The following is a 115,343-nucleotide window of genomic DNA, read 5'->3' as shown; positions in this document are numbered from 1 at the left end:
CCCGGCGACAATCGTCGCCATCCCCGAGAACTGCTGAATGAACAATGTGCCGTTGGTTGCCAGCGCCGAGAGGTTGCGCGCATGGCTGTCGAGGCGGGTGAGGGCGCCGTGGGTGCTTTCCCATTTATGCTGGCGCTCGCTTTCGGCGCTGCAGGCCTTGAGGGTTTCCAGACCGCCGAGTGTTTCGATCAGCACGGCCTGGCGTTCGGCGCCGAGGCTCAAGCTTTTCTGCACGGTGTCGCGCAGACGTACCTGAATCGCCAGGGCGAAGATGATCGTGATCGGAAACGCCAACATCGGAATCACCACCAGCCAGCCGCCGAGGAGGCCTATCACCACCAGCATCAAAACGACGAAGGGCAGGTCGATCAGGCTGGTCAGGGTGACGGCGGTGAGGAATTCACGCAGGCCCTGGAAGTCATGAATGCTCTGCGCAAACCCGCCGATGGTCGCTGGCCGCGCCTTCATCGACATGCCGGTGATGCGTTCAAACAAAGTCGCGGAAAGGATCACATCGGTTTTCTTGCCGGCGGTGTCGAGCAAGTGCGCACGCACCACCCGCAGCACCAGTTCGAAACCGGTGCCGATCAACAGGCCGATCGACAACACCCACAAGGTCGACGTCGCTTGGTTTGGCACCACGCGGTCGTAGGTCTGCATGACGAACAGCGGCACCATCAGGCCCAGCAGGTTGATCAGGAAACTGGCGAGAATCGCGTCGCCGTATAGCCATTTCGACAGCTTCAGCGTGTCGCGAAACCACGCATGCACGCGCGGCACCAGCGGCGAGCGCAGGTCTTCGAGTTCGTGCCGCGGCCGGGCGAACAAGGCCTGGCCGCTGTAGTGTTCGGTGAGTTCTTCACGGCTGACCCATTGCTCGCCGCCATCGGCTTCGCTGGGCAGAATCAGCGCTTTGCCGTCATCGCCGAAGCGCCGCAACACGGCGGTGCGGCCGTCGTTGAGTAACAACAGAATTGGCAGGTTCAGTGGTGAAATATCTTTCAGTTCACGGCGCAACATCCGCGCCTGCAACCCCGCACGAGCAGCAGCGCGCGGCAGCAAATCCAGGCTCAGACGTTGTTTGTTCAGCGGCAGCCCGGCACTCAGGCTGGCGCGACTGACCGTCGCGCCGTGCAGTTTGCAGAGAATCAACAGACCGTCGAGTAACGGATCATCGAAGCTCAGCCGCGGATCGACCCCAGAGTTGCCGGGTTCCATGCTGGTCATATTGATCGCTCCTTTGAACTGGCTCGGACACCCACATCAACCCTGCTGCATGATCGTTCCCACGCTCTGCGTGGGAATGAAGCCCGTGACGCTCCGCGTCACTGGACGCAGAGCGTCCCTAGAGGCATTCCCACGCAGAGCGTGGGAACGATCATGCAGCCTTCGGCAGCTCCTACAGAGGGGTTATTTCAGCTCGGGGAGGCGGGCTTCGTTTTTCACTTCGCTGGAGGCGATCGCATCGGCGGGCAGCACCACCCGTTGTTTGCTCAGCAACTGGCCCATGTTCGCTAGCACGCGGTACATCGAATATTCCTCGGTGTAGCGAATTTCGGTGTAACGACGGTTGGCGTTGTAGAGCTCGTTTTCACTGTCGAGCAAGTCAAGCAGGGTACGTTGGCCGAGGCCGAACTGATCCTGATAGGCGGCGCGTACACGCTTGGTGGTTTCCGCGTATTCGCGGGCGGTCGGGGTCTGTTTCTTCGCGTTGAGCATGGCGTTCCAGGCCAGGTGAATGTTCTCGTTGAGCTGACGCAGGGCGTTGTTGCGGATGTCCATTGCCTGGTTGATCTGGTGCGCATCGGAGGCCAGTCGCGCCTTGTCGCTGCCGCCACGGAACAGGTTGTAGTTCATGATCACGCCGACACGCCATTCGTTGTCGTGACCTTCATCGCCCTGCACGTTGTTGTTCGCGCCCACCGCTGCTTCAGCGTCGAAGCGTGGGTAGAACGGCGACTTGGCGACTTCGTATTGGCTCTCGGCCGATTGCACGTCGGCCTGCGCCGATTTCAGGTACGGGTTGTTTTCGACCATGCTCTGCTGGGCTTCCGGCAGGGTGGTCGGCAACTCGCCACGGGTCGTGGCCGGGGCTTCCAGTTCATCAGGCATGCGCCCGACGACGCTGAAGAAGTTCGACTCGGCATCCGCCAGATCCACTTCCGCGGTGTCGAGGTTGTTTTGCGCCAGCGCTTTACGCGCCACCGATTGATCGGAGTCGGCAGTGCTGCCGATGCCACGCTCGGTGCGCAGGCCAATCTGATCGTTGACGCGCAAGTGCGCTTGCAGGTTATTCGTGGCCAGGGTCACCAGTTCGCGGCGCTTGAGCACTTCGAGGTAGACCTCGATGGTGCGCAGGGCCAGATCCTGAGCGGTGCCTTGCGCGTAATAGGCGCGCGAATTGGACACGCCTTTGGTGCGCTCAACCTCGTTGGCGGTGTTGAAACCGTCGAACAGCATTTGCCGCAAACGCAGCTCGGACTGGGTGTAGTTGAGAATTCGCGTGTCGTGGTTACCGAAGGCGCGGGTGTTGGTGTTGTCGCTGTAGCCGCGACCGTAAGCGGCGTTCAAATCGACGGACGGATAGAAGCCGCCCTTGGCGACTTTGATCTGTTCATCAGCCGACAGGCGTGCGTCCACGCGCGAAGCGAGTTCCGGGTGGGTGGCGATGGTGCTTTGGATCGCCTCGGTGAGGTTCATGGCCTGGGCTTGGGATGTGCAAGCCATGGCCAGCAAAACCGCGCTGCAGAGGGGGGTTAAAACGCGCATGGGTGCATCTCCCTGAGTCCTGATGGTGTGTTACTGTCGCCAAAAATTTGACGATATTTTTAGTGGAAAGCGTTTCACTCTTGTAACAACAGAGCTAAGAACATAATGAAGCGTAGCTAAGAAAAAATTTTCATAAGGCTTATTCCGAAAAAAACTTATGCGGTTTGTAAAAACCGGCACATTGTTCAGCTCGAAAGCCTTTGTTTTCTGCGCGCTAGGGAGCGCAAAAAGGCTTGAGGAAAGTTCCATTCACTTTGCGACATACGGCGAAGTACTGCTGAAGGGGAGGGACGCGTAGCGGCTGGCGAGTGACAGATTTTTGTCACTCGGGTGATTCATCAGCGTTACGTAGCGCTCGTGGGTTTGCTGCATTGATCAGGTTTTTCAAGTGCTTGATAGCACTGATTTTTCCTGAACGGCGCAACCTGCGAACGAACTGTCGAAGGCGCGAGCGTCGCCACGGCAACCCGATTGAGCCATGGGCTACTTCGTTAACCAGTGCCGACAGTGGTCGGCAGCGGAGGAATTCACATGGCAACGCTCATCGGTACCGTCACTAAAGTCATTGGTCAGGTTTTCGCACAGGCAGCGGACGGCACAAAACGCGCCTTGGTCGAAGGCGATCGGCTGTTTGCCGGCGATCAATTGATCACCGGGGCCGAAGGCGCCGTTGCCGTTCATCTGCAAAATGGCAAAGAGCTAACCCTTGGGCGCGGCAGCAGCATGACCCTGTCCGGGCAACTGCTCGCCGATCAAGCCGCGCACGTGAACGCGGCCGAGGCGGTGACGCCGAGCGAAGCGCAACTGACCGACGTTGAGCAAATCCAGAAAGCCATCGCCGCCGGTGATGACCCGTCGAAAACCGCTGAAGCCACTGCCGCCGGGCCAAACGCCCCGGGTGGCGCGCCGGGTGAAGCGGGCGGTGGTCACAGTTTTGTCTTGCTGACGGAAGTCGGCGGGCGGGTTGATCCGATCATCGGTTTCCCCACCGCCGGGTTCGGCGGCATCCCTGAATTCCCTGAAGAACGCCACAACGTGGTCATCGACAACGGCGACGACACGCCAGTGATCGTGCCGCCACCGGTCAACAATCTGGTGACCCTCAACGGCCTGTCCGTGCCGGGTGGCGAGCTGAACCTCAACGAAGCCAATCTGCCCGACGGCTCGGCCGCCAATCCGGCAGCGCTGACCCAAAGTGGCAGCTTCACCGTTAACGCGCCGGACGGTTTGACCAGCCTCAGCGTTGGTGGCATCAGCCTGGTCAACGGTGGTGTGGCGGTCGGTTTCCCGCAGTCGATCACCACGCAATTGGGCAACACCCTGACCATTACCGGCTACAACCCGAGCACCGGTGTCGTCACTTACAGCTACACCCTCAACGGCAACGACACCCACGCGGCGGGCGACGGCGCGAACAACCTCAGTGAACAATTCACCGTGGTTGCCGGCGACAGCAATGGCGATACCGCGACCGGTACGCTCGACGTCAACATCACCGACGACGTGCCGCGCGCGGTGGATGACAGCAACAGCTCAACCGCTTCGGAAACCTTGCTGACGCTGACCGGCAATGTGCTGACCAACGATGTGCAAGGCGCTGACCGCGTGGCCACCGGCCCGGTGACGCCGGGCACGTTCACCGGCACTTACGGCACCCTGGTGCTGAACGCCAACGGCACTTACACCTACACGCTGAATACCAGCGATGCCGATTTCAAAGCGCTGCACGGCGGTGGCAACGGCACCGAAACCTTCGCCTACACCCTCACCGATTCCGACGGCGATAGCAGCACCGCGAATCTGGTTTTGCAGATCCACAACAACGACGACCCGGTGACCCTCGGCGGTTTGAATATTGTGGGCGGCGAGCTGACAGTTTTCGAGAAGAACCTGGCCTTGGGCAGTTCACCTGATTCGGCAGCGCTGACGCAAAATGGCAGCTTCACCGTTACTGCTCTCGATGGCGTCACCACGCTGACCGTCGGCGGTATTGCTGTGGTCACCAACGGTGTCGCGGCTGGTTTTCCGCAATCGGTGACGACGCCGCTGGGCAGCACGTTGACCATTACCGGGTTCAACGCGGCGACAGGTGTGGTCAGTTACAGCTACACGCTGGTCGATAACGAAACGCATCCGAACGCCAATGGCGCGAACACTCTGCCAGAGCAATTCGCCGTCACCGTCGTCGATGACAACGGCACCACTGCCAATGCCACGCTCGATGTGAACATCATCGACGACCTGCCAAAAGCGGTGGATGACAGCAATACCGGCACCGCCTCGGAGACCAATCTCAGCCTCACTGGCAACGTGTTGACCAACGATGTGCAGGGCGCCGACCGCGTGGCCACTGGCGAGACTGCCGGGCCGATCACCGCCGGTACGTTTGCGGGGACTTACGGGACTTTGGTGCTGAACGCCAACGGCACTTACACCTACACGCTGAACACCAGCGATGCGGATTTCAAAGCCCTGCACGGTGGCGGTAACGGCACCGAGACGTTCACCTACACCATCACCGATTCCGACGGCGACACCAGCACCGCGAACCTCGTCTTGCAGATCCATAACAACGATGATCCAGTGGTAATCGGTGGTCTGGATGTTAACGGCGGCGAACTCACCGTTTACGAGAAAAACCTCAGCGACGGCAGCGCACCAGACTCCGGTGCACTGACTCAAAGCGGCACGTTCAACATCACTGCGCTGGACGGCGTGACCACGTTGACCGTTGGCGGCATCGCCGTCGTCACCAACGGCGTAGCAGCAGGCTTCCCGCAATCAATCACCACCCCATTGGGCAGCACACTGACGATCACCGGTTTCAACGAAACCACCGGCGTCGTCAGCTACAGCTACACCCTGGTCGATAACGAAGCGCACGCAACCGCTAACGGCGCAAACAATCTGCCAGAGCAGTTCGCCGTCACCGTCGTCGATGACAACGGCACCACCGCCAATGCGACTCTTGATGTAAACATCGTCGATGACTTGCCAAAAGGCGTGGATGACTCGAACGCAGGTACCGCCTCGGAAACCAATCTGTCGCTCACTGGCAACGTGTTGACCAACGATGTGCAGGGCGCCGACCGTGTGGTCGTTGGCGAGAATGCCGGGCCAATCACCGCCGGTACTTTCGCGGGGACTTACGGCACATTGGTGCTCAACGCCAACGGCACTTACACCTACACCCTCAACACCACTGACGCCGATTTCAAAGCGCTGCACGGTGGCGGCAACGGGACAGAAACCTTCACCTACACCATCACCGATTCCGACGGCGATACCAGCACCGCGAACCTCGTCTTGCAGATCCACAACAACGACGATCCGGTGATCATCAACGGCCTCAACGTCAACGGCGGCGAACTCACCGTTTACGAGAAAAACCTCAGCGACGGCAGCGCACCAGACTCCGGCGCACTGACCCAAAGCGGCACCTTCAACATCACCGCACTCGATGGCGTCACCACGTTGACCGTTGGCGGCATCGCCGTGGTGACGAATGGCGTAGCAGCAGGCTTCCCGCAATCAATCACCACGCCATTGGGCAGCACGCTCACGATCACCGGTTTCAATGAAACCACCGGCGTCGTCAGCTACAGCTACACCCTGGTCGATAACGAAGCGCACCCAACCGCTAACGGCGCGAATACGCTGCCAGAACAGTTCGCCGTCACCGTCGTCGATGACAACGGCACCACCGCCAATGCGACCCTCGATGTAAACATTATCGACGACCTGCCAAAAGGCGTGGACGACAGCAACGCCGGCACCGCCTCAGAAACCCTGCTGAGCCTGTCCGGCAACGTCCTGACCAACGACGTACAAGGCGCCGATCGCGTACCTACCGGCCCGAATGCCGGCCCAATCACCGCCGGTACGTTCTCCGGGACTTACGGCACATTGGTGCTCAACGCCAACGGCACTTACACCTACACCCTCAACACCACTGATGCTGATTTCAAAGCGTTGCATGGCGGCGGTGACGGCACCGAAACCTTCACCTACACCATTACCGATTCGGACGGCGATACCAGCACCGCAAACCTCGTCTTGCAGATCCACAACAACGACGATCCGGTGGTTATCAACGGTCTCAACGTCAACGGTGGCGAACTCACCGTTTACGAGAAAAACCTCAGCGACGGCAGTGCTCCAGACTCCGGTGCATTGACTCAAAGCGGCACGTTCAACATCACTGCGCTGGACGGCGTCACCACCCTGACCGTGGGCGGCATCGCTGTCGTCACTAACGGCGTAGCCGCAGGTTTCCCGCAATCAATCACCACCCCATTGGGCAGCACACTGACCATCACCGGTTTCAATGAAACCACCGGCGTCGTCAGCTACAGCTACACCCTGGTCGATAACGAAGCGCACCCAACCGCTAACGGCGCAAACAATCTGCCTGAGCAGTTCGCCGTCACTGTTGTGGATGACAACGGCACCACCGCCAATGCCACCCTCGATGTGAATATCATCGACGACCTGCCAAAAGGTGTGAACGACAGCAACGCCGGCACCGCGTCAGAAACCAATCTCAGCCTCACCGGCAACGTCCTGACCAACGACGTACAAGGCGCCGATCGCGTACCTACCGGCCCGAATGCCGGCCCAATCACCGCCGGTACTTTCTCCGGGACTTACGGCACATTGGTGCTCAACGCCAACGGCACGTACACCTACACGCTGAACACCACCGACGCCGATTTCAAAGCGCTGCACGGTGGCGGCAACGGGACAGAAACCTTCACCTACACCATCACCGACTCCGACGGCGATACCAGCACCGCGAACCTCGTCTTGCAGATCCACAACAACGACGATCCGGTGATCATCAATGGTCTCAACGTGAATGGCGGCGAACTCACCGTTTACGAAAAAAACCTCAGCGACGGCAGCGCACCAGACTCCGGCGCACTGACCCAAAGCGGCACCTTCAACATCACTGCGCTGGACGGCGTCACCACGCTGACCGTCGGCGGCATTGCTGTCGTCACTAACGGCGTGGCCGCTGGTTTCCCGCAATCAATCACCACCCCATTGGGCAGCACACTGACCATCACCGGTTTCAACGAAACCACCGGCGTCGTCAGCTACAGCTACACCCTGGTCGATAACGAAGCGCACGCAACCGCTAACGGCGCAAACAATCTGCCAGAGCAGTTCGCGGTCACCGTCGTCGATGACAACGGCACCACCGCCAATGCCACCCTCGATGTGAATATCATCGACGACCTGCCAAAAGGTGTGAACGACAGCAACGCCGGCACCGCGTCAGAAACCAATCTCAGCCTCACCGGCAACGTCCTGACCAACGACGTACAAGGCGCCGATCGCGTACCTACCGGCCCGAATGCCGGCCCAATCACCGCCGGTACTTTCTCCGGGACTTACGGCACATTGGTGCTCAACGCCAACGGCACCTACACCTACACGCTGAACACCACCGACGCCGATTTCAAAGCGCTGCACGGTGGCGGCAACGGGACAGAAACCTTCACCTACACCATTACCGATTCGGACGGCGATACCAGCACCGCAAACCTCGTCTTGCAGATCCACAACAACGACGATCCGGTGGTTATCAACGGTCTCAACGTCAACGGTGGCGAACTCACCGTTTACGAGAAAAACCTCAGCGACGGCAGTGCTCCAGACTCCGGTGCATTGACTCAAAGCGGCACGTTCAACATCACTGCGCTGGACGGCGTCACCACCCTGACCGTGGGCGGCATCGCTGTCGTCACTAACGGCGTAGCCGCAGGTTTCCCGCAATCAATCACCACCCCATTGGGCAGCACACTGACCATCACCGGTTTCAATGAAACCACCGGCGTCGTCAGCTACAGCTACACCCTGGTCGATAACGAAGCGCACCCAACCGCTAACGGCGCAAACAATCTGCCTGAGCAGTTCGCCGTCACTGTTGTGGATGACAACGGCACCACCGCCAATGCCACCCTCGATGTGAATATCATCGACGACCTGCCAAAAGGTGTGAACGACAGCAACGCCGGCACCGCGTCAGAAACCAATCTCAGCCTCACCGGCAACGTCCTGACCAACGACGTACAAGGCGCCGATCGCGTACCTACCGGCCCGAATGCCGGCCCAATCACCGCCGGTACTTTTACCGGTACTTACGGCACATTGGTGCTCAACGCCAACGGCACTTACACCTACACCCTGAACACCAACGACGCCGACTTCAAAGCGCTGCACGGCAATGGCAACGGCACTGAAACATTCACCTACACCATCACCGATTCCGACGGTGACGCCAGCACCGCCAACCTGGTGCTGAACATCCACAACAACGACGATCCGGTGATTCTCAACGGCCTCGACGTCAACGGTGGCGAACTCACTGTCTACGAGAAAAACCTCAGCGACGGCAGCAGCCCGAACACAGCGCTGCTGACCCAAAGCGGCACCTTCACCGTGACCGCACTGGACGGTTTGCAAACCCTCACCGTCGGCGGCATTGCTGTGGTCACCGGCGGTGTGGCCGCAGGCTTCCCGCAATCGATTACCACGCCGTTGGGCAGCACGCTCACGATCACTGGTTTCAACGAAACCACCGGTGTCGTCAGTTACAGCTACACCCTGGTCGATAACGAGGCACACCCAACCGCCAACGGCGCCAACACCCTCACCGAGAACTTCAACGTGGTCGCCACCGACGGCGACGGCAGCACCGCCAACGGCCAGATCAACGTCAACATCATCGATGACCTGCCGACTGCCAAAGCCGACACCGGATCGGTGGCCGAGGGCGGTACCGTCAATATCAGCGTGTTGGGTAACGACGTTACCGGCGCCGATGGTGCAGCGGCGGGCGGCGCCGTGGTCGGCGTGCGCGCCGGCAGCAACACCGGCACCTCGGCCATCGGCGGGCTCAACAGCAACATCAACGGCAACTTCGGTTACCTGACCCTCGATGCAGCGGGCAACGCCATTTATCACAGCAACCCGAACTCGGTGAGCCCTGCGGGCGCGACCGACACCTTCACCTACACCATCCGCGATGGTGACGGCGATGAAAGCACCACGACCATCACCATCAACGTCGCCGACAGCAAACTGATTGCCTCGGTCGATCAGGACGTCACGGTCTACGAAAAAGCCCTCGACCTGACCAAGGATGGCCAGGATCTGGCCGCCGGTACGGTCACCGGTAGCGATCCAACCAACACCGGCGAAACCGCGACGGGCACGCTGGTCGGCGCGGTCACCGGCGGCAGCGGCGCGCTGACTTACACCTTGGTCGGCAGCGCCACTGGCAGCTACGGGCAGATCCAGCTGAATGCCGACGGCACCTACACCTACACGCTGACTTCGGCGCCGAAAACCTCGCCGAACGCCAACGACGGCGCGAATACTCTCAGCGAAAGTTTCACCTACAAAGCCACCGATGCGCTGGGCAACAGCACCACCAGCACCATCGTCGTCAACATCGTCGATGACGTGCCAAAAGCCGTGGCTTCCGATCGTTCGGTGGCGGCGGTGGAGATCGATTCCAACTTGCTGATCGTCCTCGACATCTCCGGCAGTATGGCCGACGCCTCCGGTGTGCCGGGCCTGTCGCGACTGGCGCTGGCCAAGCAGGCGATCAGTGCGCTGCTCGACAAGTACGACGATCTCGGCGACGTCAAAGTGCAACTGGTGACCTTCAGCAGCAGCGCTACCGATCGCACCTCGGTGTGGGTCGATGTCGCCACTGCCAAGTCGATTCTTGCAGGCCTGACCGCGGGCGGCGGTACCAACTACGACGCCGCCGTAGCGACCATGCAGACTGCGTTCAACACCTCGGGCAAACTCACCGGCGCGCAGAATGTCGGCTACTTCTTCTCCGACGGTAAACCGACCACCGGCCAGGAAATCGGCACGGCGGACGAAACCGCGCTGAAAGCCTTCCTCGATGCCAACAACATCCGTAACTACGCGATCGGTCTGGGCAGCGGCGTGAGCAACGCCAACCTCGATCCAGTGGCGTACGACGGCATCACCCACACCAACACCAATGCTGTAGTGGTGACCGATCTCAACCAACTCAACTCGGTGCTTTCGGGTACCGTGGTCGGCGCGCCGGTTACCGGCTCGTTGCTGGGCGAGGGCGGTACGTTCGGTGCGGATGGCGGCTTTATCAAAACCATCGTCGTCGACGGCACCACCTACACCTACGATCCGAAAGCCCTCAGCGGGCAGGGTTCGTTGACGCCGAGCGGCGGCACCAACCACGGCACCTTCAACACCGTGGACAACTCGGTGAGCATCGCCACCAACAATGGCGGCACGCTGGTGGTCAACCTCGACACCGGCGACTACACCTACACCTCGCAGAAAACCACTGCGGTGGTGATCACCGAGAACATCGGCTTCACCGTCAGCGACAACGACGGCGACCTCGCCAGCTCGACACTGACCGTGAAAGTGATCCCCAACGCGCCTCCGGTGGCGGCGGACGATCACGTCATCACCAACGTGCTGTCGAGCAACGTGGTGGTGCCGGGCGAGTTGTTGCTGGCCAACGACACCGATCCGAATGGCGATACACTCAACGCCACCCCAACGACGTTCAATACCGGTTGGGCAGCGAAGGGCGCGGACTTCACCGGCACTGGCGCGATCAGCTTCGCCGGCACGGGCAACAATGCCGCCAACCAAAGCCTGGCCGATGTGCGCAGTTCATTCGCGGCCAACACTGCGGCGATGACCGCCGTGCTGGTGATCAGTGGCTATCTCGGCGCCGTTTCCAACAGCAATGCCAACGACGAAGACCTGATCACCGTCAAACTGAAAGAAGGCGAAACGCTGAATCTGGATCACAACCTGGCGGCCGGTCACATCACCATGGAGTACTCGATCAATGGTGGCGCGTTCACCGCCATTGCTGACGGCGGTACCATCACCGCGAGCGCTGACGGTACCTATCAGATCCACGTGACCAACATCACCAACACCAGTGGCAGCAACACTACGGCGGCGGAAAACTATCAGTTGACCATGACGGTCAACTACGCCGGGGCGCACGACATCACCCCGGACTTCAACGGCACCTACACCGCCAACGACAACCATGGCGGCAGCGACACCGCCAACGTCAGCATCAGCTACCAGGACGGCCACACCCTCACCGGAACCTCCGGCGATGACATCCTCGTCGCAGGCACCGGCAACAACATCATCAACGCCGGCGACGGCAACGATGTGCTCACCGCAGGCTCTGGCAACAATGAAATGCACGGCGGCGCCGGCAACGATTTGCTCTACAGCGGCCCGGGCAATGACCTTCTGGACGGCGGCACCGGCACGGACACGGCAAGCTATGCCCACGCCACCGCCGGCGTCACCGTCAACCTCGGCCTGCTCGGTGCGCAAAATACCCTCGGTGCCGGAACTGACATCCTGACGGGCATCGAAAACCTCGTCGGCTCGAACTTCAACGACACGTTGACCGGTGACAACAATAACAACGTGATCAATGGTGGGCTGGGCAACGACATCCTCAACGGTGGCGGCGGTGACGACCTGCTGATCGGCGGCCTGGGCAACAACACCCTGACCGGCGGAGCAGGGGCCGACACCTTCCAGTACCTCAAGGGCAACAGCGGCCACGACACCATCACCGACTTCACCCCCGGCACCGACAAGCTCGACCTGTCGCAACTGTTGCAAGGTGAAAACGGCACCACGGCGTCGCTCGATGACTACCTGCACTTCACCGTCACCGGCACGGGCGCGTCGGTGCTCACCAGCATCGACGTCAGCGCCATGGCCGGTGCCGCGCCAAACCAGACCATCGACCTGGCCGGCGTCAACCTCGCCAGCCACTACGGTGTAACACCGGGGGCCGGCGGGATGATTGCCAGCGGGCACGACACGGCGACGATCATCACCGGCATGCTCAACGATCATTCGTTGAAGGTCGATACCGTCTGATCTGAGGCTGAAACGACAAAACCCGCGCTCCCGGTTGAAAGGGAGGGCGGGTTTTTTTACGTCTGAAAATAATGGATCTCAATGATATTCCCGGCGTGTGAGGAAGCTCAGGTGGGCAGTTCTCCGACGAACGGTCGCAAAACCTGTAATTTCTGACAGTAGTCAGAACCTGCCCTCGCGCATTAAATGAAGCCATGCAGTGACGGCGCAAATCGCGCCGCTCCGCAACTTTCATAAGGGAAGGCCGGGAAATGGACAAGCATGAACATCCTGCCGAGCCGCCGATCGATGGCCTCGCTGAAATAGCTGCCGCGATGGAAGCACCCAAAGTCCCCGCTGTGCTCGATCCGGATGACCCCAGGGGATTGCTGCCGCTGACAGCATTGGGTGACAGGCTGGCGGTGACCTTCGAAGACTTCGGCCAAGGAATGGCACCGGGTGAGCTCGACCGTGTTGAATTGGGTTTTATGCCCAAAGGTGGGGTCTTCAATAACGTCGACGAGCGTTGGTACCCGACCAGCGACCCCATCACCTGGCCGCAAACACTTTATGTGCCCCGGGATCTTCTGTCACACGGCGTGTATGAAGTGGCGATCCGCGTCTCCATTTACGGCAGTAATCCGAATCCCGGAGACCGTAAAACCCTGACGATCGATACCAGCAAGCCCAATTTCGGCAACAAGCCAGGGGCCGTGATATTCCCCGCCGAATTGGGCGGCACTATTGACGAAATCTTCTTGGAGCAAGAGGGTGAGGTCAACGCGCTGGTGCCTTGGTATATCGACGCCGAAAGAGGCGATCGGGCAGTGTATTACTGGACATCGGAGCAAGACCCTCCGGACACCGAGGCTCCGGTTCGTGAGCAGGAATTCAGTGCCGAAGACATCGCCGCGAAACGTCTGAACATCACGGTGTACGCCGATGAAATTCGTGCCGGGGGCGCGGGTAAACGCTTCCTTTATTACTTCCTCAGAGATCCCGCGGGGAATGAAGGGCCACACTCCTTTCTTTCGCCGATCAATGTTGATCTGACTCCCGCTCCCGGTGCCTTGCCACCTCCAAGGGTTCCGCTCTCCGCAAGAGGTCTGGTGGATCGGCAGCAGGCCCGGGACGGGCTGTTTGTGGAGATCGATCGATACGACCTTGCGGATTCCGCGCAATGGGTCGCGGTTTTCTGGGACGGTATCGCGCTTGCCGAGATTCCCGTGGATCTTGCCGGTTTTCCGTTGAAAGCCCCCGTGCCCTGGCCGGCGTTGCACGACAGAGGCGACGGGCCATTTCGAGCAAAAATTTACTACAAAATAAGGCAGGGAGCGGTGTACGGAAGGCCTTCGCCAGAGATATCGGTCGCAGTCAACCTGACGCTGGCGGGCCAGGATCATGACAAGGCACCCGCTCTGATTAATGAAGACCTCGCGTTGGTTGAGGTATATGGGGAGCATTCCGCCACCCTCAACACGTTGCTTACTGAGGATCACGGATTCCCGGCCACTGTGTCACTGACGCTGTACGACGCACCCGAAGCCGGACAGTTGCTGGAACTTCACTGGGGCAGTTACACAGGGGCTGTTGCTCAGTACAAAGTTCAGTCTGGCGATGTGGCCGGTCAACCGATCTCCTTTATCGTGCCGTGGCATGTAATCGACAGCGATAAAAAGAATCCGGCCTTGCCGGTGTTCTACACCACCGACAACGGAGTGAATCAGCAACACTCGCTACCGACCCATGTCAGGGTCGACATTGTCGTCATCGACAACATGAAGGAACCACTGTTTCCCCATGCCGGAAAGGAAGGCGTGCTCCATTGTTGCGCCAGACCCCGACTGTGGGAGGGCGTCACGGTAAGAATTCCCGCCGACCCGAATATCGAGCAGGGCGATACGCTCATTGTTATATGGCAGGGATGCGCGGGGCCCAACGGTACACGTCCTATTCCCGGAACTTACCGGGAAATTGAACACCCGCTGCCGACACGGGTGCCTGGCACAGGCATCGATATTGTCGTTGCGGATTACGACAGGTTGATCGCCCCCATGGTCAATAACGGTTCCGCACTGGTGTATTACAAATTGCGTAAGTCAGGAGGCGGGCGCGGAACGTCTCGACCGGACTTCGTCATCATCAACCGGACTATGCCCAGCGGCGACATCTGTTCGCCAACTAATGATGTGTGTCAGGAAAACTGAAGCAGTTTCAAATCGTGTAATGCAGTGAATGCCGAGTCCGCTTCGTCAATCAGTAGTGGAAGCAAATGACTTGGCGCGTCTATTTGATCAGGAGATCGGTTATGACTTATTTGAAAGAGTTGTCGGCGGCAAAAAAATCTTCTCGCAAACAGTTGAGTGCCTTGCGTAAGTCCTTATTGACAGCCGGTGCGGCGCCGCAAGTTGAAGGGATGTTGGGCCCGATCGCGGGGGACGATATTCACAAGTTGCCAGTTATCCTTCAGGGGAAAGACTGCGCCGTTAAACTTAATGATGTGCAAGTTCCTCCTGGCGCAAAACCCGATGAAACATTGATCTCCCTTTGTAAAGACGGGGTACCGTTTGGGGGATGGGTAGACCTTCCAATGGTGCCAGACAATCCATTTCTAATGACATTGGGCGGAGCCTTTACGACGACGTCAGGGTTGTTCAATTTGTCTTACAAAATCGAATACGGGGGTAATGAAAGTCAATCAGAATCGTTGATATTTTTTATCGATACTACGGCTCCCGGTTTTGGATTACCCGCTACGCCGGGTACTCCTCCGGTTGAAGTTATTGATGGTCTGGTGACCCGAGATATTCTGGCTGACCTCGATGGCATCACCATGACGCTTGATGCCCCAGGTGATATTAAGCCAGGTGATATTTACAACGGATATTATGGGAAGAGCGACCCTGGTGTGTCGGTGGGTTTTTATAAAGTTGTCGAAGACACGACGTTGCCCATTGAAATAAAAATCGAAAAAAACATTATCGAAACGATGGGCGAAGGCCAGCATATTTTTTATTGTAAATACGAAGATCGGGTCGGCAATATCGGGCCGTCATCCAATCCGTTTACATTCACCATTCAGCTTCGACCCACCCCAAGTGCTTTGAAGCCTGCAAAGGTTCCATTACATGAAGATGATGATCTGATAGATCTGGACGATGCATTTCCCTCGTTAGGGGTCGTCATTCCGGTGTTTGATAATGGCATTCCAGGGGACGCCGTTCGCGTAACGTTTGATGGGAAGCCTCAACCACTTCAACCCACTGACGGTAAGACTGAAGTGATTGTTGATGTGCCGTTTCTGGTTGTGAAGGGTACCGATCCCGGACCGAAAGACGTAACGCTTACTTACGAGATTTTACGGGAAGGCAAACCTTATCCCGAAGGAACCGCAGTGCCCCTCAAGGTTGACTTGTCTATTGCAGGTCCGGTTAACCCTCAGCCCGATCCGGAGTTGGGCAATCCGAACCTGACAAAACTGATTGTCAAAGGCAGCACCGGCAATGACAAGTTGGTAGAAGCGGACGTGGGCAATGATATTGATATTGATCTGACTATTTACACCGGTTACAAGGACGGCGATATCGTCGATCTTGTCTGGGAAGGCGTTAAGGTGCCACCGCCCAACGGGCAATACGAGGTTGACGGGACGGAGGCCGCAGGATTTAAAATTCCTTTCAAACTGCCCAAGGCAGTGTTCCTGGACAGTGGTAATGGTATTAAGTCAGCGCGGTATGTTATTTCCAACCCAACGGCAAATGGTGACAATGAAAACCCGTCGCCACCGACCGCGGTGGACGCTTATATTATTCCAATCGTCTTGCCAGCTCCCAAGATTCTGAATCTGTACACCAATCCTGCCAATCGCGAGTTCCTTAACTGCAAGTCACTTCGTAGTATTCCGGTGGTGGGCTGGGGTGCCATCGTTAAAGTTGACGGTGATACGGATTTTTCACCGAACATGAAATTAAAGTTCAAGTGGGTTGGTAAGTCCTCGGATCCAGTTGCTGATCCCATTGAGGATTTTCTGTTTGAAAAAGAGCTGAAGGGGCTAGAGCATGTTCTTGGGTTTGAGGTTTATTTGCCGTTCGAAACAGCGCTGAAAACGATCGGCGATGGAGAAGGGGAAATCAGCTATGTCGCTGAGATTGATGGCCATGATCGATCGGGAGGGTCACATAAGGTCAGGGTTGTAATGATCAATAATGAAGGTCATTTCTGCCCTCTTCCTTAAATATTTTGTGTGCATTTTGAAGTTGACAGGCGGGGGCTTTGTCGTCTGTCAATTTCTTACATTTGCGGAGGTGAATTCTTGCTTAACTTAAGATTAGTCCTACAGAGTAATTACCTGATTCCTTGTATCGTGCGCTCGTTTTAATCATCTGATTCGTGGGAAGGCTTGTCTTCTGAAAGTTTCAAGGAGGTTTCATGGGCGTTTGTACACCTCAATTTTCGTTAGGATTGATCAGTAAAAACTTTATCTGGTTAACCTTGGTTCCCATTTTTTCGTCAAGCCCCCTAGTGTGTGCAGCGACCTTTATCGAAGCGGGCGAAACGCTGAATATTGATCAGACTACGGCGCAGGACAACTACCTCGCACGCAACGGCGGTGTATTGAATGCCAACGGTGCCAATACGTTCGAGGTGTTAATAAACAGCGGATCCGCTCTTAACGCAGTAGGTGGAACCTATGCCGGACGCTCCGGCAACGCCGGCGTATCCGTCACCAACGCCAGTGCCAGTCTGACCGATGCCATTGTGACGGGTGATCGTATGGGTATGTCGGTCAATCGGGTGGCGGGCAGCCCCACCGGCTCCAGCGCAGTAATCAGTGGTAGCCAGATCACTGGCCGAACGGCAGGGCTCGAAACGTCCGGCGGCAGCACGACCGTCATGACCGATACTCACCTCACGGCCACTGCGGCGACGGGGGTGGGCCTGAATTCCTTTGGGGGAGAAGTGCATGCCAAAGGCGGCAGCATCATGGGTGGTTTGCATGGCATTCGCCTACGGCCCGACACTCAAGGCATAGGCAACGGCGCCAACGTGATTCTTGATAATGTCCAGGTGCAAGGACAGACCGGCGCGGCGATCCTCGCGACATCCGGGGTGACCTCTCATATTCAAGTGCTTAATTACACGCGCCTGCTTTCCGGCAATGGCATCTTGCTGGACGTTCAGGAAGCTTCGAATGTAACGATGGAGGTGGTCGGCAGTACGCTTGAAGGCAAGCTGAACGTCGCTGACAACAGCACGGCCAATCTCGCGTTCCAACATGGTCTTATGGCGGGCGACGTGCTGGTTGGTGAAGCCTCCACCACTGCCCTGCACCTTGACCGCAGCGAACTTCGCGGCAATATCGATATCGCAGATAACAGCAAGGGCGACCTTATCTTCGACCAGTCTCAAATGACAGGCGACGTGTTGGTCAATGACTCGACCGCGACCGTCGTGTTTGCCAACGGCAGCAATCTGGAAGGCAACGTCAGCTTCACCGGCAACAGCAGCGCTGGCCTGACCTTCGATCAGAGCCAGATGAAAGGCGATGTACTGATCGATAGCCTGCCCGACACGACGGCCGTGAACTTTGCCAACAACAGCGTACTCACCGGCAATGTGAACATCGCGGGCGGGAGCAACGTCGATCTGCGCTTCGATCAAAGTCAACTCGCCGGCGATGTCCGGGTCGCCGGGAACTCGACGACGCAGATGGCGCTGAACAACAGCACGTTTCTCGGCAACCTGAATATCAGCGATGACAGCACCGCCAATCTGACGCTCAATCAAAGCCAGATGACAGGTGACGTACTGGTGGATGGGTTAAACACCACTGAGTCGGTCACCCTGGAAAATCAGTCGCAACTCACCGGGCGTCTCGACAAGGTCAACAGCGTTAACATCAAAAGCCAATCAAACTGGACGCTGACGGGTAACGACAACATTGGTACGTTGGCCATGAATGGTGGCAGCGTCACGTTTGGCGCTGCCGAGGCAACCAGCACTTATTACACACTCAACGTCGGCACGTTGGCAGGTACCACCGGTACGTTTGTGATGAAGGGCGATTTTGTCAGCGGCGAGAGTGACAAACTCATAGTGGCTGGACAATCGACGGGGAATTACGGGCTTGCCGTCGCGGCCTCCGGGCTGGATGCGATAGCCCCCGAGCAGGTTGTACTGGTGCGTACCGGCACCACCGACGGTGCCAGTTTTACGTTGGCGGGCGATCGTGCGGTGGATCTCGGCACCTGGTCTTACAGCCTGGCCAGTCGAACCAATGCCGAGGGCGGCAAAGAGTGGTACCTCGATCCGACCACCGAAGTCATCAGCCCCGGAGCTCAGTCGATTCTGGCCTTGTTCAACACCCCGGTCACCAGTTGGTATGGCGAACAGTCGTCACTGCGCACCCGCATGGGCGAGCTGCGTCTTAACGGCGGACAGTCCGGCGGCTGGATGCGCACCTACGGCAGCCAGTACAACGTCGCTGATGGCTCGGGCGTGGGCTATCAGCAAAACCAGCAAGGGATCTCGCTGGGCGCCGATGCGCGAGTCGGCGAGAGTCAGTGGCTGGTCGGTGTGCTGGCGGGGACGAGCAAGTCGGATCTGAATCTCGATCACGGCACCACGGGCACCGTAAAAAGCTACTACGTCGGGCCCTACGCAACCTGGCTGGACGCCGACACCGGCTACTACTTCGACGGTGTGCTCAAGTTCAACCGGTTCCGCAACGAGTCGAAGGTTAACCTCAGCGATGACACCCGCGCCAAGGGTGATTACGACAACTGGGGCCTCGGCGCTTCGGCGGAATTTGGTCGGCAATTCAAACTCGCCGACGGCTACTTCATCGAACCGTTCACCCAATGGTCTGCGGTGCAAATTCAGGGCAAACGCTACACCCTGGACAACGACATGACAGCCGACGGCGACACTACGCGTTCCTTGCTCGGCAAGGCGGGCGTTACGGTTGGCCGTAACTTCGAGTTCGGCAAGGCCAGTATTGCGCAGCCTTATCTGCGCATGGCGGTCGCTCATGAGTTTGCGAAGAATAATGAAGTGAAAGTCAACGACAACGTGTTTAACAATGACCTGTCAGGCACACGCGGCGAGTTTGGCGCAGGTGTGGCAGTGGCGATGTCCGAGAAGTGGCAGGTGCATGCGGACTTTGATTACTCGAATGGGGAACATATTGAGAAGCCGTGGGGGGCGACCGTCGGGCTGCGGTATTTTTGGTAATAGCTGTCCTGGTCTGACGTAAAAACCGCTTTTCCTTACAAGGGTAAGCGGCTTTTTTATCACCCGATGTTAGTTCGCTTCGACGCCAAGTCGTTATTGGCCAGAGTGGCAGAGGAAATTCGGGGGTCAGGTAAGTTCGCCGATGAGCAGGTCGAGCCCCGCCGAATATTCAAACTGGTTTGTGGCTGCCCGCAACAACGTATAGCGCACCCTGATCGATTGCCCGGTATTGGCATGAACGTACCGGGCATCCAGTCGAAATCTCACGGGTTTGCCGATGATCAGGCTGGTAATCGGAACCCAGTCAGAAGTACTGGCACCGGGGCCAGTCCAATAGTAGGTGAGGATGTCATCCTTGTGCGTTCCGGGGAAATTCACCAGTACGGTGACGTTGTCGCTGACGTTGTCAGGGTCGAGCACACCGTTGGTTGCCTCCGGAACTTGGGGCGCCGGCAGTGTCGCGTGAATGACCTGAACCTTGGCCAGCAGCCGATCGGAGTCACTCACGCCATACAGCGTCACGTTGTCATTGCTCACGCGATAGGACATATCCAGGCTGCCGCCATCAAGCACTTTGATGTGTTGGTTCTTGATCTGAAAAGTAATGAGCTTGGCTTCAGCTTCATTGCGAGTGACCGTGTGTTGTTCTTCATGCGGGTAAGGCACGGCGTCCGCTTGAGTGCCCAGCCAGATCAAATTGATGAAGTCGCCGCTGGCCATGCCCGGATAGCGGACATCCACAGTCGCCAGCGGGGTGTCCGGTTCGAGCGTATCGCCGATCAGCTCGCGGATCGTCGGCTCCGGTAGCATCACCACCGCCCCCACCACATCGGCGAACGTGTGCTTGGACGACAACGGCGGGCCACCACTGTTTTTGCGCAGCACATAAGAAGCATCGGCGCGGCCCATGGCTATGGCGCGGACATCCTCATAGGGCACGTTTATTTCCACAGTGCCCGGAACAGATTCGATCGTGCGCGACTCGCTGTGCATCAGCGGCTGGCCGGTAAACGGCGTGCCGATCCACGTCATGGTCAGCGTATCGCCCAGCGCGAAATCCGTACCCTCTACACGCACCTGAACCGTGACCGGCTGCTTGTTCAGATCCTTGACGGTAATGACCCCGTTGATGGCTTCTTTGATGATCGGCGCGTCCAGCCGCCAGGCACCGGCGTCCACGTCGATGTGGGTGCGCTTGGAATGGCGCACCGCCCAGTTCCAGGTTTCATCGTAAAGGTCGTATTTGATCTCCAGCTTCTTGCCATCGCCGCCCGCCAGAATCGCCTGCTGATCAACCACGATGACGATCGGTTGCAGCCGGTCGACATGCGCCTGGGTGACCCGATAAGGCGTCAGCGCGACACTGCCCCAACGCAGCAAAATCGAGTCGCGCAGGGTCATGTCCGGGTAGAACGGAATCGTCACCGGCACACCTTTTTCCGCCCATGCGGCATCGATGACACCTTGATCGACCAGATCCGGGGGCAGTTGCACAATCTTCAATTCCGAGTGGCCATCCGGCAGATGCGGTTCCCGGTCGCGCCCGCCCGGTCGAAAGAGTTTGACCAGCAATCGCAAGGGCACAGAAGGATCGTCCGGCACCGTTGCACCGGCGCGAGTCAGCTGGTAATAACACTGCTCGACCCAACCTGAGGCCAGACCATCGACGGGCAGGAAAAAGTACATCGGCTTATCGACGTCGCCGGGCTCGACGGTCTTGCGGAAAATCACTTTGGTTTCCCAATAAATATCATGGGTGTCGCCGTCGTGCATGTCCAGATACGGATTGATCAAGCAGAGCAAGCCTTCGGCATGGTCACTGACGACGGCAATATTGATCCCGCCATCGCCCTCGACAATCGGCTGCACCATGCCCGCGATCAGTAAGGGGCGCAGGGCAAACGGCGCGTTTTGGTCATCGCATGGCGGAAACAGAAAGGGCGAGTGGCTGGGCATGGCAAGCTTCCTTGCTGGGGGCGGGGGGCGATCGTTGGCAGACGCGCCGGGTCTTGTGATTGAGCATTACGGGCGGCAAGTTGGCTACTGTCAGATCTGACAGGGGCGGGGTGGTTTGAGACGAACGGTCGGTGGAGTGGGGGCGAAGTCTGTCGGACGGTTCGCCGAATCGCATAGGCAATGATCGCCGTTTAATGTACGCGTTTAAAAGACACTGGGTGTTACGTCCTGAGGCCCACAAAACGTTGCGCCATTGCCTACGCGTAAGACAGAATCCGCCGGCTTGTGCGCCTGGGGGGCTGGTCGGTAACTTGGATCGGGTCACTGATTTCCAGTGATCGGGTTTAGCAGCCCGATAGGTAACAACGGTTGCATGAGCGATATTCAGTCAGGCGTTTTTTCGCCTGCACTAAATGGTGGCTGTGCGCATGGCGTCTGCGGACGCGCCGGTTTTGTTACTTATCCGGTCTGCTAACTTGCGTACAGCTGCCACCCAAACGTTTAGCAGCGGGATGGTTGCGGCCTCTATTGAGAAAGTAACTATGTTCAAAGTAACGCCAAACCCGCCGGCCACCGATCCGGCATCGCCCTACGAATCCTCGCAATCAAAGAAATTCCACGAAGCCGCCGAGCGCGCCCTCGACCACTACCTCGGCCCACCCACCGCCGAAATCATGGCTGCACCGTATGTGTCCAACCGCTTGTTCATGGTCAACCCGGCCAGCGCGAACGAACCCCTGTTAGCCGACGCCAGTGAGAGCCTAGGTTCGGCGTGCGTGATGATCAATGATCTGGCCGGCATGTTGGAGGGCACTCATCGCCGGACGCTGTTGGGCATTGCGCAGGTTGTGATGTTGGGGGAGTTGGCGGTGAATAAGGTGCTGGATAATTTGGTTCCGGTGGATTAACTCTATATTTTGGATAACGAGCTAGTTCAACGTTGATCGGGGCAGACTTATCCTGAGGTAAGTCTGTCCCTTTTCCCGGTTTTTTGTTATTTGGTGATGTTATTTGAAAAGTAGCGTCAGGTTGTCGAGATCAGCAGTTAGGGAAGGATGTATCCCAATAATAAAGTCCTTAAGTACTTTGTTTACTGATGGGTCGACTGAAATCCACTTTGTCTCTCCGCTTTTGACGTCGATGGCATAAATATCCTGAGAATAATCCGTGTATTCGAAAATAATTATCGGGACTTTAAAATAAGGGTTTTGTGGCTGTGTAATACCAAACATTAATCCGGAAAACCTAACGATCTCGTATTTAGGAGTGAACCTATATCCGCCGTTTTTTAGATTAATGACTTTTCCTTTCAAATAAGGAGCTGATTCGGACGAGGCATTGGCTACGAAAACGTCGTGACCACCAAGAGCGCTAATAGTGAAGTATGTCGTGTCTATGGTTTTGTGACCTCCGATTCTTGTATGTTCAAATCTTTCCATGAAACCTCGTGCGATTTTTATTTTGTAAGTCAGTGACACCTCACCACTTCCATAGAGGGCTTTTACGCTAAAGTTGTGTGCGCCCGAGCTCAATTGAGCTGTCGACTTTGTCCAAATCCCCGTTAAGGGATCGACATCTGCCTCGCCCATATCATCTGAACCATCGAACATTTGCACCTTCTGCCCATTGCTCGCAGTACCGCTCAGGGTCAGTGCTTTTTCCACTGTGACGCCATTCTCAGGAATTTCAATCCCGCTCGGAGAACCTTTCACCGAAGTAATCACCGGTGCGACCAGTTCGGCCCCAACCCTGAACTCCAGCGCATTCGAATAACTCGTCCCACCCGCCGCACGCTTGATGAGGTACTTCGCCAATACCGTTCCGTTGTTGTTGCCGCTGATGAACTCAGCCTCAATCCTGAACGGAACCGGTTTGCCCTCAGTCAAAGACGACAGCGTGATCCCGTCCGTTTTCGTGCCGGTTTTCGAACCGATCCATTCGTAAATCACCTCGTCACCTTTGGCCGTGTTGAGGTAGTTCACCGTCAACGTTGTACCAGCGGTGTCGCCGGGTAATGCGCCGTTGATCACGCCGGCCACTACGGGTTCGGGCAGTTCCAGGCGTGGCTCGCCGACCTGCAGAATATCGGCATGAATGGATTCGCGGATGGCATGGGTGGCGTTGACATGGTTCATCGCGCCGAGCGCGGCGTCCTCGATCAGCAACTGATAGTAGAGCTCCAGTTTGCCGCCGTTGATCGGCGTCAAATGCGCGCCGTCGCAGGGGATCAGCAGCGGTTTGCCGGCACTGATGTCGCCCGCAGTGAGCGGGTACAGTGGCAGTTCCGGAAGGTAAGGGGTGAGTTCCGGGTGGGTGCCGAGCCAGAACAGTTTGATCGCCTGACCCTTGTCAAATGAGGTGTCGAACGGAATCTCGATGCGCACCTGTTTCAACGTCGGATCGAGCGCGCCACTCACGGCGTCCAGTGCTTTGGGGGCGGCCAGGCGTTTGATCGCACCGATGGCGCTGATGAACTGTGATTTGGAAGGCATGTCGGGCGCGCCGCTGGCCTTCTTCAGGCGATAGGACAAGGCGATCTGGGACTTGGCCATCTGCCGCAGCACGGCGTTGGCGATGGGGATTTCGGCGGTGGTGGGCACGCTGGTCAGCGGCTCGCCGGTGAACTCGACATCGATTGGCAGGCCCTCCACGGGCGTGCCCTTGACCCGGATGATCGGGGTATCACCGGGCTGGAACGATCCGCCAGTCGTGACCCAGACCTGCGCCGTGCCTGGGGCATTGCCCAGTTGGTCGATGTCGAGCACGTTGCTCTGCGCCTCCTTGAGAATCGGCGCTTCCAGCCTGCTCGCATCGATCGCGACCATCACCCGTTGTGCCGCGCTCCAGTCCTCAGAGCGATTGTCGACCTTGTCGTAGACCTCGAAGGCCACGGACAAACCCACCCCGTCAGAATCCCCGGCCTCACGAATGACCGACTCGCTGACGTGCACCACCAGCGGCACCTTGCCGTCCGCCTGATCCTGAGTCAGTGGCGCACTGAGCACAAACACACCGCCCCAACTCACTTGAATCACATCACCGGCAGCAATGTCTGGATACGACTCGATGGCGACCGGAACACCGGCGGCCACGTTGTCCTTATCAATGCCGCCGTCGAGGATGTCCTGCGGCAAGCGCATGATCAGCTTGGAGTGGCCGGGATCGTTGTTTTCGTCATGACCGCCGGGGCGGGTGAGCTTGGCCAGCACCTGCATGTCCTCGGACGGCTCCCAGGCCTGGCCGAGGCGCTTGACGCTATAGGATGCGACGGCCCGGCCTTCCGGGATGCGCGCCGAAGGCACGAACATTTGCAGCGTCGTGTTGACGTCCGCCGGGCCAACGGTTTTCTGCAGGACTTCCACATCCTTGCTCCAGAACACCTTGATCTGATCCCCAATTTCCATTGGTGTCCACGGCCCGGCGCGGCAGAGCAAGCCTTGACGCGGGAAATTACCCAACGCCGCCGCAATATTGATGCCCCAGACCTTTGGTGACTCCGACACCGGCCCGGTTTTGCCGGGGATATCGAGTTGGTCGAGGATCAATGTGTCGGCGTCGGGAAGGTTGGGGGTAAGCATGGACAGCTCCGTTGAGCGGTGAGGCAACGGAGTGATTTATGGCTGGAAACGGGTTAGGCGTCACCTGTCAGATCTGACAGGGTAGGGTGGTTTCAAGACGAACGGTCAGCGGGAAGCCTCAGCGCTTGGGAAGGGTCTTCTGTCGCAAAATATAAACCGTCACCAACACCGCACTGGTCAACATAAACCCGCGCGCCCACGGCATTGGCACCAGATAACACGAGAACAGAATGCTGGCCCACATCAGCCCGATCGCGTAGACCTTGCCCTTGAGCGGAATGCCGTTGCCTTCGAGATAGTCGCGAATCCATGGCCCGAGCCGGGGATGCTCGACCAGCCAGCGATAGAAACGCGGAGAGCTGCGGGCGAAGCACGCGGCGGCCAGCAGCAGGAAAGGTGTGGTGGGGAGAACAGGCAGGAAAATACCGATCACCCCCAATGCCACGCTGAGCCAGCCGACGGCCAGCAGGATGTAGCGCAGCATCAGGGAGCGGTTGCCTATGGGGTTGTCCATAGGCCGGATCTTAGTGGTGACGTGGCTTGAGGATCGCCGGTTTTTCGTCTGGCGCCTGGCACAGCAAGTACAGCGCGGTCAGGGCTTCCGGGATCTGCACGATCATGTCGTCCATCAGGTTGGCGTCTTTGGCGATGTCTTCGAACTCAGGCTGTTCGTCGAACAGGCCCGAACCGACCATGATCGGCAGAAGCATTTCGCTGACTTCTTCTTCAGCGGTTTCGAACCAGGCGGCTTCGCGCAGGAACACGCCTTCCATGAAACCGATGCACCAGCCGCGCAGTTCGGAATCGTCCGGATCTTCGCCCAGATCCAGTTCGCATGGCAGCTCGAATTCTTCATCCGACGCCAGTTGACGGGCGATGTGCGCCTTGAGGCCGATCAGCGTGGCTTCGATTTCTTCGCGCTGGGCTTCACCGCTGTAGTGCGGCTCTTCGGCGAACAGCGCGTCGATCCACTCGCGATCCGGCACGACGTCCGAGCAGATCGACAGGGCGGTCAGGTAGCCGTGAGCGGCCACGTAATCCAGCGCCTCGTCGTGCAGCTCGTCGGCGTCGAGGAAGACTTGCAGGCGGGTTAGTTGCTCAGCGAAGGACATTACGGGGCTACCTTGGGGGAATAAACAATGCGGGAATTCTAGGCCTTCTTGCGCGCTCAAGCCAGCCGCACGGCAGATTTGCCGGGCAGAACACGTCACCTGTGGGAGCGGGCTTGCTCGCGAAGGCGCTGTGTCAGGCACTTTTGCATTCACTGATCCACCGCCTTCGCGAGCAAGCCCGCTCCCACAGGGTTCGGTGTGAAGCCAATTACAGCGTGTGTCTTATCAGCGGCACCCTGTGCAGGGAAGGCCTCGGGTATACTGCCGCGTTTTGCGATCCCTGCCCGCATTGCGGCCGTCATGCAATGCGTTCTTACGATTCAGCGGTGCAGCTTTGCCCGTCATGAACCAGCCTTGCAGGGATGTTTTTGTGATTTTTGGAGTTTCTATGCTCGAACAGGCTCAACGCGTCCTCAAGGACATCTTCGGCTACGACAGTTTTCGTGGCCGTCAGGGTGCAATCATTGAGCGCGTGGCCAGCGGCGGTGACGCACTGGTTCTGATGCCTACTGGTGGCGGCAAATCCCTGTGCTTCCAGGTGCCGGCGCTGTTGCGCGAAGGCCTGGCAGTAGTGGTCTCGCCGCTGATCGCGTTGATGGACGACCAGGTCGCCACTCTTGAAGAGCTGGGGGTCGCGGCGGCAGCGTTGAACTCGACACTGAGCGCCGAGCAACAACGCGATCTCGCCGCACGAATCAAACGCGGTGAAGTGAAAATGTTGTATCTGGCGCCCGAGCGTCTGGTGCAGCCGCGCATGCTGTCGTTCCTGCAGAGCCTGGACATCGCCCTGTTCGCCATCGACGAAGCGCACTGCGTATCGCAATGGGGTCACGATTTCCGCCCGGAATACCTGCAACTCGGTCAACTGGCGGAACTGTTTCCCGATGTGCCGCGCATCGCCCTGACCGCCACCGCCGACAAACGTACCCGCGAAGAAATCGTCACGCGTCTGCACCTGCAGAACGCCGAGCGTTTCCTGTCGAGCTTCGACCGTCCGAACATTTTTTACCGCATCGTGCCGAAAGAGCAGCCGCGCAAGCAGTTGCTGGCGTTTCTGGCCGAGCGACGCAGCGACGCGGGCATCGTCTATTGCCTGTCGCGCAAGAAGGTTGAAGAAGTCGCGACGTTCCTGAGCGAGCAGGGTTTCCCGGCGTTGCCGTATCACGCCGGTCTGCCCAACGATCTGCGTGCCTTCAACCAGAAGCGCTTCCTTAATGAGGAAGGCCTGATCATGGTCGCCACCGTGGCGTTCGGCATGGGCATCGACAAGCCCAACGTGCGCTTTGTCGCGCACCTAGATTTGCCGAAATCCCTTGAGGCGTACTACCAGGAAACCGGTCGCGGCGGCCGTGACGGTTTGCCGGCGGACGCGTGGATGGCCTACGGTCTGCAAGACGTGGTGATGCTCAAGCAGATGCTGCAGAACTCCGAAGGCGACGAGCGCCATAAGCGTCTGGAGCAGCACAAGCTCGACGCGATGCTCTCGCTCTGCGAAGAAACCCGCTGCCGTCGTCAGACGTTGCTGGCGTACTTCGATGAGGACATGCCCGAGCCGTGCGGCCACTGCGACAACTGCGTCGATGGCGTGCAGACCTGGGACGCCACCGAGCCTGCGCGTCAGGCGTTGTCGGCGATTTTCCGCACTGGCCAGCGTTACGGCGTCGGTCATTTGGTCGATGTGCTGCTGGGCAAAGACAATGAAAAAATCCGCAGCTTCGGTCATCAGCATTTGTCGGTGTGGGGCGTTGGCAAGGCGTTGAGCGAGAGCGAATGGCGCTCGCTGTTCCGTCAGTTGGTGGCCCGGGGGCTGGCGGATGTCGATCACGAAGGTTATGGCGGTCTGCGTCTGAACGACAGCTGCCGACCGCTGCTCAAGGGCGAAGTGAGCCTGGAGTTGCGCCGCGACCTCAAGCCGCAAGTCACTGCGAAAAGCGGCAGCAAGAGCCCGGCCAGCCAACTGGTACGTGGCGAAGAGCGCGAACAGTGGGAAGCGCTGCGTGCGTTGCGGCGCAAACTCGCCGAAGAACATGGCGTGCCGCCGTACGTTATTTTCCCGGATTCGACGTTGCTGGAAATGCTCCGCAGCCAACCGACTTCGTTGGCGGAAATGGCCCGGGTCAGTGGTGTCGGTGCGCGCAAACTTGAGCGTTACGGCGATGCTTTCCTCGAAGTGCTCGGTGGCGAGGTCGAGGCGCCGAAAGTCGTGGCCGATGTGCGCCATGAGCTGATCACTTTGGCCCGCGCGGGCATGACGCCGTTGCAGATTGCCGGTCAGTTGCAATGTTCGGAGAAGAACGTTTACACGATGTTGGCTGAGGCGATTGGCAAGCAGCAGTTGTCGCTGGAACAGGCGCTGGATCTGCCTGAAGAGCTGATGGGTGAGGTGCAGGATGCGTTTCTTGATGGCGAAGGTGAGTTGCCGTCGGTCGCTGAGATTGCCGAGTTGTTCGCCGGGCGGGTGCCGGAAGGCGTGCTGTATTGCGTTCGGGCTGCGTTGCAATCGGAATTTGAGATGTAATTTGGCCGTTGCCCCTCACCCCAGCCCTCTCCCCTAGGGAGAGGGGGCCGACCGAGGTGTCTTGCGTCCTACATCGACCTGAATGACCGAGTCGATTATGGATTCAACGTCGCACTATCACGTCGGCGTAATTCCCCAATATCCCCCAATCAGTCCCCTCTCCCTCTGGGAGAGGGCTAGGGTGAGGGCTTTCCAAATTTCGATTCAGCAAAGCACTCCCAAGTCGCCGAAAATCCCGAGCATCCCCCGATCAGTCCCTTCTCCCTGCGGGAGAGGGCTAGGGTGAGGGCATTCCAATTTCGAATTCATCAAAGCACTCCCAAGTCGCCGAAAATCCCGAGCATCCCCCGATCAGTCCCCTCTCCCTCTGGGAGAGGGCTAGGGTGAGGGGCTTCAAGATGTAACGATTCAGTACAGAGCGACTCTTGCCTATAACTGCGGCTCATGCTTAGCTGGCTAATAATTAGAAATTCCTTATTTTTCAGACTAACCGTGAGTGTTTTATGCCGTTAACCGATCAACACCGCTTTGGCATGCAACTGGCCCAGATGTCCCGTGGCTGGCGCGCCGAACTGGATCGTCGTCTCGCCGGGCTGGGCTTGTCCCAGGCGCGCTGGCTGGTGCTGCTGCATCTGGCGCGTTTCGAAGAGGCGCCGACCCAACGTGAGCTGGCGCAGAGCGTCGGCGTTGAAGGGCCGACCCTCGCACGCTTGCTCGATAGTCTGGAAAGCCAGGGCCTGGTGCAACGCCAGTCCGTGATGGAAGACCGTCGGGCGAAAAAAATTGTCCTCTGCGCCCCCGCGCTGCCGCTTATCGAACAAATAGAAACCATTGCCACGCAGTTGCGCCACGAATTGTTCGAAGGCGTCGACGAGGCGGATTTGAAGGTGTGCATGCGCGTCCACGCGCACATTCTGACCAACCTGGAAAAATCTTGAGGCACAACCCTGTGCCGATTTTTTGAGAGATCGCACTGAGCCGACTATAAGAACTACTGGGCAATATCGTGTTCGTACCGGATGTGCGAACGCATAGAAGTCGGTTTTGCTTATTTAAGGGATGCTCATGCTCGCAAGTTGGCACGTGGTACGGCGCAGTGGCGGCAAATGGCTGCTGCTGGCCGGGCTATTCAGTTATTCGACGTGGTCGATGGCGTTGGGGCTGGGTGACATTACGATCCATTCAAGCCTCAATCAGCCGCTCAAGGCCGATATCGCGTTGGTGGATGTCGGCGGGCTGACGCAAAACGATCTGTCGGTGCGTCTGGCCACGGCGGATGAGTTCGCGGAGGCCGGGGTGGAGCGGGTGTTTTTCCTCAACGACCTCAAGTTCATCCCGATCCTGCATGGCAATCGCCAGATGATCCGGGTGACGTCCAGCAAACCGGTTAACGAACCCTTCCTGAATTTCCTCGTGCAGCTCAATCAGCCCAACGGCCGTTTGCTGCGCGAATACACCGTGCTGATCGATCCGCCGGGCACGCCGGGAATCGAGCCGGCTACTGATGAGCCGGATCCGCGTGCGCAGTCTTCTGCGTTTCCGATTGTCGAGCCTGTGACCGCGCCGGTTCAGGCGGCGCAGGGCAAGCGCGAAACTGCTCCGCCGCCGCCAGCACCGGCCGCACCGGCCGCACCGGCCAACGATGCAGTCGCTGAACAGTTAGCCGCCAGTGTGTTGCTCAATCAACAATTGCAAAAAACCATCGAAGAGCAAAACGCCAAGTTGCAGGAGCAACAGGCGCTGATCACCGACGGCAAAAAACAAATGGGCGAATTGCAGACGCGTCTGGCCGAGCTGCAGAAACCGTCGCCAGCTGTGGTGACGCCAGCACCCGCTCCGGTGGTTGCGCCAGTCGCTACGGAAGATGATTCGCCGAACTGGCTGCTGCTGGGCGGATTAGTGCTGTTGTTGGTCGCGCTGATTGGCGGGTTGATCGTGCGCCGTCGCCAACAAACGCAAACCGTTGCCGCGCCGGCGCTGCCACTTGGCATCGAGCCCGACACCGAGGAAACGCAGAGTCCAGATTCGTTCAGACACCACGCTTCAGCCGAACACCGCGAAGAACCCGCGGCAGGCGATGTGCTGGAAGCGGTGGGCATTTACCTCGCTTACGGAAGACTCGGCGAAGCCGTCGGCTTACTGCGCGATGCCCTGGCCAAAGAACCGGAACGCATCGACCTCGGGGTGCAACTGCTCGAAGTTTTAGGGCGCCAAGGCGATAACGCCGCGTACGAGCAACAGGAAAACCACTTGCGACAGCTTGGAGTGGATGAACACGAGTTACAGGCAGTTCGCGATCGGCATCCGAAGCTGACGAGTGTTGCGCCGGTTCTGGTGGCCGCACCGATCGCTGCCGCTCAGCCCGAACCCACGCCGCCGGTGGATGATTTCGAATTGAATCTGGGCGAGCTGTCGATGGATTCCAGTTGGGATCTGCAGGACAGTCCTCCAGCGCCGGTTCAGCCATTGTCGGAGGAGTCGGAGCTGGAGTGGATTCCCGAGCCGGATGCGCAGCCGCTGGATGATGACTTCCTCAATGAGTTTGGTGATCCGCAGGCGTTGACGCTGGAGCCGCTGGATTTGCAACTGTCAGAGCCTGAAGTGGAGGAGGGCGCCGGCAAGCTTGAGCAGGCGCAGAACTGCATTGATGACGGCGATATCGACAGTGCGATTGCGTTGCTTAATGAATTGCTCAAAGAGGGCGATGAACCACTAAAGCAGACGGCGCGTACTTTGTTGGCGGGGATTCGCTGAGCTGATTGATGGGGTGAATGTACTGACGCCTTCGCGAGCAAGCCCGCTCCCACAAGGGGAACGCATTCCAAACTGTGGGAGCGAGCCTGCTCGCGAAGGGGCCAGACCAAACAATATCAATCAGAAAGTCTGGCCAAGATTCAGATAAACCGCCTGCTCATCCGCATCATTCAACCCATACGTGAAATTCAACGGCCCCAGCGGCGTGTCAAACCCGATAAACACACTCGCCGCATTGATGTAACCACTGTCGAACTCATTGTCATTGTTCCACGCCCGCCCACGCTCCAGTGAAGCACCGGCGTACAGCGGGAAGTCCAGCGGCAGGTATGAACGCGGTGTCAGACGGCGGAAATACACGGCACGCATCAGGCTGACGTTCTGCCCGGAAATCGCATCTTCCCGGAACCCCGACAACTGGCGCGCGCCGCCGAGCAGGAAGCTCGATGTCACCACATTGGCGTCGTCCAGCGTGCGCCCATAACGACCGCCAAGAATCAACGTGTCAGGGCCATGACTCATGGCTTTGTCGATTTTGAAATCCCACTGCCGGTAACGTATATCCGAGCCCAGACTCGGTTCGAATTGCGTCAGCGTCAGGCTGATGTCCTTGCCTTCGTGAGGGTAGTAAACGTTGTCCAGCGAGTCGTACGAGTACTTCAGCGAGTAGAAGCCTTCGTTAAAGCTTTCGCTCGGCAGATCCTGATCACCAATGCGCACATCGGCCTTGCCCCACGCCTCGCCAACACCGAAACGCACTTCGCCGTTGTTGCCGATCTGCCGGCCGAGATTGAGGCCGAAACCGTAGCGCTCGACGCGGTATTGCGCGATCGGATCATTATCGAGAATCGACTCGACGTTCTGCGCTTCGAACGATGCATACGGCGCGACGAAGTAGCGCGAGCCGACGTCCAGCGGCTGATAGAACTCGGTGTACAACTCTTGTTTGTCGCCGATCTGCGCGCGCGTCAGCCATTCCGCGCCGAGGCGGTTGATGCCGTTGACGCGGTAGCTGGCGCCGAGGTTGAAAGCGCTGTCGCCGCGCATGTCGTCCGACAGATTGAGGCCGACGCGCAGGTAATCGGTGCCGCTGCGTTTGCCGCGCGCGCTGATCACCAGGGTGTGATCCGGGCCTTTGTGCACCACGCGGTATTGCACCTGCTCGAAGTAGTCGAGGCCGTACAAGGTGCCCATGTCCGAATGCAGTCGGCCGAGATCCAGCGGTTCGCCGATGGGTTGACGGATGTAGTAGCGGATCACGTCATCATCGACTTTCGAATCGTTCTCCACACGAATGGCGGTGATGACCGGCGTGCGCTGGCCCGGCGAGCGGGCGGCGTTGAGTTCGGCGTCTTGGGATTCACTCGGTTTGAGCTGTGCGAGGCGGGTGTCGAGGGCTTTGGTCGCGCGGTAACCGGCGTCGATCATTTCCTGGGCCTTGCCGAAATCGGTGACGCCGAAGGCGGCCAGTGCCGGTTGAATCAAAACGTCGTCAGGGTGCAGCGCGGCGAGTTGTTCTTCCGAGTTGCGCCGGGTCATCAGGGTGATCGACTGGTTGAGCACGTCGACCACGGTGGTCAGTTGTTTGCGGTTGCGCAGCGGCGTACCGATATCGACGACGATAGCGATGTCGACACCCATTTCCCGCGCCACATCGAGCGGAATGTTGTCGGTCATGCCGCCGTCCACCAGCAACCGGCCATCGAGTTCGACCGGCGCGAACACCGCCGGGATCGACATGCTCGCGCGAATCACCTGCGGCAGATGGCCTTTGCGGAATACCACTTTCTCACCGTTGGCGATGTCGGTGGCCACGGCGCGGAAGGGGATCGGCAGTTTGTCGAAATCGCGGGTATCACTGGTGTGGGCCAACAGGCTTTCCAGCAGCAGCGCGAGGTTTTGCCCCTGAATCACACCCAATGGTAGACCGAGGCTGCCGTCGTCGCGAAAGCTGAGTTTCTGTTTCACCAGAAAATCGCGGTCATCCTGCTTACGTCGAAACGGCACGTCTTCACGCGGTGGCGCGTCGGACAGCGCGGCTTGCCAGTCGATGTTCAGCGCGAGTTTTTCCAGCTCGTCGATCTTGTAACCCGAGGCGTACAAGCCGCCGACCACCGCACCCATGCTCGTGCCGGCGATCGCATCGATCTTGATGCCTTGCTCTTCCAAAGCCTTGAGCACGCCGATGTGCGCCAGCCCGCGCGCGGCGCCACCGGACAGCACCAGGCCGATTTTCGGGCGCGGCGCTTCAGTGGCATGGACGAAGAGGGGCAGAAAACCAAGCAGCAGGCAGAACAGCAGACGGCGCATTGTGAGTCTCGGGGCAAGCGGTAAAGCCGGCTATTATAGCGGCGCCCTCTGTCTCAGGAGTTGTAGCGAACATGACTGTCGCAAAAGCAGAAGTTGTCATCACTTATTGCACGCAATGCCAATGGCTGTTGCGCGCCGCGTGGCTGGCGCAGGAGTTGCTCAGCACCTTCGGCGACGACCTCGGCAAAGTCTCGTTGGTGCCGGGCACTGGCGGGGTGTTTCAGATCACCTGCGCTGACGTGCAGATCTGGGAACGCAAGGCCGACGGCGGTTTTCCGGAAGCCAAGGTGCTGAAGCAGCGGGTGCGCGATCAGATCGATCCTGACCGCGACCTCGGTCACAACGACCGCACTCAGTGAGACGCGGCCTCGGCGGCGACGGTTTTCTTGTCGGCATTGCCTGACATCCGCGCCGAGACGACGATGGCGACAATGATCAACGCGCCGCCGATCAACATCTTCGGCGTCGGGTTTTCATTGAACAGCAGCCAGGCGACGGTGATGCCGTAGACCGGCTCCATCGCAAACACCACCGCTGCGGTGCGCGCCTTGATCACCGCCAGACTGGCCACGAACAGACTGTGAGCGACGCCGGTGCAGAACACGCCGAGCAGGGCGATCCACAACCAGTCCAGTGCGCGCACTTCGCTCAATTGCGGCGCCGCGACCGGCAGCAGACAAAGCGCCACCACCACGTTTTGACACAGCGCCGCTTGTACCGCCGGAATGCGTCCGGAGCTGGCGCGGTTGGTCAGCGACAGCAAGGAGAACAGCAGCCCCGACAGCACCGACCAGAGCAAACCAACGGTGGCGCCGCTGCCCAGATCGAAGGCCGGGGTCACCAGAATCAGGCCGACGCTGACCAGCACCACCAGCACAATCTCGTTGGCGCGGATGCGTTCGCGGAAGATCAGCCCTTCGAGAATTACCGTGAATGCCGGGAAACTGGCGAAGCCCAACGTGGCGATGGCGACACCGGCGATCTTCACCGAAATAAAGAAACTCACCCAATGCCCGGCCAGCAACACGCCGCTGAGGATCAGTCGACGCCAGTCCACGGCCTCGAGTTTTCGCCAGCCCTGCGCACTGGCAAAACGGGCGAAAAACGTCAGAGCGAGCACGGCAAAAGCGGCGCGGCCGAAAACGATCACGGCGGGGGAGGCGGCAGCGAGTTTGCCGAACACACCGGTCAGGCCAAACATCAAAGCACCGATATGCAGAGCGCCGAGGGCGGTACGCGGAGTCATTGCAATCCTTCTATCTCAAACAAAATCACTGACACAATCTCACTGTAGGAGCTGCCGAAGGCTGCGATCTTTTGATCTTGCTTTTAAAAAACAACATCAAAAGATCGCAGCCTTCGGCAGCTCCTACATTTAAGCGTGTGGAGATCAGTAAGTCTGTCGGCGGACTATCGTCTTTTGTCGCCGGAATCGCGGCGAAGCTGGCCGGGTGATGAGCCGAACTCGCGCAGGACGGCGGCCGAGAAGGCACTCTGCGAGCTGTAACCGACGCGACTGGCAATCTCGCCCATCGGCAAAAGCGTGTCGCGGAGCATTTGCACCGCCAGATGCAGCCGTCGACTGCGCATGTAATCCATCGGCGTCTGCCCGCATTCCGCCATAAACCGCGCATGCAGACGCGCACTCGACAGCCCGGCAACCCGCGCCAGATCGGCAACTTGCAGCGGATAAGCCGCGTTCTGCTCGATGTGCGCATCCAGCGCCGCATAAGGCAAACGGCGGGCAGTCAGTTCGGCTGGTTTCGCATGATTGAGACTGGCCAGCAGCAACACCGAGCCTTGCTGTGCGATCAACGGATCGCTGACCGGGCTGTTCGCCAGCCAACTGACCAACTGGCTCTGCCCGGAATCCAGCGACAGGCGCGCAGGCTGATCGAGCAAGCGGCGGCTGGCCTCGGCATGTTCACCCAACGAATCCACCAGCCATTGCCCGTCAGGAATGTCCATCACCAGACAGCGGCTGCCATCGGGACTGCCGCACGCGTGATGCGCACCCGAAGGGATCACCACAAAACTTTGCTGACGCACCTGACTGCCACGGCCCTCGACCTCGAAATCCAGCGCGCCAGACAGCCCGAACACCAATTGGGCGTGCTCGTGGCTGTGGACGATCAGATCGCGGGTGTACTGACGCAGGGTGAGAATCGGGCGCATAAACAAGTCTCCGGGCAGGCCTGCAGTCTACACCGGCGGGCGCTGTGTGCGCTGTCACACGACTGACTCGCGCCTGTCATGGTCGATTAACCGGACGCGCGCAGAGTGGCGAAAACATCGCAGAGGGTTGCCCATGACCAGCGCCGAGCTCGCCAGACCCAGCCGCAAACAACGGGTGCGAACCCTGTGGATCTCCGACGTGCACCTGGGCACGCGCGATTGCCAGGCCGAGCACTTGTCGACGTTCCTCAAGGGCTATCACGCCGACAAGGTGTATCTGGTCGGCGACATCATCGACGGCTGGAAACTGCGCGGCGGCATGTACTGGCCGCAAGCGCACACCAACGTGATCCGGCGCTTGCTGACCATGAGCAAGCGCGGCACCGAAGTGATCTACGTCACCGGCAATCACGACGAGTTCTTGCGCCGTTACTCGAAGCTGATTCTGGGCAATATTCAGTTGGTCGACGAAGCGGTGCATGTCACGGCTGACGGTCGGCATCTGTTGGTGATTCACGGCGATCAGTTTGATGTGATCACCCGATATCACCGCTGGCTGGCCTTCCTCGGCGATTCGGCCTACGAATTTACCCTGACCCTGAATCGCTGGCTCAACCATTGGCGTGCGCGTTATGGCTACGGTTACTGGTCGCTGTCGGCGTACCTCAAGCACAAGGTGAAGACGGCGGTGAGTTTTATCAGCGACTTCGAAGAAGCCATCGCCCATGAGTGCGTGAAGCGCGGGTTTCACGGGGTGGTCTGCGGGCACATCCACCATGCCGAAATTCGTAAGGTCGGTGAGGTGGATTACCTCAACTGCGGCGATTGGGTGGAGTCGTGTACGGCGCTGATCGAGCATTGGGATGGCACGATCGAGTTGTATCGGCTGGCGGATGCGCAGGCGCGAGAGGCGGAGCTAAAAGCGGCCAAAGTCGCCGAACTCGCTTAAATGCAAAAGATCGCAGCCTGCGGCAGCTCCTACATGAGACCTGTGTAGGAGCTGCCGAAGGCTGCGATCTTTTGATCTTAGGCGGGGCTATGTTCTTCCATCGCCGCCTTGTAAATGGAGTTCTTCGGCTGCGCAAACAACCGCTCCATCATCGGTTCAAAAAAGCTCAACGGCAGCGTGTCATACGCCGGATCAAACGCCGCCGCATCGTACTTGGCGCAAAACTCGGCCGTCGCCTGATACTGCGGATGCCCGGCGAACTGCTCGCGCAAATGCCGATCCATGCCCAAGTGATGAAAGAAGTAATAACCCTGAAACACCCCGTGTTTCTCCACCATCCACAAATTATCGGCACTGACAAACGGCTTGAGAATCGCCGCCGCAATGTCCGGATGGTTGTACGAACCCAGAGTGTCGCCAATGTCATGGAGCAACGCGCAGACCACGTATTCCTCGTCGCGACCATCACGAAAGGCGCGGGTTGCGGTTTGCAGCGAGTGGGTCAGGCGATCCACCGGGAAGCCGCCGAAATCGCCTTCAAGCAATTTCAGATGAGCCATGATCCGCGAGGGCAATTGTTTGGCGTAGGCACTGAAGTCCGAGGCGATGATCGCCCAGTCTTCCTGCGTACCGTCCTTCATATGGGTGAAACGGGCATTGGCATTCATCGGCAAACCTCGTGTTTCTTATTGTTTAGAACGCCACGCGACCCAGGATCATGTCGCGGTACATGACGAAATCGCCGAGCAGGCTGTACAGCGGATGCTGGAAAGTCGCCGGCCGGTTCTTCTCGAAAAAGAAATGCCCGATCCAGGCAAAGCTGTAGCCCGCCAATGGCACGGCCAATAACAGCAGCCAGGCGCCTTTGGCGATGGTCATCGCCAGAATGAAAATAACCAGCGTCGTGCCGATGAAATGCAGACGCCGGCAGGTGCTGTTGTTGTGCTCACTGAGGTAATACGGATAGAACTCAGCGAAGCTGTTGAATTGCTTGATGTTTTCCACGACCGCGTTCTCTGTGGTTATTGTTCTGGCGACGAGTTGTTCTGCGGGTAGCTTATTTGAGTCTAGAGTGATCATTGGCGTGGGCCAGTGACAATCGGCGCCACTTTAGTATCCTTCGCAAATCAGGCCGTAACATGCGGCCCATCATGTAAAAGAAAAACGCCATGAGCGAACGAACGACTTCTGCAAGCTGGGCGATGGGGATTGTCAAAGCATTGGAGATGGACGGCCTGGATTGCCGGGTTCTGTTCAAGCAACTGGGGCTCGATTACACGGCTCTGGATGATCCGGATGCACGCTTCCCGCAAGATTCCATGACCCGGTTGTGGCAACGGGCGGTCGAGCTGTCCGGTAATCCGGCGATCGGCCTGAACATGGGCAAAGTGGTGCGACCGGCCTCGTTTCATGTCGCCGGTTACGCGCTGATGTCGAGCAATACGCTCGCTGAAGGCTTTCAACGGCTGGTGCGCTATCAGCGGATCATCGCTGAAAGCGCCGACTTGAGTTTTCGTCTGCTGGAGGAAGGCTACGCGCTGATTCTGACGGTGCACGGCGATCATCTGCCGCCGACCCGGCAAAGCGCCGAAGCCTCGCTGGCCTGCGCCTTGGGCCTGTGCGGCTGGTTGAGCGGACGTACGCTGCACCCGGTCAAAGTGTTGGTGCAGGGCGCCCAACCCGCCGATCTCGAACCGTATAAACAAGCTTTCCATGCGCCGTTGGTGTTCAACGCGCCATACGATGCGCTGATCTTCGAACGCGCCGACATGGAAGCGCCGCTGCCCACCGCCAACGAGGCGATGGCGCTGCTGCACGATCGTTTTGCCGGGGAATATCTGGCGCGGTTTTCCGAGAGCCGGGTCACGCACAAGGCACGGCAGGTGCTGTGCCGTTTACTCCCGCAAGGCGAGCCGAAGCGCGACACCGTGGCGCAAACTCTGCATTTATCTCAGCGCACGCTGCAGCGACGGTTGCAGGAGGAGGGCACGAGTTTTCAGCAGTTGCTCGATGACACCCGCCGCGAACTGGCCGAGCAGTATCTGGCGCAACCGAGCATGACCTTGCTGGAAATCGCTTATCTGTTGGGCTTCGCCGACCCGAGCAACTTCTTCCGCGCCTTCCGCCGCTGGTTCGACACCACGCCCGGCGACTACCGGGCGCGGCTGTTGCAGGCGCCGAACGCGGTCAATGACGCCAAAATGCCGGAATGCACAGCACAAACACCGTAATGATCTCGAGTCGGCCGAGCAGCATGCCGAACGACAGGATCCACTTGGCTGCGTCCGGCAAGGTGGCAAAGTTGCCCGCCGGGCCAATGGTTTCGCCCAGGCCCGGGCCAACGCCGGACACGGTGCTGGCAGCGCCGGTCAGCGCAGTCATCCAGTCGACGCCGAGCAGCGACAGCAGCAGGGCGATCACGCAGATGGTGATGGCGAAGAAGAACGAAAAGGTCAGAATCGAACGCACGATCTCTTCGTCGAGACGGTGACCGTTGTACTTCTGCTTGATCACCGCGCGTGGATGAATCAACTGATTAAGGTTGGCCTTGAGCAGGATGTAGGCGACCTGGAAACGGAAAATCTTGATCCCGCCCGCGGTCGAGCCGGAGCAGCCGCCGACAAAACCCAGATAGAAAAACAGCATCAGCGAGAAGTTGCCCCACAGGCTGTAATCGCCGAGGGCGAAACCGGTGGTGGTGACCACCGAGGTCACGTTCAGCGCCACGTGGCGCAGCGCGTCCAGCCAATGCAGGTTGGTCGTCCACCAGTACCAGGTGCCGAGCACCAGCCAGGTCACCAGCAACATCCCCAGCAAACCCTGCACCTGCTGATCGCGGATCAACGCCTTGCGGTTGCCGCGCATGGTCGCCACGTACAGGGTGAACGGCAGGCTGCCGAGAATCATGATCACCACCGCGACCCAGTGCACCGCCGGTTGCGTCCACTTGGCCAGCGACTGGTCGGAGGTCGAGAAACCGCCGGTGGAAATCGCCGACATCGCGTGGTTGATCGCATCGAACGGGCTCATCCCGGCCCACCAGAACGCGAGGCTGCCGACAATGGTAATGCCGACGTACGCCGCCACGATCAGGCGCGCCACCATGTGCGAGCGCGGCATGACCTTTTCCGAGCGGTCGGACGATTCGGTCTGGAACAGACGCATGCCACCGATGCGCAGCAGCGGCAAAATCGCCACCGCCATACCGATAAAGCCGATGCCGCCGATCCAGTGCAGCAACGAGCGCCACATCAGGATGCCGGGGGACATGGTGTCGAGGCCGTTGAGCACGGTCGAACCGGTGGCGGTAATGCCAGACATGCTCTCGAAAAACGAGTCGGTGTAGCTGATGTGCTGGGTCAGCAGAAACGGCAGCGCGGCGAAAATGCACACCACCAGCCAACTGCTGACGGTGAGCAAATACATGTCACGCGGGCGCAAATGAATGTGTTCGGGCCGACCCGGAATCACCAGCGCGAGGCCGGCGACGAAGGTGATCATGCTCGCCCAGAGGAACGACGGCAGATCGCTGGTGCGATCGAAAATCACCAGGGTGGCCATGGGCACGACCATGGCGACAGCCAGCGTGATCAGGAAAATGCCGATGATGAAACCAATGATCCGTAAGGTCGGCAACGCCATGAAGTCCGCTCGGGCTGTGGTGGGAGGGCGCCATTCTACCTGCGAGGCAGGGCATGTAAACCGGCATCCTGTTGGCAGTTACAGCTAGAATAGCCGCACATATTTTTCAGGAGGTGGCCGATGCAGGCTCTCGACGCGTTGCTCAACCGTGTTTCCGTTCCACGACTGGTCGAACCGGCCCCTACTGCCGAACAACGCGAAGCCTTGTTTGGCGCAGCCTTGCGTGCACCGGACCACGGGCATTTGCAGCCGTATCGCTTCCTGACCGTCGAAGGCGCGGCGCGCGAGCAAATGGGCGAGTTGCTGGCCGAAGCGGCGCAGCAGCAGGAAGGCGACGTCACCGAAGCGATGATCGACAAGGCCCGCAACGGCCCGCTGCGAGCGCCGTTGGTGGTTGTGGTGATCGCTAAATTGCAGGAACACGTGAAGTATCCGAAGGCTGAGCAATTGCTCGCAGCCGGGTGCGCGGCGCACGGGATTTTGCTGGCGGCGTATGCGCAGGGTATTGGCGCGGTGTGGCGCACCGGGGATTTGGCGTATTCCCGGCACGTGGCGCAGGGTTTGGGTTTGGTTGAGGGTGAAGAGGTGATTGCGTTCTTGTACCTCGGCACACCGCAGAAAGAACCGCGTGTGGCGGAGAAGGTAGACCTGGCAGAGTTTGTCAGCGCCTGGCCCGGTAAGTCCTGACAGCGACGATCAAATGTGGGAGCGGGCTTGCTCGCGAAAGCGGTGAATCAGTCACAAATAACGTCGACTGACACAGCGCTTTCGCGAGCAAGCCCGCTCCCACATTTTTGATCAGAGTTGAACCACCGCACCCGGCACCAACGGCAATTCCAGGCTGGCAATAAACCCACCCTGCGGATGATTGGCCAACGTCAAACTCCCGCCATGCCGCTCCGCCGCCCTGCGCGCAATCGCTAGGCCCAAGCCATGTCCCGCCGCCGTCTGCCCCGGCGCCCGATAGAACGGCTCACCCAACTGACTCAAATGTTCGGCCTGCACGCCCGGCCCATGGTCGCGCACGCTCACAATAATTTTCTCGCCCTGACGTGACGCCTGCATCTCAATCGCCTGACCCTCTGGGTTAAAACGCTGAGCATTGCGCAGAAGATTATCGACGGCCCGCTCAATCATCGTTGGCCAACCTTTGAGTTGCAGATTCGGTTCAACGTCCAGGCGCACTGTCTGCTCGGGTGAGCCGAGTTTCGCGTCCTTCTGTAAGGTACTCAGCAGCGCATTCAAATCCACGTCTTCAGCACTGGCGTTGTCTGCATCGACCCGCGCCAGTACCAGAATCTCGCTGATCAAGGCTTCGAGGCGATCGCACTCGCGGGTCAGGCGTGGCCAGAGCTTTTCGCGTTCTTCCGGGTTAGCCCGTTCGGCCAGTGCCAAGGCAATGCGCAGCCGCGCCAGTGGTGAACGTAATTCATGGGAAACGTCGCGCAGCAACTGGCGTTGACTGCCGATCAGGCTTTGCAGGCGCGCGCCCATGCGGTTGAAGTCAGTGGCGAGCACACCGAATTCATCGCGGCGGTTGGCCAGTTTGGCCAGGCTGTTTTGCTGATAGGTGGTTTGCCCCAGATCATGCACCGCACCGCGTAATCGACTGAGCGGGCGGGTGATGGAGAAAGTTACCAGCAAGCTGAACAGGGTCAGCACTACCAGCGCGATACCCAACGCACTCAGCGGCCAGAGCAGGCTTTCGCGGTGCCAGGCGTCGAGTTCCGGGTGCGGGATGCGGTAGATGAACAGGTAGGTGTCGCCGGTTTTCTCACTGGTGAATTCGTCAGTCAGGCGGCGCCATGGCAGGCGGCGGTCATCGTTGTTCTGTCGCGCTTCGAACGCGGCGGCGCGGCGCGGAAAGGTGCCGCGTACGACCGGATCGCCGGATTCGTTCAGCACTTGGACGTCGATGTGATATTGACGTTTGCGTTGTTCGAGGATGTCCTGAGCGGCTTCCTCGCCCTGGGCTTCGTAGGTTTGCGTCCAGTCGCCGGCCAAGGTGTTGAGGCCCGGATGGCGGCTGAGGATCCACGCGTCTTGATTGAGCATATGCCCGAGCAGAATCGACAACCCGGCCACCAATGCGATGGCCAGCCAGAAGCTCGCGAGAATACGCCAGAACAATGAACGCACAGAAAATCCTCAGAACAATGCAAAACCAATGTGGGAGCGGGCTTGCTCGCGAATACGGTGTGTCAGTCAACATTTCTTTGTCTGATACACCGCATTCGCGAGCAAGCCCGCTCCCACATTGGGATTGAGTGGCAACAGGCCCAACGGGGTTAGCCGTTGGGCCATGGTCAGAACATTATTGCGCTTTTTGCGGCTGTTGCGCTTTCCACGCCTTGAACTCAGCCCATTCGGCGCGGCGTTCAGCCTGCTTTTTCTGGATCTCGTCGAATTTCTTCTGTTGATCCGGCTTCAGCACCGCACGAACATCAGCCTCGCCTTTCTTGTGGTTGGCGGCCATCTCGTCTTTCAGGGCTTTCTGATCCGCTGGCGAGAGTTTTTCCAGGTACTTGTCGACCACTTGCTTACGCTCGTGCATCTGCTCGCCCATGATCTTGCGAATCTGCTCACGCTGTTCGCGGGACAGGTCGAGTTGGCTGTACGGGCCTTTGCCGTGCATGCCGTGCATCTGACCGCCGTGGCGTGGGCCGTCGAGCGGGCCACCCATCGGGCCGCCATCTTGCGGCATGGCCATGGCAACGGTTGGCAGAGCGGCAGCGAACATCAGAGCGATAAGAGTCTTGCGCATGGTGAATCTCCTTGTCTCGTTCCCGGTACGTTCCGGATGAGTTCAGATTACGGAGATCAAGGTCAGCGGCGGTCAGCACTGCGTAAAGCTTGGGTAAAGACGTTTCGTCATCAGCCTTACACATATCCCTGTAGGAGCTGCCGAAGGCTGCGATCTTTTGATCTGTCTTTTAAAAACAAGATCAAAAGATCGCAGCCTTCGGCAGCTTCCTACAGGGGGCGATTTATCGTCATGCCCGTGCGGGACGGGTGTAATTCAGAGGCTGTAGTAGTAACCACGGCTGCGCAGGGCGACTATGCGTGGGCGGCCGTCGGGGTGGGGGCCGATCTTTTTGCGCAGGTTGCTGACGTGCATGTCGAGGCTGCGGTCGTACAGGGTCAGTTTGCGGCCGAGGGCGATCTGCGCCAGTTCCTGCTTGTCCAGTGGTTCGCCGGGCTGCTTGAGCAGGGCTTCGAGCAAGCGGCTTTCGGATACGGTGAGGGTCAGTTCTTTTTCGTCGATGCTGACCACGCCGCGCACCGGGCTGAAACTCAGGTCGCCCAGCTCCAGTTGCGTCGACACGGCGGCCGGGTGACTGCGGCGCAATACGGCGCGCAGGCGCGCAGTCAGTTCGCGCGGGTCGCACGGTTTGGCCAGATAATCGTCGGCGCCGAGTTCCAGGCCGAGGATACGATCAAGCGGTTCGCCACGGGCCGACAACATCAACACCGGCAGATCAGCGTGATCGTTGCGCAACTGCTTGAGCAGTTCCAGACCGCTGCCGTCGGGCAGCATCACGTCCAGCACCACCGCCGCCGGAGCGGTTTCGGCCAACGCTTTGCGGGCGCTCTGGCCATCGTGGCAGGCGCGCACCTGGAAGCCTTCCTGGCTTAACCAGCTACTCAGGAGTTCGCACAACTCCTGGTCATCATCAATCAGTAACAGCTCGCTCATGACTCACTCAATTTAGCCATTGCCGACGTTTTCGGCTTGCTCCACTGGCAAAGATACCGCAGAGCAGCGCCAATAGCGCTACCCCGGCTCCCGTGACAAACCACTGCTGTTGATCGGTCAACAAACGCGGGAGCGGGCTGGCCTGTGCTTCCTTGAGTTGCAGCTTGAGGCGCTGGTTCTCCTGGCGCAACCGGGCGAGCTGAGCGCTTTCGCGTTCGTTGTCGACATTTTGCAGTTGTTTGTTCAGTTCTTCTCGCTGCTGCTCGCTGGCCTTGAGGCGCTGCTGCAACTCGGTGATCTGGCTGCCGGCGCTCAGCGACAACGGTGTGGAATTGCCACCTTCGGTGGTTTCCTCGCCATGGGCGGGCGCCATGATCGACAGCGTGATCAACATCAGACACAACGAACCCTTGCGCATCGCAACACCTGCTTCCCAATGGATAGTGGGCAGGTTGTCGGCAGACGAACGAGAATAATGAGCGATTGAGATGGGTGAGAAGCGAGAAGGTTCAGTGCGCGGGAGGTGATGTTGGTGGCTGATGGGGTTTTTGTGGCAGATGAGGGTTTTGTGGCAGGTGGGTATTTTGGGACAGCTGAGTATTTGAGTCAGATGACTATTTGTGCCAGATGAGTATTTGTGGCGAGGGGATTTAGCGAAACGTCGCACCGCCCCGTTCGGCTGCGCAGCAGTCGTGAATCAATGAATGCGGTGTGTCAGGCACACCGCATTGGATGGCTTTGGGGCGGCTTCGCCACCCAACGGGGATAAATCCCCTTGCCACAGAACCCCTCGGCACACTGCAGATCTGTTTAAGGGAGTACTTGTTTGAACGGTTTGACGACCACATTGGCATACACACCCGCCGCAATATACGGATCCGCATCAGCCCACGCCTGCGCAGCGCTCAGGGAGTCGAACTCGGCGACGATCAGGCTGCCGGTGAAACCCGCGGCGCCCGGATCATTGCTGTCGACCGCCGGGTGTGGGCCGGCCAATACGATGCGGCCTTCGCCCTTGAGCGCTTGCAGGCGTTCCAGATGCGCAGGGCGCGCGGCCAGGCGAGCTTCCAGTGAGTTGGCGACGTCGGTGGCAATGATTGCGTAGAGCATGTCAGTCCTCGGTTTTTGGTGTTGTTGGGGTATCGGCATCGTGCAGGTGGCGCGACAGGTAAATGCCCTGTGCGACCAGGAACACCAGGGTCATGCCCAGGCTGCCGAACACCTTGAAGTCCACCCAGTAGCTCTGGAAGGTGAAGGCGACGAACAGGTTGGCGGCCCCGCAGAACAGGAAAAAGGCGATCCAGGCGATGTTCAGGCGCGTCCAGACCGGATCCGGCAGGGTCAGCGCGTGGCCCATGATCCGTTTGATCAGCAGGCGGTCGCCGATGAAGTGGCTGCCGATGAACGCGACGGCAAACAGCCAGTTGACCACCGGGGCTTTCCACTTGAGGAAGGTTTCGCTGTGGAAGGCCAGCGTCAGGCTACCGAACACCAGACACGCGATCAGGGTCAGCCACTGGCTCTTTTCCAGCTTGCGCTGTTTGATGAAAAGCGCGCCGTACACCACCAGGGAGCTGATGATGAGCATCGCGGTGGCGCTGTAAATACCGCCTACAGTGACTTCATGGCCCGCGACATCGACCACCCGTGGATCAAGTTTGTAAACGATGAAAAACAGCAGAAGCGGGATGAAATCGATGAATTGTTTCACAGTAAGAGCCAGAAGCTGGATGTGGCGGCATAATAACAAACATATGGGCGCGCGATAGCGCCAGCTGATTTGAGGTTACAACTCTCCGTGAATGTTGATTTGCACTGCCATAGCACGGCCTCCGATGGCGCACTGGCGCCTGCGGTTCTGGTTGCGCGTGCGTTCGAAAACGGCGTGCGAGTCCTGGCGTTGACCGACCACGACACCCTCGAAGGCCTCGCTGAAGCGCGCGCGACCGCCAAAGAATTGGGCATGCAACTGGTCAACGGCGTCGAATTGTCCTGCACCTGGGGCGGCGCGACCATTCATGTGCTGGGCTACGGTTTCGACGTCAACGCCGCGCCATTGGTCGAGGCCATCGCCAAATTGCACGATGGGCGCTGGCTGCGGTCGGAAGAAATAAGCCGCAAGCTCGCCCTCAAAGGCATGCCCGGTGCCCTCGATGGCGCACGGAAAATCCAGCAGGAACTGGGCGACAGCGGCAACGCGCCGGCCCGTCCGCATTTCGCTGACTGGATGGTACGTGAAGGTTTTGTTAAGGATCGCGCCGAGGCCTTTCGCAAGTGGCTCGGCGCCGGCAAGTTGGGCGACGTCAAGCTGCACTGGCCGACGCTGGAAGACACCGTCGGGACGCTGCGCGCCGCCAATGCCTGGGTCAGTCTGGCGCATCCGTGGCACTACGATTTCACCCGCAGCAAGCGCCGAAAGCTGATTGCCGACTATATTCAAGCAGGCGGGCATGCAATCGAGGTGGTCAATGGCCACCAGCCTGCGGAACAGGTGGGCAGCCTGGCAATCCTTGCCCGTGAGTTCGGTCTGCTGGTCAGCGCCGGCAGTGACTTCCATGGCCCTGGCGGCTGGTCCGAGATCGGCCAGTACCGGCCGGTTCCCGATGAGCCTTCCACCCCTGTGGTGTCGGTTCAAACATGACACAGATATTGCCGCCGTCTGAACAGGTAGAGAATGTGAGTCAATTTTTCCAGATTCATCCGGAAAACCCGCAAGCGCGCCTGATCAAACAGGCGGTCGAGATCATCCGCAAGGGCGGGGTAGTGGTGTATCCCACGGACTCTTCCTACGCGATCGGTTGCCAAATCGGCGACAAGACTGCCATCGAGCGCGTGCGACGCCTGCGTCAGCTCGATGAAAAGCACAACTTCGCGCTGATCTGCAGCGACCTGTCGCAACTGGGCAATTACGCCAAGATCGACACCGGCACCTTCCGCATTCTCAAGGCGCACCTGCCGGGGCCTTACACTTTTATTCTCAACGCCACCCGCGAAGTGCCGCGCCTGTTGCTGCACCCGAAGAAGCGCACCATCGGTCTGCGCGTGCCGAGCCATCCGATTGCGCTGGCGCTGCTGGCCGAACTGGGCGAGCCGTTGATGAGCGTGACCCTGATCATGCCCGGCGATGAAGACCCGCTCAGCGATCCGTACGAAATGCGTCAGTTGCTCGAACACCAGGTGGACTTGATCGTGGATGGCGGTTTCGGCGGCATCAAAGCCTCCACCGTGATCGACCTGACCGGTGACGACCCGGAAGTGGTGCGCGTCGGTTGCGGCGATCCGACGCCGTTCATGGTCGAGGCCTGAATGTCCGCAGTGGAAACCGTTGTCGATCCCCAGGCCGATGCTCAGCAGGAACTGCCGTTTGCCATGGTCTATGGCCAGGCGGTCATGGAAATGCCGCTCGACCTGTACATCCCGCCGGATGCGCTCGAGGTATTTCTTGAAGCCTTCGAAGGCCCGCTCGACCTGCTGCTGTACCTGATCCGCAAACAGAACATAAACATCCTCGACATCCCGGTGGCGGAAATCACCCGTCAGTACATGGGTTACGTCGAGTTGATGCAGTCAGTGCGCCTGGAACTCGCCGCCGAGTATCTGGTGATGGCCGCGATGCTCGCCGAGATCAAGTCGCGCATGCTGCTGCCGCGCGCCGAAACTGTCGAAGACGAAGAAGACGACCCGCGCGCCGAACTGATCCGCCGTTTGCAGGAATACGAGCGTTTCAAGGCTGCCGCCGAAGGCATCGACAACCTCAGCCGCGTCGGCCGCGACGTGGTCGTGCCTAAGCTCGATGCCCCGGAAGCCCGCGCGCGCAAGCTGTTGCCGGATGTAGCGCTGGAAGAAATTTTGATGTGCATGGCCGAAGTGCTACGCCGTGGCGATATGTTTGAAAGCCACCAGGTCAGTCGTGAAGCACTGTCCACCCGCGAACGCATGAGCGATGTGCTGGAACGCCTCAAGGGCGGCGGTTTTGTGCCGTTTGTCGAGCTGTTCACTGCCGAAGAGGGCAGGCTGGGTGTGGTGGTGACCTTTATGGCGATCCTTGAACTGGTCAAGGAATCCTTGGTCGAGCTGGTGCAGAATGAGCCGTTCGCCGCGATCCACGTGCGAGCCCGAGCCGAATAACGAGTCGAAACATGAACCTGACTGAACCCCGCGAGCTGGCACCCCTGCTTGAAGCCTTTCTGTTGGCCTCGGGAAAGCCGCAATCCCTTGAGCGTCTTTTTGAACTGTTCGAAGAGGGCGAACGGCCTGAGCCTGCAGTCTTCAAGAAAGCCCTGACCCTGCTCGGCAAGTCCTGCGAGGGCCGTGCGTTCGAGCTCAAGGAAGTCTCGTCCGGTTATCGCTTGCAGATCCGCGAGAAGTTTTCGCCGTGGGTTGGCCGCCTCTGGGAAGAGCGCCCGCAGCGTTATTCCCGAGCCTTGCTGGAAACCATCGCGCTGATCGCCTATCGCCAGCCAATCACCCGTGGCGAGATCGAAGACGTGCGCGGTGTGGCGGTGAACAGCAACATCGTCAAAACCTTGCTGGAGCGCGAGTGGATTCGCGTTGTCGGTTACCGCGACGTGCCGGGCAAACCGGCGATGTTTGCCACCACCAAGATGTTTCTCGATCACTTCAATCTGAAGAACCTCGAAGACCTGCCGCCACTGGCCGAGCTGCGCGAAATGGAAACCGATCCGGTGCTCGATTTCGACGATGCGCCGGTGCCGCAGAGTCTGCAGGAACTGGCCGACGCCAGTGCCGAGCCGGAGGAAGAGAAGGAAGAAACCAGTTTCCACACCTTGCTGCTGGAGCTGGACAGCATGGAGGAGGGCATCAAGACCGACTTCGACGATTTGCTGCGGGATGCGGCGGACGGTGAGGCGCCGACGTCCGAGCCTGAAGTCGAGGCTGAGCCTGAGCCTGAGCCCGTCATTGAAGTTGAACTTGAAGCTGAGCCAGAAGCCGAACCGGAAGAGGACATTCTTGGCGTCGCCGAAGCCCGCGAAAAGCTGTTGGCCGCCGTCGCCGCCCTCGAACAACCCGCGCCCGAACCCGAGCTGAGCGAAGAAGAAGCCGAAGCCCGCGCACTGGCCGAAGCCATCGAAGCCGAACGCCGCGAATTCGAAGACTGAGGGGCGCCGAAAAGATCGCAGCCTGCGGCAGCTCCTACAGGACCGCATTCCAATGTAGGAGCTGCCGCAGGCTGCGATCTTTTGATCTACCAAAGGTACCCAAATGAGTTCGACAAAAGACCCGTGCATCAGCCTCTGCAAATTCACCGACGACATCTGCCTCGGCTGCGGCCGCAGCAAGCGTGAAATCAAAGCCTGGAAGAAACTCGACAAGGACGACAAGCGCACCGTGCTCGCCGAAGCCGCGCTGCGCCTGATCAAACTCGGTGGCGCCGGTCGGCGGAAAAAGAAATAACTGCCGATCGATCAGCTAGTCTCTGATGCGCGACGGCGCACATCCGCGTATGATTCGCGACCCTTCGCCGATCCCTTCGGCCGAGAACCCAGATTTCAATGCTTCAGGCCCCCAATTCAGAGTGCCTGAACAGACCACACCGGGAGGTGCCCAGATGAGTATCAAAGATCAGCAAGACGACCAGCCAATCGGCCCAGCAGGCGAAAAACTGCAGAAAGTCCTCGCCCGTATCGGCGTCGGCTCGCGCCGTGACGTGGAATCCTGGATCAGCCAGGGCCGGATCAAGGTCAATGGCAAAGACGCCACCCTCGGTCTGCGTGTCGATCTGCACGACGCCATCACCATTGATGGCAAGGTGATCAAGCGCGAAGAAGCGGCCGAATCGGTACGCCGCGTGATCATGTACAACAAACCCGATGGCGAGATCTGCACCCGTGACGACCCGGAAGGCCGTCCGACCGTGTTCGACAAGCTGCCGCGTCCGAAAGAAGGGCGCTGGATCAACATCGGCCGTCTCGACATCAACACCACCGGTTTGCTGATGTTCACCACCGACGGTGAGCTGGCCAACCGCCTGATGCACCCGTCCTACGAGATGGACCGTGAGTACGCCGTGCGTGTACGCGGTGAAGTCGACGACGAGATGATCGAGCGACTGAAGGCTGGCGTGGTGCTGGAAGACGGCCCGGCCAAGTTCACCGACATCAAGCAGGCGCCGGGTGGCGAAGGCTTCAACCACTGGTACCACTGCGTGGTGATGGAAGGCCGTAACCGTGAGGTTCGTCGTCTGTGGGAATCCCAGGGTCTGGTGGTCAGCCGTCTGAAGCGCGTACGTTTCGGTCCGGTGTTCCTCAACTCCGACCTGCCGATGGGCCGCTGGCGCGAAATGAGCCAGTACGAAGTCGACATCCTCAGTGCTGAAGTCGGCCTGACGCCAGTGGCGATGCCGCAACTGAACGCCAAGAGCAAAGACAAGCTTGAGCGTATGCAGCGTAAATCGTCGCGTCCGATGGGCAAGACCGAGCGCGTACGTACCCTGCGTCCAGCCGCTGGCGCACCGACCGGCCCACGCCCAAGCCGTGAGCCGCAGATCGAAGGCGAGCGTCCAGTCCGCAAGCCGGTTGCCCGTGACGGCGAGCGCGCTCCGCGTCCGGCCAACGGTCGCACTGAACGTGGCGAGCGTGGCGCGCCTGCCGGTCGCGGTACGCCAGTGGCGGATCGTCCAGCAGACACCACCAACAAGCGTCCGGCTAAACCGACGTCGAAGCGTCCGGGGATCAAGCTGGTTGATGGCGACAAGCCGTCGGGCAAGCGCCGCGGTGCGCCGGCCGGTTCCGGTCAGCGTCCGGGGTTTGGTCGTCGCAAGCCTGAATAAGGCGGCTGTGAGCTTCTAGCGGCAAGCTTCAAGTTTCAAGCTCGAGCAAAAACGCCAACCGCAGGGTTGGCGTTTTTTTTTCGTCTGAAGAAAGGTGTTCGGTGTCTGATGGGCCTCTTCGCGAGCAAGCCCGCTCCCACATTTGGAATGCGATCCCTGTGGGAGCGGGCTTGCTCGCGAATGGGCCAGTGGTCTCAACAAATTAATTCCTGGCTAAAACACCGATGACCGTTAACCAGCAGACGTCCTACAGAAAATTCTGAAATGGAAACTCTACGTTACGACTCGTAAAGAAATGTTTACGAAAAATCCGCTAAATCCCCGTGAATGGCAGGTTCCCGTCTGGGTGTAAGGAAAAGCTTCCGAAGCCCAATGGGCCGAGCCCGACGCAAGGCTCTGGGCCGCTTGTTTCAGCGACGTTTGCAGGGTGAGATGCGCCCCATGCCTGCCGTGCAGGTGCATAACAACAAGGAGGCGCAATGAACGCCGTGACTGATTTCCACTTCTCTCCGTGGGACGGTTTTTTCCTCGTCCACGTCGATGGCCCGCAAAGGCCTGACTCCATTTTTGCAGCCGTTCGAGCCTCTCGAAACGGACACACGCAATCCCGGCAACCGACACGCTGATCCAGCGGGGTCTGGCAGCAGGGGGTTAGCGGTGTACAATGCGCCGCGTTTTAACTGTGACCCTCTGCGTAATCGCGCAAAACTCAAGGCTACCCGCCTTGTTCACTCCGTCGCGCCACAAGCGTTTCGGGTTCGATTTCGTCACAGATAAAAACAAACAGGTGACGCATGACCGTTGTAATTGAGCTGAACTCCTGGTGCCTGCGCTGGGGTTTGATCGGGGCTGCTTGAAATCGCAACCTTGCAGCAACGTCTACTGAACATCATCAAACCTTGCGTGAGACCTTTTTCATGAGTGGACAACCCTCGCAATCAGGCGAGCTGAAACGCGGCCTGAAAAATCGCCACATTCAACTGATCGCCCTCGGTGGCGCGATCGGTACCGGATTGTTCCTCGGCTCGGCCGGGGTACTGAAATCCGCCGGCCCGTCGATGATCCTCGGCTACGCCATCTGCGGCTTCATCGCCTTCATGATCATGCGCCAGTTGGGCGAGATGATTGTTGAAGAGCCGGTGGCCGGCTCCTTCAGCCATTTCGCGCACAAGTACTGGGGCGGCTTTGCCGGTTTCCTGTCGGGCTGGAACTGCTGGATTTTGTACATTCTGGTGGGCATGTCGGAGCTGACCGCGGTCGGCAAGTACATCCACTACTGGGCGCCGGACATTCCGACCTGGGCCTCTGCGGCAGCCTTCTTCGTGCTGATCAACGCGATCAACCTGGCCAACGTCAAAGTCTTCGGTGAAGCCGAATTCTGGTTCGCGATCATCAAGGTTGTGGCGATCGTCGGCATGATTGCGCTCGGCAGCTACCTGCTGGTCAGCGGCAACGGCGGCCCGCAAGCGTCGGTCGCCAACCTGTGGTCGCACGGCGGGTTCTTCCCCAACGGCGTCAGCGGACTGGTGATGGCCATGGCGATCATCATGTTCTCCTTCGGCGGTCTGGAAATGCTCGGTTTCACCGCAGCAGAAGCCGACAAGCCGAAAACCGTGATCCCGAAAGCGATCAATCAGGTCATCTACCGCATCCTGATTTTCTACATCGGCGCACTGGTCATCCTGCTGTCGCTGACCCCTTGGGACAGCCTGCTGGAAACCCTCAACGCGTCCGGCGATTCCTACAGCGGCAGCCCGTTCGTACAAGTGTTCTCGATGCTTGGCAGTAGCACCGCTGCGCACATTCTCAACTTCGTGGTACTGACCGCGGCGCTGTCGGTGTACAACAGCGGCACTTACTGCAACAGCCGCATGTTGCTGGGCATGGCCGAGCAGGGCGATGCGCCGAAAGGCCTGGCGAAGATCGACAAGCGTGGTGTGCCGGTACGTTCGATTCTGGCCTCGGCAGCGGTGACCGTGATCGCGGTGTTGCTCAACTACCTGATCCCGCACAGCGCGCTGGAACTGCTGATGTCGCTGGTGGTTGCGACGTTGGTGATCAACTGGGCGATGATCAGCTTCTCGCACTTCAAGTTCCGTCAGCACATGAACAAGACGCAGCAGACGCCGCTGTTCAAGGCGCTGTGGTACCCGTACGGCAACTATGTCTGCCTGGCGTTCGTGGTGTTCATCCTTGGCGTGATGCTGCTGATCCCGGGGATTCAGATCTCCGTATACGCGATTCCGGTGTGGGTCGTGTTCATGTGGGTTTGCTACGTGATCAAGAACAAGCGCAGCGCTCAAGCTGCGGTGCCTGCGACCGCGAAGTAATCGCGCGAGCAGAAACAACAAACCCGGCCACAGTGCCGGGTTTGTCATTTTCAGGATTCACACAAACCCCCTTGTGGGAGCGGGCTTGCTCGCGAATGCGGTGTGTCAGATAAAGAATTGTTGGCTGACAAACCGCATTCGCGAGCAAGCCCGCTCCCACAGTTTTGATCTCCAACAGGCTGGAGGTCTGAATCAAGGTATCCTGCACGCTCTGAATACGGACGCTTTTCCATGCTGGTGATTTCCAACAATGTGCATCTGCCGGATGCCGAGATCGAATTGACCGCCATCCGCGCGCAAGGCGCCGGTGGGCAGAACGTCAACAAGGTTTCCAGCGCCATGCACCTGCGCTTTGACATCCCGGCCTCGTCCTTGCCCGATTTCTACAAGGAACGGCTGCTGGCGCTGCGCGACAGTCGCATCACCAGCGATGGCGTGTTGATCATCAAAGCGCAGCAATATCGTACGCAGGAGGCCAACCGCGCCGATGCGCTGGAACGGCTGGTCGAACTGATCCTCAGCGCCACCAAAGTCGAAAAGAAACGTCGCCCGACCAAACCGACCCTCGGCTCAAAGAAGCGTCGACTGGAATCGAAAACCAAGCGCGGCAGCATTAAGGCTGGGCGTGGCAAGGTGGATTTTTAAGTAAACGCGCGGATATCAATTCGGGGATTGGTGGGTTCAGGATGCTTTTTATATCGAAATGATCTCGCTGCCTGTCAGATCTGACAGGTGCGGGGATTCTGCAACTGATGTCTGATTATTTCTCCTTCATCGAGAGAAATCCGGACATGGAAAGTTCTAATTCAACTGAACAAGTAAAGGTTACTCGCGGCAGCTTAGATTATTCCTTCGGGGTTGGGGGGAGAGCCTATCTGTACGATGCAGATACTCGGGCGCGTATTCAACCTCGCGCGATTGTCGTTTTGGCAGACGAGCGGATTCTTTGTGCGAGTTGTTCCTATCTGACCCAATCAACTTATTTGACAATGTTTACCAAAAGGGGGGAGCTGGACACGAGCTTCGGCAAGGCGGGTACCGTGAAATTCAAATTGTCAGATCTACTTCCAGTACGTTTGTTGGCGCAACCCTATAGTGTAAAGTTTGATCCGGTTTCTCAAAAAATAATCGTTGGTTTTTATACGAGTGATCTAAGTTACAGTCAGCAAGTCGGGTTGGTACAATTTGAAGCGAATGGCACGCTGGATAAGCACTACGGAACTGATGGTGCCATGATCTGGAGTTCTCAAGCTAAAGATGATGATCCAGCGACATCGGTTTCAACCGAAATCGTTGAAGAGGAACAGGCCCCTCTTCACCATGGCGCAATGGTTCTCCTGAAAGACGGCGGGGTCATGATCCTGGCGACGCTCTATCATCAAAACAGAGGATTGACTCACTTGGTTAAGGTGGGAGCCAACGGCGCTCTGGACCAAACGTTTGTTGGAACAGGGTACAAGCTAATCAATCGAAACAATCGCCTTATCCATGGGGAAGATCTTATTCTTCAGGATGATGCTTATTTGGTTATTGCTACCACGCAGTTGACAGGTACGGGCGGTTGGTTTGTTGCGAGGTTTAAAGGGGATGGCAGTCTCGATACCAATTTTTCGGTAGGAGGCTACCATGATAAAGAACCCAGGGTTAAAAAGTCAGTGTTGTACCGTGCGGATCAGTCAAAGGTGTATGTTGTTGGTACCTCTGCCAATGCTGCCTCGCAACATATTTTTTTATCGACTCAGCGACTCGAAGCTGACGGCACCGAAGACCCCCATTACGGCGAGAATGGTTGGGGGGACGCACTAAGCAATGATTGGTTTAAGGACACTATCGTAAATAAGAGCGCGCTTTACAATCCGGGATCTACATTGGTGATGGCCGGTGTTCAAGTCAGGGAAACTTTGGAAGAGAGTCGATTATTCATTGCCAGTATCGAGCAAGATATGGGTTGGGACTTCGGGTTTGGCACCGATGGGAGATTTTTCCTGCTCGGCGAAACAGCTGTTCTTGATCTTGTGATCCAGTCGGATCGAAAGATTCTCTTCATTTCCGGTTACAACAGCTTGGCCAATAGTGCATCTATCGTTCGATTACATGGCTAGGAGGCGGCAGGTACGGTAATTGTTGGCCGTTCTGCTATCTGAGCCGAACGGCCAATTGCATCACGCTCAATGATGCTTGGGAGAGTGACGATATAAGTACGCGCTCAGAATCAACCCGCTCAACGCCGCAATGGCCGCAAAAAGAAAGATCGAGGCAAACCCGAATCCCGCCGCAATCGCGCCGGCCAATGGCCCGGTGATCCCCAGCGATAAATCGATGAACAGCGAATAAGCCCCGACCGCCGCGCCACGGCTGGACGCCGGCACCAGATTTACTGCCTCTACGCCCAACGCCGGGAATACCAGCGAGAAGCCGAAACCGCTCAACGCTGCACCGGCCAATGCCCAGTGTGCGTCCGGGGCGAGCCACAACAACAGCAAGCCCAGCGTTTCCACCGACAGGCAGGCAATTGCCACGCGGAAGCCGCCGAGGCGGTTGATCAAGTTGCCGAACAACAGCCGCGCACCGATGAAGCTGGCGCCGAACAGGCTCAGGCACAGCACGGCGTTTTCCCAGTGCTGAGTCGCGTAGTACAAGGTGATGAAGGTGGCGATGGTGCCGAAGCCGATCGAGCCCAGCGCCAGGCCGCAGCCGTGGGGAAATACTTTACCGAGCACATGCATGAACGGCAGGCGTTCGCCGGCGACAATCGGTGCGGCGGTTTTCGGCCATGCCAGCGCCAGACCGAGAATGGCCAGCAAGATGATGCTGACGCCCATGCTCCACAACCCCAACTCGCCGACCAGCCACACGCCGAACGGTGCGCCGATCGCCAGTGCGCCATAACTGGCGATGCCGTTCCAGGAAATAACCTTGGCGGTGTTGGCCGCACCCACGCGGCCGATGCCCCAGCCAATCGAACCGGAACCGACCAGGCTTTCAGCGCTGCCCAGCACCAGTCGGCCAATCAACAGACTGATCAAACTGAGCATCGGCATGTTCGGTGTCCACGCCGAAATCAGCATGAACACGCCGCTCAAGCCGCAACCGGCCAAGCCAATCATCACCGCTCGTTTGCTGCCCTTGTTGTCGATGATCTTGCCCGCGTACGGACGGCTGAGCAGGGTGGCGAGGTATTGCACGCTGATTACCAGCCCAGCGATTACTGCGCCGAAACCCAGGTCGCTGTGGACGTAACCCGGCAGCACCGCCAACGGAATGCCGATGTTGAGGTAACCGATAAAGGTGAACAGGACGATGGAAACGACTTGCAGCGTAACCGCCAGGGGGCGCTGGGGCTCGGACATAGAGGACGACATGGGTAAAGATCCACGGGAGCGGCAGATTAGATAGGCTGCTTATGATACCGGCGTGGAGGAATCTGGGGCGGGGAAAAGTAAAACTATTTGCCGGATGGCAGATTCACGGCTTGGCCGGCGCAACCAGTTGCGTGGTGACGAGTGCGGCAAGGGCGTTTTCTTCAGTGCCGAAACGGGCGAGGAGGGCGGCCTGTTTCTCGGGGGAGAGACGGTTCCAGATCTCGATCATTTTCTCGGTGGCGCCGATCAGTACGGCAGCTTGGCTTTCGGAGAATTCGTCGGTCATGGCGGGCTCAGGGTTCAGGCAGTGTGGAAAGCGCATGTTAGCGCTTTCCACACGGTCTGTACGACGGGTCTTACTCTTCGTTGTCGGCCGGACGGCTCTCAACGGCTTCTTTCGGCTCGGGCTGTTGGGCGCCGGCTTGTTGCGTGGTCGTCTGCTCAGGTACGTGCAGGCTTGGGAAGGGGAGATTAGGAATCTCGTGCATGGTTGCGCTCCTCGCTAAGTCTGTTGATAGATCTGGTAGATCCGCGCTTTTACAAAGCCTGCGCAGGATACAGCAGGAAAAATGACAATCAGACTTTTAATTCAAAATAATGCGACAGATGGCCGCAGGGGAGGGCGCGGACTGTGGTGATTGATCGTTCCCACGCTCTGCGTGGGAACGCCTCAGTGGACGCTCTGCGTCCGCTGTTGGGACGCAGAGCGTCCTGGGCTGCATTCCCACGCGGAGCGTGGGAACGAGCAAATGTAGGAGCTGCCGAAGGCTGCGATCTTTTGATCTTTGTTTTTAAAATCAAGATCAAAAGATCGCAGCCTGCGGCAGCTCCTACAGGGGGATTGCGGTGTTATTTGCAGACGCTGGCGATCGCTTCGGCCAGCAGCGCGAGGCGGGTGGCGTCGATGCCGGCGACGTTCGCGCGGCCTGAGCTGACCATGTACACGCTGTGCTGCTCGCGCAGTTGTTTCACTTGCTCCGGCGACAAGCCAGTGTAAGAAAACATGCCGCGCTGCACGCCAATGTGCGCAAAACGCTCGCGCAAACCGTGAGGCTCCAGCGCTTCAACCAGACCGCTGCGCAATTGCGCAATACGCAATCGCATGGCTTCCACTTCATCAGCCCAGCGCGCTTTCAGCTCTGGATCAGCGAGGATCGTCGCAACAACAGCAGCACCGTGATCCGGCGGTGTCGACCACAAGTTACGGGCGATGTTGGCCAATTGACTACGGATGTCGATGAGCTTGTCAGCGCTTTTCGCGCAGACAATCAGCGCACCGGTGCGATCGCGATACAAGCCGAAATTCTTCGAGCAAGAACTGGTGATCAACAACTCGGGGATCTCGGCCGCGAACAACCGTGTCGACCACGCATCCTGTTCCAGTCCGTCGCCAAAACCCTGGTAGGCAAAGTCGATCAGCGGCAGCAGATTGCGGCTGCGCACCACGTCGAGCACACGCTGCCAGTCGTCGTGGTTCAAGTCGAAACCGGTCGGGTTGTGGCAGCACGCGTGCAGCAGCACCACATCACCTTTCGGCACTTCATTGAGCACGGCGAGCATGGCGTCGACGTCGAGGCGGTTGTCGCTGCCCACGTATGGGTAGTGACTGACCTTGACCCCGGCCGCAGCGAAAATGGTTTCGTGAATCGGCCAGGTCGGGTTGCTCAACCATACCCCTTTGCCTGGCAGGCACTGGGCGATGAAGTCAGCGGCCAGACGCAGCGCACCAGTACCGCCCGGCGTCTGGGTGGCGCCGGCACGTTGTTCGGCGATCAGTTTCGAGTCAGCGCCAAGCACCAACTCGTTGATGACTTTGCCGAACAGCGGGTTGCCGTGGCCACCGATGTAGGTCTTGGTGTCCTGGCTTTCGACCAGTCGCGCTTCGGCGATTTTCACCGCTTCCGGGATCGGCGTCAGGCCTTGGGCATCCTTGTAGACGCCAACGCCCAAGTCGAATTTGCGCGGGTTGGAGTCCTGCGCATACGCCTCCATCAAGCCGAGGATCGGGTCGCCGGGTACCCGGCCGATGGCGTCGAAGTGCATTACTTGCGTCCTTCTGCAGTCTTGGCCACTTCGTCAGTGCGCGCGGCCATGATGAAGTCGTTGCGGTGCAGGCCTTTGATCGAGTGGCTCCACCAGGTCACGGTGACTTTGCCCCACTCGGTCAGCAGACCCGGGTGGTGACCTTCGGCCTCGGAGATCTCGCCAACAGCGTTGGTGAAGGCCAGCGCGTGCTTGAAGTTCTTGAACAGGAAAACTTTTTCCAGCTGCATGATGCCGTCGCGAACTTCGATGTTCCAGTCAGGGATCTGCTTGATCAGGATCGGCAGTTCTTCGTCGCTGACTTGTGGTGCATCGGCGCGGCAGGCTTCGCAGTGGGCTTGGTTCAATGTGGACATGGTCGGTTCCTGAATTCGATTCTTGTTGGAAATTACTATCTTTGCACGCAAGTCGCGAGCGGGTTCTGCTCAGGCCGCTTTCGGCTTTGGCGGAAATTTTGGCGCGTGCAGACCCAGCTGCATGCCTTGTTTGACCATGGCCATGATGTCTTCATGGGCCACGTCGAACAGGCGCTTGAGGTTCGGCAGGACGAAGTACAGCGGTTGCAGGATGTCGATGCGATACGGCGTGCGCATCGCTTCGAGCGGGTCGAAGACTTGATGCTCAGGCTCGTCCGACAGCGAATAAACGGTTTCTTTGGGCGAAGACAGAATGCCGCCGCCGTAGATGCGTTTGCCTTGCGGGGTGTCGACCAGGCCGAACTCGATGGTCATCCAGTACAGACGCGCCAGGTACACGCGTTCTTCCTTGGTCGCTTGCAGGCCGAGTTTGCCGTAGGTGTGGGTGAATTCGGCGAAATACGGGTTGGTCAGCAGCGGGCAGTGGCCAAAAATCTCGTGGAAAATGTCCGGCTCTTGCAGGTAGTCCAGCTCTTCACGAGTACGGATAAAGGTCGCGACGGGAAACTGCTTGCTGGCGAGCAATTCAAAGAAGGTCTGGAAAGGAATCAGTGCCGGCACGCGGGCGACCTGCCAACCGGTGGTCTCGCCGAGCACCTTGTTGATCTCGCCGAGTTGCGGAATGCGGTCGTGGGGCAGACCGAGTTTCTCGATACCGTCCAGATACTCCTGGCAGGCACGCCCTTCGATCACTTTCAACTGGCGAGTGATCAGCGTGTTCCACACCGCGTGTTCTTCGGCGGGGTAGTCGATAAAACCTTGCGCATCGGGCTCGCGGGCCACGTATTGCGTCTGCTTCATACTGCTCTCCTGCTAGGGGAATTCGTTCTTGTTATGTCCAGCGATGGACTCAGAATTACCTGAGAGTGGAGTGGTGTGCAGTAGGTTGGATCGCGACCGCGTAGGAAATTTCCGTGGATTTCGTAAAGTTATCGTTACGGTTTAGGCGTTATCGCGCATTTGCGGCGATTCGCCGGTTTGAAAAGGTCGGTAACTGTCACATAATCTTGACAACTGTTTGCGCGCCACCAAAGAAAACTGGCGGCGCTGTCCCCTGTAGGAGTGAGCCTGCTCGCGATTGCGATGAATCAGTCGCCATCACTATCAACTGACCGACCGCCATCGCGAGCAGGCTCACTCCTACAGGTTTCTCATCGTTTATTCGGGTCTTTTATATGCGTATCAAAGTCCACTGCCAGAACCGCATCGGCATTCTGCGCGACATCCTCAACCTGCTCGTGGCCTACGGGATCAACGTCGCGCGGGGCGAGGTCGGTGGTGAGCATGGCAACGCGATCTACTTGCACTGCCCGAACCTGATCAACATCCAGTTCCAGGCCCTGCGCCCGAAATTCGAGGCGATTGCCGGGGTGTTCGGCGTCAAGCGCGTCGGGCTGATGCCAAGCGAACGGCGGCACATGGAATTGAACGCGTTGCTCGGCGCGCTGGAGTTTCCAGTGCTGTCGATCGACATGGGCGGCTCGATCGTCGCGGCCAACCGCGCGGCGGCGCAGTTGCTCGGTGTGCGCGTCGATGAAGTACCGGGGATTCCGTTGTCTCGCTACGCCGAAGACTTCGATTTGCCGGAACTGGTGCGCGCCAACAAATCGCGAATCAACGGCATGCGCGTGAAGGTCAAGGGCGACGTGTTTCTCGCCGACATCGCGCCGCTGCAATCGGAACACGACGACAGCGAAGCCATGGCTGGCGCGGTACTCACGTTGCACCGCGCCGACCGTGTCGGCGAGCGTATCTACAACGTACGCAAACAAGAACTGCGTGGCTTCGACAGCATTTTCCAGAGCTCTAAAGTCATGGCCGCCGTGGTACGCGAAGCACGCCGAATGGCACCGCTCGACGCACCGCTATTGATTGAGGGCGAAACCGGCACGGGTAAAGAGTTGCTGGCGCGCGCCTGTCACCTCGCCAGTCCGCGCGGGCAATCGCCGCTGATGGCGCTTAACTGCGCCGGACTGCCGGAGTCGATGGCCGAGACCGAGCTGTTCGGTTATGGCCCCGGCGCGTTCGAGGGCGCTCGCGCCGAAGGCAAACTCGGCCTGCTGGAATTGACGGCGGGCGGCACGCTGTTTCTTGATGGCGTCGGTGAAATGAGCCCACGCTTGCAGGTGAAATTGCTGCGCTTTTTGCAGGACGGTTGCTTCCGCAGGGTCGGCAGTGATGAAGAGGTCTATCTGGATGTGCGAGTGATCTGCGCGACGCAGGTCGACCTGTCTGAATTGTGCGCGCGCGGCGAATTTCGTCAGGATTTGTATCACCGCTTGAACGTGCTCTCGCTGCACATTCCACCACTGCGCGAATGCCTCGATGGGTTGACGCCGCTGGTTGAACACTTCCTCGATCAGGCCAGTCGGCAGATCGGTTGCCCGTTGCCGAAACTCGCACCGGCGGCGATGGATCGACTCAGTCATTACCACTGGCCGGGCAATGTGCGGCAGTTGGAGAACGTGCTGTTTCAGGCGGTTTCGTTGTGTGACGGCGGCACGGTCAAGGCTGAACATATTCGCCTGCCGGATTACGGCGTGCGTCAGCCGCTTGGCGATTTTTCGCTGGAGGGCGGGCTGGACGAGATTGTTGGGCGCTTTGAAAAGGCCGTGCTCGAGCGGCTGTATTCAGAGCACCCGAGCAGTCGGCAGTTGGGTAAGCGGCTTGGGGTTTCGCACACGACGATTGCCAACAAATTGCGCGAATACGAAGTCGGCAAAGACTCGGGCAGTTAAGTCGAGCTTTTGTGGCGAGGGGATTTATCCCCGATCGGCTGCGCAGCAGTCGCAAAACCTGCAAATGAGGTCGTCCTGAAGGAAAAGCGGGGCGGCTTCGCCACCCATCGGGGATAAATCCCCTCGCCACAGGGTTATTCATTCAGCCCGAGATCGGGATTGCCGCCAAGCGGCATAACACCGCCGGTTTTTCGACTTCGATACATTTCCCCAATCCTCTAAATCTCCCCCAAGTCCTTTGTTTACCGGGCCGCGCGCCGCCAGAAAAAAGTTGGTCTGCAAATTGCTTATGGCTCAGCAGTACAGCAGTGGGCGGCAAACGTCCGGCATGCAGAGGAAAGAGTGTGGACAAGTACCTTTATGTGGCAATGACCGGTGCCAGCCAGAACGCGCTGGCGCAAAAGGCGCATGCCAACAACCTGGCGAACATCTCCACCAACGGTTTTCAGAAGTGACCTGGAACAGGCCCGTTCGATGCCGGTGTTTGGTGACAGCTTTCCGGCGCGTGCGTTTGCCATGAGCGAACGGCCGGCCACTGACTTCTCGCCGGGCTCGCTGGTCGAGACCGGTCGCGACCTCGACGTCGCCGTGACCGGCAACGGTTTCATCGCCGTGCAGAACCCTAACGGCGGCGAAAGCTACGTGCGCACCGGCAGCCTCAATATCGACGCCCTCGGCGTATTGCGTGCCGGCAACGGCATGGCGGTGATGGGCAATGGCGGGCCGATTGCCGTGCCGCCCGAGCAGCAAGTCGAGGTCGGTGAAGACGGCACCATCAGTATTCGTGCGATGGGCGAAGGCCCGCGCGTCATGGCGGAAGTCGACCGGATCAAACTGGTCAACCCGGACATCAAGAACATGAACAAGGGCCTCGACGGCTCGATTTACACCAAGGACGGCCAGCCTGCGCCGGCCGATGCCAACGTCAAACTGGTCTCGGGTTTCCTTGAGTCGAGCAACGTCAACGCCGTCGAAGAGATGACCTCGGTGCTGGCCCTGGCCAAGCAGTTCGAGTTGCACGTCAAGATGATGAACACCGCCAAAGACGACGACCAGGCCATGGCTCGGGTCTTGCAGATCAGCTAATTATCAGAACGTCGCGCCGTAAAACAGGCGCACGAGGAGAATTGAATGCTTCCGGCTCTATGGGTTGCCAAAACCGGTCTGTCCGCCCAGGACACCAACCTGACCACCATCTCCAACAACCTGGCGAACGTGTCGACCACGGGTTTCAAACGTGACCGCGCCGAGTTCCAGGACTTGCTCTATCAGATCAAGCGTCAGCCAGGCGCCCAGTCGACTCAGGACAGCGAACTGCCGTCGGGTCTGCAATTGGGTACCGGTGTGCGCATCGTCGGCACGCAGAAAAACTTCACCGCCGGCAGCCTGCAAACCACCGAGCAGCCGCTGGACATGGCCATCGACGGCCGCGGTTTCTTCCAGATTCTGCAGCCGGACGGCACCACGTCCTACACCCGTGACGGCACCTTCCATCTCGACTCCAATGGCCAGATCGTCAACGCCAGCGGTTTCGCTCTGGAACCAGCCATCGTTATCCCGAACAACGCACAGAGCTTCACCGTCGGCGTTGACGGTACCGTGTCGATCACCGTTCCGGGTAACCCGGCCGCTCAGGTGATCGGCAACCTGCAAACCGCCGACTTCATCAACCCGGCCGGTCTGCAAGCGGTGGGCAACAACCTGTTCCTGGAAACCGCTGCTTCCGGCGCGCCGCAAATCGGCACTCCGGGCCTCAACGGTTTCGGCACCACGCTGCAGAACACACTGGAAGGTTCCAACGTCAGCACCGTTGAAGAGATGGTCAACATGATCACCACTCAGCGCGCTTACGAGATGAACTCCAAGGTGATCTCCACCGCCGACCAGATGCTCTCGTTCGTAACGCAGAATCTGTAATCAGTCTATGAGGCCGCCATGAGGCTGCCTGCAACACCGTGAGGTAGGGTCATGAAACGCTTCGTATCTGTTTTGGCATTGGGTGGGGTCGTCTCGCTCGCGGGCTGTGTCGCACCGACGCCCAAGCCCAATGACCCTTATTACGCTCCGGTGTTGCCGCGTACGCCGTTGCCGGCGGCGGCCAACAATGGCTCGATCTATCAGGCCGGTTTCGAACAGAACCTGTACAGCGACCGCAAGGCGTTCCGGGTCGGTGACATCATCACCATCACCCTCAACGAGAAAACCCAGGCGAGCAAAAACGCCAACTCGCAAGTGGCCAAGAACAGCAAGACCGGCATCGGCTTGACCTCGCTGTTCGGCGGTAGCGGCGTGACCAACAACCCGTTGGGCGGTAACGATTTGAGTCTGGACGTTGGCTACAGCGGCGACCGCGCGACCAAGGGCGACAGCAAGGCTGCGCAGGGCAACACCCTGACTGGCTCCGTCACCGTGACCGTGGCGGACGTGCTGCCCAACGGCATCATCGCCGTGCGCGGCGAGAAGTGGATGACGCTGAACACCGGCGATGAGCTGGTGCGCATTGCCGGTCTGGTGCGTGCTGATGACATCGCCACCGACAACACCGTGTCGTCGACTCGCGTCGCCGATGCACGCATCACCTACTCGGGCACAGGCTCATTTGCCGATGCGAGTCAGCCAGGCTGGTTCGACCGTTTCTTCCTCAGCCCGCTGTTCCCTTTCTAGGTGGCTACGTTGAATCTGAAAAGCCTTATGGTGGCCGCGCTGTTGATGTCTGCGGCTTTCACTGCACACGCCGAACGGTTGAAAGACATCGCCAGTATTTCTGGCGTGCGTTCCAACCAGTTGATCGGCTACGGCCTGGTGGTCGGGCTTAACGGCACCGGTGACCAGACGACGCAGACCCCGTTCACCCTGCAGACCTTCAACAACATGCTCTCGCAGTTCGGCATCAAAGTGCCGCCGGGCTCGGGCAACGTGCAATTGAAGAACGTCGCGGCGGTGTCGGTGAGTGCCGATCTGCCGGCGTTCGCCAAACCGGGTCAGCAGGTCGATATCACCGTGTCCTCAATCGGTAACTCCAAGAGCCTGCGCGGCGGCACACTGTTGCTGACCCCGCTCAAGGGTATCGACGGCAACGTTTACGCCATCGCTCAGGGCAACCTGGTCGTCGGCGGTTTTGATGCGGAAGGTCGTGACGGTTCGAAGATCACCGTCAACGTTCCGTCGGCCGGTCGCATCCCCGGCGGTGCGTCGGTTGAGCGTTCGGTACCGAGTGGTTTCAACCAAGGCAACAGCCTGACCTTGAACCTCAACCGTTCCGACTTCACCACCGCCAAACGCATCGTCGACAAGATCAACGACATGCTCGGCCCTGGCGTGGCGCAAGCCATCGACGGCGGCTCGGTACGCGTCACTGCACCGCTCGATCCGAGCCAGCGCGTCGACTACCTGTCGATCCTCGAAAACCTTGAAGTTGATCCCGGTCAGGCGGTGGCGAAAGTCATCATCAATTCGCGCACCGGCACCATCGTCATCGGCCAGAACGTCAAAGTTTCGCCAGCCGCCGTGACCCACGGCAGCCTGACCGTGACCATCACCGAAGACCCGATCGTCAGCCAGCCAGGCCCGTTGTCCAACGGTCAGACCGCTGTGGTGCCACGCTCGCGGGTGAATGCCGAGCAGGAAGCCAAACCGATGTTCAAATTCGGCCCGGGCACCACCCTCGACGAGATCGTGCGTGCGGTGAACCAGGTCGGCGCGGCGCCGGGTGACTTGATGGCGATCCTCGAAGCACTGAAGCAGGCCGGCGCGTTGCAAGCCGACCTGATCGTGATCTGAGGCCGACCATCATGGATATGCGCAAAGGCAGTCTGGTCAGCAACGCCGATTCGGGGTCCTACTCCGACCTTAATCGTCTGAATCAGCTCAAGGTTGGCGACAAGGACAGCGACGGCAACATGCGCAAAGTCGCGCAGGAATTCGAGTCGTTGTTCATCGGCGAAATGCTCAAGTCGATGCGTTCGGCCACCGACACCCTCGGTCAGGACAATCCGCTGAACACCCCGGCGGCCAAGCAATATCAGGAAATGTCCGACCAGCAACTGGCGGTGTCCATGTCCCGCGAGGGCGGTGGTATCGGCCTGGCAGACGTGCTGCTGCGTCAGATGCAGAAGAACAAACCGATGGCGCCGGGTGAGGCTGCGGTCGCGTCCGCCGCCAAGCAGGAAGAAGCCCGGGCGAAAGCCGCTGGCGTGGTCACGCCGATTGCGGCGGGCACCACGGCGATCAACGGCCCGTTGTCGCGGGTCAATGGCGAGCGTCCGTTGTGGGCATCGCGTTCCGGGCGTGTGTCGAGCACTGATACGTCGCACAGCAATGACATGGCGATGATCAACAAGCGTCGTCTGTCGTTGCCGCCGAAGCTGACCGATCGTTTGCTCGCCGGTTTGGTGCCGTCGGCCACGACCGCGACCACCGCATCCAATGCGCTGCCGCAAGCGACCGCGCCCGCCGCCATTACCGGTTCCGGCCCGCTGTACAACGGCGACTGGCTGGCCCGTGCCGAGAACGAAAAAGCCTCCGGCGGGCAGATGCAGGTCTACGGCCGCGCGATGGCGCAGATTCCGCTGGCACCGGCGAAAAAAGCCTTCAGCTCCGCTGATGAATTCGTCAACACCATGCTGCCGATGGCCAAGGAAGCTGCCGACCGTATCGGCGTCGATCCGCGTTATCTGGTGGCGCAAGCGGCACTGGAAACCGGTTGGGGCAAATCGGTCATGCGCGCTCAGGATGGCAGCAGCAGCCACAACCTGTTTGGCATCAAGGCGAGCAGCAACTGGCAGGGCGATTCAGCCCGCGCCATCACCAGCGAGTTCCGCAATGGCGCGATGGTCAAGGAGACGGCCGAGTTCCGTTCCTACGCCTCGTACAAGGACAGCTTCCACGATCTGGTGACTTTGCTGCAGAGCAATAATCGCTATCAAGATGTGCTGAAGTCGGCCGATAACCCAGAACAGTTTGTACGCGAGTTGCAGAAGGCCGGTTACGCCACCGACCCGAACTACGCGACAAAGATTTCGCAAATTGCCAAGCAGATGAACAATCTTCAAAACTACGCTGCGGCGGGTGTATCCACCACGCCTTTATAAGGCACAAGGTATAAGGTCTGAACCATGAGTTTGCTCAATATCGGGATGTCGGGTCTGGCGTCGAGCCAGTCCTCTTTGGCTACGACAGGCAACAACATTGCCAACGTCGACACCGCCGGTTACTCACGTCAGCAAACCGTGCAAGGCACCAAAGCCTCGCAGCAGTACGGCACTGTTTTTATCGGCACGGGCACGACCCTCGCCGACGTGCGTCGGGTCTACAACTCGTACCTCGAATCGCAGTTGCACACCGCGACCTCGCTGAACAGCGAAGCAGCGTCGTACCTGGCCCAGGCCACGCCGCTGGATTCGATTCTGTCTGACACCAACACCGGTCTGACCGGCGTGTTGCAGAAGTTTTTCACTTCGATGCAGGGCGTGTCGACCTCGGCCACCGACGACACCTCGCGTCAGTCGGTACTGACCGGTGCGCAAGCGCTGAGCAGCCGTTTCAACGCCCTCGCCAAGCAACTGAATGACCAGAACACCACCATCAACGGCAGCCTCAGCGACATGACTGCCCAGGTCAATAAACTGGCCACGTCGATCGCCAATCTGAACCAGAAAATCGGTGAGATTTCCACCAGCGGCGGCGCGCCGAACGACTTGCTCGACAGCCGTAACGAAGCCGTGCGCCAGCTCTCCGAATTGACCGGCGCGCAGGTCGTTGAACGCGGCACCAGTTTCGACGTGTATGTCGGTAGCGGCCAGCCGCTGGTGATCGGCAACACCACCAACTCGCTGAGCATGGTTGCCAGCAAAGACGACCCGTCGCGCATGTCGATTCAGATGGATCGCGGCTCGAGCACCATCGACATCACCTCGGTGATCAGCGGTGGCGAGATCGGTGGTCTGCTGACGTATCGCAAAGACGTTCTCGACCCGTCGCTCAATGAGCTGGGCCGTGTGGCCCTGGTAGTCGCCGATCAGATCAACAGCCAGCAAGCGCAAGGCATCGACAAGAACGGTGACTTCGGCGCGGCGATTTTCAACAACATCAACAGTGCCGCGCTGATCAGTCAGCGCAGCATCGCGCAGGCCGGCAACAGCAGCGGTTCGGGCAACCTTGACGTGACCATCAAGGACACCGGCAAGCTGACCACCAGCGATTATCAGGTGACGTTCACCAGCGCGACCGACTACAGCGTCAAGCGCTCCGACGGCACCGACCTCGGCACGTTCAGCACCACGACCAATCCGCCGCCGGTGATCGACGGTTTCAGCCTCGCTCTCAACGGTGGTGCATTGAGCGCCGGTGACAGCTTCAAGATCACGCCGACGCGTAATGCCGCCGCGAGCATTCAGACCGTGCTCAGCGATCCGAAGAAGATCGCTGCCGCAGGCCCGCTCACCGGTACTGCCAGCGCCAACGGTCTGGGCACTTACACCCAGCCGACGCTGAGCGACACGATCAACATCTACAACCCGACTGCTCAGGCTGACATGCAGGCGGCGCTGAAGAATTCGACGCCGGTGAAACTGGTGTTCGGTGACGCCAGCGGCGGCAGCCAGTCCTACACGCTGGTCGACGCCAAAGGTCAGAACATCGGCACCGGCACCATCGTGCCTGGCCAGTCGAACACACTGAACCTGAAAGTCGGCGTCCTCGATGCCAACGGCAATCCGGTGATGGACACCTCCGTCACGCCGAACGTGCAGAAGACCTTCACCGTGCAAACCACGGTCGGCGGCACGCCGAAGTCCGGTGAAACCTTCACCATGAACCTCACCGGTGCGGCGTCTTCGGACAACCGTAACGCGCAGGCGCTGGTCGGTCTGCAAACCAAACAAACGGTCGACACCGGTTCGGCGAGCAAGGGCATCAGCCTGACCGACGCCTACAACAAACTGGTGACCAACGTCGGCACCAAGACTGCCCAAGGCAAGTCTGACAGCGCCGCGACCACGGCGATTCTGGATAACGCGCAAGGTGCGCGCGATTCGCTGTCCGGGGTCAACCTCGATGAAGAAACCGGCAACCTGGTCAAATATCAGCAGTACTACACAGCGTCTTCGCAGATCATCAAAGCTGCGCAGGAAACTTTCGCCACGCTGATCAACAGCCTTTAAGGAGTCGTAATTCATGCGCATTTCCACCGCCCAGTATTACGGCACGCAAGCGTCGGACTATCAGCGTAACTTCAACAAGGCTGTGGCCACCGCGAGCGAGGCGAGCAGCCTGCAGCGGATCAACACCGCATCGGATGATCCGGTCGGCGCCGGTCGTTTGCTGCAACTGGGCCAGCAGGCCGCGTTGCTTGATCAGTACAACGGCAACATCAGCAGCACCAAAAATGCCTTGTCGGTGCAGGAAACCACACTGGATTCCATCACCACTGCATTGCAGGCCGCCAAGGAAATCGGCCTGGCCGCCAACAACGGCACGCTGACTGATAAGGATCGCCAGGCTTACGCCTCGCAACTGGCGCAGATCCAGCAACAAGTGCTGGGCCTGATGAACTCCAAGGACGCCGACGGCAACTACCTGTTCTCCGGTTCGAAAACCGACACCGCGCCGTACTCGCAGAATCCGGACGGCACTTACACCTACAACGGTGACCAGACCACCATCAATCTGGGGATTGGCGACGGCATGACTGTCGGCACCAACACCACCGGCTGGGACGCTTTCCAGCAGACCATCAATACCGCGCGCACCAACACCACCATGACGGCGCCAGCAGTCGACGATGGTCGTGTCGTGCTGTCCAACGGCACCGTGGGCACCGCGGCGACTTACAACGCCAAGTTCACCGGCGGCGAGCCGTACACGGTCAGCTTTCTCAGCAGCACTCAGCTGAAAATCACCGATGCGCAGGGCAACGACGTCACCGCTGAAGCGACCAAGGGCGGCGCGATTCTCAATTCCAGCGGCGCCAACCAGACCGTCAGTTTCCGTGGCGTCGACATGAAGTTGAACATCAACCTCAAGGCCGGCGACACCAATCCGGACGCGGTTATTGCCGGTCATAGCTTCCAGTTGGCAGCAACGCCTGATTCGTTCACCACGACGCGCAGCCCGGGTAATCCATCCACTGCCGTGATCACTGGCTCGAACATCACTGATCAGGCCGCTTACACCGCCGCGTTCCCACAGGGTGGGGCGGTGCTTAAGTTCACCAGCGCCACCGCGTTCGACCTGTACGCGGCGCCGGTCACTGCTGACAGCAAGCCAGTTTCTTCGGGCACGGTGTCGGGCAACAACGCCACTGCTGCGGGCGTGACGTTCGCGTTGGGCAGCGCGCCGGCTGCCGGCGATCAGTTTTCGATTCAGCCTAATGATCACCAGACCCAGAACATCCTCGATACCCTGGGCCAGATGGTTGCCGCGCTGAACGCACCGATCGACGGCGATGATGTGGCCAAGCAGAAATTCCAGGGCATCATGGAAGGCGGTCTTGGCAACATCGATGCCGCGAGCAATCAGGTCGGCGCTGCCGTTACCTCGATCGGCGCTCGTGGTCAGTCGCTGGATATGCAGACCGTCACTAACCAGAGCCTGAGCACGGCGAACTCCACGACTCAAGGTTCGATCCGTGATTCGGATCCGGCCGAAGTCATGACCCGCCTGACCCTGCAGCAGACCATGCTGCAAGCGGCGCAGCTGGCGTTCAGCAAGATCAGCCAGTTGGGTCTGTTCAACAAGATTTGACGGTTGGCGGGCGCGTGAGCGCCCGTTTGCCCTGTCCCTCAGTTAATGTTTTTTAGCGGTTTCAGAGCTCGCTTTCCGAGCAGGCTCGTACCGCCTGTGAGCCCGCCGTGAATTCACTTCCTCTCGTCAGCATCGCCATCCCTGCCTTCAATCCGCGCTTTTTCGAGCGGACGCTGAACAGCGCCGTCAGCCAGAATTATGGCCATCTCGAAATCATCGTGTGCGATGACAGTCGTGGCGACGAGATCGAAGCCATCGTTGCGCGAGTGACCGAACAGACCGGTTTTGCCGTGCGTTACGTGCGCAATCCACGCACGCTGGGCCTGGTCGGTAACCTGAAGGCGTGCCTTGAGCAAGCCCAGGGCGAGTTCATCAAGTTTCTCTGTGACGATGACCTGCTGTATTCGGCCTGCATCGAACAACAAGCCCATGAAATGCGCCGCGAAGAAGTCAGTCTGGTGATCGCGCAGCGGTTGCTGTGGGATGCCAACGACATCATCCTGCCCGCACGTCTGGAAAACAGCTCGCTGACGCCCGTTAGCGGTTTGCTCAAGGGCGACGATGTCCTGAGCATCTTCGAAAAATTTCCGGTCAACGTGCTTGGCGGATTCAGCAGTGCGCTGTTTCGCCGTAGTGACGTCGCTGAGCTGTTGCCGGCATTGACCGAGGAGGGTGCCTGCTTCGTTGCGACACTGGATTTCGCCCTGTATGTCTGCCTGCTGCGGCGCGGCAATCTGGTGATGTCGAACAATGTGCTCAGCGCCGAGCGACTCTACCCGGAGCGACTCAGCGCGCAGCAACCGATGAAGGACGCGGCGGAGATCGAGCGTGAGTGGCTCTCGCAGATGCTCAAGGTTCGCAGCGGTGAATCGGCTCCGGCGCAGGGCTGGGTGCGCTATGTGCCGTTGACCAAGGCCGACGAGTCGCCACGGGTCTGGGAAGAACTGCCGTTGAGCCGTACCCTCGGCTCCAAGCAGAGTCGTCAGGAACTGGGCGTCGGTGTCGACAGCTTCAGTTTCGGCGAACTCTATGCGCAGTGGCTAGCGGTTCGGGTGCTTACCGAGGCGCAGCGCAAATGGCTGCCGGAAACCCTCGCCGGCTGGTCACATCAGCCGCGCATCGTGCCGATCATTATTGATGAGCACGGGCGCCGCGACGGTCTGCAGCGCACCCTGGCAGCGCTCGCCGCTCAGGATTATCCGCCGGAGCTGGTGCTGGTGTTGTCCACGGCGTGCACTGAAGCGCAGCTGGACGGGCGGGTCTTCCACATGCCGTTGCAGGACGACGGATTGGAACAGATCAACAGCCTGCTGCCGCAACTGGAAGGCGCGGATTGGTTCTATCTGTTGCAGCCAGGTGATTGCCCGGTGGCGCCGGCGCTGCTGGTGATGGCCGATCGCATCGCGCATTCGCGCACGCTGACCTGCCTGTACAGCGACGAAGGCAGCCTGCGTGATGGCGAGTCTGCCGAGCCGGCGTTCAAACCGGATTTCAACCTCGACCTGATGCGCAGTTACCCCTACGTCGGGCGTGCGCTGGCGTTTCAGCGCGAACGGTTTCTGGCCCTCGGCGGTTTTGCCGCAACGTTCGCCGAACTGGCCCCGCACGACGTGCTGTGGCGCATGGTCGAGAGCGACGGATTGCAGGTCGTCGGGCACATCGCTGAAGTGTTGCTGGAGTCGAAATTCGACCTGTCGCAATGGCTCACTGAACCCGGCGTCGTCGAACAAAGCCCACGCATTCTCGAAGCGCACTTGCAGCGTCTGGGCATCGCTCACGACATTCGCGGTGGCAGCAGCGGGGTGCTCAATCGGGTCGATTATCGCCACGCGCAGCGTCCGTTGGTCTCGGTGGTCATCGTTACGCAGGATCAGACGGCCGCCTTGCAGCGTTGCGTCGAGACGCTGCTAGAGAAGACAAGCTACAGCGAGTACGAATTGCTCCTGGTCGATAACGCCAGTGAGAGCGCCGAAGCGCGGGCATGGCTGGACGGTATGGCGCAATTGGGCAGCGACCGGATTCGCGTGCTGAGCTACTCGCAAAAGGGTAATGCGGCGGCCGTGCACAACTTTGCCGTCAGTCAGGCGCGCGGTGAGTATGTGCTGATGCTCAATGCCTTTGCCGTGGTGACTCAGGCCGATTGGCTCGACGAACTGCTTAATCATGCGCAACGCCCTGAGGTCGGGGTGGTGGGTGCAAAACTGTTCAATCCGGACGGTGGCGTGCTGCACGCCGGGTTGATTCTCGGCTTGAACGGGCCGGTCGGGCTGCCGTTTTACGGTCAGCCGATGCAGTCGGACGGCTACATGTTCCGCTTGCAGGCAGTGCATGATCTGAGTGCCGTTGGCGGTGATTGCCTGATGATTCGCAAGTCGGTGTTCGACGCTGCCGGCGGTCTCGACGAGCAAGACTTCAAGCAAACGCTGAATGTCGTGGATCTCTGTTTGCGCGTTGGCCGCGACGGTTATCTGGTGGTGTTGAATCCCCATGCCGTGCTGGCCGTGGGCGCGCGGCCCAATACCGAGGCCACGCCTGAAGAAGAGGCGCTGCACAACGAGGAGCGGGAAACGTTTTTCCAGCGCTGGCTGCCGCAGGTTGCGCGCGATCCGGCCTACAACGTCAACCTGACGTTGCAAGGCGTTGGCGCGACCAATTTCAGTCTGGAACCGGGTTTGCGCAATGGCTGGAGCGCGTTTTCCAAGGCGCAATTGCCCAACCTGCTGGTGGTGCCGATCAACGCTTCGGCGATCGGACATTACCGCATGAGCCAGCCGATGATCGAGCTGGAGGCAGCCAATCGGGTCGAAGGTCGGATCTGCTACGGCTTGCCGTCGATGATTGATATCGAGCGTCAGTCGCCCGATGTGATCGTCCTGCAGGGGCGCTATTCGGAGCATTCGATCGATGAAATTCCACCGCTGAAGAAGTACTTCAATGCGCGGCGGATTTTTGAGCTCGACGACTACGTGATTGACGTTCCTCATCGCAACGCGCATATCCGCAACATGCCGAGCAAGCAGGACATGGAACGCATGGTGCGGCGTGCCATTGGCTTGTGTGATCGCGCGGTCGTGTCGACAGCGCCGCTGGCCAATGCGCTGTCGGACATGCACCACGACATTCGTGTGGTGCCGAACATGTTGGCTCAGGACTTGTGGGGCAATTTGCGCAGCCAACGCCGCACGTCGAAGAAGCCGCGCGTGGGCTGGGGCGGCGGCACCAGTCACCACGGTGATCTGGCGGTGATCGCTGATGTGGTGCGTGAGCTGGCCAATGAAGTTGATTGGGTATTTTTCGGTATGTGCCCGGATGATTTGCGTCCGTACATGCACGAGTTTCACGGGGTGATCGGTCTGGATGTGTACCCGGCGAAGCTGGCGAGTCTCAATCTTGATCTGGCGTTGGCGCCGCTGGAATTCCATATTTTCAACGACTGTAAGAGCAACTTGCGTCTGCTGGAATATGGCGCTTGTGGTTATCCGGTGGTCTGTACTGACACTGAAGCGTATCGCGGTTATTTGCCGTGTACGCGGGTCAAGAGCAATACCACTGATGAGTGGCTGCAGGCGATTCGTATGCACTTGGCGGATCCTGATGCCAGCTATCGGATGGGGGATGAGTTGCGTGAGGTGGTGTTGCGTGACTATGTGTTGCGGGGGGATAACTTGCGGTATTGGGAGTATGGGTGGTTGGCGGATTGATTGGGGCTTTTGGTTTTTTTGGGTTTTTTGGGTGGGGCGGCTGGCGGTTTCGCCCTTACGGCGAGTCACTTTTTCCAGACGCCGAAAAAGTAACCCAAAAGGCTTTACCCTGACGTTCGGCCCTCGCTGTGGCTCGGGTTCCTTCGCTCCGGGATCGATCCGGGCGCATCGCCTCCGGTTTGCTTCGCTGCACCTCCTCTCGCTGTGTTTGGCTGCGCCAAACGGTCGCTGCGCTCCCACCCCCGGATCAATCCCTCCACTCAGAGTCTTTCTCCCAAACACCCCGATCAGTCCCCTCTCCCTCCGGGAGAGGGCTAGGGTGAGGGGCTTTTGAAGCTGACGCATTCCTAAGCCTGTGCGTGCCGGTTTTTTGTGTTTTCCAGCACCCGAGTTCAACGCGATCTCGCACGTCGGCATACCTCTCCCAAACACCTCGGTCAGTCCCCTCTCCCTCCGGGAGAGGGCTAGGGTGAGGGTCGTGTGGAGCTGGCGCGTTTCCTGCAAGTCCCCTGTAAATCGCCATAAAACGAGCGCTCGCGGTCATCGCAGCGGCGCCGTCAGCGGCGGAAGGTTTAGCCAGAAGGCTCGCGCCGCTCAAGAAAGCTGCGTACAGCCCGGTGACGAACAAGAGGGGAGACGATGAAGGCAGTTATTTTGGCGGGTGGCCTCGGCACGCGCATCAGTGAAGAGTCGCACCTCAAGCCTAAACCGATGATCGAGATCGGCGGCAAGCCAATTCTCTGGCACATCATGAAGCAGTATTCCGCGCACGGAATTCACGACTTCGTGATTTGCCTTGGCTACAAGGGCTATGCGATCAAGGACTTCTTCGCCAACTACTTCCTGCACACCTCTGACGTCACTTTCGACATGCGCAACAACCGCATGGATGTGCACCAGAATTACAGCGAGCCGTGGAGTGTCACGCTCATCGACACCGGCGAAGAAACCATGACCGGTGGCCGTTTGCTGCGCGCTGGCCGTTATCTGCAGGATGAAGAGGCGTTCTGCTTCACCTACGGCGATGGCGTTTCCGATATCAACATCGCGCAGTTGGTCAACTATCACAAAGCCCACGGGCGTTTGGCGACGGTCACGGCGGTGCAGCCGCCGGGTCGTTACGGTGCCTTGGAGCGTCAGGGTGATCAGGTGCTCGGGTTCACCGAGAAGCCTCGTGGCGACGGTGGCTGGATCAATGGCGGCTTCTTCGTGCTTTCGCCAAAAGTGCTGCCGTATATCACCGACGACACCACCACGTGGGAAGCCGAGCCGTTGGCGCGTCTGGCGCAGGATGAACAACTGAAAGCCTTCGAACACGAAGGGTTTTGGCACCCGATGGACACCCTGCGCGACAAGAATCATCTTGAAGCGCTGTGGCAGAGCGGGGAGGCCCCATGGAAGCAATGGGTCTGAGTGCGGATTTCTGGCGCGGTAAACGCGTTCTGGTCACCGGGCATACCGGTTTCAAGGGCAGTTGGCTGACCCTGTGGCTGCAAAGCCTTGGCGCCGAGGTCAGCGGTTTTGCCCTCGATCCGTCGACCGAACCGAGCCTGTTCGAACTGGCGCGCGTACACGAAGGCATCAACGATCAGCGCGGTGATTTGCGCGATCTCGGCGCACTGCTGGAGATCATCGCCGACACCGAGCCGGAGATCGTTTTGCACCTCGCCGCACAGCCGTTGGTGCGTGAAGGCTATCGCGATCCTCTGGGCACTTATTCCAGCAACGTGATGGGCACGCTCAACCTGCTCGAAGCGATTCGTCAGGTCGGTTGCGTGCGCGCCTGTGTGCTGGTGACTACCGATAAGGTCTACGCCAACAAGGAATGGCTGTGGCCGTACCGTGAAGACGAAGCCCTTGGTGGCCACGATCCTTACAGCAGCAGCAAAGCCTGTTGCGAGTTGTTGGCGCAGTCTTACGCCGCGTCGTTTTTCCCGGCGGACAAGTACGCCGAGCATCGTCTGGCCCTCGCCACGGCACGTGCCGGCAATGTGTTGGGCGGCGGTGATTTCGCCCCTGAACGACTGATTCCCGATGTACTGAAAGCCTGGTCGGCGGATGAGCCAGTGACCCTGCGTTACCCGCAAGCCGTGCGCCCATGGCAGCACGCGCTGGAGCCGCTGGCCGGTTATCTGCAATTGGCCGCTGGCCTCTACGAGCAAGGCCCGGAATACGCCGGCGCATGGAACTTTGGCCCCGGCGAGGCGGACATGTGCAGCGTCGGCGAAGTGGTTGAACTGCTCGCCAGTCGCTGGCCGCAAGCGCGTGGTTTGCGCATCGAACCGAGTGAATTGCACGAGGCCGGTCTGTTGCGTCTGGACAGCAGTCGCGCGCGGCAGCTCCTCGGTTGGCAGCCGCGTTGGTCACTGCAGCAATGCCTGGCGCAAACCCTCGACTGGCATCTGGCGTGGCAGAACGGCGATGACATGCGCGCCGTGACCCTCGGCCAATTGAACCTGTACCGAGGCGCGTTGTGAGCGAGTTTTCCCTGAAGGCGTTGCCGCTGGCCGGACTGTTCAGCGTCCAGCACAAGCGCTTCGAAGATCAGCGCGGGCACTTCGCGCGGTTGTTTTGCGAAGGCAGCCTGAGCGCGTTTGGCGCTGAGTTTCATATCCGCCAGATCAACCATTCCTGCACCCGCGAGAAGGGCAGCGTGCGCGGTTTGCATTATCAGAATGCCAACGCGCCGGAAGCCAAACTCATCACTTGCCTGCGCGGTGAAGTGTGGGATGTGGCGGTGGATTTGCGCCCGGATTCCGCAACGTTTTTGCACTGGCACGCTGAGCACCTCAAGGCTGGCGACGGTCGCAGTCTGTTGATCCCGGCCGGGTTCGCCCACGGTTTTCAGACGCTGACAGAAGACGCTGAATTGCTCTACTTGCACAGCGCTGATTACGCGCCGGAGCACGAGGCTGGTCTGTCAGTGAACGACCCACGGCTGGCGATTGCCTGGCCGTTGCCTGTCAATAATTTGTCAGCGCGCGATTCCAGCCATCCTGCGCTCGATCAACACTTCGCTGGAGTGCGTCTATGAACTGCCGTGGGTGCGCCGCACCGCTGAGCCTGCCGCTGATCGATCTCGGCACCTCACCACCGTCGAACGCTTATGTGCACGCCGATCGCCTGGAACAGGCCGAGCAATGGGTACCGTTGAAGGTCGCCGTGTGTCAGCAATGCTGGCTGGTACAGACTGAGGATTACACCAGCGCCGACAGCTTGTTCGACGCCGAGTACGCCTACTTCAGTTCGTTTTCCAGCACCTGGCTGGCGCACGCCGAGCGTTATGTCGCCGAGATGGTCGAGCGCTTTGGCCTGACCGCTGATAGTCGTGTGGTGGAAATCGCTGCCAACGACGGCTACCTGCTGCAATACGTCGCCGCGCGGGGCATTCCGTGCCTTGGCGTTGAGCCGACTCGCAGCACCGCACAAGCAGCACGCGAAAAAGGCCTGGAGATTCGCGAACTGTTCTTCGGTCGCGACACCGCTGCGCAGCTGAACAGCGAAGGCTGGGGCGCTGACTTGATGGCCGCCAATAACGTGCTCGCGCACGTGCCGGACATCAATGATTTCCTCGCTGGTTTCGCCACGCTGCTCAAGCCGAGCGGCGTTGCCACCTTCGAATTCCCGCAACTGCTGACGCTGATGGCCGGCGCGCAGTTCGACACGCTGTATCACGAACACTATTCCTACCTGTCGCTGACCGCCGTGCAGACTTTGTGCGAGCGCAACGGTCTGCAAGTGTTCGACGTCAGCCAACTGAACACTCACGGCGGCTCGTTGCGCGTGTTCGTCCAGCGCAAGGACGGCAAACGTCGCCCCGTACAACCCGCAGTGCAGCAGCAGTTGCAGGCCGAACTCGATGCCGGGGTCAAAACCGCCGAGTACTACGCGACCCTCGCGCCCGCCGCTGAACGCATCAAGCATGAACTGCTGCGCTTCCTGTTGCAGGCCAAGGCCGACGGCAAACGCGTGGTCGGTTACGGCGCGGCGGCCAAGGGCAACACGCTGCTCAACTACGCCGGGGTCAAACCCGATTTGCTCGCGTGGGTGGCCGATGCCAATCCGCACAAGCAGGGCAAGTTTTTGCCCGGCAGCCGCATTCCGATTGTTGCGCCGGAACGCATTGAAATCGAGAAGCCGGATTACGTGCTGGTGCTGCCGTGGAACCTGCTGCACGAAGTCAGTCAGCAACTGGCGCAAGTGCGTCAGTGGGATGGCCGCTTCGTGATCGCCGTGCCTGAGTTGAAAGTACTGTGAAGTTTCTGGTCACCGGAGCCACGGGCTTCGTCGGTCGGCACCTGGTCGCCGCATTGCTGGCGCGCGGCTGCGACGTGCGTGCGGTGGCGCGCAACGTGGAAACGGCGCAAGGCATGCCGTGGATCAATGACGTCGAGTTCGTCAGCGCGGATATTCACGCGGCTGAACTGGATGTTGTCGCGTTGACCGATGGCGTCGATGCACTGGCGCATCTGGCCTGGCCGGGTTTGCCGAACTATCGGGCGCTGTTTCATTTCGAGCACAACCTGATGGCCGATTACCGCTTTATCAAAAGCGTGGTCGAGGCGGGGGTGAAGCAGGTTCTGGTCACCGGCACCTGTTTTGAATACGGCATGCAAAGCGGCCCGCTCAGTGAGCAGACCGAGGCGCGACCGGCGAACCCGTATGGTCTGGCCAAACATACGCTGCACCTGTTTTTGCAAAACCTGCAGCAGGCACAGCCGTTCACCTTGCAGTGGGCGCGCTTGTTTTATCTGCATGGCGAAGGGCAGAACCCCAATAGTTTACTGGCCGCACTCGACCGGGCGATCGATGCCGGTGATGCATCGTTCAACATGTCGGCCGGTGAGCAATTGCGCGATTTTCTGCCGATCGAAACCGCCGCCGGTTATCTCGCCGCTATTGCGCAACAACGCGAATTCAACGGCGTGATCAATTGCGCCAGCGGCCAACCGGTCTCGGTGCGTGCATTGGTTGAACAACGCCTGCGCGAACGTGGCGCGGCATTGCATCTGAACCTTGGCCACTACCCATATCCGAGCCACGAGCCTTTGGCGTTCTGGGCCGTGACCGAGCGTTTGCAACAGTTATTGGGAGAGTCGCCATGAGGCACGAGTTGTATCGGGTCACTGACCTGCCGGTGCTGCAGAACCGCACCTTTATCGATGCCGCATCAGCGCAAGCGTCGGCCAGTGCCGACATGCTGCTCGTGCAGGATGAGCGCAGCGGTCTGATCTTCAATGCCGCGTTCGATGCCGACAAGCTCAGCTACGACGCCGACTACCAGAACGAGCAGGCGCATTCCGGCCAGTTCCAGAAGCACCTGAGCGACGTCGAAGGCATCATCGGCAAGCATTTCAAGGGTCAGGAACTGATCGAAGTCGGCTGTGGCAAAGGCTACTTTTTGGAGCTGCTCAAAGGTCTGGGCTATTCGATCACCGGCATCGATCCGGCTTACGAAGGCGAAAACGCCGACGTGATCAAGGCGCCATTCACCCGTGGCCTGGGCCTCGCGGCAGACGCCATCGTGCTGCGCCATGTGCTGGAACATATTCAGGATCCGGTGAGCTTCCTCGCCGAAATCGCCAACGCCAATCAGGGCGGGCAAATCTACATCGAAGTGCCGTGCTTTGACTGGATCCTCGAACACAAAGCCTGGTTCGACCTGTTCTACGAACACGTCAATTATTTCCGCCTCGATGATCTGCGCCGGATGTTCGGCACGGTGCACGAGGCCGGTCACCTGTTCGGTGGCCAGTACCTGTACATCGTCGCTGACCTCGCCACGTTGCGCCTGACCCCGGAGCAACCGGTGCCGCGCCTGGCATTGCCTGCCGGTTTCACCGCCAGCCTCGACCGCGCGGTGCAGATCATTCAGTCGGCCCCCGAGCAGGGCTCGGCGCTTTGGGGCGCCTCGTCCAAAGGCGTGATTTATTCGCTGTTTCTGCAACGCGCCGGTGTAGCAGTGGATCGTGTGGTGGATATCAACCCGGCCAAGCAGGGGCGTTATCTGCCGTTGAGCGGCGCGCGCGTGTCGTCGCCGCAAGAGGCGATGGATGCGCTGCCCGAAGGCGCGCACCTGTTTGTGATGAATTCCAATTACCTCGAAGAGATCAAGCGGATGACCGGTGGACGTTACGTCTATCACGCCGTCGACAGTGCTTCGTTCCAGTGACCCTTGAGATTTTTACAATGACCGACAACAGCATTAACCAAGCCTTCGAAGCCGAGTGCCGGGAACAGATTGCCCAGCAGGGTGACGACCAGAAACTCACCGGCCTGGCCCGTGATTTCTTCAACGAATCGGCCAAACACAAGTACAGCTACCACTTCTCGTGGATGGGCCGTCCGATCATCCAGTTGCCACAAGACATGATGGCGATGCAGGAGATCATCTGGCAGGTCAAACCGGATCTGGTCATCGAGTGCGGCATCGCCCACGGCGGTTCGATCATTTACTACGCCTCGTTGCTGGAGCTGCAAGGCCACGGCGAAGTGCTGGGCATCGACCTCGACATTCGCCCGCACAACCGCGAAGCGATCGAAAGCCACCCGATGGCCAAGCGCATCAAGATGATTGAAGGCTCGAGCATCGACGCCGGCATTGCCGCCCAAGTGCAAGCCGCCGCCAAAGGCAAGAAAGTCATTCTGGTGCTCGACTCCAACCACACCCACGATCACGTGCTGGAAGAGCTGCGTCTGTACGCACCGCTGGTGTCGGTCGACAGTTACTGCGTGGTCATGGACACCGTGGTTGAAGACATGCCAGCCGATTTCTTTCCGGATCGTCCTTGGGGCCCGGGCGATAACCCGAAAACCGCCGTGTGGAAATACCTTGAAGAGAACCAGGATTTCGAGATCGACCAGCAGTTGCAAAACAAGCTGTTGATCACCGTGGCGCCGGATGGATATCTGCGCCGCGTTCGTTAATTCGCAACATCACCCAGCGTTGTGTCGGCGAGTCGCCGGTTGTGGAGAGAAGTTATGCAAGGCAAGTACAGTTCTGAACTGGCGCTACCGCTCAATGAGCTATTGACCGTAGTCCTGATTACTCACAATCGGCCGGCGTTTTTGCGCCGGGCGGTGAAGTATTACAGCAGCTTGCCCTGCAGGATCATGGTGCTTGATTCGACACTCGAACGACCTGAAGGCGATTTTTCCGCCGTCGATTACCACCATGTGCCGCAGTTCGCCTATTGGGGCATGCAGGCCAAACTCGCCTATGGGGTCGAGCAACTGAGCACGCCCTACATGGTGCTGGCGGCAGACGACGATTTCATCCTGCACGATTCGCTGACAGAGTCTGTCGGCTTCCTGCACGCCAACCCTGATTACGGTATGTGCCACGGCTATTGCCTGATGTACCTGTCACTGGCCCATGGCGTGAACTATTACCGCCGCGACAAAAAAGTCCAGGAAGACTATTCGTCCGAGCGGGCGCAGGATCGTGTCCTCGACTACATGAACCAGTACATCCCGCCGTTCTACGCGGTGACCCGTACTGACCTGATGAAAAACTGGCATGCGGCGTTGCCGCCGGGCACCAATTTCCAGTGGCAGGAAATCGGCCACGTCTATTACCTGCTGGCGAGTGCCAAGGCGCGGATCCTGCCGATGCCTTATGTGGTGCGCGAGATCAACTACGGCGTCTCCGAACACAACACCGATGTCTATCATTCGCTGACCTACGTCGACGGCAAATCGGTCGCCGAACGAGAGGCCTTTGCCGAGTTCCTCGTATCGTTGCCCACCGAGATCCAGGGGCTGGATGCCGGGCAAGCCAAGGCTTTTGCCCTGGAGAGTTTCGAGGCGATGGCCGACAGCCTGAAGTGTGGCCGGGCGCTGACGGCCGAGCTGATTTTCGAGTCGACCTGGAACCAGGAATTGAAGGCGCCGGATCGTCGTTTCGGGCCGCTGCAGTACGTCGAAATGCCGTTTTATAACCAGGCATTCTTCGATCGCCTCGAACAGTTCGAATTCATGCTGCACACCCTGCCGGCGGGCCGCATGCAGCTGGAAGGGCTGGAAGGGCTGTGGACGCGTCAGGCGCACCTGTTGCAAGCGCGCAACAACGACACGCCAGAAAGTGTGGCTGACCGGTTGTGGCAGGCCCATGACCTGAATGCGTTCAACCTGACCGTGGTCAAACGTCTGGCGGCGCAACTGGAAGTACTGGGTGATGAAGAAGCCGCGCAAACCATGCACGCGTGGATCGCCCGTCTTGAAGCGCTGAAGGTTGAGGATTATCAGACGGCCTTCGACAAAATGAAGTCCGGTCGTTTGCTGCAATGGCTGGCTGCGCGCTCGCCGTCAATCGAACAGCTGCAGTCGATTGGTCAGCATCTGACGACTGAAGGCGGCGGCCCGCAATTCGGTATTTTCCTGCTCGATCTGGACAACGACATCGACAAGTTGCAGGTGTCGCTCGACAGCCTGCTCGAAGGTCACTGCAAGGCGTTCAAGATTGTCGTGTTTACCACCGGCGAAGCACCGGCGGCGACGACTGCGCAAAACACCCTGCACTTTGTCCGTGTCACCCAAAGCAACGTTGTCGACAAACTTAACCAGAGCGCCCAACAGTCGCCATGCGATTGGCTGTTGCTGGGCGAGGCGGGTGATCAGTTCACTGCCAATGGCCTGTTGCGCGCCAGCCTCGAACTGCTGTCGGCCGACGGTGTGCGTGCGGTCGCCACCGACGAAATTCAGCGCAAGGACAATGGCGCGCTGGTTGACGTGTTCCGCCCAGGTTTCAATCTCGACTTGCTGCAAAGCGTGCCGTCATTGATGGCGCGGCATTGGCTGATCCGCCGCGATGTGTTGCTCGACGCCGGCGGTTATCAGGCTGACTTCAGCAAGGCGCTGGAATTTGACCTGTTGCTGCGCATCATCGAGCAGGGCGGCCTCGACGGTCTGGCGCACCTCGACGAACCGTTGCTGATTACTCAGGCGACGGCGCTGGAAGAAAACCCGGATGAGCGCCAGGCGTTGCTGCGTCACTTGGGCAATCGCGGCTACAAGGCCAAGGTGACGTCGACCGCGCCGGGCACCTGGCAAATCGATTATCGCCACACCGAACAACCGCTGGTGTCGATTGTTTTGCCGGTGATCGATGATCTGCCGGTGCTGCGTCGCTGCCTGGAAGGTGTGCTGCTGAGAACCCGTTACAGCCGTTATGAAGTGCTGCTCGCGGCGAACGCTAACCAGTCGGCCGAGGTTAACGATTGGCTGGGTACGATGCGCCACGCCAAGGTAAATGTGTTGCGTGCCGATCAGCCGCTGAGCGAAGCCGCGCTGTACAACGCCGCCAGCGAACAGGCGAAGGGCGAGTATCTGGTGCTGCTGGCCGCTGACAGCGAGATCGTCAACCCGAACTGGATCGATTCGCTGCTCAACCATGCCCAGCGTCCGGAAGTGGGGATTGTCGGTGCCAAACTCACTGGCCGTGACGGCAAAATTTCCCAGGCCGGTTTGATTCTTGGCCTGAACGACGGCGTGGGCTCTGCCTTCATTGGCGATGAGCACACGACCGAGGGCTACATGCATCGTTTGGCCGTCGAGCAGAATTACTCCGCCGTGTCGAAGGCCTGCCTGATGGTGCGCAAAGAACTGTTCAACGCGGTTGGCGGCCTGGACGAAGTGACCTTCGCCGACGGTTATGCCGATGTCGATCTGTGCCTCAAGGCCGGTCAGGCCGGTTACCTCATCGTGTGGACGCCGCTGGTGCAAGTGCTGCATAACGGCGAACTGCCGCAGGCGCCAGAGGCGCTACAAGCCCTGCGTGAGAAATGGAGCAACGCCTTCACGCAGGATCCGGCTTACAACGCCAACCTGGCCCTGAGCGGCAAAGGTTTTACCTTGGGTGAAAAGGCTTCGATCAACTGGTCGCAGTTAATCGCTTGAGTCGGCCGAACCAGGATCAGGAATCAGCACATGTTCAACGGTAAATCGATTTTCATCTCTGGCGGCACCGGTTCGTTCGGGCGCAAATTCATCGCCCGTCTGCTGGAGCAATACCAGCCCAAGCGCGTGGTGGTGTTCTCCCGCGACGAGCTCAAGCAGTACGAGATGCAGCAGACGTTCAACGCGCAGTGTATGCGTTACTTCATCGGTGACGTACGCGACGCTGATCGTCTGCGCCAGGCCATGCGTGGCATCGATTACGTGGTGCATGCGGCAGCGCTCAAACAGGTGCCGGCGGCGGAATACAACCCGACCGAATGCATTCGCACCAACGTCAATGGCGCGGAAAACATCATCGCCGCCGCCATCGATACCGGCGTGAAGAAAGTCGTCGCGTTGTCCACCGACAAAGCGGCCAGCCCGATCAATCTGTACGGCGCGACCAAGTTGCTCTCGGACAAATTGTTCGTCGCCGCCAACAACATTGCCGGCGAGCAGGAAACCCGTTTCGCCGTGGTGCGCTACGGCAACGTCGCCGGTTCGCGCGGTTCCGTGGTGCCGTTTTTCAGCAAGTTGATTGCTGACGGCGCGACTGAGTTGCCGATTACCGACGAACGCATGACGCGTTTCTGGATCACCCTCGACCACGGCGTGCAGTTCGTCCTCGACAGCTTCGCGCGGATGCATGGCGGCGAAGTGTTTGTGCCGAAGATTCCGTCGATTCGCATCGTCGATCTGGCGTTGGGCATGGCCGAGCATCTGCCGCATAAAAACGTCGGCATTCGTCCGGGGGAAAAACTCCATGAGCTGATGGTGCCGCTGGACGATGCGCGGATGACCCTGGAATTCGCCGATCACTACACGATTCAGCCGTCGATTCGCTTCACCAGTGTCGACGTCGATTTCGCTGTCGACAAACTCGGTGAGCAGGGCCGGGCGGTCGGTGAGGATTTCGAATACCGCTCCGACACCAATCCGCACTTCCTGTCGGTCGGGCAGATCGCCGACCTGCACGCGAAGCTGTCGGCATGATTCCGTACGGTCGGCAGAGTCTTGATCAGGCGGACATCGATGCGGTGGTCGAGGTGCTGCAGTCCGACTGGCTGACCCAGGGCCCGACCATCGCGCGTTTCGAGCAAGCGATGGCCGAGCGTTGCCAGGCCGATTTCGCCGTGGCGGTGTGCAATGCCACGGCGGCGCTGCACATTGCCTGTCTGGCCGCAGGACTGGGGCCGGGCGATCGTTTGTGGACGACGCCGAACACCTTTCTCGCTTCAGCCAACTGCGGACGCTACTGCGGCGCCGACGTCGATTTTGTCGATATCGATCCGCTGACCTGGAACCTCGATGCCTTCGCGCTCGAAGCGAAACTCGATCAGGCCGAACGCGACGGTACGTTGCCGAAGGTTTTGGTGGCGGTGGCGTTTTCCGGGCAGAGCTGCGACATGCGCCGTATCGCCGAACTGGCCGAACGCTACAACGTCACCGTGATCGAGGATGCCTCGCACGCGGTGGGCGCGTCGTACGCCGGGCGCCCGGTCGGGTGCGGTGAATTCGCCGCGATGACCGTGTTCAGTTTTCACCCGGTAAAGATCATCACCAGCGCCGAGGGCGGCATGGTACTGACCAATCGTCCGGCGCTGGCCGAACGCTTGCAGCGCCTGCGCAGCCACGGCATGACCCGCGATCCGCAGCAGATGACTGACGCCAGTCACGGCCCTTGGTATTACGAACAGATCGAACTCGGTTTCAATTACCGCATCACCGATCTGCAAGCCGCGCTGGGCCTGTCGCAACTGGCGAAGCTGGACGGGTTTATCGCCCGCCGTCGTGAGTTGGCCGCCCGCTATGATCGCTTGCTGGCGTACCTGCCACTGACCTTGCCAAGCCCTCAGCCAGAGGCGGAGTCGGCGTGGCACCTGTACGTGGTGCGCGTGCAGACCGAGCGCGTCAATCTCAGTCACCGGCAAATCTTCGAAGGGTTGCGCGCGGCCGGGGTCGGGGTGAATCTGCACTATATTCCTCTGCACTTGCAGCCTTACTATCGCGACCTGGGTTTTGCCGAAGGCGACTTTCCCGAGGCCGAACGTTATTACGCGCAAGCAATCAGTCTACCGCTGTATCCGCTGCTGACTGACGCACAACAGGACTATGTGGTCGAGCAACTGCGACGGCTGCTTCTTGAGGAGTAAACCCACGTGAGCTGCGTTGCGATCATCCCCGCCCGTGGTGGCAGCAAGCGCATCCCGCGCAAGAACCTGAAACAGTTCGACGGCGTGCCGATGATCGTTCGCTCGATCCGCACGGCACTGGATTCGGGATTGTTCGAGCGGGTCGTGGTCAGCACCGACGATGTCGAGATTGCCGAAGTGGCGCGGGCGCACGGTGCTGAGGTGCCGTTCCTGCGCCCGGCGGAACTGGCCGACGATTTTGCCGGCACTGCGCCGGTGATCGTGCACGCTTTGCAGCGATTACCGGATTTCGAATACGCCTGCTGCGTTTATGCCACGGCGCCGTTGCTGCAGACGCGCTATTTGCGTCAGGGGCTTGAGTTGCTTGAGCAGAATCCGGACAAATCCTTTGCCTTCTCCGTGTGCAGTTTTGGCTTTCCGGTGCAGCGTGCATTGACGCTGGACGGGCAGGGCGCTTTACACGCTTTGTACCCGGAGTTTCGCAACACTCGCTCGCAGGATCTGCCTGAGGCCTATCAGGATGCCGGGCAGTTTTACTGGGGGCGCAGCGACGCCTGGTTACGCGGTGAAGTGATCTATTCGCCGGCCAGTCTGCCGGTGATTCTGCCCCGGCATCTGGTGCAGGATATCGACACGCTGGAAGACTGGAAACGCGCCGAATACCTGTATGCCGCGCTGAAGGCTGGCGGAGAATTATCGTGAGAGTGCTGATCCGTGCCGACGCCTCGCCGACCATCGGCAGCGGCCACATTGCCCGTTGCCTGACGCTGGCGCGGGTGCTGCGCGGGCAGGGCAGCCACGTCGCGTTTGCCTGCCGGCGCTTGCCGGGGCATCGGCTCGATGCGCTGAGCGCCGAGGGTTTCGAGACCTTCGCGCTGCCTGACCGCTATCCCGATGAAGACCCGCAGCAAGCCATCGAAGCGATGTTGCCGTGGCAGGCGGACATCGACGCGCTGGCGCAGCTGCTGGACGGTCACACCGCGTTCGACTGGATCATCGCCGATCACTATGGGCTCGATCATCACTGGCAAACCGCTGCCCGGCGCTGGGCGCCACGCATTGCGGCGGTCGATGATCTGGCCACGCGGCGCTACAGCGTCGACCTGTTGCTCAATCAGAATTTGTCCGGCCTCAGCGAAAATTATCAGCCGCTGCTGCCTGCCAATTGCCGCACGTTGCTCGGCCCGCGCTATGCGATGTTGCGCGAGGAATTCAATGCCCCGGCCATCGAGATCAAGCCGCAGGCGCAGCGACTGCTGGTGAATTTTGGCGGTTTCGATGCCGCCCGGCAGACCCATCACGCGATGTTGGCGCTGGCCGATTTTGCCGAGCTTGAAGTGGATTTTGTCGCCGGCGCCGACAACCCGGCCTGGACGCAAATGCAGGCGCTGGCCGAGACGCGGCCGCACTGGCGGCTGCACAGTTTTGTCAGCGATTTTCATCAGCGCATGCTTGCATCCGACTTGTTTATCGGTGCTGGTGGCGGCACCAGTTGGGAGCGCGCGGCGCTCGGCTTGCCGACGATTTGCATTGCGGTGTCGAACAATCAGCAGGTCAACGGCGAAGTCATGGCGGCGGCGGGTGCGCATGTGTTCATGGGCGCCCGTGAGCAGGTCAGTGTCGAGCAGTTGCGCGATGCGATCGGCTTCGTCGTTGGCAACTTTTATCTGCGGCAAAGTCTGGCCGAGCGTTCGCGGCAACTGGTCGACGGTCGTGGTGCGTTGCGCGTAGCAGCAGCGCTCGCTGGCGCGGTGCTGAAACTGCGCACGGCGACGCTGGACGATGCGCAGTTGTTGTTCGACGGGCGCAATGCCGAGGCGGTGCGACGCTGGTCGCAGAAAACCGATGTGATCGACCGCGAGCAGCATCAACACTGGTTGAGCGCGAGCCTGCGCAATCCGCAGCGGCTGCTGTTGATTGCCGAAAGCGACGACGGCCCGGTCGGCGTGTTGCGTTATGACTTGCGTGGTTTTGACGCCGAAGTTTCACTGTATCTGTTTGAACAGCGTCTGGGCCTCGGTTGGGGCAGGGCGCTGCTCGCTCGCGGTGAGGCATTCGTCACGGCGCACTGGCCGCAACTGACCGCAATCAACGCGCAGGTTTCGCCTGCCAATCGCCCGTCATTGAATGTCTTTCGTGACGCCGGGTATCTGCAAAGTGCCTGTGCGTTCACCCGTGTCTTGAAGGAACACCCGCATGCCTGATTTCAAGATTGGCGATCGCCTGATCGGTGCCGACGCGCCGCCGTTCATCATCGCCGAGATGAGCGGCAACCATAACCAGTCGCTGGACGTGGCCCTGCAAATCGTCGAAGCGGCGGCGAAGGCTGGCGCGCATGCCTTGAAGCTGCAAACCTACACCGCTGAGACCATGACGCTGGACATCGCCGAGGGTGAGTTTTTCATCAAGGATCCGGGCAGCCTCTGGGCCGGCACGTCTTTGTATGACCTGTATGAGAAGGCGCATACACCATGGGAATGGCACGCGCCGATTTTCGCTCGGGCTAAAGAGTTGGGCATGCTCGCGTTCTCGACACCGTTCGACGACAGCGCTGTGGACTTTCTCGAAAGCCTCGACGTACCGGCCTACAAGATCGCCAGTTTCGAGAACACCGATTTGCCGCTGATCCGTCGCGTCGCGGCCACCGGCAAACCGCTGATCATCTCCACCGGCATGGCGAGCATCGCCGAACTCGACGAAACCGTGCGCGCTGCGCGGGAGGCGGGGTGCAAGGATCTGGTGCTGCTCAAATGCACCAGTACTTATCCGGCGACACCGGCGAACAGCCACGTGCGTACGATTCCACATCTACGTGAACTGTTCGGCTGCGAAGTAGGGTTGTCTGATCATTCGATGGGCGTTGGCGTATCGGTGGCGGCGGTGGCGCTGGGCGCGACGGTGGTGGAAAAACATTTCACCCTCGACCGCGCGGCCGGTGGCGTCGACGCCAGTTTCTCGCTGGAACCGGCGGAAATGGCCAGTCTGGTGGTGGAAACCGAACGTGCCTGGCAGGCGCTGGGTCAGGTGCATTACGGCGTGACCGAGGCTGAGCGCAAGTCTGTGGTTTATCGACGTTCGCTGTACGTCACCGCTGATATGGCCGCCGGTGAGCCTTTCACCACCGCCAATCTGCGCGCCATTCGTCCGGGTCTCGGTCTGCCGCCCAAGCACACCGACGCCGTTCTCGGCCGCTGCGCGCGCACGCCGATCAAGCGCGGTACGCCGCTGGACTGGTCGCTGATCGAATAGACCGATCTGCAATCGATTCGGCATTTATCGTGACTTGCGAGTCATAACGCGCATCTTCACTGTATTGTATTGATCGGTGAGATGGCGCCTGACCCGTTATCGGTGGCAGTGATAGCCCTTTGCGCTCCCCGTGGCTGCCCGTTGTGGCGGCCGTTTTCTGTTTGTCAGCGCCCCTCGAAATCCTTGCGAGCGGTGGTCTTGGGCTGTTTTTTATTGGGAAGCCGTAATGATTGGCATAAAAAGCATTGCGAGCTACGTTCCTGTAGCCGGCGTGGACAATTACGCACAAGGTGCAAAATTCGAAAAGGATGAAGAATTCATCCTTGGCAAAATCGGTTCGGCGTTTCTGCCGCGCAAAGACGCTGATCAAGAAACCTCCGATCTGTGCGTGGAAGCGGCCAATGCGCTGTTTGCCAGCAACCCTGAACTGAAGCGTGAATCGATCGACGCGTTGATCGTCGTCACCCAGAACGGTGACGAAGAAGGCCTGCCGCACACTGCCGCGATCGTCCAGGACAAACTCGGCCTGCCGACCAATGTCGCTGCGTTCGATATTTCCCTGGGTTGCTCCGGTTACGTCTACGGCATCTACGCGATCAAGGGCTTTATGGAAGCCGCCGGCCTGAAGAACGGCCTGCTGATCACCGCTGATCCATACTCGAAAATCGTCGACCCGGAAGACCGCAACACCACCATGCTCTTTGGCGATGCCGCCACTGCCACGTGGATGGGCGAAGATCCGACCTGGGCGCTGGGCAAGGCCAAGTTCGGCACCGACGGTTCCGGCGCACCGCACTTGAAAGTCACCGATGGCGTGTTCTTCATGAACGGTCGTCAGGTATTCAACTTTGCGTTGCTGAAAGTCCCGGCGCACTTGCACGAGTTGCTCGACGATTCTGGCCTCAAGGCTGATGACATCGACGCGTTCTGCATTCACCAGGGCAGCGCGGCAATCGTTGATGCTGTGGCGCGACGCTTCGAAGGCGAGCCGGAGAAGTTCATCAAGGACATGGTCGAGACCGGCAACACCGTGTCGTCGAGCATTCCGCTGCTGCTGGAAAAACACGTGATCGATTCCGACTGGCAGCGCATTGCGCTCAGCGGTTTCGGTGTGGGTCTGTCGTGGGGCTCGGCGATTATTTATCGTCCTTGAGCCACACAACGGCCGATACAAAAATAGCGCTCAAGGGTTAACCTTGAGCGCTATTTTTTTGCCTGAAACGGAGTGCGAGGCGTCATGAGCGAGTTTTTCCAGGCCAATGCCGAAGTCCTGCAACGACGCTGGCCGGCGCTGTTCGAGCGCTTGATGGCTGAGGACAGTTCGGCCATCGAGGCTGAGCTGACGCAAGGGCTGGGTTCGACGCTGAGCGTCAACGGCATCCAGCTCACCAGCCGTCATGACCGCACGCATGAGGCGCGGATTCAGGCCGCCAGCCTCGCGCACAAAGCGCAGCTGCATGTCTATGGCACCGGCCTCGGCGATCTGCCGGGCGTGTTGCTGGAGCGCACAAACCTTGATCGCTTGTACGTGCACATCCTCAATGGCGCGTTGTTTGCGCTGGTGCTGCAATTGCTTGATCAACGCCAGTGGCTGGAAGATCCGCGCGTGGAGCTGTTTTACGCGGGCGATCTTTCCGATATCTGCACGCCGTTTTTTGCCCTGCCGGCCGAGATGCTGCTGGCGGATGACTTCAACGCGAAGATCCGTGATCGGCTGGTCAATGAAGTTCATCTGACTTTCAACAACCGCGAATTCGACGTGCAGTCGCCGATTATTCAACAGCGGTTGCAGGATTGTTTGCCGGTACTGCTGGGCGATGAGGATGTGGCGCAATTGTTCGGCACCTGCGCCGGCCGCGAGGTGTTTGCGATCGGTACTGGCCCGTCGCTTGAGAGCCATTTCGAACGGTTGGCGGTGATTCGTCAGCAGGCTGATCGTCCATTGTTCATTGCGGTGGATACCGCTTATCGGCCGTTGCGCGAACACGGGATCGTCCCGGACATGGTGGTGAGCATCGATCAACGTATCGGCTTTCGTCATTTGCCGGTCGAGGAATCGGACGGGATTACTTTGGTGTACCTGCCGATGAGTGATCCCGAAGTGCTGACGGCCTGGAAGGGCAAGCGCTACGGCGGTTATTCGGCAAGTCCGGTGTACGCCGCGTTGCGCGAGCAACATCCGCGCGCGCTGCTGCATGTCGGTGGCAGCGTCATTCATCCCGCCGTCGATCTGGCGGTGAAGATGGGCGCCGCGCGCATCACGCTGTTCGGCGCGGACTTCGCGTTTCCCAACAACAAAACCCACGCCGGCTGGAACGACGGCGATCTGGGGCCGGGCGTGAATCAGGCGCGGCACTGGGTGCTCGACGGCAATGGTCAGCGCGTCGCCACGCAGCTCAACTTTCGCGGTTATCTGTGTGTGCTGGAACGCTACATCGCCGCGCATCCGCACGTGCAGTTCTATAACAGCAGCCGCGCGGGCGCGTTGATTGCCGGCACGCAGTTCGACCCGGAGTTCGTGCAATGACCGCTATCGATAAATGCATGGACGAGTGCCGCCAGTGCGCCGGACTGTTTCGTCTGGGCCGTGATGTCGAGGCAGCGCTGGTCATGGTTGACGTGTTTGAAGGCGCACAGCGGGCACTCATGGCTACATCGACCGACGTCCAGCAATCCTGGGCGACAGTTTTGACGCAAATCCTCGAATGCCAGGAGCGCCAGGACTGGCTGGGCCTCGCCGATTTCATGGAGTACGAACTCATTGAATTGCTGCAAAGCACACAGGGCTAACGGCGACCAACGGCGCTGGCCCGCTGCTTTGCGCCGCAGTCGATTTTATGACGTCATTTTTTCGTGGGCGGGGCGCGGCTAAGCCCTTGTTTTCTCGGGGGTGGCAGGGTGATGGCAAAATTTTTTCAAAAAGCCCTCAAGCAACCTGCAAACCCGACGATAACTATTACGAAGGTTCTCTAGGCCATACCCGGCGGTTGCCAGGGCCGGAAGCCGCAGTACCCAACCAACGAGGAATTCGTCATGGCTTTAACAGTAAACACCAACACTACGTCGTTGAACGTTCAGAAAAACCTGAACAAAGCTTCCGACGCTCTGTCGACTTCGATGCAACGCCTGTCTTCCGGCCTGAAAATCAACAGCGCTAAAGACGACGCTGCTGGCCTGCAAATCTCCAACCGTATGGCTTCGCAAATCCGTGGTGGCAACCAGGCTATCCAGAACGCCAACGACGGTATCTCGGTAGCTCAGGCGGCTGAAGGCGGCCTGCAAGCCACTACCGACATCCTGCAGCGTATGCGTGAACTGGCTGTTAAAGCACGTAACGGCACCAACGGCACTGCTGACCAGACCGCTACCAACTCCGAATTCGCTCAGATGTCCGACGAGATCACCCGTATCTCGGCTTCGACCAACCTGAACGGCAAAAACCTGCTGGACGGTTCCGCTGGTACCGTAACTCTGCAAGTTGGCGCAAACACTGGTTCGGCTAACCACATCGACCTGGTACTGAGCTCCAAGTTCGACGCCGTCAGCCTGTCGGTTGGTAGCGGTACTCTGTCCCTGACCGGTGCTAGCGTTTCTGGCGCTTCGACCAACATCGACAACGCGATCACTGCAATCGATGCCGCTATCGCTGCAATCGGTGCACAGCGCGCCAGCCTGGGTGCTTCGCAAAACCGTCTGACCAGCACCATCTCCAACCTGCAAAACATCGTTGAGAACACCACCGCTGCACAGGGTCGTGTACAAGACACCGACTTCGCCGCAGAAACTGCTAACCTGACCAAGCAGCAAACTCTGCAGCAGGCTTCGACCTCCGTTCTGGCTCAAGCCAACCAACTGCCTTCCGCTGTACTGAAGCTGCTTCAGTAATTTCGGATTGAGTTTAGGCGGGGGAGTGCGCTTGTCGTGCTCTCTCGCTTTTTTACGTTAGAAGGTGATGAGCATGGACATGAGCGTAAAGCTTAGCGTGTCTTATCCGGCTCCCAAGCCACCAGCTCCTGTGGCCGACAAGCCGTCCGAGACGCCAAAAGTTGCCAAGGTTGACGCTCCTGTCGCTGATAAAAATCAGGATACGGACGATGCCAAATTGAAGCTGGCCGTGCAGGAGATCGAGAAGTTTGTACAGTCGATCAAGCGCAATCTGGAGTTTTCGATCGATGAACATTCCGGAAAAGTCATCGTCAAAGTGATCGCAAGCGAGACGGGTGAAGTCGTTCGACAGATTCCCTCCGCAGAAGCTCTAAAGCTTGCAGACAGTCTCGCCAACGCCAGCCACGTGTTGTTCGACGCCAAAGTCTGATAGCTGGCATGAATAGTGTTTGTTCGTTCCCAAGACGCCAGTAGCGGTCAAAAGAATGGCAACAATCTGAAGGGAGATGCACATGGCAAGTCCAATTTTACCGGGTTCCGGACTGGGTTCCGGCCTGGACATCGGTTCGATCGTGACCGCGCTGGTCAACGCCGACAAGTCGGCCAAACAGACGCAGATCGATACTCAGACGAAATCCAACTCGCTGAAGATCTCCGGTGTCGGCTCGCTGAAAAGTGCGCTGGCCGCGTTCCAGAAATCGATGACGGATCTGGGCAAGGCGACGAGCCCTGCATTTGCCGGTTTCTCTGCCACCTCGGATACCCCGGCGATTCTGGGAGCCACCTCCGACAGCTCGGCAGTGCCGGGCAATTACAGCGTTGTGGTGAAGAATCTGGCCACCGGCTCGAAAATCGCCAGTGCCGCATTCGCTGGCGGCGCTACCAGTGCCATTCCGAGTGGTACTCTGAAAATCAGTCAGAATGGCATTGATTACAATGTTCCGATTCCGGCCAATGCGACCTTGCAAAGCACGCGAGACGCGATCAACACCGCGCAAGCCAGCAACGGTATCTCCGCCAACATCGTGACCGACAGTACCGGTGCCTCGCGCCTGGTGATCAACTCGAGCAAGACCGGCACAGGCATGGATCTGACGGTCAGCGGTATTGCCGGGCTGGAAATCGACGGTACCCAGAAAATGGGTGAGGATCCCGCCGCAGGCGCTTCCGGCGCTGTGGGTGAGTTGGCCGGCGACGCCGCCATCACCATTGACGGGCTGCTCGTTACCAGCAAAAGCAACACGGTCAGCGGCGCAATCAGTGGCCTGACGTTGAACCTCGTTGCCGCGAGTCCTAAAGACGCCCTGGGGAAGCAGACCGCTGCGAATGTCACCGTTGCAACCAACACCACCGGCATCCAGACGTCGCTGCAAACGTTCATGGATTCCTACAACACCCTCAAGCGCACCATCGACACCCTGTCCAATGCAACAGCGGATGAGGATGGCAATCTGACGGTCTCGGCCGCATTCACCGGTGACTCGCTGCCGCGCTCGCTGATGGCGGATATCCGTTCGCAACTGACCCAATCCTCGGCGGGAACCGGGCAATTGGCCGTGCTGTCGCAGATGGGCGTCATGACCGATAAGGAAACCGGTGAGCTGACGCTTGATTCCAAAGTGTTCAACGACCGTATGGCCATCCCGGGCATGGCAGGCCAGGTTCAGCAAATGTTCTCCGGCACCACCTCGACCAATGGTCTGTTGGCGCGCATGAGCAGTGCTGTCGACCCGTATGTAAAATCGGGTACGGGGCTGCTCGATCAGCGCAGCAGCAACCTGACCAACTCCGCTGCCAGTCTGAAAAAACAGCAGGCCGCACTGGATTTGCATGTCACCAGCCTGACGGCGACTTTGACCGCCAAGTACAACGCCATGGACCTGCTGGTTGGGCAAATGAAAGCGACGGCGAGCAACATCACCTCGTTCTTTGCTTCGCTGGACGCCCAGAAGTCCGCCAGCTAGTCATGAGCTGACGACAAAAACCCGGCTACGCTTTATCGGCGTGCGCCGGGTTTTTGTCTTTTCATCTAAAGTTTTGAGATTCGTTGGCGATACACTGGTTATACGAGTCATTGTGGCAATGAGGTAGAACATGAACCCGATGTTAGCCCTTCGGCAGTACCAGAAAGTAGGCGCGCACGCCCAGACCTCCGAGGCGAGCCCCCACCGTTTGGTGCAAATGTTGATGGAAGGTGGCCTGGAACGAATTGCTCAGGCCAAAGGCGCTATCGAACGCAAAGACATCCCGGCCAAGTGCACGGCCATCGGCAAGGCCATCGGCATTGTCGGCGGATTGTGCGAAGGCCTGGATCTGGAAAACAGCGCCGATTCAGTCGCTGAGCTCAACCAGCTCTACATCTACATGATGAAGCGTCTGGCCGAAGCCAATATCAGCAGCGACCCACGAATTCTCGATGAAGTGGCTGGGCTGCTGCGTACCGTGAAGGAAGGCTGGGACGGCATTGCTCCGCCAGGCCCGCAGTTTTAAAGGAGATCACTATGAGTCCTGTTTTGCAGAGAATCGCAGATACCCGTGAAGCGTTGGTCAGTGCGCTGGCCGAACGCAATTGGGAAGCTATTGGCGAGCTGGATCTGGCTTGCCGTTCCTGCATGGAGGACGTCATGGCTGAAGCGGCGCTGGACGAGGTCGCATTGCGCGAGAACCTCGAAGAGCTGCTACACGTCTACAGAGAGCTGCTTGAGGTGGCCATGGGTGAGCGACAGGCGATAGCCAACGAGATGTCGCAGATCACCCAAGCGCGGAACGCGGCAAAGGTTTACCATCTGTTTGGTTAATTAACCTTCAGTTAATCCAGAGATGTGCGCCATAAATTTGACTGTGCACGGTTTTTTGACTTAACTAGTGGCTGTTTTCAGATTTCGGGCGTCTACAGACACAGAGTGTCCTGCAAGCGTCTCGCTTGCCCCCATTTTCGGGCATTGAGTTGACCAGGGAAGTTGCTATTGCATGTGGCGTGAAACCAAAATTCTGCTGATCGATGACGATAGCGTCCGCCGCCGCGACCTGGCGGTGATTTTAAATTTTCTCGGCGAAGAAAATTTACCCTGCGGCAGCCATGACTGGCAGCAGGCAGTCGGCTCTTTGTCCTCTAGTCGTGAAGTCATTTGCGTACTGATCGGGACGGTTAATGCTCCTGGCGCGCTTTTGGGCTTGCTAAAGACACTCTCAAACTGGGATGAGTTCCTTCCAGTCTTGTTGATGGGTGATAATTCTTCCGTCGACTTGCCTGAAGACCAGCGCCGCCGGGTGTTGTCGACCCTGGAAATGCCGCCGAGTTACAGCAAATTGCTCGACTCCCTGCACCGTGCCCAGGTCTATCGTGAGATGTACGACCAGGCCCGTGAGCGCGGTCGCCATCGCGAACCCAACCTGTTCCGCAGCCTCGTCGGCACCAGTCGTGCGATTCAGCACGTGCGCCAGATGATGCAGCAAGTCGCCGATACCGACGCCAGCGTGCTGATCCTTGGCGAGTCCGGCACTGGCAAGGAAGTGGTTGCGCGTAACCTGCATTACCATTCCAAGCGTCGCGACGCACCGTTCGTGCCGGTCAACTGCGGGGCGATCCCGGCCGAGTTGCTGGAAAGCGAATTGTTCGGCCACGAGAAGGGCGCCTTCACCGGCGCGATCACCAGCCGTGCTGGCCGCTTTGAGTTGGCCAACGGCGGGACGCTGTTCCTCGACGAAATCGGCGACATGCCGCTGCCGATGCAGGTCAAACTGCTGCGCGTCCTGCAGGAACGCACCTTCGAACGCGTGGGCAGCAACAAGACCCAGAGCGTCGACGTGCGCATCATCGCCGCGACCCACAAGAATCTCGAAAGCATGATCGAGATCGGCACCTTCCGTGAAGATCTCTACTATCGCCTGAACGTGTTCCCGATCGAGATGGCGCCGCTGCGTGAGCGCGTCGAAGACATCCCGCTGCTGATGAACGAACTGATCTCGCGCATGGAACACGAAAAGCGCGGCTCGATCCGTTTCAACTCGGCGGCGATCATGTCGCTGTGCCGTCACGGCTGGCCGGGCAACGTCCGCGAGTTGGCTAACCTGGTTGAGCGCATGGCGATCATGCACCCGTACGGGGTGATCGGCGTGGTCGAGTTGCCGAAGAAATTCCGCTACGTCGACGACGAAGACGAGCAACTGGTCGACAGCTTGCGCAGTGATCTCGAAGAGCGCGTGGCCATCAACGGTCATACGCCGGACTTCACCGCCAACGCCTTGCTGCCGCCGGAAGGCCTGGATCTGAAGGACTACCTCGGTGGTCTCGAACAAGGCCTTATTCAGCAAGCGCTGGACGACGCCAATGGCATCGTGGCGCGAGCGGCCGAGCGTCTGCGTATTCGCCGCACCACGCTGGTGGAAAAGATGCGCAAGTACGGCATGAGCCGCCGCGACGGAGACGAACAGGCGGAGGATTGACGCCTGTTTTTCAACTGCTTCATTTATAAGCAGTTTTTTTTAGGCACGGGTATTGCTACATCCCTCGCAACGTTCCGTTTAACTGACGGTCAGCCACGCGAGAGACCACAATGCCCCACGCCGCCCCGATCTCTTCTGCCTCCCGATCCGAGGCATCATCCTCGTCCGTAGAGCAGGCCAGCCGGCAGGGTCTTGAGCAGTCGTTCGCGCTGTTCAATCAGATGTCGAGCCAACTGACCGACTCCTACAGCATGCTTGAAGCGCGAGTCACCGAGCTCAAGGGTGAACTGGCCGTGGTCAGCGCCCAGCGCATGCAGGAACTGGCGGAAAAAGAACGCCTGGCCAACCGTCTGCAAAACCTCCTTGATCTGTTGCCCGGTGGCGTCATTGTGATTGACGGTCACGGCATTGTCGTCGAAGCCAATCCGGCCGCGATCGAGTTGCTCGGCCTGCCGCTGGAAGGCGAATTGTGGCGCCACGTCATCGCCCGCTGCTTCGCGCCGCGTGAAGACGATGGCCATGAAATCTCTCTGAAAAACGGTCGACGCTTGTCGATTGCCACCCGCTCGCTGGATGCCGAACCGGGGCAATTGGTGCTGCTCAACGATTTGACGGAAACCCGTCATCTGCAAGATCAACTGGCGCGCCACGAGCGTCTGTCCTCGTTGGGACGCATGGTCGCTTCGCTGGCCCATCAGATCCGCACGCCACTGTCTGCTGCATTGCTGTACGCCAGTCATTTGACTGAGCAGGAATTGCCTGTCGCCACTCAGCAACGTTTCGCCGGGCGCCTGAAAGAACGCCTGCACGAGCTGGAGCACCAAGTGCGCGACATGCTGGTGTTCGCCCGTGGCGAGCTGCCGCTGACCGATCGCCTGACGCCGACTGCCCTGATGCAATCGCTGCAAGCCGCCGCGCTGACCCATGTGCAGGATCTGCCGATCCGTTGGCAGTGCGACAGTCATGCCGGCGAGTTGCTGTGCAACCGCGACACGCTGGTCGGCGCGCTGCTGAATCTGATCGAAAACGCCATTCAGGCCAGTCCCGGTGACGTGCGCCTGAAAGTGCATTGCTACGCCCGAGACAACACCTTGCGCATCAGCGTCAGTGACAGCGGCAGCGGCATCGAACCCGCTGTTCTGGCGCGGCTCGGCGAACCTTTTTTCACCACCAAAGTGACCGGCACTGGCCTCGGCCTGACCGTGGTCAAAGCGGTCGCCCGTGCGCATCAGGGAGAATTGCAGCTGCGTTCGCGAGTCGGGCGCGGCACGTGCGCGCAGGTGATCCTGCCGCTGTTTTCCGCTGTACAAGGAGCTGAGTGATCGCCATGGGCATCAAGGTTTTGCTGGTCGAGGACGACCGTTCGTTGCGCGAAGCGCTGGCTGACACGCTGTTGCTGGCCGGGCATGATTTCCATGCGGTCGGCAGCGCGGAAGAAGCGTTGACGGCGGTGGCGCGTGAGGCGTTCAGTCTGGTGGTCAGCGACGTCAATATGCCCGGCATGGATGGTCATCAGTTGCTCGCGCTGCTGCGCGCTCGCCAGCCGCAATTGCCGGTGTTGCTGATGACTGCCCACGGCGCAGTCGAGCGCGCGGTGGATGCGATGCGCCAAGGCGCGGCGGATTATCTGGTCAAACCGTTTGAGCCCAAAGCGTTGCTGGATCTGGTCGCGCGGCATGCGCTGGGCAATCTCGGCGCGTGGGAAAGCGAAGGGCCGATTGCGGTCGAACCGGCCAGCGCCCAGCTTCTTGAGTTGGCGGCACGCGTCGCGCGCAGCGATTCCACGGTGCTGATCTCCGGTGAGTCCGGCACCGGTAAAGAAGTGCTGGCGCGCTACATTCACCAGCAATCCCATCGCGCCAATCAACCGTTCATTGCGATCAACTGCGCGGCGATTCCGGACAACATGCTCGAAGCGACATTATTCGGGCACGAGAAAGGCTCGTTCACCGGCGCCATTGCCGCTCAGGCCGGCAAGTTTGAACAGGCAGATGGCGGCACCATTCTGCTCGACGAAATTTCCGAAATGCCGCTGGGCCTGCAAGCCAAACTGCTGCGCGTCCTGCAAGAGCGCGAAGTCGAGCGCGTTGGCGCGCGCAAGCCGATCACCCTGGATATTCGCGTGGTCGCCACCACTAACCGTGATCTGGCCGGTGAAGTGGCGGCGGGGCGTTTCCGTGAAGACTTGTTCTATCGGCTGTCGGTTTTTCCGTTGGCCTGGCGTCCGTTGCGCGAGCGCACCGCCGACATCCTGCCGCTGGCCGAGCGTCTGCTGGCCAAACACGTCAATAAAATGAAGCATGCTGCGGCGAAACTCTCGCCCGAGGCACAGGCGTGCCTGACCGGTTACCCGTGGCCGGGCAATGTTCGCGAACTGGATAACGCCATTCAACGCGCCTTGATTCTGCAGCAGGGCGGTTTGATCCAGCCGCAGGATTTCTGCCTGTCCGGCCCGGTGATGTTTGCCACATTGCCGACGCCAGCGCCCGCTGCGCCGGTGATTCGTGAAGTCGAGATCGAGGCGGATTCCGCCGGTGCCTTGGGCGATGACCTGCGCCGCCGGGAGTTTCAGATGATCATCGACACCCTGCGCAGCGAGCGTGGCCGGCGCAAAGAGGCGGCGGAAAAGCTCGGCATCAGCCCGCGAACCCTGCGCTACAAACTGGCGCAAATGCGTGATGCCGGGATGGATGTCGAAGCGTACTTATTCGCCACCTGAAACCACCGTAGATCCATTGTGGGAGGGGGCTTGCTCCCGAAGGCGGCGTGTCGGTTGCATAAATATCGACTGACACGCCGTCTTCGGGAGCAAGCCCCCTCCCACAGTGATTTGCGGTGGCTTCGCTGTTCGCGCGTTGCCCCGATTGGCTTTTGTGGAAGAAGTCCGCCGAGCTGGCACCCTTGTTGCTAATACCTGTGTACCCGCCGAGTGAGTGTCAAAAAATTGCGGGCCGCCCAAGAGAGTAGACCATGAGCCAAGGTATTGAATTTAATCGGTTGATGATGGACATGAAGGCCATGAAAATGGACGCCATGTCTTCGCCGAAGACCACTTCCGCCGTGCCGGAAATGGCGGGCAGCAGCTTTTCCGACATGCTCGGTCAGGCCATCAACAAAGTCAGCGATACCCAGCAGGCGTCCACTCAGTTGGCCAATGCTTTCGAAGTCGGCAAGACCGGCGTCGACCTGACTGACGTGATGATCGCTTCGCAAAAAGCCAGCGTGTCGTTCCAGGCTCTGACCCAGGTGCGCAACAAACTGGTTCAGGCGTATCAAGACATCATGCAGATGCCGGTTTAAGGACGAGATTGAGTCATGGCAGAAGCAGTCGCCGATAACGTTCCGGCCAAGGCCACCCCGATAGACGGCAAACCGCCGCTGTTCGGCTTGTCCTTCCTGGAAAACCTCTCCGAGATGACCATGCTGCGTCAGGTGGGCCTGTTGGTCGGCCTGGCAGCGAGCGTGGCGATTGGCTTCGCCGTGGTGCTGTGGTCGCAGCAGCCGGATTATCGTCCGTTGTACGGCAGCCTTGCCGGCATGGACGCCAAGCAGGTCATGGACACCCTGGCCGCCGCTGACATTCCTTACAACGTCGAACCGAACTCCGGCGCCTTGCTGGTCAAGGCCGAAGACTTGTCCCGTGCGCGGATGAAACTCGCAGCCGCTGGTGTCACTCCCAGCGACGGCAATATCGGTTTCGAAATCCTCGACAAGGAACAGGGTCTGGGCACCAGTCAGTTCATGGAAGCGACCCGTTATCGTCGCGGCCTCGAAGGTGAACTGGCACGCACCATTTCCAGCCTGAACAACGTCAAGGGTGCCCGCGTGCACCTGGCGATTCCGAAAAGCTCGGTGTTCGTCCGTGATGAACGCAAGCCAAGCGCTTCGGTTCTGGTCGAGCTGTACTCCGGTCGTTCGCTGGAGCCGGGTCAGGTGATTGCGATCATCAACCTGGTGGCGACTTCCGTTCCCGAGTTGAGCAAATCGCAGATCACCGTCGTCGACCAGAAGGGCACCTTGCTCTCTGATCAGGCGGAAAACTCCGAAATGACCATGGCCGGCAAGCAGTTCGATTACAGCCGCCGCATGGAAAGCATGCTCACCCAGCGCGTACACAACATTCTGCAACCGGTGCTGGGCAACGATCGCTACAAGGCTGAAGTCTCGGCCGACATCGATTTCAATGCCGTCGAATCCACCGCCGAGCAGTTCAACCCGGATCAACCGGCGTTGCGCAGCGAGCAGTCGGTCAACGAACAACGCACCGCCAGCAATGGCCCGCAAGGTGTGCCGGGTGCCTTGAGCAACCAGCCGCCGTCGCCAGCCTCGGCACCGCAGACCACCGCCAATGCCGCCGCGCCGGCTGCCATGGTGCAACCGGGTCAGCCACTGGTGGATGCCAACGGTCAGCAGATCATGGATCCGGCCACCGGCCAGCCAATGCTCGCGCCGTACCCGGCAGACAAGCGTCAACAATCCACCAAGAACTTCGAGCTCGACCGTTCGATCAGCCACACCAAACAGCAGCAGGGTCGCCTGAATCGTCTGTCGGTGTCGGTGGTGGTCGACGATCAGGTCAAGATCAACGCGGCCAACGGTGAAACCACCCGCGCGCCGTGCACCGCCGACGAATTGGCGCGCTTCACCCGTCTGGTGCAGGACGCCGTCGGTTTTGACGCCAGCCGTGGCGACAGCGTCAGCGTGATCAACATGCCGTTCTCCGCTGAACGCGGTGAAGTGATTGCCGACATTCCGTTCTACTCTCAGCCATGGTTCTGGGACATCGTCAAACAAGTGCTGGGTGTGTTGTTCATCCTCGTGCTGGTGTTCGGCGTGCTGCGTCCGGTGCTCAACAACATCACCAACGGCGGCCGCAGCAAAGAGCTGGCGCTGGGCAGCGATGTCGAGCTCGGTGGCATGGGCGGTCTGGATGGCGAACTGGCCAACGACCGCGTCAGCCTCGGTGGTCCGCAATCCATTCTGCTGCCTAGCCCGAGCGAGGGTTATGACGCGCAGCTGAATGCAATCAAGAGTCTGGTGGCAGAAGACCCGGGTCGCGTGGCCCAGGTCGTGAAAGAGTGGATTAACGCAGATGAGTGATAACCGAGCCGCCAGCGTCAAACTGAACAAGGTCGACAAAGCCGCGATTCTGCTGCTGTCCCTGGGTTCGACCGATGCCGCACAAGTGTTGCGCCACATGGGCCCGAAAGAGGTTCAGCGGGTTGGCGTGGCCATGGCGCAGATGGGCAACGTCCATCGCGAGCAGGTCGAACAAGTGATGAGCGAGTTCGTCGACATCGTTGGCGACCAGACCAGCCTCGGCGTCGGCTCCGATGACTACGTGCGCAAAATGCTCACGCAAGCCTTGGGCGAAGACAAGGCCAACGGCCTGATCGACCGCATCCTGCTCGGTGGCAACACCAGCGGTCTCGACAGCCTGAAATGGATGGAGCCGCGCGCCGTTGCTGACGTGATCCGTTACGAACACCCGCAGATTCAAGCGATCGTGGTGGCCTACCTCGACCCCGATCAGGCTGGTGAAGTGCTCGGCAACTTCGACCACAAAGTGCGTCTGGACATCATCCTGCGCGTGTCGTCGTTGAACACCGTGCAGCCAGCGGCATTGAAAGAGCTGAACCAGATTCTCGAGAAGCAGTTCTCCGGCAACTCGAATGCCTCGCGCACCACCCTGGGTGGCATCAAGCGTGCGGCGGACATCATGAACTTCCTCGACAGCTCGATCGAAGGCCAGCTCATGGACTCGATCCGCGAAGTCGACGAAGACCTGTCCGGTCAGATCGAAGACCTCATGTTCGTGTTCAACAATCTCGCCGATGTCGACGACCGTGGCATTCAGGCGTTGCTGCGCGAAGTGTCTTCCGACGTGCTGGTGCTGGCCCTCAAGGGTTCGGACGAAGGCGTCAAAGAAAAGATCTTCAAGAACATGTCCAAGCGTGCCGCCGAACTGCTGCGCGACGACCTCGAAGCGAAGGGCCCGGTGCGCGTCAGCGACGTCGAAACCGCACAGAAAGAAATCCTCACCATCGCCCGCCGTATGGCCGAAGCCGGAGAAATCGTCCTCGGTGGCAAGGGCGGCGAGGAAATGATCTAAGCCCATGGACAAGCATGACGAGTCTGTGACGGATCTGATCCGCGCCCGCGATGTTCGGGGTTTCGAATCCTGGGCGCTGCCGAGCTTCGATCCGCCAAAACCGGAACCCGAGCCAGAACCCGAGCCTGAACCGCCGGAAATGGAAGAAGTGCCGCTGGACGAAGTCCAGCCACTGACCCTGGAAGAACTCGAAAGCATCCGTCAGGAGGCTTACAACGAGGGCTTCGCCATTGGCGAAAAAGAAGGTTTCCACAGCGCCACCCTCAAGGTGCGTCAGGAAGCCGAGGTCGCTCTGGCCGCCAAACTCGCCAGCCTTGAGCAGTTGATGGCCAACCTGTTCGAGCCGATCGCCGAGCAGGACACGCAGATCGAAAAATCGCTGATCGACCTCGTGCAACACATCACCAAACAGGTGATTCAGCGCGAACTGGCCATCGATTCGACTCAGATCGAACACGTCATGCGCGACGCCCTCAAGCTGTTGCCGCTGGGCGTTGACAACGTGCGTCTGTACGTCAATCCGCAGGACTTCGAGCAGGCCAAAGCCCTGCGCGAACGTCATGAAGAAACCTGGCGCATCGTTGAAGACGAAGCGCTGCTGCCGGGCGGTTGCCGGGTCGAAACCGCACACAGTCGCATCGACGCGAGCATCGAAACCCGCGTTGGTCAGGTCATGGCCAAGCTGTTCGATCAGTTGCACGAACAAGCTTTGCACCCGGCAGAAGCGGATCTAAGCCTGGACATTCCCGAAGACGTAAAACCGGCGGCCACTGCTGAAGAGCCGCTTGCGGACGCCCCCGATGCGCCTTGAACGCACCAGTTTCGCCAAGCGCCTGAGCAGCTATGCCGAGGCCGTCGAAATTGCCGGGGCGCCGATTCTCGAAGGTCGCCTGCTGCGCATGGTCGGCCTCACCCTTGAAGCCGAAGGCCTGCGTGCTGCCATGGGCACGCGCTGCCTGGTGATCAATGACGACAGCTATCACCCGTCGCAGGTGGAAGCGGAAGTCATGGGTTTCTCCGGTAGCAAAGTCTTTCTGATGCCGGTCGGCAGTGTCGCCGGCATCGCCCCGGGCGCCCGCGTTGTGCCGCTCGCCGACACCGGTCGGTTGCCGATGGGCATGAGCATGCTCGGTCGCGTGCTGGATGGCGCCGGTCGTGCGCTGGACGGCAAGGGCGGGATGAAAGCCGAAGACTGGGTGCCGATGGACGGCCCGACGATCAACCCGCTCAACCGTGACCCGATCAGCGAACCGCTGGACGTCGGCATTCGTTGCATCAACGGTTTGCTGACGGTGGGGCGTGGTCAGCGTCTCGGTCTGTTCGCCGGTACTGGCGTTGGTAAATCCGTGCTGTTGGGCATGATGACCCGCTTCACTGAGGCCGACATTATCGTCGTCGGGCTGATCGGTGAGCGCGGTCGAGAAGTTAAGGAATTCATCGAGCACAGCCTCGGTGAAGAAGGTCTCAAGCGCTCGGTGGTCGTCGCCTCTCCGGCGGACGATGCGCCGCTGATGCGTCTGCGCGCGGCGATGTACTGCACGCGCATCGCCGAGTATTTCCGCGACAAGGGCAAGAACGTCCTGTTGCTGATGGATTCGCTGACCCGTTTCGCTCAGGCCCAGCGGGAAATCGCTCTGGCCATCGGCGAGCCGCCAGCGACCAAGGGTTATCCGCCATCGGTGTTCGCCAAGCTGCCGAAACTGGTGGAGCGCGCCGGTAATGCGGAGAAGGGCGGGGGTTCGATTACCGCGTTCTACACCGTGCTGTCCGAAGGCGATGACCAGCAGGATCCGATTGCCGACTCGGCGCGAGGCGTGCTCGACGGCCACATCGTGTTGTCGCGGCGTCTGGCCGAGGAAGGTCATTACCCGGCCATCGATATCGAAGCGTCGATCAGCCGGGTGATGCCGGCCGTAGTCTCGGTTGAGCACATGCAGCGTGCGCAGTATTTCAAGCAGTTGTGGTCGCGCTATCAGCAGAGCCGCGACTTGATCAGCGTCGGCGCTTACGTGGCCGGTGGCGATCGCGAAACTGATCTTGCGATCTCGCTGCACCCGCAGTTGGTGCGCTACCAGCGTCAGGGGCTCAACGACAAAATCAACATGGGCGAAAGCCAGGCCTACCTGGAAACCCTGTTCGCCCCAGCGGCGGGCGGGTAACCGGTCATGGCTGCCGTCAGTCGAGCCGCGCGTCTGGCGCCGGTGGTGGACATGGCTGAAAAAGCCGAGAAAACCGCCGTGCAGCGCCTCGGTTACTTTCAGGGCCAAGTGAAGGTGGCCGAAAGCAAACTCGCCGACCTTAATGCCTTTCGTCTGGATTATTCCGAGCAGTGGATCGTGCGCGGCAGCACCGGCGTGACCGGGCAGTGGCTGCTGGGTTTTCAGGGCTTTTTGGCGCAACTCGATACGGCTGTTGATCAGCAGCGGCAGAGTCTGAATTGGCACCAGAACAATCTCGATAAGGCGCGCGAGGCCTGGCAACAGGCGTTTGCTAAAGTTGAAGGCTTGCGCAAACTGGTGCAGCGTTACCGTGAAGAAGCCCAGCGCCTTGAAGACAAGCGCGAGCAGAAATTGCTCGACGAATTGTCGCAGCGCCTGCCACGGCATGAACCCTTCTAAAGATGTACTCAATCCCCTGTGGGAGCGGGCTTGCTCGCGAAAGCGGTGTTTCAGTGACATTTTCATTAACTGACACTCCGCTTTCGCGAGCAAGCCCGCTCCCACATTTGTTCCTGCGTCGCGCCTTGCCCCGAGGTCAGTCAGATGCTAAACCTTGTACACGTTCGTCAATGACAAGGAAGCCAGTCAATGTCAGTCGTTGCAGAAGTCTCACCGGATGGGAAAAAGCTCAGAATCTCGGTCAAAGGCCGATTCGATTTCGGCAAACATCAGGAATTTCGCAATTCCTATGAACGGGTCGACCCCGAGCCAAACTCCTACGAGCTGGATCTGAAAGAGACCACTTATCTGGACAGTTCCGCGCTCGGGATGCTGCTGCTCCTGCGTGATCACGCGGGAGGTGATGATTCGGATATTCGGGTGGTCAACCCCAACTCCGACGTGCGCAAAATCCTCGCCATCTCCAATTTCGACAAACTCTTCGACATCACGTGACGGCCATGCAGGCGCAAGAGCCGCTGACCATTCTGATCGCCGAAGACAGCGCCGCTGATCGCCTGTTGTTGTCGACCATTGTCCGCCGTCAGGGCCACGAAGTGCTGGCGGCCGCCAACGGTGCCGAAGCGGTCGAACTGTTCCGTCAGCAGCAGCCGCAACTGGTGCTGATGGACGCGATGATGCCGGTGATGGACGGCTTCGAAGCGGCGCGGCAGATCAAACTGCTGGCGGGCGAAACGCTGGTGCCGATCATCTTCCTGACCTCGCTCAGCGAAAGTGAAGCACTGGTGCGTTGCCTGGAGGCGGGCGGCGACGACTTTCTGGCGAAGCCCTATAACCAGATCATTCTCGCCGCCAAAATCAAGGCGATGGATCGCTTGCGCCGCCTGCAAGACACCGTGTTGCAGCAACGCGACCTGATCGCCAAACACCACGATTACCTGCTCAACGAGCAGCGCGTGGCCAAAGCGGTGTTCGACAAGGTCGCGCACTCCGGTTGTCTCAGCGCGCCGAACATTCGTTACTTGCAATCGCCTTACGCGCTGTTCAACGGCGACCTGCTGTTGGCGGCGTACACCCCGGCGGGTGATATGCATGTGCTGCTCGGCGATTTCACCGGCCATGGGTTGCCGGCAGCGGTGGGCGCTATGCCGCTTGCCGAAGTGTTTTACGGGATGACCGCCAAGGGCTACGGCCTGGCGGAAACCCTGCGCGAGATGAACGCGAAGCTCAAACGCATCCTGCCGGTCGACATGTTCTGCTGCGCCACGTTGCTGTGCCTGAGTTCGCTGCGGCGCTCGGTGGAAGTGTGGAACGGCGGCATGCCTGACGGTTATCTGCACCGGCTCGCGACGGGTGAGCGGGTTCCGCTGAAAGCACGGCATTTACCGCTCGGCGTGTTGAGCGCGCAGGCCTTTGATGACAGCACCGAAGTGCATGCGATGGCCGTCGATGATAGGGTGTTTCTGCTGTCCGACGGCGTCATCGATACCAGCGATGCCAATGATCAGCTGTTCGGTGTCGAGCGCTTGCAGCAAGTGTTTGCCGCCAATCGTGAGCCTGACCGGTTGTTCGAGGACATCGAGCAGGCGCTGCGGGATTTTCGTGGCGAGGCGCGCGACGATGTCAGCATGGTTGAAGTCAGCCTGCTTGCGCCGGCGCAGCTCAAACCAACGGCTCCGGTGTATTCCGACAGCGGCCAGTCATGCCCGCTCGATTGGTCAGTGAGTTTCGAGTTTCGCGGTGCCACGCTCAAGCGCTTCAACCCTTTGCCGTACCTGTTGCAGTTGCTGCTGGAAGTGCATGGCCTGCGCGGGCAGAGCGGCGCGTTGTACAGCGTGCTCGCCGAGTTGTACTCCAATGCGCTGGAACATGGCGTGCTCGGTCTCGATTCCAGTCTCAAGCGTGATGCGGCGGGATTCGCGCGCTATTACGAACAACGCAACACGCGGCTGGAAGCATTGCAGGACGGCTACGTGCGCGTGCATTTGCAGGTCACGCCGCAAGAGCAGGGCGGTTGTCTGGTGATTCGGGTTGAAGACAGCGGCAAGGGTTTTGATGTGGCGCGGGTGATGGAGCGGCCGCTGGAAAATGTCCGTTTGTCGGGACGTGGGGTCAGCCTGGTGCGGCAACTGGGGCGTAACGCCAGTTGGTCGGACGAAGGTCGTAGTGCCCGCGTGGAGTTTTTCTGGGAGGTTCAGGCATAATCCGCGCAATTCTTGATCAAGGAGTGAACAAGTGACTGACCCACATGTGGATCGCGACGTACTCGATACTTTGCGTGACGTCATGGAGGAGAACTATCCGGATTTGCTGGATACCTTCCTGACGGATTCCGAAAGTCGCTTGCAGGAGCTGCAAGCGACCGCCGATGCCGAAAAGCTGTCGGAGGTCGCTCACAGCTTGAAGGGCAGCGCGAGCAACATGGGCGCTGTTCGCCTGGCCGAGTTGTGCCAGGCACTGGAGTCGGACGCCAGACACAAAAGTCCCGCTGAAATCGTCAAACTGGTCGCTGAAATCAGCCTCGAATTTGATGGCGTTCGCCCGGTTTACGAAAGCGAACGGCAGCACACGCATACTCATTGAACCGGCCGCCGGACGCTTTTCTCAAGCGTTCGGCGAAACTGGCCCGGCACTTGCAGTCAACTTTCTCAACTGTACTTACGAGCCCCGTGCAGCGGAGACCGTTTCATGCCTGCGACCCCCAATATCCTTCTTCAGAATGCCGCTCAGGCCAAGGCGCAAGCTGCCTCGGCCAAGTCGTCGGCGATGGCCGCAGAGCCCGTAGATAAAGCCTCCAGCTTCGCCAAAGTGTTCGCCGATCAGGGTGCGAACAAGCCTGTTGTCAGCACCGATAACCCGGCGAAAACCGCGCGCGACAAGGCCGCTGACAGCGCTGGCAAGAAAGACCTCGCCGAGGATCAATCTGCCGCCCCGGCTCCGGCGGTTGCCGATAGCGGCAATGCCTTGCCTGCCGACAAATCCGCGGCGGCCGATGACGCCGCTGCCAGCGATGACACTACCGATCCTGCGCAAACGCCGGTTGCCGACGCCAGCGTGACTGATCCAGCGCTTGATCCGGCCTTGGCCGTCGCCGTGCAACCGGTTGCTGCGCCTGTGGTGCCAGCCCCGGTTGCCGCTGCACCGGCGCAACCTGAAGCCGAAACACCAGCAGTCGCCGTGTTGCCAGCAGTCAAAGACCCGGCGGCCTCGACCGATAGCGATTTCGACCCGGCAGCCGATCCGCTCGATTCGATGCCGGCGGTGCGTTTGGCGATGGAGCAGGGCGGGCATATTTCCGCTGCCAGCCAGGCGCAACCGAAAACCACCTCGGCACAGGCTCAGGCTGACGGCGAATTGACCTCGGCGCAGAACTTCGCCGCCGGCATGGCCAGTATGCTCGACGTGCAAGCCGACAAGGACAGCACCAGTCAGGGCGGCGACAAAGCGTTCAGCGGCCTGATCGATGACGGCCTCAAAGACCTCAAGACTGCGACCAGCGATACCCGCGTTGATGATTTCGCCAACCGTCTCGCTGCGTTGACGCAGGCTGCCACACCAAAAACCGCGAACGCCGTGCCGGTGAATCAACCAATCGCCATGCATCAGAGCGGCTGGACGGAAGAAGTGGTCAACCGCGTTATGTACCTGTCCAGCGCCAACCTGAAGGCGGCGGATATTCAGTTGCAACCGGCCGAGCTGGGGCGCCTGGATATCCGCGTGAATCTGGTGCCGGATCAGCAGACCCAAGTGACGTTCATGAGTGCGCATCCGAGCGTGCGTGAAGCCCTCGACAGCCAGATGCATCGCCTGCGCGAGATGTTCACGCAGCAGGGCATGGGCCAGGTTGACGTTAATGTGTCCGACCAGAGTCGTGGCTGGCAGGGCCAGCAAGGTCAGGAACAGGCGCAGCAGGGGCAGAGCGGGCGCACCAGCGCGGCCGGTGGTCGTCTGGATTCGGCGGATGAAGAAATTGCCCCGGTCAGCGCGGCCGAGGTTGCTGTCAATACCACCAGTGTGATCGGCAGCAGCGCCGTCGACTATTACGCCTGATCATTCACGCACACGTTTATTGGCTGTACACATCCAGTGTGGGAGCGGGCTTGCTCGCGAAGGCGGTATGACAGGCAACTGATGCGTTGAATGTTAAACCGCCTTCGCGAGCAAGCCCGCTCCCACATTTGTTTTGCGGTGCTCTCTGGATCAATCCTCCGACACTTCTGGCATAACACTTGCTCTTGCCTTGCCGTGCGACTGTGAAAACCTGATTAGTGACGGATTATTGGCATGGCGAAGAGCGAAGCTGCAGCAGTAAAAGACCCCGCAACCAAAGGCAAACTCAAGCTGATCATCATGATCGTGCTCGCGTTGCTGTTGGCCATTGGTGCATCCGTGGGGGCGACCTGGTTCTTCATGCACAGTGCCCAGAGCAAACCAGAGGCTGCGGCTGAAACCGCCCCGACCGGCAAACAACCGGCGATTTTCGAACCGATGGCGCCGGCCTTCGTTGCCAACTACAACCAGAACGGCCGTCAGCGCTACATGCAGGTGAGCATCACCATGCTCGGGCGCAATCAGGCCGATCTGGAAGCGCTGAAAGTACACATGCCGGTTATCCGCAACAACCTGGTGATGCTCTTCTCCGGTCAGGATTTCGCCACACTGGCGACACCGGTCGGCCAAGAGATGTTGCGCCAGAAGGCCACCGCCAGCGTCCAGGAAGTGGCGCAGAAAGAACTCGGCAAAGTGGTCATCGAACAGTTGCTTTTCACTAATTTCGTACTGCAGTAGGAACACGACATGGCCGTGCAGGATCTGCTGTCCCAGGATGAAATCGACGCGCTGTTGCACGGCGTCGACGATGGTCTGGTACAGACCGATGACGCTGCCGTACCCGGCAGTGTCAAAAGCTACGACCTGACCAGCCAGGATCGCATCGTCCGTGGACGCATGCCGACGCTGGAAATGATCAACGAGCGTTTTGCCCGCTACACCCGCATCAGCATGTTCAACATGCTGCGCCGTTCGGCGGACGTTGCCGTCGGTGGCGTGCAGGTGATGAAGTTCGGCGAATACGTGCACTCGCTGTACGTACCGACCAGCCTCAACCTGGTCAAGATCAAACCGTTGCGCGGCACCGCGCTGTTCATCCTCGACGCCAAACTGGTGTTCAAACTGGTGGACAACTTCTTCGGCGGCGACGGCCGTCACGCCAAGATCGAAGGGCGTGAATTCACCCCGACCGAACTGCGCGTGGTGCGCATGGTGCTGGAGCAGGCCTTCGTCGATTTGAAGGAAGCCTGGCAGGCGATCATGGAAGTCAATTTCGAGTACATCAACTCGGAAGTGAACCCGGCCATGGCCAACATCGTCGGCCCGAGCGAAGCGATCGTGGTCTCCACGTTCCACATCGAACTCGATGGCGGCGGCGGCGATCTGCACGTGACCATGCCGTACTCGATGATCGAGCCGGTGCGCGAAATGCTCGACGCCGGTTTCCAGTCGGATCTCGACGATCAGGACGAGCGCTGGGTCAACGCCCTGCGTCAGGACGTGCTCGATGTCGACGTGCCGATCGGTGCCACCGTCGCTCGTCGTCAGTTGAAACTGCGCGACATCCTGCACATGCAGCCCGGCGATGTGATCCCGGTCGAGATGCCGGACGAAATGATCATGCGCGCCAATGGCGTGCCGGCCTTCAAGGTCAAGATGGGCTCGCACAAAGGCAACCTCGCGTTGCAAGTGATTGAGCCGATCGAGCGCCGCTGAAACGGCGCCACACCCCTTTTTTGCACTAACTGAATTGTTGCCCGCCGAGGACACATGATGAACGACGATATGAACGCCCAGGACGATCAGGCACTGGCTGATGAATGGGCCGCCGCCCTCGAAGAAACCGGTGATGCCGGCCAGGCTGACATCGACGCCCTGCTGGCCGCCGACGCTGGCGCCGCGAGCTCCAACCGTCTGCCGATGGAAGAGTTTGGCAGCGTGCCGAAGAACAACGATCCGGTGACGCTGGACGGTCCGAACCTGGATGTGATCCTCGACATTCCGGTGTCGATTTCGATGGAAGTCGGCAGTACCGACATCAACATCCGCAACCTGCTGCAACTCAACCAGGGTTCGGTGATCGAGCTCGATCGTCTGGCCGGTGAGCCACTCGACGTGCTGGTCAACGGCACGCTGATTGCGCACGGCGAAGTGGTGGTGGTCAACGAGAAGTTCGGCATCCGCCTGACCGACGTGATCAGCCCAAGCGAACGCATCAAGAAGCTGCGCTGAGTGAAAAGGTTTCTCTGGGCGCTGCTGGCGCTGCCAATCAGCGTAATGGCCGCCGAGCCGGTGGCGACCACGGCCGCCGTCGCCGCGCCGGTGGTCAACAGCGGCATTGCCGGGCAATTGACGCAACTGGTATTCGGTTTGCTGCTGGTGCTGGGGATTATCTTTTTCCTCGCCTGGCTGTTGCGCCGTGTGCAGCAGGCAGGGCCGGCGGGCAAGGGCCAGGTGATCGAACTGATCGGTTCGCGCGCCCTCGGCCCGCGTGACCGTTTGATGCTGGTGCAGGTCGGCAACGAGCAGATTTTGCTTGGCTTGAGCCCCGGCACCATCACCGCGCTGCACGTGCTCAAAGAGCCGGTGCCGGTGCCGAGCACCAGTGAAAAAGCCACTCCGGATTTTGCCCAGCAGTTGCTGAAGATACTCGGCAAGGATCAGAAGGATACGAAGTAATGGGTGCGCTACGCATCGTCTTGACGCTGGCCCTGATGCTGGCGGCGCCGCTGGCGTTCGCCGCCGATCCGTTGTCGATCCCGGCGATCACGCTGGGCACCAACGCCGATGGCGCGCAGGAATATTCGGTCAGTCTGCAGATTCTGCTGATCATGACCGCGCTGAGCTTTATTCCGGCGGCGGTCATTCTGATGACCAGTTTCACCCGGATCATCATCGTCTTCTCGATCCTGCGTCAGGCCCTCGGCCTGCAACAGACGCCGTCGAACCAGATCCTCACCGGCATGGCGCTGTTCCTGACCATGTTCATCATGGCGCCGGTGTTCGATCGCGTGAACAAAGATGCCTTGCAGCCGTATCTGGCGGAGACACTCACCGCGCAGCAAGCGGTGGAAAAAGCTCAAGTGCCGATCAAAGACTTCATGCTCGCGCAAACCCGCAGCAGCGATCTTGAGCTGTTCATGCGCCTGTCCAAACGCACCGACATCCCGACGCCGGACGCTGCGCCGCTGACCATTCTGGTGCCGGCGTTCGTCACCTCTGAGCTTAAGACCGCGTTCCAGATCGGCTTCATGATCTTCATTCCGTTCCTGATCATCGACCTCGTCGTCGCCAGTGTGCTGATGGCGATGGGTATGATGATGCTGTCGCCGCTGATCATTTCGTTGCCGTTCAAGATCATGCTGTTTGTGCTGGTGGATGGCTGGGCGCTGATCATCGGCACCCTGGCCAGCAGTTTTGGAGGTGTCTCGCCATGACGCCGGAAGTCGCGGTCGATATCTTTCGTGAAGCGCTGTGGCTGACCACGCTGATGGTCGCGATTCTGGTGATCCCGAGCCTGTTGGTCGGTTTGCTGGTGGCGATGTTCCAGGCCGCGACGCAGATCAACGAACAGACCCTGAGCTTCCTGCCGCGTCTGCTGGTGATGCTGGTGACGTTGATCGTCGCCGGCCCATGGATCGTGCAGACGTTCATGGAATACATCATCCAGTTGTACAAAAACATCCCGATGGTCATCGGCTAAGCCATGCAATCGCTGCTTCAGCTGACCGACACCCAGATCAGTTCCTGGGTGGCATCGTTCATGTTGCCGCTGTTTCGCGTCGCCTCGATGTTGATGGTCATGCCGGTGTTCGGCACCACGCTGATACCGCGCCGTGTACGCCTGTATTTTGCCGTGGCGATCACCGTGGTGATCACGCCGGGGCTGCCGCCGATGCCGGCGGTGAGTCCGCTGGATCTCAGCGGGCTGATGCTGATCGCCGAGCAGATCCTGGTCGGCGCTGTGCTCGGGTTTTCCTTGCAGCTGTTCTTCCAAGCGTTCGCGGTGGCCGGGCAGATTGTGGCGATCCAGATGGGCATGGGCTTCGCCTCGATGATCGACCCGGCCAACGGCGTGTCGGTGGCGGTGATCGGGCAGTTCTTCACCATGCTCGTAACGCTGCTGTTCCTGTCGATGAACGGCCACTTGGT

General features: G+C 59.4%; 93 protein-coding genes and 2 pseudogenes (2 of these 95 cut by a window edge). 71 read left to right on the top strand and 24 right to left on the bottom strand.

The features are described 5' to 3' along the window. On the bottom strand, positions 1-1,227 hold the 5' portion of the coding sequence (locus ACZZ0D_RS16790; protein ID WP_400649080.1) for a type I secretion system permease/ATPase. The gene continues 933 nt to the left of window position 1, outside the view; 1,227 of the gene's 2,160 nt are visible here — the first part of the coding sequence; its start codon is at positions 1,225-1,227; its stop codon lies off the left edge, out of view. Positions 1,228-1,410: 183 nt separating this feature from the next. Beyond that, on the bottom strand, positions 1,411-2,769 hold the full coding sequence (locus ACZZ0D_RS16785) for a TolC family outer membrane protein (RefSeq protein WP_159814644.1): 1,359 nt from the start codon (positions 2,767-2,769) through the stop codon (positions 1,411-1,413). 531 nt (positions 2,770-3,300) lie between these two features. On the opposite strand from ACZZ0D_RS16785, the gene ACZZ0D_RS16780 reads away from it, so the two are divergent. The 4 genes from ACZZ0D_RS16780 to ACZZ0D_RS16765 all read left to right on the top strand — a co-directional run bounded on the left by ACZZ0D_RS16780 (position 3,301) and on the right by ACZZ0D_RS16765 (position 19,929). Further along, the gene (locus tag ACZZ0D_RS16780; protein ID WP_463553821.1) at positions 3,301-12,717 is read left to right on the top strand and encodes a retention module-containing protein; all 9,417 of its coding nucleotides are present in this window, start codon (positions 3,301-3,303) and stop codon (positions 12,715-12,717) included. 251 nt (positions 12,718-12,968) lie between these two features. After that, complete coding sequence (locus tag ACZZ0D_RS16775) at positions 12,969-14,903, top strand: hypothetical protein (RefSeq protein ID WP_463553820.1); 1,935 nt, start codon at positions 12,969-12,971, stop codon at positions 14,901-14,903. 101 nt (positions 14,904-15,004) lie between these two features. Next, entirely contained in the window at positions 15,005-16,930 is a 1,926-nt protein-coding gene (locus ACZZ0D_RS16770) for a hypothetical protein (protein ID WP_463553819.1), read from the top strand. Between the two features lie 194 nt (positions 16,931-17,124). Further along, positions 17,125-19,929 carry an autotransporter outer membrane beta-barrel domain-containing protein gene (locus ACZZ0D_RS16765; protein WP_463553818.1) on the top strand — a complete coding sequence of 935 codons (2,805 nt, stop codon included), beginning with the start codon at positions 17,125-17,127 and terminating at the stop codon, positions 19,927-19,929. Positions 19,930-20,055: 126 nt separating this feature from the next. Here ACZZ0D_RS16765 and ACZZ0D_RS16760 read toward each other — a convergent pair whose 3' ends face one another. Next, positions 20,056-21,885 (bottom strand): hypothetical protein, encoded by a 1,830-nt coding sequence (locus ACZZ0D_RS16760; protein WP_463553817.1) that lies wholly within the window; start codon positions 21,883-21,885, stop codon positions 20,056-20,058. 542 nt (positions 21,886-22,427) lie between these two features. Between ACZZ0D_RS16760 and ACZZ0D_RS16755 the strand changes: the two genes are divergently transcribed. Beyond that, the gene (locus ACZZ0D_RS16755) at positions 22,428-22,793 is read left to right on the top strand and encodes a DUF6124 family protein (protein ID WP_463553816.1); all 366 of its coding nucleotides are present in this window, start codon (positions 22,428-22,430) and stop codon (positions 22,791-22,793) included. Positions 22,794-22,892: 99 nt separating this feature from the next. Here ACZZ0D_RS16755 and ACZZ0D_RS16750 read toward each other — a convergent pair whose 3' ends face one another. From ACZZ0D_RS16750 to ACZZ0D_RS16740, 3 genes are all read right to left on the bottom strand, one after another. Beyond that, positions 22,893-25,463: a hypothetical protein gene (locus ACZZ0D_RS16750; protein ID WP_463553815.1), complete on the bottom strand. Its 2,571-nt coding sequence runs from the start codon at positions 25,461-25,463 to the stop codon at positions 22,893-22,895. 118 nt (positions 25,464-25,581) lie between these two features. After that, positions 25,582-25,977 (bottom strand): YbaN family protein, encoded by a 396-nt coding sequence (locus tag ACZZ0D_RS16745; protein ID WP_400750689.1) that lies wholly within the window; start codon positions 25,975-25,977, stop codon positions 25,582-25,584. 10 nt (positions 25,978-25,987) lie between these two features. Next, entirely contained in the window at positions 25,988-26,575 is a 588-nt protein-coding gene (locus ACZZ0D_RS16740) for a UPF0149 family protein (RefSeq protein WP_053118230.1), read from the bottom strand. Positions 26,576-26,963: 388 nt separating this feature from the next. Between ACZZ0D_RS16740 and recQ the strand changes: the two genes are divergently transcribed. The 3 genes from recQ (at position 26,964) to ACZZ0D_RS16725 (ending at position 31,847) form a co-directional block, all read left to right on the top strand. After that, positions 26,964-29,093, top strand: coding sequence for a DNA helicase RecQ (gene recQ / locus ACZZ0D_RS16735; RefSeq protein ID WP_053118234.1), 2,130 nt, complete (start codon positions 26,964-26,966; stop codon positions 29,091-29,093). A 503-nt stretch (positions 29,094-29,596) separates the two neighbouring features. After that, on the top strand, positions 29,597-30,031 hold the full coding sequence (locus tag ACZZ0D_RS16730) for a MarR family transcriptional regulator (RefSeq protein ID WP_053118236.1): 435 nt from the start codon (positions 29,597-29,599) through the stop codon (positions 30,029-30,031). A gap of 127 nt (positions 30,032-30,158) precedes the next feature. After that, complete coding sequence (locus ACZZ0D_RS16725) at positions 30,159-31,847, top strand: FimV/HubP family polar landmark protein (RefSeq protein WP_463553814.1); 1,689 nt, start codon at positions 30,159-30,161, stop codon at positions 31,845-31,847. A 120-nt stretch (positions 31,848-31,967) separates the two neighbouring features. On the opposite strand, the gene ACZZ0D_RS16720 is transcribed toward ACZZ0D_RS16725, so the two are convergent. After that, positions 31,968-34,157: a patatin-like phospholipase family protein gene (locus ACZZ0D_RS16720; RefSeq protein WP_463553813.1), complete on the bottom strand. Its 2,190-nt coding sequence runs from the start codon at positions 34,155-34,157 to the stop codon at positions 31,968-31,970. A 71-nt stretch (positions 34,158-34,228) separates the two neighbouring features. Here ACZZ0D_RS16720 and ACZZ0D_RS16715 point away from each other — a divergent pair, with 71 nt between their 5' ends. Then, entirely contained in the window at positions 34,229-34,516 is a 288-nt protein-coding gene (locus ACZZ0D_RS16715; RefSeq protein ID WP_053118242.1) for an Rdx family protein, read from the top strand. Here the strand turns inward: ACZZ0D_RS16715 and ACZZ0D_RS16710 are convergent. Together ACZZ0D_RS16710 and ACZZ0D_RS16705 are read right to left on the bottom strand one after the other, a co-directional pair. After that, complete coding sequence (locus tag ACZZ0D_RS16710; RefSeq protein WP_463553812.1) at positions 34,510-35,403, bottom strand: DMT family transporter; 894 nt, start codon at positions 35,401-35,403, stop codon at positions 34,510-34,512. The two genes, ACZZ0D_RS16715 and ACZZ0D_RS16710, sit on opposite strands and share 7 nt — an antisense overlap. A 164-nt stretch (positions 35,404-35,567) precedes the next feature. Next, positions 35,568-36,332 (bottom strand): AraC family transcriptional regulator, encoded by a 765-nt coding sequence (locus ACZZ0D_RS16705; protein ID WP_053118248.1) that lies wholly within the window; start codon positions 36,330-36,332, stop codon positions 35,568-35,570. 133 nt (positions 36,333-36,465) lie between these two features. On the opposite strand from ACZZ0D_RS16705, the gene ACZZ0D_RS16700 reads away from it, so the two are divergent. Beyond that, positions 36,466-37,281 (top strand): UDP-2,3-diacylglucosamine diphosphatase, encoded by an 816-nt coding sequence (locus tag ACZZ0D_RS16700; protein WP_463553811.1) that lies wholly within the window; start codon positions 36,466-36,468, stop codon positions 37,279-37,281. Positions 37,282-37,358: 77 nt separating this feature from the next. On the opposite strand, the gene ACZZ0D_RS16695 is transcribed toward ACZZ0D_RS16700, so the two are convergent. Both ACZZ0D_RS16695 and ACZZ0D_RS16690 read right to left on the bottom strand, forming a co-directional pair. Continuing rightward, positions 37,359-37,949: an HD domain-containing protein gene (locus tag ACZZ0D_RS16695; protein ID WP_212545153.1), complete on the bottom strand. Its 591-nt coding sequence runs from the start codon at positions 37,947-37,949 to the stop codon at positions 37,359-37,361. Between the two features lie 25 nt (positions 37,950-37,974). After that, positions 37,975-38,286: an Mpo1-like protein gene (locus ACZZ0D_RS16690; protein ID WP_053118254.1), complete on the bottom strand. Its 312-nt coding sequence runs from the start codon at positions 38,284-38,286 to the stop codon at positions 37,975-37,977. A 164-nt stretch (positions 38,287-38,450) separates the two neighbouring features. On the opposite strand from ACZZ0D_RS16690, the gene ACZZ0D_RS16685 reads away from it, so the two are divergent. Beyond that, a complete protein-coding gene (locus tag ACZZ0D_RS16685) occupies positions 38,451-39,512 on the top strand; it encodes an AraC family transcriptional regulator (RefSeq protein ID WP_463553810.1) in 1,062 nt (353 codons plus the stop codon). Here ACZZ0D_RS16685 and ACZZ0D_RS16680 read toward each other — a convergent pair. Next, positions 39,469-40,923 carry a TrkH family potassium uptake protein gene (locus tag ACZZ0D_RS16680; protein ID WP_212550877.1) on the bottom strand — a complete coding sequence of 485 codons (1,455 nt, stop codon included), beginning with the start codon at positions 40,921-40,923 and terminating at the stop codon, positions 39,469-39,471. The genes ACZZ0D_RS16685 and ACZZ0D_RS16680 overlap by 44 nt on opposite strands. Positions 40,924-41,043: 120 nt before the next feature. Here ACZZ0D_RS16680 and ACZZ0D_RS16675 point away from each other — a divergent pair, with 120 nt between their 5' ends. Further along, positions 41,044-41,610 (top strand): nitroreductase family protein, encoded by a 567-nt coding sequence (locus ACZZ0D_RS16675; RefSeq protein WP_463553809.1) that lies wholly within the window; start codon positions 41,044-41,046, stop codon positions 41,608-41,610. Between the two features lie 111 nt (positions 41,611-41,721). Here ACZZ0D_RS16675 and ACZZ0D_RS16670 read toward each other — a convergent pair whose 3' ends face one another. The 6 genes from ACZZ0D_RS16670 to ACZZ0D_RS16645 all read right to left on the bottom strand — a co-directional run bounded on the left by ACZZ0D_RS16670 (position 41,722) and on the right by ACZZ0D_RS16645 (position 46,331). Continuing rightward, complete coding sequence (locus ACZZ0D_RS16670) at positions 41,722-43,062, bottom strand: sensor histidine kinase (protein WP_463553808.1); 1,341 nt, start codon at positions 43,060-43,062, stop codon at positions 41,722-41,724. Between the two features lie 175 nt (positions 43,063-43,237). Beyond that, complete coding sequence (locus tag ACZZ0D_RS16665) at positions 43,238-43,687, bottom strand: Spy/CpxP family protein refolding chaperone (protein ID WP_053118259.1); 450 nt, start codon at positions 43,685-43,687, stop codon at positions 43,238-43,240. 255 nt (positions 43,688-43,942) lie between these two features. Beyond that, a complete protein-coding gene (locus ACZZ0D_RS16660; protein WP_053118261.1) occupies positions 43,943-44,620 on the bottom strand; it encodes a response regulator transcription factor in 678 nt (225 codons plus the stop codon). Between the two features lie 7 nt (positions 44,621-44,627). Then, complete coding sequence (locus ACZZ0D_RS16655) at positions 44,628-45,038, bottom strand: translation initiation factor 2 (protein WP_463553807.1); 411 nt, start codon at positions 45,036-45,038, stop codon at positions 44,628-44,630. Between the two features lie 392 nt (positions 45,039-45,430). Next, positions 45,431-45,730, bottom strand: coding sequence for a YciI family protein (locus ACZZ0D_RS16650; RefSeq protein WP_007919677.1), 300 nt, complete (start codon positions 45,728-45,730; stop codon positions 45,431-45,433). Between the two features lies 1 nt (position 45,731). Beyond that, entirely contained in the window at positions 45,732-46,331 is a 600-nt protein-coding gene (locus ACZZ0D_RS16645) for a septation protein A (RefSeq protein ID WP_053118264.1), read from the bottom strand. A gap of 87 nt (positions 46,332-46,418) precedes the next feature. Between ACZZ0D_RS16645 and ACZZ0D_RS16640 the strand changes: the two are divergent. The 9 genes and pseudogenes from ACZZ0D_RS16640 (at position 46,419) to ACZZ0D_RS16600 (ending at position 55,842) form a co-directional block, all read left to right on the top strand. Further along, positions 46,419-47,283: pseudogene (locus ACZZ0D_RS16640) on the top strand (PHP domain-containing protein). Between the two features lie 13 nt (positions 47,284-47,296). Beyond that, positions 47,297-47,926: an L-threonylcarbamoyladenylate synthase gene (locus ACZZ0D_RS16635; RefSeq protein WP_038363745.1), complete on the top strand. Its 630-nt coding sequence runs from the start codon at positions 47,297-47,299 to the stop codon at positions 47,924-47,926. After that, positions 47,927-48,748 carry a segregation and condensation protein A gene (locus ACZZ0D_RS16630; RefSeq protein WP_008088827.1) on the top strand — a complete coding sequence of 274 codons (822 nt, stop codon included), beginning with the start codon at positions 47,927-47,929 and terminating at the stop codon, positions 48,746-48,748. An 11-nt stretch (positions 48,749-48,759) separates the two neighbouring features. Continuing rightward, positions 48,760-49,740 carry an SMC-Scp complex subunit ScpB gene (scpB, locus tag ACZZ0D_RS16625; RefSeq protein ID WP_463553806.1) on the top strand — a complete coding sequence of 327 codons (981 nt, stop codon included), beginning with the start codon at positions 48,760-48,762 and terminating at the stop codon, positions 49,738-49,740. Positions 49,741-49,843: 103 nt separating this feature from the next. Beyond that, on the top strand, positions 49,844-50,035 hold the full coding sequence (locus tag ACZZ0D_RS16620; protein ID WP_007919669.1) for a DUF1289 domain-containing protein: 192 nt from the start codon (positions 49,844-49,846) through the stop codon (positions 50,033-50,035). A 154-nt stretch (positions 50,036-50,189) separates the two neighbouring features. Then, positions 50,190-51,410: a 23S rRNA pseudouridine(2605) synthase RluB gene (gene rluB, locus ACZZ0D_RS16615; protein WP_463553805.1), complete on the top strand. Its 1,221-nt coding sequence runs from the start codon at positions 50,190-50,192 to the stop codon at positions 51,408-51,410. Positions 51,411-52,327: 917 nt separating this feature from the next. After that, positions 52,328-53,740 (top strand): amino acid permease, encoded by a 1,413-nt coding sequence (locus tag ACZZ0D_RS16610; protein ID WP_463553804.1) that lies wholly within the window; start codon positions 52,328-52,330, stop codon positions 53,738-53,740. 231 nt (positions 53,741-53,971) lie between these two features. Further along, a complete protein-coding gene (gene arfB, locus ACZZ0D_RS16605; protein WP_221732015.1) occupies positions 53,972-54,385 on the top strand; it encodes an alternative ribosome rescue aminoacyl-tRNA hydrolase ArfB in 414 nt (137 codons plus the stop codon). 107 nt (positions 54,386-54,492) lie between these two features. Further along, the gene (locus ACZZ0D_RS16600) at positions 54,493-55,842 is read left to right on the top strand and encodes an NHL repeat-containing protein (RefSeq protein WP_463553803.1); all 1,350 of its coding nucleotides are present in this window, start codon (positions 54,493-54,495) and stop codon (positions 55,840-55,842) included. Between the two features lie 66 nt (positions 55,843-55,908). Here the strand turns inward: ACZZ0D_RS16600 and ACZZ0D_RS16595 are convergent, their stop codons facing one another. The 6 genes from ACZZ0D_RS16595 to phhA all read right to left on the bottom strand — a co-directional run bounded on the left by ACZZ0D_RS16595 (position 55,909) and on the right by phhA (position 60,362). Further along, positions 55,909-57,090 carry an MFS transporter gene (locus ACZZ0D_RS16595; protein ID WP_463554815.1) on the bottom strand — a complete coding sequence of 394 codons (1,182 nt, stop codon included), beginning with the start codon at positions 57,088-57,090 and terminating at the stop codon, positions 55,909-55,911. Between the two features lie 115 nt (positions 57,091-57,205). Then, positions 57,206-57,388, bottom strand: a complete 183-nt coding sequence (locus ACZZ0D_RS16590; RefSeq protein ID WP_042704957.1) for a hypothetical protein — start codon at positions 57,386-57,388, stop codon at positions 57,206-57,208. A gap of 70 nt (positions 57,389-57,458) precedes the next feature. Next, positions 57,459-57,590, bottom strand: a complete 132-nt coding sequence (locus tag ACZZ0D_RS16585; protein WP_008088845.1) for a hypothetical protein — start codon at positions 57,588-57,590, stop codon at positions 57,459-57,461. Positions 57,591-57,951: 361 nt separating this feature from the next. Then, the gene (locus tag ACZZ0D_RS16580; RefSeq protein WP_463553802.1) at positions 57,952-59,145 is read right to left on the bottom strand and encodes an amino acid aminotransferase; all 1,194 of its coding nucleotides are present in this window, start codon (positions 59,143-59,145) and stop codon (positions 57,952-57,954) included. Then, entirely contained in the window at positions 59,145-59,501 is a 357-nt protein-coding gene (locus ACZZ0D_RS16575; RefSeq protein WP_016771115.1) for a 4a-hydroxytetrahydrobiopterin dehydratase, read from the bottom strand. Before ACZZ0D_RS16575 ends, ACZZ0D_RS16580 begins: the two co-directional genes overlap by 1 nt. 69 nt (positions 59,502-59,570) lie before the next feature. Then, a complete protein-coding gene (gene phhA / locus ACZZ0D_RS16570; RefSeq protein WP_053118286.1) occupies positions 59,571-60,362 on the bottom strand; it encodes a phenylalanine 4-monooxygenase in 792 nt (263 codons plus the stop codon). Positions 60,363-60,736: 374 nt separating this feature from the next. Here phhA and ACZZ0D_RS16565 point away from each other — a divergent pair, with 374 nt between their 5' ends. The 50 genes and pseudogenes from ACZZ0D_RS16565 to fliR form a co-directional block, all read left to right on the top strand. After that, the gene (locus tag ACZZ0D_RS16565) at positions 60,737-62,299 is read left to right on the top strand and encodes a sigma-54-dependent transcriptional regulator (RefSeq protein ID WP_463553801.1); all 1,563 of its coding nucleotides are present in this window, start codon (positions 60,737-60,739) and stop codon (positions 62,297-62,299) included. Between the two features lie 344 nt (positions 62,300-62,643). Further along, positions 62,644-63,385 (top strand): annotated as a pseudogene (locus ACZZ0D_RS16560) (flagellar basal body rod protein FlgF). 45 nt (positions 63,386-63,430) lie between these two features. Continuing rightward, positions 63,431-64,216, top strand: a complete 786-nt coding sequence (flgG, locus tag ACZZ0D_RS16555; RefSeq protein WP_053118298.1) for a flagellar basal-body rod protein FlgG — start codon at positions 63,431-63,433, stop codon at positions 64,214-64,216. Positions 64,217-64,267: 51 nt separating this feature from the next. Next, positions 64,268-64,963: a flagellar basal body L-ring protein FlgH gene (gene flgH, locus ACZZ0D_RS16550; protein WP_053118299.1), complete on the top strand. Its 696-nt coding sequence runs from the start codon at positions 64,268-64,270 to the stop codon at positions 64,961-64,963. Between the two features lie 27 nt (positions 64,964-64,990). Further along, on the top strand, positions 64,991-66,079 hold the full coding sequence (locus ACZZ0D_RS16545) for a flagellar basal body P-ring protein FlgI (protein WP_053118300.1): 1,089 nt from the start codon (positions 64,991-64,993) through the stop codon (positions 66,077-66,079). Positions 66,080-66,090: 11 nt separating this feature from the next. Then, positions 66,091-67,389, top strand: coding sequence for a flagellar assembly peptidoglycan hydrolase FlgJ (gene flgJ, locus ACZZ0D_RS16540; RefSeq protein ID WP_463553800.1), 1,299 nt, complete (start codon positions 66,091-66,093; stop codon positions 67,387-67,389). Between the two features lie 24 nt (positions 67,390-67,413). Beyond that, positions 67,414-69,459 carry a flagellar hook-associated protein FlgK gene (gene flgK / locus ACZZ0D_RS16535; RefSeq protein WP_463553799.1) on the top strand — a complete coding sequence of 682 codons (2,046 nt, stop codon included), beginning with the start codon at positions 67,414-67,416 and terminating at the stop codon, positions 69,457-69,459. Positions 69,460-69,472: 13 nt separating this feature from the next. Beyond that, positions 69,473-71,041, top strand: coding sequence for a flagellar hook-associated protein 3 (locus ACZZ0D_RS16530; RefSeq protein ID WP_463553798.1), 1,569 nt, complete (start codon positions 69,473-69,475; stop codon positions 71,039-71,041). Positions 71,042-71,148: 107 nt separating this feature from the next. Further along, positions 71,149-74,742: a glycosyltransferase gene (locus tag ACZZ0D_RS16525; RefSeq protein WP_463553797.1), complete on the top strand. Its 3,594-nt coding sequence runs from the start codon at positions 71,149-71,151 to the stop codon at positions 74,740-74,742. A gap of 639 nt (positions 74,743-75,381) precedes the next feature. After that, the gene (rfbF, locus tag ACZZ0D_RS16520; protein ID WP_463553796.1) at positions 75,382-76,155 is read left to right on the top strand and encodes a glucose-1-phosphate cytidylyltransferase; all 774 of its coding nucleotides are present in this window, start codon (positions 75,382-75,384) and stop codon (positions 76,153-76,155) included. Continuing rightward, on the top strand, positions 76,137-77,219 hold the full coding sequence (gene rfbG / locus ACZZ0D_RS16515; RefSeq protein ID WP_463553795.1) for a CDP-glucose 4,6-dehydratase: 1,083 nt from the start codon (positions 76,137-76,139) through the stop codon (positions 77,217-77,219). Before rfbF ends, rfbG begins: the two co-directional genes overlap by 19 nt. Further along, positions 77,216-77,776 carry a dTDP-4-dehydrorhamnose 3,5-epimerase family protein gene (locus ACZZ0D_RS16510; protein ID WP_463553794.1) on the top strand — a complete coding sequence of 187 codons (561 nt, stop codon included), beginning with the start codon at positions 77,216-77,218 and terminating at the stop codon, positions 77,774-77,776. The genes rfbG and ACZZ0D_RS16510 overlap by 4 nt, the downstream gene beginning before the upstream one ends. Continuing rightward, positions 77,773-78,999, top strand: a complete 1,227-nt coding sequence (locus ACZZ0D_RS16505) for a methyltransferase domain-containing protein (protein WP_463553793.1) — start codon at positions 77,773-77,775, stop codon at positions 78,997-78,999. The genes ACZZ0D_RS16510 and ACZZ0D_RS16505 overlap by 4 nt, the downstream gene beginning before the upstream one ends. Further along, on the top strand, positions 78,996-79,847 hold the full coding sequence (locus tag ACZZ0D_RS16500) for an NAD-dependent epimerase/dehydratase family protein (RefSeq protein ID WP_463553792.1): 852 nt from the start codon (positions 78,996-78,998) through the stop codon (positions 79,845-79,847). Before ACZZ0D_RS16505 ends, ACZZ0D_RS16500 begins: the two co-directional genes overlap by 4 nt. Beyond that, the gene (locus tag ACZZ0D_RS16495) at positions 79,844-80,914 is read left to right on the top strand and encodes a class I SAM-dependent methyltransferase (RefSeq protein WP_463553791.1); all 1,071 of its coding nucleotides are present in this window, start codon (positions 79,844-79,846) and stop codon (positions 80,912-80,914) included. Before ACZZ0D_RS16500 ends, ACZZ0D_RS16495 begins: the two co-directional genes overlap by 4 nt. Positions 80,915-80,931: 17 nt before the next feature. Beyond that, positions 80,932-81,669 (top strand): cephalosporin hydroxylase family protein, encoded by a 738-nt coding sequence (locus tag ACZZ0D_RS16490; protein WP_093439633.1) that lies wholly within the window; start codon positions 80,932-80,934, stop codon positions 81,667-81,669. A gap of 54 nt (positions 81,670-81,723) precedes the next feature. After that, a complete protein-coding gene (locus tag ACZZ0D_RS16485) occupies positions 81,724-84,639 on the top strand; it encodes a TIGR00180 family glycosyltransferase (RefSeq protein WP_463553790.1) in 2,916 nt (971 codons plus the stop codon). Positions 84,640-84,669: 30 nt separating this feature from the next. Next, positions 84,670-85,671 carry a UDP-N-acetylglucosamine 4,6-dehydratase (inverting) gene (gene pseB / locus ACZZ0D_RS16480; protein WP_463553789.1) on the top strand — a complete coding sequence of 334 codons (1,002 nt, stop codon included), beginning with the start codon at positions 84,670-84,672 and terminating at the stop codon, positions 85,669-85,671. Continuing rightward, on the top strand, positions 85,668-86,831 hold the full coding sequence (gene pseC, locus ACZZ0D_RS16475) for a UDP-4-amino-4,6-dideoxy-N-acetyl-beta-L-altrosamine transaminase (protein ID WP_463553788.1): 1,164 nt from the start codon (positions 85,668-85,670) through the stop codon (positions 86,829-86,831). The genes pseB and pseC overlap by 4 nt, the downstream gene beginning before the upstream one ends. 6 nt (positions 86,832-86,837) lie before the next feature. Next, entirely contained in the window at positions 86,838-87,533 is a 696-nt protein-coding gene (gene pseF / locus ACZZ0D_RS16470) for a pseudaminic acid cytidylyltransferase (protein ID WP_463553787.1), read from the top strand. Beyond that, positions 87,530-89,035 (top strand): UDP-2,4-diacetamido-2,4,6-trideoxy-beta-L-altropyranose hydrolase, encoded by a 1,506-nt coding sequence (pseG, locus tag ACZZ0D_RS16465; RefSeq protein ID WP_463553786.1) that lies wholly within the window; start codon positions 87,530-87,532, stop codon positions 89,033-89,035. The genes pseF and pseG overlap by 4 nt, the downstream gene beginning before the upstream one ends. Next, on the top strand, positions 89,028-90,080 hold the full coding sequence (pseI, locus tag ACZZ0D_RS16460) for a pseudaminic acid synthase (protein WP_159812626.1): 1,053 nt from the start codon (positions 89,028-89,030) through the stop codon (positions 90,078-90,080). The genes pseG and pseI overlap by 8 nt, the downstream gene beginning before the upstream one ends. 226 nt (positions 90,081-90,306) lie before the next feature. Next, positions 90,307-91,233, top strand: a complete 927-nt coding sequence (locus ACZZ0D_RS16455) for a ketoacyl-ACP synthase III (protein ID WP_053118335.1) — start codon at positions 90,307-90,309, stop codon at positions 91,231-91,233. A gap of 84 nt (positions 91,234-91,317) precedes the next feature. After that, entirely contained in the window at positions 91,318-92,607 is a 1,290-nt protein-coding gene (locus tag ACZZ0D_RS16450; protein WP_463553785.1) for a motility associated factor glycosyltransferase family protein, read from the top strand. Beyond that, positions 92,604-92,870 carry a hypothetical protein gene (locus ACZZ0D_RS16445; RefSeq protein ID WP_463553784.1) on the top strand — a complete coding sequence of 89 codons (267 nt, stop codon included), beginning with the start codon at positions 92,604-92,606 and terminating at the stop codon, positions 92,868-92,870. Before ACZZ0D_RS16450 ends, ACZZ0D_RS16445 begins: the two co-directional genes overlap by 4 nt. A 243-nt stretch (positions 92,871-93,113) precedes the next feature. Then, entirely contained in the window at positions 93,114-93,965 is an 852-nt protein-coding gene (locus ACZZ0D_RS16440; protein WP_463553783.1) for a flagellin domain-containing protein, read from the top strand. Between the two features lie 73 nt (positions 93,966-94,038). After that, positions 94,039-94,395, top strand: coding sequence for a flagellar protein FlaG (locus tag ACZZ0D_RS16435; RefSeq protein ID WP_463553782.1), 357 nt, complete (start codon positions 94,039-94,041; stop codon positions 94,393-94,395). A gap of 82 nt (positions 94,396-94,477) precedes the next feature. Then, positions 94,478-95,929, top strand: a complete 1,452-nt coding sequence (gene fliD / locus ACZZ0D_RS16430) for a flagellar filament capping protein FliD (RefSeq protein WP_463553781.1) — start codon at positions 94,478-94,480, stop codon at positions 95,927-95,929. 130 nt (positions 95,930-96,059) lie between these two features. Further along, positions 96,060-96,455 carry a flagellar export chaperone FliS gene (fliS, locus tag ACZZ0D_RS16425; protein WP_401241076.1) on the top strand — a complete coding sequence of 132 codons (396 nt, stop codon included), beginning with the start codon at positions 96,060-96,062 and terminating at the stop codon, positions 96,453-96,455. 11 nt (positions 96,456-96,466) lie between these two features. Continuing rightward, positions 96,467-96,763, top strand: coding sequence for a flagellar protein FliT (fliT, locus tag ACZZ0D_RS16420; protein WP_463553780.1), 297 nt, complete (start codon positions 96,467-96,469; stop codon positions 96,761-96,763). 172 nt (positions 96,764-96,935) lie between these two features. After that, the gene (locus tag ACZZ0D_RS16415; protein ID WP_463553779.1) at positions 96,936-98,411 is read left to right on the top strand and encodes a sigma-54 dependent transcriptional regulator; all 1,476 of its coding nucleotides are present in this window, start codon (positions 96,936-96,938) and stop codon (positions 98,409-98,411) included. A gap of 110 nt (positions 98,412-98,521) precedes the next feature. Further along, the gene (locus ACZZ0D_RS16410) at positions 98,522-99,733 is read left to right on the top strand and encodes a sensor histidine kinase (protein WP_463553778.1); all 1,212 of its coding nucleotides are present in this window, start codon (positions 98,522-98,524) and stop codon (positions 99,731-99,733) included. A 5-nt stretch (positions 99,734-99,738) separates the two neighbouring features. Further along, positions 99,739-101,130, top strand: coding sequence for a sigma-54-dependent response regulator transcription factor FleR (gene fleR, locus ACZZ0D_RS16405; RefSeq protein ID WP_463553777.1), 1,392 nt, complete (start codon positions 99,739-99,741; stop codon positions 101,128-101,130). Between the two features lie 251 nt (positions 101,131-101,381). Beyond that, on the top strand, positions 101,382-101,711 hold the full coding sequence (gene fliE, locus ACZZ0D_RS16400) for a flagellar hook-basal body complex protein FliE (RefSeq protein ID WP_053118352.1): 330 nt from the start codon (positions 101,382-101,384) through the stop codon (positions 101,709-101,711). Positions 101,712-101,726: 15 nt separating this feature from the next. Next, on the top strand, positions 101,727-103,511 hold the full coding sequence (fliF, locus tag ACZZ0D_RS16395; protein ID WP_463553776.1) for a flagellar basal-body MS-ring/collar protein FliF: 1,785 nt from the start codon (positions 101,727-101,729) through the stop codon (positions 103,509-103,511). Further along, positions 103,504-104,523 carry a flagellar motor switch protein FliG gene (gene fliG / locus ACZZ0D_RS16390; RefSeq protein WP_053118356.1) on the top strand — a complete coding sequence of 340 codons (1,020 nt, stop codon included), beginning with the start codon at positions 103,504-103,506 and terminating at the stop codon, positions 104,521-104,523. The genes fliF and fliG overlap by 8 nt, the downstream gene beginning before the upstream one ends. Before the next feature lie 4 nt (positions 104,524-104,527). Continuing rightward, positions 104,528-105,334, top strand: coding sequence for a flagellar assembly protein FliH (gene fliH, locus ACZZ0D_RS16385; protein ID WP_463553775.1), 807 nt, complete (start codon positions 104,528-104,530; stop codon positions 105,332-105,334). Next, positions 105,324-106,682 (top strand): flagellar protein export ATPase FliI, encoded by a 1,359-nt coding sequence (gene fliI / locus ACZZ0D_RS16380; RefSeq protein ID WP_212544229.1) that lies wholly within the window; start codon positions 105,324-105,326, stop codon positions 106,680-106,682. The genes fliH and fliI overlap by 11 nt, the downstream gene beginning before the upstream one ends. 6 nt (positions 106,683-106,688) lie before the next feature. After that, positions 106,689-107,141 carry a flagellar export protein FliJ gene (gene fliJ, locus ACZZ0D_RS16375; protein WP_053118362.1) on the top strand — a complete coding sequence of 151 codons (453 nt, stop codon included), beginning with the start codon at positions 106,689-106,691 and terminating at the stop codon, positions 107,139-107,141. 189 nt (positions 107,142-107,330) lie between these two features. Further along, positions 107,331-107,636, top strand: a complete 306-nt coding sequence (locus ACZZ0D_RS16370) for an STAS domain-containing protein (RefSeq protein ID WP_159812646.1) — start codon at positions 107,331-107,333, stop codon at positions 107,634-107,636. A gap of 5 nt (positions 107,637-107,641) precedes the next feature. Then, a complete protein-coding gene (locus tag ACZZ0D_RS16365; protein WP_400650101.1) occupies positions 107,642-109,345 on the top strand; it encodes an ATP-binding SpoIIE family protein phosphatase in 1,704 nt (567 codons plus the stop codon). 31 nt (positions 109,346-109,376) lie between these two features. Next, positions 109,377-109,724 carry an Hpt domain-containing protein gene (locus ACZZ0D_RS16360; RefSeq protein WP_053118368.1) on the top strand — a complete coding sequence of 116 codons (348 nt, stop codon included), beginning with the start codon at positions 109,377-109,379 and terminating at the stop codon, positions 109,722-109,724. Positions 109,725-109,829: 105 nt separating this feature from the next. Then, complete coding sequence (locus ACZZ0D_RS16355; protein WP_463553774.1) at positions 109,830-111,191, top strand: flagellar hook-length control protein FliK; 1,362 nt, start codon at positions 109,830-109,832, stop codon at positions 111,189-111,191. A 234-nt stretch (positions 111,192-111,425) separates the two neighbouring features. Further along, positions 111,426-111,929 (top strand): flagellar basal body-associated protein FliL, encoded by a 504-nt coding sequence (fliL, locus tag ACZZ0D_RS16350; RefSeq protein ID WP_053118371.1) that lies wholly within the window; start codon positions 111,426-111,428, stop codon positions 111,927-111,929. Between the two features lie 9 nt (positions 111,930-111,938). Continuing rightward, on the top strand, positions 111,939-112,907 hold the full coding sequence (gene fliM, locus ACZZ0D_RS16345) for a flagellar motor switch protein FliM (protein WP_053118375.1): 969 nt from the start codon (positions 111,939-111,941) through the stop codon (positions 112,905-112,907). A gap of 57 nt (positions 112,908-112,964) precedes the next feature. Further along, positions 112,965-113,423, top strand: a complete 459-nt coding sequence (gene fliN / locus ACZZ0D_RS16340) for a flagellar motor switch protein FliN (RefSeq protein ID WP_053118377.1) — start codon at positions 112,965-112,967, stop codon at positions 113,421-113,423. After that, positions 113,424-113,870, top strand: coding sequence for a flagellar biosynthetic protein FliO (fliO, locus tag ACZZ0D_RS16335; protein WP_053118379.1), 447 nt, complete (start codon positions 113,424-113,426; stop codon positions 113,868-113,870). Continuing rightward, positions 113,870-114,628 carry a flagellar type III secretion system pore protein FliP gene (gene fliP / locus ACZZ0D_RS16330; RefSeq protein ID WP_053118381.1) on the top strand — a complete coding sequence of 253 codons (759 nt, stop codon included), beginning with the start codon at positions 113,870-113,872 and terminating at the stop codon, positions 114,626-114,628. The genes fliO and fliP overlap by 1 nt, the downstream gene beginning before the upstream one ends. Continuing rightward, positions 114,625-114,894 carry a flagellar biosynthesis protein FliQ gene (fliQ, locus tag ACZZ0D_RS16325; RefSeq protein ID WP_053118383.1) on the top strand — a complete coding sequence of 90 codons (270 nt, stop codon included), beginning with the start codon at positions 114,625-114,627 and terminating at the stop codon, positions 114,892-114,894. The genes fliP and fliQ overlap by 4 nt, the downstream gene beginning before the upstream one ends. Positions 114,895-114,897: 3 nt before the next feature. Continuing rightward, a protein-coding gene (gene fliR, locus ACZZ0D_RS16320) for a flagellar biosynthetic protein FliR (RefSeq protein WP_053118386.1) crosses the window boundary here: on the top strand, positions 114,898-115,343 show its 5' portion. The gene runs 340 nt beyond the window's last position; 446 of the gene's 786 nt are visible here — the first part of the coding sequence; its start codon is at positions 114,898-114,900; its stop codon lies beyond the right edge, outside the window.

It is taken from the genome of Pseudomonas sp. AC193 (genome assembly GCF_979258075.1).
This window is presented reverse-complemented; position numbering and strand designations above follow the sequence as displayed.

Bases quoted from the DNA above. Each gene is read 5' to 3' on its own strand.
- ACZZ0D_RS16595 (WP_463554815.1), bottom strand. From the start codon at position 57,090: ATGTCCGAGCCCCAGCGCCCCCTGGCGGTTACGCTGCAAGTCGTTTCC.
- ACZZ0D_RS16715 (WP_053118242.1), top strand. From the start codon at position 34,229: ATGACTGTCGCAAAAGCAGAAGTTGTCATCACTTATTGCACGCAATGC.
- ACZZ0D_RS16585 (WP_008088845.1), bottom strand. From the start codon at position 57,590: ATGCACGAGATTCCTAATCTCCCCTTCCCAAGCCTGCACGTACCTGAG.
- rfbG (WP_463553795.1), top strand. From the start codon at position 76,137: ATGGAAGCAATGGGTCTGAGTGCGGATTTCTGGCGCGGTAAACGCGTT.
- ACZZ0D_RS16450 (WP_463553785.1), top strand. From the start codon at position 91,318: ATGAGCGAGTTTTTCCAGGCCAATGCCGAAGTCCTGCAACGACGCTGG.
- ACZZ0D_RS16440 (WP_463553783.1), top strand. From the start codon at position 93,114: ATGGCTTTAACAGTAAACACCAACACTACGTCGTTGAACGTTCAGAAA.
- pseC (WP_463553788.1), top strand. From the start codon at position 85,668: ATGATTCCGTACGGTCGGCAGAGTCTTGATCAGGCGGACATCGATGCG.
- ACZZ0D_RS16505 (WP_463553793.1), top strand. From the start codon at position 77,773: ATGAACTGCCGTGGGTGCGCCGCACCGCTGAGCCTGCCGCTGATCGAT.
- ACZZ0D_RS16600 (WP_463553803.1), top strand. From the start codon at position 54,493: ATGTCTGATTATTTCTCCTTCATCGAGAGAAATCCGGACATGGAAAGT.
- ACZZ0D_RS16710 (WP_463553812.1), bottom strand. From the start codon at position 35,403: ATGACTCCGCGTACCGCCCTCGGCGCTCTGCATATCGGTGCTTTGATG.
- ACZZ0D_RS16780 (WP_463553821.1), top strand. From the start codon at position 3,301: ATGGCAACGCTCATCGGTACCGTCACTAAAGTCATTGGTCAGGTTTTC.
- ACZZ0D_RS16630 (WP_008088827.1), top strand. From the start codon at position 47,927: ATGTCCGCAGTGGAAACCGTTGTCGATCCCCAGGCCGATGCTCAGCAG.
- fliM (WP_053118375.1), top strand. From the start codon at position 111,939: ATGGCCGTGCAGGATCTGCTGTCCCAGGATGAAATCGACGCGCTGTTG.
- ACZZ0D_RS16490 (WP_093439633.1), top strand. From the start codon at position 80,932: ATGACCGACAACAGCATTAACCAAGCCTTCGAAGCCGAGTGCCGGGAA.
- ACZZ0D_RS16760 (WP_463553817.1), bottom strand. From the start codon at position 21,885: ATGCCCAGCCACTCGCCCTTTCTGTTTCCGCCATGCGATGACCAAAAC.
- flgK (WP_463553799.1), top strand. From the start codon at position 67,414: ATGAGTTTGCTCAATATCGGGATGTCGGGTCTGGCGTCGAGCCAGTCC.
- flgH (WP_053118299.1), top strand. From the start codon at position 64,268: ATGAAACGCTTCGTATCTGTTTTGGCATTGGGTGGGGTCGTCTCGCTC.
- ACZZ0D_RS16750 (WP_463553815.1), bottom strand. From the start codon at position 25,463: ATGCTTACCCCCAACCTTCCCGACGCCGACACATTGATCCTCGACCAA.
- recQ (WP_053118234.1), top strand. From the start codon at position 26,964: ATGCTCGAACAGGCTCAACGCGTCCTCAAGGACATCTTCGGCTACGAC.
- ACZZ0D_RS16530 (WP_463553798.1), top strand. From the start codon at position 69,473: ATGCGCATTTCCACCGCCCAGTATTACGGCACGCAAGCGTCGGACTAT.
- ACZZ0D_RS16730 (WP_053118236.1), top strand. From the start codon at position 29,597: ATGCCGTTAACCGATCAACACCGCTTTGGCATGCAACTGGCCCAGATG.
- fliS (WP_401241076.1), top strand. From the start codon at position 96,060: ATGAACCCGATGTTAGCCCTTCGGCAGTACCAGAAAGTAGGCGCGCAC.
- fliF (WP_463553776.1), top strand. From the start codon at position 101,727: ATGGCAGAAGCAGTCGCCGATAACGTTCCGGCCAAGGCCACCCCGATA.
- pseI (WP_159812626.1), top strand. From the start codon at position 89,028: ATGCCTGATTTCAAGATTGGCGATCGCCTGATCGGTGCCGACGCGCCG.
- ACZZ0D_RS16365 (WP_400650101.1), top strand. From the start codon at position 107,642: ATGCAGGCGCAAGAGCCGCTGACCATTCTGATCGCCGAAGACAGCGCC.
- scpB (WP_463553806.1), top strand. From the start codon at position 48,760: ATGAACCTGACTGAACCCCGCGAGCTGGCACCCCTGCTTGAAGCCTTT.
- arfB (WP_221732015.1), top strand. From the start codon at position 53,972: ATGCTGGTGATTTCCAACAATGTGCATCTGCCGGATGCCGAGATCGAA.
- rluB (WP_463553805.1), top strand. From the start codon at position 50,190: ATGAGTATCAAAGATCAGCAAGACGACCAGCCAATCGGCCCAGCAGGC.
- ACZZ0D_RS16445 (WP_463553784.1), top strand. From the start codon at position 92,604: ATGACCGCTATCGATAAATGCATGGACGAGTGCCGCCAGTGCGCCGGA.
- fliQ (WP_053118383.1), top strand. From the start codon at position 114,625: ATGACGCCGGAAGTCGCGGTCGATATCTTTCGTGAAGCGCTGTGGCTG.
- ACZZ0D_RS16455 (WP_053118335.1), top strand. From the start codon at position 90,307: ATGATTGGCATAAAAAGCATTGCGAGCTACGTTCCTGTAGCCGGCGTG.
- ACZZ0D_RS16435 (WP_463553782.1), top strand. From the start codon at position 94,039: ATGGACATGAGCGTAAAGCTTAGCGTGTCTTATCCGGCTCCCAAGCCA.
- ACZZ0D_RS16370 (WP_159812646.1), top strand. From the start codon at position 107,331: ATGTCAGTCGTTGCAGAAGTCTCACCGGATGGGAAAAAGCTCAGAATC.
- ACZZ0D_RS16590 (WP_042704957.1), bottom strand. From the start codon at position 57,388: ATGACCGACGAATTCTCCGAAAGCCAAGCTGCCGTACTGATCGGCGCC.
- ACZZ0D_RS16770 (WP_463553819.1), top strand. From the start codon at position 15,005: ATGACTTATTTGAAAGAGTTGTCGGCGGCAAAAAAATCTTCTCGCAAA.
- ACZZ0D_RS16740 (WP_053118230.1), bottom strand. From the start codon at position 26,575: ATGTCCTTCGCTGAGCAACTAACCCGCCTGCAAGTCTTCCTCGACGCC.
- flgJ (WP_463553800.1), top strand. From the start codon at position 66,091: ATGGATATGCGCAAAGGCAGTCTGGTCAGCAACGCCGATTCGGGGTCC.
- fliN (WP_053118377.1), top strand. From the start codon at position 112,965: ATGAACGACGATATGAACGCCCAGGACGATCAGGCACTGGCTGATGAA.
- ACZZ0D_RS16650 (WP_007919677.1), bottom strand. From the start codon at position 45,730: ATGCTCTACGCAATCATTGCCACCGACGTCGCCAACTCACTGGAAGCT.
- ACZZ0D_RS16720 (WP_463553813.1), bottom strand. From the start codon at position 34,157: ATGCGCCGTCTGCTGTTCTGCCTGCTGCTTGGTTTTCTGCCCCTCTTC.
- ACZZ0D_RS16685 (WP_463553810.1), top strand. From the start codon at position 38,451: ATGAGCGAACGAACGACTTCTGCAAGCTGGGCGATGGGGATTGTCAAA.
- ACZZ0D_RS16695 (WP_212545153.1), bottom strand. From the start codon at position 37,949: ATGAATGCCAATGCCCGTTTCACCCATATGAAGGACGGTACGCAGGAA.
- ACZZ0D_RS16785 (WP_159814644.1), bottom strand. From the start codon at position 2,769: ATGCGCGTTTTAACCCCCCTCTGCAGCGCGGTTTTGCTGGCCATGGCT.
- ACZZ0D_RS16745 (WP_400750689.1), bottom strand. From the start codon at position 25,977: ATGGACAACCCCATAGGCAACCGCTCCCTGATGCTGCGCTACATCCTG.
- ACZZ0D_RS16675 (WP_463553809.1), top strand. From the start codon at position 41,044: ATGCAGGCTCTCGACGCGTTGCTCAACCGTGTTTCCGTTCCACGACTG.
- fliL (WP_053118371.1), top strand. From the start codon at position 111,426: ATGGCGAAGAGCGAAGCTGCAGCAGTAAAAGACCCCGCAACCAAAGGC.
- fliI (WP_212544229.1), top strand. From the start codon at position 105,324: ATGCGCCTTGAACGCACCAGTTTCGCCAAGCGCCTGAGCAGCTATGCC.
- ACZZ0D_RS16620 (WP_007919669.1), top strand. From the start codon at position 49,844: ATGAGTTCGACAAAAGACCCGTGCATCAGCCTCTGCAAATTCACCGAC.
- phhA (WP_053118286.1), bottom strand. From the start codon at position 60,362: ATGAAGCAGACGCAATACGTGGCCCGCGAGCCCGATGCGCAAGGTTTT.
- fliJ (WP_053118362.1), top strand. From the start codon at position 106,689: ATGGCTGCCGTCAGTCGAGCCGCGCGTCTGGCGCCGGTGGTGGACATG.
- fliD (WP_463553781.1), top strand. From the start codon at position 94,478: ATGGCAAGTCCAATTTTACCGGGTTCCGGACTGGGTTCCGGCCTGGAC.
- ACZZ0D_RS16755 (WP_463553816.1), top strand. From the start codon at position 22,428: ATGTTCAAAGTAACGCCAAACCCGCCGGCCACCGATCCGGCATCGCCC.
- ACZZ0D_RS16725 (WP_463553814.1), top strand. From the start codon at position 30,159: ATGCTCGCAAGTTGGCACGTGGTACGGCGCAGTGGCGGCAAATGGCTG.
- ACZZ0D_RS16410 (WP_463553778.1), top strand. From the start codon at position 98,522: ATGCCCCACGCCGCCCCGATCTCTTCTGCCTCCCGATCCGAGGCATCA.
- ACZZ0D_RS16485 (WP_463553790.1), top strand. From the start codon at position 81,724: ATGCAAGGCAAGTACAGTTCTGAACTGGCGCTACCGCTCAATGAGCTA.
- fliE (WP_053118352.1), top strand. From the start codon at position 101,382: ATGAGCCAAGGTATTGAATTTAATCGGTTGATGATGGACATGAAGGCC.
- fliP (WP_053118381.1), top strand. From the start codon at position 113,870: ATGGGTGCGCTACGCATCGTCTTGACGCTGGCCCTGATGCTGGCGGCG.
- ACZZ0D_RS16680 (WP_212550877.1), bottom strand. From the start codon at position 40,923: ATGGCGTTGCCGACCTTACGGATCATTGGTTTCATCATCGGCATTTTC.
- flgG (WP_053118298.1), top strand. From the start codon at position 63,431: ATGCTTCCGGCTCTATGGGTTGCCAAAACCGGTCTGTCCGCCCAGGAC.
- pseB (WP_463553789.1), top strand. From the start codon at position 84,670: ATGTTCAACGGTAAATCGATTTTCATCTCTGGCGGCACCGGTTCGTTC.
- fliH (WP_463553775.1), top strand. From the start codon at position 104,528: ATGGACAAGCATGACGAGTCTGTGACGGATCTGATCCGCGCCCGCGAT.
- ACZZ0D_RS16775 (WP_463553820.1), top strand. From the start codon at position 12,969: ATGGACAAGCATGAACATCCTGCCGAGCCGCCGATCGATGGCCTCGCT.
- ACZZ0D_RS16575 (WP_016771115.1), bottom strand. From the start codon at position 59,501: ATGTCCACATTGAACCAAGCCCACTGCGAAGCCTGCCGCGCCGATGCA.
- ACZZ0D_RS16700 (WP_463553811.1), top strand. From the start codon at position 36,466: ATGACCAGCGCCGAGCTCGCCAGACCCAGCCGCAAACAACGGGTGCGA.
- ACZZ0D_RS16705 (WP_053118248.1), bottom strand. From the start codon at position 36,332: ATGCGCCCGATTCTCACCCTGCGTCAGTACACCCGCGATCTGATCGTC.
- fleR (WP_463553777.1), top strand. From the start codon at position 99,739: ATGGGCATCAAGGTTTTGCTGGTCGAGGACGACCGTTCGTTGCGCGAA.
- ACZZ0D_RS16565 (WP_463553801.1), top strand. From the start codon at position 60,737: ATGCGTATCAAAGTCCACTGCCAGAACCGCATCGGCATTCTGCGCGAC.
- ACZZ0D_RS16580 (WP_463553802.1), bottom strand. From the start codon at position 59,145: ATGCACTTCGACGCCATCGGCCGGGTACCCGGCGACCCGATCCTCGGC.
- ACZZ0D_RS16765 (WP_463553818.1), top strand. From the start codon at position 17,125: ATGGGCGTTTGTACACCTCAATTTTCGTTAGGATTGATCAGTAAAAAC.
- ACZZ0D_RS16655 (WP_463553807.1), bottom strand. From the start codon at position 45,038: ATGCGCAAGGGTTCGTTGTGTCTGATGTTGATCACGCTGTCGATCATG.
- ACZZ0D_RS16665 (WP_053118259.1), bottom strand. From the start codon at position 43,687: ATGCGCAAGACTCTTATCGCTCTGATGTTCGCTGCCGCTCTGCCAACC.
- ACZZ0D_RS16355 (WP_463553774.1), top strand. From the start codon at position 109,830: ATGCCTGCGACCCCCAATATCCTTCTTCAGAATGCCGCTCAGGCCAAG.
- ACZZ0D_RS16545 (WP_053118300.1), top strand. From the start codon at position 64,991: ATGGTGGCCGCGCTGTTGATGTCTGCGGCTTTCACTGCACACGCCGAA.
- fliT (WP_463553780.1), top strand. From the start codon at position 96,467: ATGAGTCCTGTTTTGCAGAGAATCGCAGATACCCGTGAAGCGTTGGTC.
- ACZZ0D_RS16415 (WP_463553779.1), top strand. From the start codon at position 96,936: ATGTGGCGTGAAACCAAAATTCTGCTGATCGATGACGATAGCGTCCGC.
- fliG (WP_053118356.1), top strand. From the start codon at position 103,504: ATGAGTGATAACCGAGCCGCCAGCGTCAAACTGAACAAGGTCGACAAA.
- ACZZ0D_RS16660 (WP_053118261.1), bottom strand. From the start codon at position 44,620: ATGAGCGAGCTGTTACTGATTGATGATGACCAGGAGTTGTGCGAACTC.
- rfbF (WP_463553796.1), top strand. From the start codon at position 75,382: ATGAAGGCAGTTATTTTGGCGGGTGGCCTCGGCACGCGCATCAGTGAA.
- ACZZ0D_RS16610 (WP_463553804.1), top strand. From the start codon at position 52,328: ATGAGTGGACAACCCTCGCAATCAGGCGAGCTGAAACGCGGCCTGAAA.
- ACZZ0D_RS16495 (WP_463553791.1), top strand. From the start codon at position 79,844: ATGAGGCACGAGTTGTATCGGGTCACTGACCTGCCGGTGCTGCAGAAC.